Source organism: Pseudomonas jinjuensis, from assembly GCF_900103845.1.
GTDB classification, from domain to species: Bacteria; Pseudomonadota; Gammaproteobacteria; order Pseudomonadales; family Pseudomonadaceae; genus Pseudomonas; species Pseudomonas jinjuensis.
The window spans coordinates 1-115,343 of the sequence record NZ_FNIJ01000020.1; the positions used below are offsets into that span (position 1 = coordinate 1).

91 protein-coding genes and 2 pseudogenes (1 of these 93 running past the window's edge) are annotated in these 115,343 nt (G+C 68.4%); 64 read left to right on the forward strand and 29 right to left on the reverse strand.

The window, feature by feature from the left end; translation table 11 throughout:
• Window positions 1-280, reverse strand: a 280-nt coding sequence (locus tag BLR75_RS22985; RefSeq protein WP_139207054.1) for a transposase, incomplete at its 3' end; no start/stop codon positions are given.
• 70 nt (window positions 281-350) lie between these two features.
• On the opposite strand from BLR75_RS22985, the pseudogene BLR75_RS22990 reads away from it, so the two are divergent.
• The 4 genes and pseudogenes from BLR75_RS22990 to BLR75_RS23005 all read left to right on the forward strand — a co-directional run.
• Window positions 351-1,106 (forward strand): annotated as a pseudogene (locus BLR75_RS22990) (CAP domain-containing protein); the annotation flags it as partial.
• A gap of 280 nt (window positions 1,107-1,386) precedes the next feature.
• Window positions 1,387-3,096, forward strand: coding sequence for an FAD-dependent oxidoreductase (locus BLR75_RS22995; RefSeq protein ID WP_084314054.1), 1,710 nt, complete (start codon window positions 1,387-1,389; stop codon window positions 3,094-3,096).
• A gap of 176 nt (window positions 3,097-3,272) precedes the next feature.
• Complete coding sequence (locus BLR75_RS23000; protein ID WP_084314055.1) at window positions 3,273-4,874, forward strand: DUF1302 domain-containing protein; 1,602 nt, start codon at window positions 3,273-3,275, stop codon at window positions 4,872-4,874.
• Between the two features lie 151 nt (window positions 4,875-5,025).
• Window positions 5,026-6,267 carry an NADH:flavin oxidoreductase gene (locus tag BLR75_RS23005; RefSeq protein WP_084314056.1) on the forward strand — a complete coding sequence of 414 codons (1,242 nt, stop codon included), beginning with the start codon at window positions 5,026-5,028 and terminating at the stop codon, window positions 6,265-6,267.
• A 90-nt stretch (window positions 6,268-6,357) separates the two neighbouring features.
• Here BLR75_RS23005 and BLR75_RS23010 read toward each other — a convergent pair whose 3' ends face one another.
• The 3 genes from BLR75_RS23010 to BLR75_RS23020 form a co-directional block, all read right to left on the reverse strand.
• Window positions 6,358-7,191 (reverse strand): alpha/beta fold hydrolase, encoded by an 834-nt coding sequence (locus BLR75_RS23010; protein ID WP_084314057.1) that lies wholly within the window; start codon window positions 7,189-7,191, stop codon window positions 6,358-6,360.
• A 207-nt stretch (window positions 7,192-7,398) separates the two neighbouring features.
• Window positions 7,399-8,592: an acyl-CoA dehydrogenase family protein gene (locus BLR75_RS23015; RefSeq protein WP_084314058.1), complete on the reverse strand. Its 1,194-nt coding sequence runs from the start codon at window positions 8,590-8,592 to the stop codon at window positions 7,399-7,401.
• Entirely contained in the window at window positions 8,589-9,749 is a 1,161-nt protein-coding gene (locus BLR75_RS23020) for an acyl-CoA dehydrogenase family protein (RefSeq protein WP_084314059.1), read from the reverse strand. Before BLR75_RS23020 ends, BLR75_RS23015 begins: the two co-directional genes overlap by 4 nt.
• A 180-nt stretch (window positions 9,750-9,929) precedes the next feature.
• Here BLR75_RS23020 and BLR75_RS23025 point away from each other — a divergent pair, with 180 nt between their 5' ends.
• The 18 genes from BLR75_RS23025 (at window position 9,930) to BLR75_RS23110 (ending at window position 29,550) form a co-directional block, all read left to right on the forward strand.
• On the forward strand, window positions 9,930-10,823 hold the full coding sequence (locus BLR75_RS23025; protein ID WP_084314060.1) for a VOC family protein: 894 nt from the start codon (window positions 9,930-9,932) through the stop codon (window positions 10,821-10,823).
• A gap of 9 nt (window positions 10,824-10,832) precedes the next feature.
• Window positions 10,833-11,711, forward strand: coding sequence for a CoA transferase subunit A (locus BLR75_RS23030; protein WP_084314061.1), 879 nt, complete (start codon window positions 10,833-10,835; stop codon window positions 11,709-11,711).
• Window positions 11,712-11,721: 10 nt separating this feature from the next.
• The gene (locus tag BLR75_RS23035) at window positions 11,722-12,519 is read left to right on the forward strand and encodes a CoA-transferase subunit beta (protein WP_084314062.1); all 798 of its coding nucleotides are present in this window, start codon (window positions 11,722-11,724) and stop codon (window positions 12,517-12,519) included.
• Between the two features lie 13 nt (window positions 12,520-12,532).
• Window positions 12,533-13,426: an enoyl-CoA hydratase gene (locus BLR75_RS23040; RefSeq protein ID WP_084314063.1), complete on the forward strand. Its 894-nt coding sequence runs from the start codon at window positions 12,533-12,535 to the stop codon at window positions 13,424-13,426.
• Window positions 13,426-14,529 carry an NAD(P)H-dependent flavin oxidoreductase gene (locus BLR75_RS23045; protein ID WP_084314064.1) on the forward strand — a complete coding sequence of 368 codons (1,104 nt, stop codon included), beginning with the start codon at window positions 13,426-13,428 and terminating at the stop codon, window positions 14,527-14,529. The genes BLR75_RS23040 and BLR75_RS23045 overlap by 1 nt, the downstream gene beginning before the upstream one ends.
• The gene (locus BLR75_RS23050; RefSeq protein WP_084314065.1) at window positions 14,526-15,278 is read left to right on the forward strand and encodes an enoyl-CoA hydratase family protein; all 753 of its coding nucleotides are present in this window, start codon (window positions 14,526-14,528) and stop codon (window positions 15,276-15,278) included. Before BLR75_RS23045 ends, BLR75_RS23050 begins: the two co-directional genes overlap by 4 nt.
• A gap of 9 nt (window positions 15,279-15,287) precedes the next feature.
• The gene (locus BLR75_RS23055) at window positions 15,288-16,454 is read left to right on the forward strand and encodes an acyl-CoA dehydrogenase family protein (protein WP_084314066.1); all 1,167 of its coding nucleotides are present in this window, start codon (window positions 15,288-15,290) and stop codon (window positions 16,452-16,454) included.
• 10 nt (window positions 16,455-16,464) lie between these two features.
• The gene (locus BLR75_RS23060; protein WP_084314067.1) at window positions 16,465-17,514 is read left to right on the forward strand and encodes an acyl-CoA dehydrogenase family protein; all 1,050 of its coding nucleotides are present in this window, start codon (window positions 16,465-16,467) and stop codon (window positions 17,512-17,514) included.
• 4 nt (window positions 17,515-17,518) lie between these two features.
• Entirely contained in the window at window positions 17,519-18,670 is a 1,152-nt protein-coding gene (locus tag BLR75_RS23065; protein ID WP_084314068.1) for an acetyl-CoA C-acetyltransferase, read from the forward strand.
• Between the two features lie 58 nt (window positions 18,671-18,728).
• Window positions 18,729-19,613, forward strand: a complete 885-nt coding sequence (locus BLR75_RS23070) for an SDR family oxidoreductase (RefSeq protein ID WP_084314069.1) — start codon at window positions 18,729-18,731, stop codon at window positions 19,611-19,613.
• Between the two features lie 177 nt (window positions 19,614-19,790).
• A complete protein-coding gene (locus tag BLR75_RS23075) occupies window positions 19,791-20,576 on the forward strand; it encodes an SDR family oxidoreductase (RefSeq protein WP_174688582.1) in 786 nt (261 codons plus the stop codon).
• Window positions 20,577-20,586: 10 nt separating this feature from the next.
• Window positions 20,587-21,057, forward strand: a complete 471-nt coding sequence (locus tag BLR75_RS23080; RefSeq protein ID WP_084314071.1) for a MaoC family dehydratase — start codon at window positions 20,587-20,589, stop codon at window positions 21,055-21,057.
• 8 nt (window positions 21,058-21,065) lie between these two features.
• Window positions 21,066-22,268 carry an acetyl-CoA C-acyltransferase gene (locus BLR75_RS23085; protein ID WP_084314072.1) on the forward strand — a complete coding sequence of 401 codons (1,203 nt, stop codon included), beginning with the start codon at window positions 21,066-21,068 and terminating at the stop codon, window positions 22,266-22,268.
• Between the two features lie 263 nt (window positions 22,269-22,531).
• On the forward strand, window positions 22,532-23,503 hold the full coding sequence (locus BLR75_RS23090) for a WD40/YVTN/BNR-like repeat-containing protein (protein ID WP_084314073.1): 972 nt from the start codon (window positions 22,532-22,534) through the stop codon (window positions 23,501-23,503).
• A gap of 10 nt (window positions 23,504-23,513) precedes the next feature.
• Window positions 23,514-25,907: an efflux RND transporter permease subunit gene (locus BLR75_RS23095; protein WP_084314074.1), complete on the forward strand. Its 2,394-nt coding sequence runs from the start codon at window positions 23,514-23,516 to the stop codon at window positions 25,905-25,907.
• A 118-nt stretch (window positions 25,908-26,025) separates the two neighbouring features.
• Window positions 26,026-27,273, forward strand: a complete 1,248-nt coding sequence (locus BLR75_RS23100) for a helix-turn-helix transcriptional regulator (protein ID WP_084314075.1) — start codon at window positions 26,026-26,028, stop codon at window positions 27,271-27,273.
• A 237-nt stretch (window positions 27,274-27,510) separates the two neighbouring features.
• Window positions 27,511-28,890 carry a DUF1329 domain-containing protein gene (locus BLR75_RS23105; RefSeq protein ID WP_090416149.1) on the forward strand — a complete coding sequence of 460 codons (1,380 nt, stop codon included), beginning with the start codon at window positions 27,511-27,513 and terminating at the stop codon, window positions 28,888-28,890.
• Between the two features lie 60 nt (window positions 28,891-28,950).
• Window positions 28,951-29,550, forward strand: a complete 600-nt coding sequence (locus tag BLR75_RS23110) for an EthD domain-containing protein (protein ID WP_084314076.1) — start codon at window positions 28,951-28,953, stop codon at window positions 29,548-29,550.
• Window positions 29,551-29,734: 184 nt separating this feature from the next.
• Here the strand turns inward: BLR75_RS23110 and BLR75_RS23115 are convergent, their stop codons facing one another.
• The 5 genes from BLR75_RS23115 to BLR75_RS23135 all read right to left on the reverse strand — a co-directional run bounded on the left by BLR75_RS23115 (window position 29,735) and on the right by BLR75_RS23135 (window position 36,283).
• The gene (locus tag BLR75_RS23115; RefSeq protein WP_084314077.1) at window positions 29,735-30,367 is read right to left on the reverse strand and encodes a Vgb family protein; all 633 of its coding nucleotides are present in this window, start codon (window positions 30,365-30,367) and stop codon (window positions 29,735-29,737) included.
• 34 nt (window positions 30,368-30,401) lie between these two features.
• A complete protein-coding gene (locus BLR75_RS23120; RefSeq protein WP_084314078.1) occupies window positions 30,402-31,622 on the reverse strand; it encodes a helix-turn-helix domain-containing protein in 1,221 nt (406 codons plus the stop codon).
• 299 nt (window positions 31,623-31,921) lie between these two features.
• The gene (locus tag BLR75_RS23125) at window positions 31,922-34,048 is read right to left on the reverse strand and encodes an oxidoreductase (protein ID WP_084314079.1); all 2,127 of its coding nucleotides are present in this window, start codon (window positions 34,046-34,048) and stop codon (window positions 31,922-31,924) included.
• A 60-nt stretch (window positions 34,049-34,108) separates the two neighbouring features.
• The gene (locus BLR75_RS23130; RefSeq protein ID WP_084314080.1) at window positions 34,109-34,942 is read right to left on the reverse strand and encodes an alpha/beta fold hydrolase; all 834 of its coding nucleotides are present in this window, start codon (window positions 34,940-34,942) and stop codon (window positions 34,109-34,111) included.
• An 18-nt stretch (window positions 34,943-34,960) separates the two neighbouring features.
• Complete coding sequence (locus BLR75_RS23135) at window positions 34,961-36,283, reverse strand: spinster family MFS transporter (RefSeq protein WP_084314081.1); 1,323 nt, start codon at window positions 36,281-36,283, stop codon at window positions 34,961-34,963.
• Window positions 36,284-36,505: 222 nt separating this feature from the next.
• Here BLR75_RS23135 and BLR75_RS23140 point away from each other — a divergent pair, with 222 nt between their 5' ends.
• The 7 genes from BLR75_RS23140 (at window position 36,506) to BLR75_RS23170 (ending at window position 44,444) form a co-directional block, all read left to right on the forward strand.
• The gene (locus BLR75_RS23140) at window positions 36,506-37,237 is read left to right on the forward strand and encodes an SDR family NAD(P)-dependent oxidoreductase (protein WP_084314082.1); all 732 of its coding nucleotides are present in this window, start codon (window positions 36,506-36,508) and stop codon (window positions 37,235-37,237) included.
• 11 nt (window positions 37,238-37,248) lie between these two features.
• A complete protein-coding gene (locus BLR75_RS23145; RefSeq protein ID WP_084314083.1) occupies window positions 37,249-38,022 on the forward strand; it encodes an SDR family NAD(P)-dependent oxidoreductase in 774 nt (257 codons plus the stop codon).
• A 24-nt stretch (window positions 38,023-38,046) separates the two neighbouring features.
• Window positions 38,047-38,676, forward strand: coding sequence for a nuclear transport factor 2 family protein (locus BLR75_RS23150; protein WP_084314084.1), 630 nt, complete (start codon window positions 38,047-38,049; stop codon window positions 38,674-38,676).
• Between the two features lie 9 nt (window positions 38,677-38,685).
• Window positions 38,686-39,771, forward strand: a complete 1,086-nt coding sequence (locus BLR75_RS23155; protein WP_084314085.1) for an alkene reductase — start codon at window positions 38,686-38,688, stop codon at window positions 39,769-39,771.
• Complete coding sequence (locus tag BLR75_RS23160) at window positions 39,768-41,627, forward strand: long-chain-acyl-CoA synthetase (protein WP_084314086.1); 1,860 nt, start codon at window positions 39,768-39,770, stop codon at window positions 41,625-41,627. The genes BLR75_RS23155 and BLR75_RS23160 overlap by 4 nt, the downstream gene beginning before the upstream one ends.
• Window positions 41,624-42,706, forward strand: a complete 1,083-nt coding sequence (locus tag BLR75_RS23165; protein WP_084314087.1) for an MBL fold metallo-hydrolase — start codon at window positions 41,624-41,626, stop codon at window positions 42,704-42,706. Before BLR75_RS23160 ends, BLR75_RS23165 begins: the two co-directional genes overlap by 4 nt.
• Before the next feature lie 79 nt (window positions 42,707-42,785).
• Window positions 42,786-44,444 (forward strand): DUF1302 domain-containing protein, encoded by a 1,659-nt coding sequence (locus BLR75_RS23170; protein WP_084314088.1) that lies wholly within the window; start codon window positions 42,786-42,788, stop codon window positions 44,442-44,444.
• A 461-nt stretch (window positions 44,445-44,905) separates the two neighbouring features.
• On the opposite strand, the gene BLR75_RS26890 is transcribed toward BLR75_RS23170, so the two are convergent.
• On the reverse strand, window positions 44,906-46,141 hold the full coding sequence (locus BLR75_RS26890) for an acyl-CoA dehydrogenase family protein (protein WP_084314089.1): 1,236 nt from the start codon (window positions 46,139-46,141) through the stop codon (window positions 44,906-44,908).
• 13 nt (window positions 46,142-46,154) lie between these two features.
• Complete coding sequence (locus BLR75_RS26895) at window positions 46,155-47,258, reverse strand: acyl-CoA dehydrogenase family protein (protein ID WP_084314090.1); 1,104 nt, start codon at window positions 47,256-47,258, stop codon at window positions 46,155-46,157.
• Window positions 47,259-47,504: 246 nt separating this feature from the next.
• Between BLR75_RS26895 and BLR75_RS23185 the strand changes: the two genes are divergently transcribed.
• Together BLR75_RS23185 and BLR75_RS23190 are read left to right on the forward strand one after the other, a co-directional pair.
• Window positions 47,505-48,716, forward strand: coding sequence for a thiolase family protein (locus tag BLR75_RS23185; protein ID WP_084314091.1), 1,212 nt, complete (start codon window positions 47,505-47,507; stop codon window positions 48,714-48,716).
• A 2-nt stretch (window positions 48,717-48,718) separates the two neighbouring features.
• Entirely contained in the window at window positions 48,719-49,660 is a 942-nt protein-coding gene (locus BLR75_RS23190) for a bifunctional OB-fold nucleic acid binding domain-containing protein/MaoC family dehydratase (protein ID WP_084314092.1), read from the forward strand.
• 481 nt (window positions 49,661-50,141) lie between these two features.
• Here BLR75_RS23190 and BLR75_RS23195 read toward each other — a convergent pair whose 3' ends face one another.
• Together BLR75_RS23195 and BLR75_RS23200 are read right to left on the reverse strand one after the other, a co-directional pair.
• Entirely contained in the window at window positions 50,142-51,737 is a 1,596-nt protein-coding gene (locus tag BLR75_RS23195) for a GMC family oxidoreductase (protein ID WP_084314093.1), read from the reverse strand.
• A gap of 16 nt (window positions 51,738-51,753) precedes the next feature.
• Window positions 51,754-53,718 (reverse strand): alkyl/aryl-sulfatase, encoded by a 1,965-nt coding sequence (locus tag BLR75_RS23200; protein ID WP_169720281.1) that lies wholly within the window; start codon window positions 53,716-53,718, stop codon window positions 51,754-51,756.
• Between the two features lie 279 nt (window positions 53,719-53,997).
• Between BLR75_RS23200 and BLR75_RS23205 the strand changes: the two genes are divergently transcribed.
• The 19 genes from BLR75_RS23205 (at window position 53,998) to BLR75_RS23295 (ending at window position 79,353) form a co-directional block, all read left to right on the forward strand.
• The gene (locus tag BLR75_RS23205; RefSeq protein WP_084314095.1) at window positions 53,998-54,972 is read left to right on the forward strand and encodes a WD40/YVTN/BNR-like repeat-containing protein; all 975 of its coding nucleotides are present in this window, start codon (window positions 53,998-54,000) and stop codon (window positions 54,970-54,972) included.
• A gap of 4 nt (window positions 54,973-54,976) precedes the next feature.
• On the forward strand, window positions 54,977-57,367 hold the full coding sequence (locus tag BLR75_RS23210; RefSeq protein WP_084314096.1) for an efflux RND transporter permease subunit: 2,391 nt from the start codon (window positions 54,977-54,979) through the stop codon (window positions 57,365-57,367).
• Window positions 57,368-57,370: 3 nt separating this feature from the next.
• Window positions 57,371-58,606, forward strand: a complete 1,236-nt coding sequence (locus BLR75_RS23215; RefSeq protein ID WP_084314097.1) for a helix-turn-helix transcriptional regulator — start codon at window positions 57,371-57,373, stop codon at window positions 58,604-58,606.
• Window positions 58,607-58,741: 135 nt separating this feature from the next.
• Window positions 58,742-59,986 (forward strand): helix-turn-helix transcriptional regulator, encoded by a 1,245-nt coding sequence (locus BLR75_RS23220; protein WP_084314098.1) that lies wholly within the window; start codon window positions 58,742-58,744, stop codon window positions 59,984-59,986.
• A gap of 170 nt (window positions 59,987-60,156) precedes the next feature.
• Window positions 60,157-61,365 carry an acetyl-CoA C-acetyltransferase gene (locus BLR75_RS23225; RefSeq protein WP_084314099.1) on the forward strand — a complete coding sequence of 403 codons (1,209 nt, stop codon included), beginning with the start codon at window positions 60,157-60,159 and terminating at the stop codon, window positions 61,363-61,365.
• A gap of 14 nt (window positions 61,366-61,379) precedes the next feature.
• Window positions 61,380-63,572: a 3-hydroxyacyl-CoA dehydrogenase NAD-binding domain-containing protein gene (locus BLR75_RS23230; RefSeq protein WP_084314100.1), complete on the forward strand. Its 2,193-nt coding sequence runs from the start codon at window positions 61,380-61,382 to the stop codon at window positions 63,570-63,572.
• Window positions 63,572-64,543 carry an NAD(P)H-dependent flavin oxidoreductase gene (locus BLR75_RS23235; protein ID WP_084314101.1) on the forward strand — a complete coding sequence of 324 codons (972 nt, stop codon included), beginning with the start codon at window positions 63,572-63,574 and terminating at the stop codon, window positions 64,541-64,543. Before BLR75_RS23230 ends, BLR75_RS23235 begins: the two co-directional genes overlap by 1 nt.
• Window positions 64,536-65,669 (forward strand): CaiB/BaiF CoA transferase family protein, encoded by a 1,134-nt coding sequence (locus BLR75_RS23240; RefSeq protein WP_084314102.1) that lies wholly within the window; start codon window positions 64,536-64,538, stop codon window positions 65,667-65,669. The genes BLR75_RS23235 and BLR75_RS23240 overlap by 8 nt, the downstream gene beginning before the upstream one ends.
• A gap of 43 nt (window positions 65,670-65,712) precedes the next feature.
• Window positions 65,713-67,317, forward strand: a complete 1,605-nt coding sequence (locus tag BLR75_RS23245) for an AMP-binding protein (RefSeq protein ID WP_084314103.1) — start codon at window positions 65,713-65,715, stop codon at window positions 67,315-67,317.
• 79 nt (window positions 67,318-67,396) lie between these two features.
• Entirely contained in the window at window positions 67,397-68,233 is an 837-nt protein-coding gene (locus tag BLR75_RS23250) for an SDR family NAD(P)-dependent oxidoreductase (protein ID WP_084314104.1), read from the forward strand.
• Window positions 68,234-68,347: 114 nt separating this feature from the next.
• A complete protein-coding gene (locus BLR75_RS23255) occupies window positions 68,348-69,388 on the forward strand; it encodes a 3-ketosteroid-9-alpha-monooxygenase, oxygenase component (RefSeq protein ID WP_084314105.1) in 1,041 nt (346 codons plus the stop codon).
• A gap of 195 nt (window positions 69,389-69,583) precedes the next feature.
• The gene (kdpF, locus tag BLR75_RS23260) at window positions 69,584-69,679 is read left to right on the forward strand and encodes a K(+)-transporting ATPase subunit F (RefSeq protein ID WP_084314106.1); all 96 of its coding nucleotides are present in this window, start codon (window positions 69,584-69,586) and stop codon (window positions 69,677-69,679) included.
• Window positions 69,680-69,682: 3 nt separating this feature from the next.
• Window positions 69,683-71,377 carry a potassium-transporting ATPase subunit KdpA gene (gene kdpA, locus BLR75_RS23265; RefSeq protein WP_084314107.1) on the forward strand — a complete coding sequence of 565 codons (1,695 nt, stop codon included), beginning with the start codon at window positions 69,683-69,685 and terminating at the stop codon, window positions 71,375-71,377.
• 13 nt (window positions 71,378-71,390) lie between these two features.
• Window positions 71,391-73,454 (forward strand): potassium-transporting ATPase subunit KdpB, encoded by a 2,064-nt coding sequence (kdpB, locus tag BLR75_RS23270; RefSeq protein WP_084314108.1) that lies wholly within the window; start codon window positions 71,391-71,393, stop codon window positions 73,452-73,454.
• Between the two features lie 257 nt (window positions 73,455-73,711).
• Window positions 73,712-74,257, forward strand: a complete 546-nt coding sequence (gene kdpC / locus BLR75_RS23275; RefSeq protein ID WP_084314109.1) for a potassium-transporting ATPase subunit KdpC — start codon at window positions 73,712-73,714, stop codon at window positions 74,255-74,257.
• Window positions 74,258-74,285: 28 nt separating this feature from the next.
• Entirely contained in the window at window positions 74,286-76,943 is a 2,658-nt protein-coding gene (locus tag BLR75_RS23280) for a sensor histidine kinase (RefSeq protein WP_084314110.1), read from the forward strand.
• 42 nt (window positions 76,944-76,985) lie between these two features.
• Complete coding sequence (locus BLR75_RS23285) at window positions 76,986-77,678, forward strand: response regulator (RefSeq protein WP_084314111.1); 693 nt, start codon at window positions 76,986-76,988, stop codon at window positions 77,676-77,678.
• Between the two features lie 106 nt (window positions 77,679-77,784).
• Complete coding sequence (locus BLR75_RS23290; RefSeq protein ID WP_090416150.1) at window positions 77,785-79,077, forward strand: S8 family peptidase; 1,293 nt, start codon at window positions 77,785-77,787, stop codon at window positions 79,075-79,077.
• Between the two features lie 21 nt (window positions 79,078-79,098).
• A complete protein-coding gene (locus tag BLR75_RS23295; RefSeq protein ID WP_139207056.1) occupies window positions 79,099-79,353 on the forward strand; it encodes a hypothetical protein in 255 nt (84 codons plus the stop codon).
• A gap of 225 nt (window positions 79,354-79,578) precedes the next feature.
• Here BLR75_RS23295 and BLR75_RS23300 read toward each other — a convergent pair whose 3' ends face one another.
• Window positions 79,579-80,616, reverse strand: a complete 1,038-nt coding sequence (locus BLR75_RS23300; RefSeq protein ID WP_084314114.1) for a patatin-like phospholipase family protein — start codon at window positions 80,614-80,616, stop codon at window positions 79,579-79,581.
• 103 nt (window positions 80,617-80,719) lie between these two features.
• On the opposite strand from BLR75_RS23300, the gene selD reads away from it, so the two are divergent.
• Together selD and mnmH are read left to right on the forward strand one after the other, a co-directional pair.
• On the forward strand, window positions 80,720-81,754 hold the full coding sequence (gene selD, locus BLR75_RS23305) for a selenide, water dikinase SelD (RefSeq protein ID WP_084314115.1): 1,035 nt from the start codon (window positions 80,720-80,722) through the stop codon (window positions 81,752-81,754).
• Window positions 81,754-82,848, forward strand: coding sequence for a tRNA 2-selenouridine(34) synthase MnmH (gene mnmH / locus BLR75_RS23310; protein ID WP_084314116.1), 1,095 nt, complete (start codon window positions 81,754-81,756; stop codon window positions 82,846-82,848). The genes selD and mnmH overlap by 1 nt, the downstream gene beginning before the upstream one ends.
• 278 nt (window positions 82,849-83,126) lie before the next feature.
• Here mnmH and BLR75_RS23315 read toward each other — a convergent pair whose 3' ends face one another.
• Window positions 83,127-83,474, reverse strand: coding sequence for a GFA family protein (locus BLR75_RS23315; protein WP_084314117.1), 348 nt, complete (start codon window positions 83,472-83,474; stop codon window positions 83,127-83,129).
• A gap of 118 nt (window positions 83,475-83,592) precedes the next feature.
• Here BLR75_RS23315 and BLR75_RS23320 point away from each other — a divergent pair, with 118 nt between their 5' ends.
• Window positions 83,593-83,871: a hypothetical protein gene (locus tag BLR75_RS23320; protein WP_084314118.1), complete on the forward strand. Its 279-nt coding sequence runs from the start codon at window positions 83,593-83,595 to the stop codon at window positions 83,869-83,871.
• Between the two features lie 85 nt (window positions 83,872-83,956).
• Complete coding sequence (locus BLR75_RS23325) at window positions 83,957-84,565, forward strand: flavin reductase family protein (protein ID WP_084314119.1); 609 nt, start codon at window positions 83,957-83,959, stop codon at window positions 84,563-84,565.
• A gap of 6 nt (window positions 84,566-84,571) precedes the next feature.
• Here BLR75_RS23325 and BLR75_RS23330 read toward each other — a convergent pair whose 3' ends face one another.
• A complete protein-coding gene (locus BLR75_RS23330) occupies window positions 84,572-86,287 on the reverse strand; it encodes a SulP family inorganic anion transporter (RefSeq protein WP_084314120.1) in 1,716 nt (571 codons plus the stop codon).
• Between the two features lie 190 nt (window positions 86,288-86,477).
• Window positions 86,478-87,482, reverse strand: coding sequence for an NADP-dependent oxidoreductase (locus tag BLR75_RS23335; protein ID WP_084314121.1), 1,005 nt, complete (start codon window positions 87,480-87,482; stop codon window positions 86,478-86,480).
• Between the two features lie 392 nt (window positions 87,483-87,874).
• On the opposite strand from BLR75_RS23335, the gene BLR75_RS23340 reads away from it, so the two are divergent.
• Window positions 87,875-88,636: an SDR family oxidoreductase gene (locus tag BLR75_RS23340; protein ID WP_084314122.1), complete on the forward strand. Its 762-nt coding sequence runs from the start codon at window positions 87,875-87,877 to the stop codon at window positions 88,634-88,636.
• Between the two features lie 13 nt (window positions 88,637-88,649).
• On the opposite strand, the gene BLR75_RS23345 is transcribed toward BLR75_RS23340, so the two are convergent.
• The 3 genes from BLR75_RS23345 to BLR75_RS23355 form a co-directional block, all read right to left on the reverse strand.
• Window positions 88,650-91,385, reverse strand: coding sequence for a cation-transporting P-type ATPase (locus BLR75_RS23345; RefSeq protein ID WP_084314123.1), 2,736 nt, complete (start codon window positions 91,383-91,385; stop codon window positions 88,650-88,652).
• Between the two features lie 148 nt (window positions 91,386-91,533).
• A complete protein-coding gene (locus BLR75_RS23350; protein ID WP_084314124.1) occupies window positions 91,534-92,721 on the reverse strand; it encodes a benzoate/H(+) symporter BenE family transporter in 1,188 nt (395 codons plus the stop codon).
• A gap of 10 nt (window positions 92,722-92,731) precedes the next feature.
• Window positions 92,732-93,340 (reverse strand): LysE family translocator, encoded by a 609-nt coding sequence (locus BLR75_RS23355; RefSeq protein WP_084314125.1) that lies wholly within the window; start codon window positions 93,338-93,340, stop codon window positions 92,732-92,734.
• A gap of 224 nt (window positions 93,341-93,564) precedes the next feature.
• Between BLR75_RS23355 and rluB the strand changes: the two are divergent.
• Window positions 93,565-94,796, forward strand: a pseudogene (gene rluB, locus BLR75_RS27130) (23S rRNA pseudouridine(2605) synthase RluB); the annotation flags it as partial.
• A 662-nt stretch (window positions 94,797-95,458) separates the two neighbouring features.
• Window positions 95,459-95,668 carry a cold-shock protein gene (locus BLR75_RS23365; protein ID WP_084314127.1) on the forward strand — a complete coding sequence of 70 codons (210 nt, stop codon included), beginning with the start codon at window positions 95,459-95,461 and terminating at the stop codon, window positions 95,666-95,668.
• Between the two features lie 134 nt (window positions 95,669-95,802).
• On the opposite strand, the gene BLR75_RS23370 is transcribed toward BLR75_RS23365, so the two are convergent.
• The 6 genes from BLR75_RS23370 to mfd are packed head-to-tail and all read right to left on the reverse strand — an operon-like array spanning window position 95,803 to window position 104,615.
• Window positions 95,803-96,186, reverse strand: coding sequence for a hypothetical protein (locus tag BLR75_RS23370; protein WP_084314128.1), 384 nt, complete (start codon window positions 96,184-96,186; stop codon window positions 95,803-95,805).
• Window positions 96,187-96,201: 15 nt separating this feature from the next.
• The gene (locus tag BLR75_RS23375; protein WP_084314129.1) at window positions 96,202-97,005 is read right to left on the reverse strand and encodes a putative RNA methyltransferase; all 804 of its coding nucleotides are present in this window, start codon (window positions 97,003-97,005) and stop codon (window positions 96,202-96,204) included.
• On the reverse strand, window positions 97,005-98,153 hold the full coding sequence (dapE, locus tag BLR75_RS23380) for a succinyl-diaminopimelate desuccinylase (RefSeq protein WP_084314130.1): 1,149 nt from the start codon (window positions 98,151-98,153) through the stop codon (window positions 97,005-97,007). Before dapE ends, BLR75_RS23375 begins: the two co-directional genes overlap by 1 nt.
• 60 nt (window positions 98,154-98,213) lie before the next feature.
• Window positions 98,214-100,445 carry a DEAD/DEAH box helicase gene (locus BLR75_RS23385; protein ID WP_084314131.1) on the reverse strand — a complete coding sequence of 744 codons (2,232 nt, stop codon included), beginning with the start codon at window positions 100,443-100,445 and terminating at the stop codon, window positions 98,214-98,216.
• Between the two features lie 15 nt (window positions 100,446-100,460).
• Window positions 100,461-101,147 carry a CsiV family protein gene (locus tag BLR75_RS23390; RefSeq protein WP_084314132.1) on the reverse strand — a complete coding sequence of 229 codons (687 nt, stop codon included), beginning with the start codon at window positions 101,145-101,147 and terminating at the stop codon, window positions 100,461-100,463.
• 9 nt (window positions 101,148-101,156) lie between these two features.
• Window positions 101,157-104,615, reverse strand: a complete 3,459-nt coding sequence (gene mfd / locus BLR75_RS23395) for a transcription-repair coupling factor (RefSeq protein WP_084314133.1) — start codon at window positions 104,613-104,615, stop codon at window positions 101,157-101,159.
• A 139-nt stretch (window positions 104,616-104,754) separates the two neighbouring features.
• Between mfd and BLR75_RS23400 the strand changes: the two genes are divergently transcribed.
• The 4 genes from BLR75_RS23400 to sthA all read left to right on the forward strand — a co-directional run bounded on the left by BLR75_RS23400 (window position 104,755) and on the right by sthA (window position 110,605).
• Window positions 104,755-106,221, forward strand: coding sequence for a glyceraldehyde-3-phosphate dehydrogenase (locus BLR75_RS23400; RefSeq protein WP_084314134.1), 1,467 nt, complete (start codon window positions 104,755-104,757; stop codon window positions 106,219-106,221).
• A gap of 96 nt (window positions 106,222-106,317) precedes the next feature.
• A complete protein-coding gene (locus BLR75_RS23405) occupies window positions 106,318-107,718 on the forward strand; it encodes an amino acid permease (protein WP_084314135.1) in 1,401 nt (466 codons plus the stop codon).
• A gap of 355 nt (window positions 107,719-108,073) precedes the next feature.
• Window positions 108,074-109,051, forward strand: coding sequence for an FAD:protein FMN transferase (locus tag BLR75_RS23410; protein WP_084314149.1), 978 nt, complete (start codon window positions 108,074-108,076; stop codon window positions 109,049-109,051).
• Window positions 109,052-109,210: 159 nt separating this feature from the next.
• On the forward strand, window positions 109,211-110,605 hold the full coding sequence (gene sthA / locus BLR75_RS23415) for a Si-specific NAD(P)(+) transhydrogenase (RefSeq protein ID WP_084314136.1): 1,395 nt from the start codon (window positions 109,211-109,213) through the stop codon (window positions 110,603-110,605).
• A gap of 42 nt (window positions 110,606-110,647) precedes the next feature.
• On the opposite strand, the gene BLR75_RS23420 is transcribed toward sthA, so the two are convergent.
• Genes BLR75_RS23420 through BLR75_RS23430 form a run of 3 tightly spaced genes read right to left on the reverse strand, consistent with a single transcriptional unit; the run spans window position 110,648 to window position 112,247 of the window.
• Window positions 110,648-111,370: a glycerophosphodiester phosphodiesterase gene (locus BLR75_RS23420; RefSeq protein ID WP_084314137.1), complete on the reverse strand. Its 723-nt coding sequence runs from the start codon at window positions 111,368-111,370 to the stop codon at window positions 110,648-110,650.
• Window positions 111,367-111,666, reverse strand: a complete 300-nt coding sequence (locus tag BLR75_RS23425) for a phosphodiesterase (protein ID WP_084314138.1) — start codon at window positions 111,664-111,666, stop codon at window positions 111,367-111,369. The genes BLR75_RS23420 and BLR75_RS23425 overlap by 4 nt, the downstream gene beginning before the upstream one ends.
• A 5-nt stretch (window positions 111,667-111,671) precedes the next feature.
• Window positions 111,672-112,247, reverse strand: coding sequence for a PilZ domain-containing protein (locus BLR75_RS23430; RefSeq protein WP_084314139.1), 576 nt, complete (start codon window positions 112,245-112,247; stop codon window positions 111,672-111,674).
• Between the two features lie 109 nt (window positions 112,248-112,356).
• On the opposite strand from BLR75_RS23430, the gene BLR75_RS23435 reads away from it, so the two are divergent.
• The 3 genes in view from BLR75_RS23435 to BLR75_RS23445 are tightly spaced (at most 10 nt apart) and all read left to right on the forward strand, a layout consistent with a single transcriptional unit that may run on beyond the window.
• Window positions 112,357-113,610 carry a lipoprotein-releasing ABC transporter permease subunit gene (locus BLR75_RS23435; protein ID WP_084314140.1) on the forward strand — a complete coding sequence of 418 codons (1,254 nt, stop codon included), beginning with the start codon at window positions 112,357-112,359 and terminating at the stop codon, window positions 113,608-113,610.
• A complete protein-coding gene (gene lolD / locus BLR75_RS23440; RefSeq protein WP_084314141.1) occupies window positions 113,603-114,286 on the forward strand; it encodes a lipoprotein-releasing ABC transporter ATP-binding protein LolD in 684 nt (227 codons plus the stop codon). The genes BLR75_RS23435 and lolD overlap by 8 nt, the downstream gene beginning before the upstream one ends.
• Window positions 114,287-114,296: 10 nt before the next feature.
• Window positions 114,297-115,343: the 5' portion of a lipoprotein-releasing ABC transporter permease subunit gene (locus BLR75_RS23445; protein WP_084314142.1), read on the forward strand. It continues 201 nt past the right edge of the window; 1,047 of the gene's 1,248 nt are visible here — the first part of the coding sequence; it begins with the start codon at window positions 114,297-114,299; the stop codon falls past the right edge of the window.

Consider the following 115,343-nt stretch of genomic DNA (forward strand, 5'->3'; position numbering starts at 1 on the left):
TCAATTCGACATTGCGCTGGGCCTCTCGCTCCAGCCGGCGACTGGACTGGATGCGATTGAGATAGCCGTAGATGTAGATCTTCAGGAGATCGGCAGGATGGTAAGCAGGTCTGCCCGTTTCCGCCGGGACGACACCGTCGAAACCCAACTGGCCGAGGTCGAGTTCATCGACGAACACATCGACCACCCGCACCGGGTTGGTGTCCGCGACGTAGTCATCCAGGCTCTCCGGAAGCAGCGTGCTTTGACCTCGATGTTCTCCCTGGATGAAACGCTTCATGGGCCGCCCTGCTGAGTTTGATTCCATCAAATCCGAGCAAGGTCGATGCCAACGTTTTTACACAGCCTGGGCCATCAACGACTATCGCAGCCACCCCCGGCGCTGCTCGGGACGCTCGCTGAGGGCGTTGCCGCCATTGGCGCTGAAATCGAGCCTGGCCTTGCCGGTGGGTTTCGCTGGCGCCCTGCGCGAGGAGTTGAAGGACAACGGCTACCAGGCCGTGGCGGTGCGAACCATCCGCCTGGCGGGCGCGGGGGATGCCGGGGAAGCCTTCGACATGCTCGCGCGCCGCTACTGCGGAGCGCTGCTCGACACCCAGTACGCCGATATCGGCATCACCCGTTCGCGGAGCCAATGGCGGCTGGTGCTGGCGCGCCCCCTGCTCGACAGCCGGCAGCTGGGTGATCCGCGCGCGGCGGGCAGGACCCTGCTGGCCCAGGTCAACGCCGCCCGGGCGAAGCCGCGCATGTGCGGTCGCCAGCGCTTCGGCGCCGCTCGCCCGCTGGCCTGGAATTCCGCCCTGGGAGCGGCGGCGCAGGCGCACAGCCGGTCGATGGCCCGCGGCAACTACTTCTCGCACCAGGACCCCGACGGCGATTCGGCGATGGACAGGGCAAGGGCCGCCGGCTATCGCGGCCGGCAGATCGGCGAGAACATCGCCGCCGGCCAGGGCTCGCCGGGCCGGGCGCTGGAAGGCTGGCTCGCCAGCCCCGGGCATTGCGCCAACCTGATGAACCCGCGCTTCACCCAGGTCGGCGCCGGCTATGCGACGCAGCCGCGCAGCGATGCGGGGATCTACTGGACGATGGTGTTCGGCGCACCCTGATCGCGCGGCCCGCGGGATATGGCCGCGGGCCACCTGGGACGGGCGTTTCGACTAGTCCGCATTGACGATGAAGGATCTGCCGCCCGGTCCGATCATCGACCGGCCTCCGCGCCATCGCGCAAGACTCGGCGCGCGAGCACATCGCCAGCAACCACATGGCCTCCGGCCGCAGCTTCGGCGCGGTGCAACCGGGCCTGCCCGATCCGTTCGCGCGAGAGGCGCCGGGCGCACGCCCCGCGCCAGCGGACCCTTCCCGACCACAGCCAATGGCATAATAAAAATGACGGCACACGCTCAGATTCAGACCAGTTACGACGTCATCGTCGTCGGCTCCGGCGCCGGCGCCATGACCGCCGCGCTATTCGCGGCCGAACGCGGGCTCTCGGTACTGGTGGTGGAAAAGAGCCACCAGTTCGGCGGCACCTCGGCGATCTCCGGTGGCGGCATCTGGATTCCCAACAACCACCACTTCGCCGCCAGGGGTGGCGACGACAGCGTCGACAAGGCCTGGACCTACCTGAAGGCGGCAGTCGGCGACAAGGTGGACGAAAAGCGCCTGCGCGCCTATCTGGAGCAGGCGCCTAGGATGGTCCGCGAACTGGAAGCCTGCAGCCGGGTGCGCTTCGCCGTCGCCGAGAAATACCCCGACTACTACCAGCACCTGCCGGGCTCGCTGCCGGGCGGTCGCTCGCTGGACCCGGAAATCTTCGACGCCAGCGTGCTGGAGGAAGAGTTCGGCAACATGCGCCCGGCCTCGGCCACCACCCTGCTCATGGGCAGGATCGCCTGGACCGCGCGCCAGGCGCACAAGGCGATGTCGCGCAGCTTCGGCTGGCGCCTGATGCTGCTGTGGCTGATGCTGCGCTACAGGCTGGACTTCAGGTGGCGGCGGCGCAGCGAACTGGACCGCCGCACCGCCCTGGGCGCTTCGCTGGTGGCCTCGCTGCGCCGCTCGCTGATGGACCGCAAGGTGCCGCTGTGGCTGAACACCGACTTCCGCGAGCTGAAGGTGGAGGATGGGCGGGTCGCCGGCATCCGCGTGCACAGCGGCGGTCGCGAGCTGGAGCTGCAGGCGCGGCTGGGGGTGATCCTGGGTTCCGGCGGCTTCGAGCAGAGCCAGGCCCTGCGCGAACGCTACCTGCCGCAGCCGACCCGCCAGGAATGGAGCGCCACGCCGCCGGGCAACAACACCGGCGCCGGGCTGGAAGCCGCCCGGGCCATCGGCGCGGCCACCGACCTGATGGACTGGGGCTGGTGGGCGCCGACCATTTCCGTGCCGGGCGAGGAGAAGCCGCGGCCGATCTTCGCCGAACGCGCCTTCCCCGGCTCCATCGTGGTCAACGGCCAGGGCCGGCGCTTCGTCAACGAGGCGGCGCCGTACCTGGAGTTCGTCGACGCCATGTACCAGGACAACCAGCGCAGCGGCGGAAAGTCGATTCCGGCCTGGGTGATCTTCGACGCCCGGTTCCGCTTCAGCTATGCCATGGGCCCGCTGATGCCGGCGCAGATCATGCCCGACAGCCGCCTGCCGGCCGACTGGCTGAACGACCTCTACTACAAGGCCGACAGCCTGCCGGAGCTGGCTGCGCAGATCGGCGTCGACGCCGTGACCCTGGTGGCCAGCGTCGAGCGCCTCAACGGGTTCGCCCGCACCGGCGTCGACCTGGACTTCGGCCGCGGCGGCAATGTCTTCGACCGCTACTACGGCAGCGTCGACGTCAAGCCCAACCCCTGCCTGGCGCCGCTGACCAGGGGGCCGTACTACGCCATGCGCATGAACGCCGGCGACATCGGCACCAAGGGCGGCCTGCTGACCAACGAGCATGCCCAGGTGCTGTACCCGTGCGGCAAGGCGATTCCCGGCCTGTATGCCATCGGCAACACCTCGGCGTCGGTGCTCGGCACCACCTATCCGGGGGCGGGCGGGACGCTCGGGCCGGCGATGACCTTCGGCTATGTCGCCGCCAACCATCTTTCCGCGCAGCGCTGAGACGGGCCGGAAACATCTGCCCACCGGCGCGGCTGCGCCGGACTAGGCCAAATGGAAGATGCGCGGGCATCACCGTCCTTTACACACTGCTCCGGCGACCAGCGTGTGCTTCGGGTGGGGACATGGACCCGCGGAGGCTGGAGCACGATTGCGAGAAGTCTATAAGGATAAGAATCATGCATGACAAGCAACCTGGATGGAGCTTCGCCCCCGGCGTGCTGGGCCTGGCGCTGGCGAGCGGCGCGGCCGTGGCCGGACCGACCATCGAACTGGGCGAGAACACCACCCTGGACTCCACCCTCACCGTGAACTACACGGCCTCGATGCGTACCGCCAAGCCGGCCAACCAGTACCTGGACAGCCTCAACAACGATGACAGCACGCGCAACTTCAACCGTGGTTCGCTGATCACCAACCGCGTCACCCTGTTCGGCGAGCTCATGCTCAACCACGAGAACCTGGGCGCGGTGCTGCGTGGCAGCCACTTCTACGACGACGTCTACCACAACCGCAACGACAACGATTCGCCGGACACGGTGAACAAGAGCGGCCGCCACGACGCCTTCACCAGCGACACCCGCCGCTTCAGCGGCGGCAAGGCGCGCCTGCTGGACGCCTACGTCTACGGCAACTTCGACATCTTCGACGACCAGTACCTGTCGCTGAAGGCCGGCCGGCACGTGGTGGCCTGGGGCGAGAGCCTGTTCTGGCCGAACATCAGCCAGGGCCAGACGATCGTCGACGCCACCAAGTTCAACGTGCCGGGCACCGAGGCCAAGGACGCCTACCTGCCGGTGGGGCAGGTCTCCACCTCCTGGTCGCTGAACCAGGACCTGGCGCTGCTCGCCTACTACCAGTACGAGTGGGACGAGACCCAGCTCAACCCGGTGGGCGACTACTTCAACGGCACCGACTACTTCGGTCCGGGGGCCGAGTTCTTCCGCTTCGCCGCCGGCGATCCGGCCCTCGCCTCGCTGAGCTACGGCGGCAAGGAAAAACCGGGCAACAGCGGCCAGTGGGGTATCGGCACCCGTTACCGCCTGACCGAGAGCACCGAAGTGGGGCTGTTCCACTACCGCTACCATGAGCACGTCGGCGCGCTGTTCTTCAGCTTCGGCGGCGATACCACCTTTTCGACCCTGGACGGCAGGGTCGATGCGGGCACCTACCGGCTGGGCTTCTTCGACGATGTCGAGCTGACCGGCGCGAGCTTCAGTTCGAAGATCGGCGATTCGGTGCAGATCGCCGGCGACCTGAGCTACCGCGATGGCTCGGCGGTGTACCTGGACAACGGCGTTCCGGCCCGCGGCCAGGTGTGGCAGGGCAACCTCAACGCCATGTACCTGATCGGGCCAACCTGGCTGGCGCACCAGACCAGCCTGTTCGGCGAGGTCATGAACCAGTACATCGAGGGCGTCGACGACGTCGATGTCAGCGTCAACGGGACCCGCATCGGCAGCTTCGACAAGTTCGTCTACGACGGCCAGACCCGCGACTCGACCCTGTTCGGCGTGGGCGCGCAGATGGACTACCTGGGCGTCTTCAGCGGCTGGGACCTGATCACCAAGGTCAACTGGATGCAGAACATCGACGGCAGCGCCCTGCAGGGCCTGGGACGCGAAGAGAAGCGCCTGACGCTGGGGGCGGACCTCAAGTACCTGGGCAACTTCCAGGTCGGCCTGACCTACGTCGATTTCCTCAGCTCGCCGGATATCGCCAGGGGGCGGACCATGGCCGACCGCGACTACCTGTCGTTCAACGCCAAGTACAGCTTCTGATGTCCATCCGGCCGGCCGCGGGGCGCCCGCGGCCGGCCGTTCTCCCGTTGCCATCCCCGCTCCGTGGCGGGGCGGGCGATCCTCTGCATTTCCCCCGGCGCCGGGCCGTCGCGGCGCAGGACCTGCAAGTACCACGACAAGGATCACGCACATGCAGAACACCGCAGACCGCAGCATCGACTCGCCTGCGTTCCAGCCGCTGAAGATCGGCCCGCTTACCCTGCGCAACCGCTTCATCAAGGCGGCCACCAACGAGGGCATGTCGCCCGATGGCGTGCCGAGCAAGCAGATGCTCAGGTTCCATGAGTCCATCGCCGCCGGCGGCACGGGCATGACCACCGTGGCCTACTGCGCGGTGAGCGCCGACGGCCGCACGCTTCCCAACCAGATCCTCCTCGACCGCCAGACCCTGCCGCACCTGCGCGCGCTCACCGATGCGGTGCACCGCCAGGGCGCGGCCGCTTCGGCGCAGATCACCCATGGCGGCTGCTTCACCTTCCTGCCGCCGCAGCAGACGCCGCGTCCGCTGTCCTCCAGCGGAGGCTTCAACAAGGTCGGCATCATGAGCGGCATGCTGCTCAAGCAGGCGATGACCGAGGCCGACATGCAGCGCGTGGCCGACGAGTTCGTCCAGGGCGCGCGGCTCGCCCGCGAGGCCGGCTTCGATGCGGTGGAGCTGCACATGGGCCATGGCTATCTGCTCAGCCAGTTCGTCTCCCGGCTGTACAACAGGCGCCGCGACCAGTACGGCGGCAGCCTGGAGAACCGCCTGCGCTTCCCCGGCCTGGTACTGCGCCGGGTGCTCGACGCGGTCGGCCGCGACCTCGCCGTGGTCTGCAAGTACAGCATCACCGAGGGCGTGCGTGGCGGCCACACGGCCGAGGACGGCGCCGCCATCGCGTGCATCCTCGAAGGCGAGGGCGCCCACCTGCTGGTGCTCAGCGCGGGGATGAACGTGGAGTCGATCACCACCATGTTCGGCTCCTCCTTCCCCAAGGAAAACCGGGTCAGCACCGGCAACCCGCTGATCGGCGCGGCCATGGCCATCCAGCGCCTGTTCGAGCCGAGGGTGGAGTTCCGTGAGCTGTACCTGCTCGAACATGCGCGCAAGGTGCGCGCCGCGGTGCGCATGCCGCTGGCCTACCTGGGCGGCGCGAAAAGCCTGGACAGCATCGAGCGGGTCATGGGCGAGGGCTTCGATGCGGTGGCCATGGGCCGTGTGCTGATCGCCGAGCCGGACTACGTCGGCAAGTTGCGCAGCGGTGCCAGCCGCGACTCCGTGTGCACCTCGTGCAACCGCTGCGTGGCGATGATGTACACGCCGGGCGGCACCTCCTGCGTGCTCGGCCAGCCGGGCGACGCGCTGCTCAACAGCCAGGGCGCCGCGTCCTGAAGCATCGCCGCTGCGGCGCTGGCTCCGCTGTCTTTCCTGCCCGCGTCCGACCCTGGAGTCGGACGCGGGTTTTTTCGGAGGGCCTGAGGCTCAGCCGTGCCGGAGGAAATCCAGGCAGCTGCGGTTGAACAGTCCGTGGTGCTCGACCTGCACCCAGTGGCCGCACTGGTTGAGCACGATGAAGCGCGCCTGCTTCGCGCCATCGATGATGCGCTGGGCGCCGCCGACCGGATTGAAGTTGTCGCCGCTGCCCCAGAAGCCGAGGATCGGGCAGCGAATCTCGTCCAGGCGCGATTCCATGTTGGGAATCATCATGGTGCTGAACAGGTTCTTCGGCTGGGTCACGGCCACGGCGACGCGCTCGGCCAGCAGGTCGTCCGGCAGGATCGAGGGATCGAACAGCTGCAGGCTCATCATGCTGCGCATTTCGTCCATGCCGATGGGACCGGCGCCGAACAGCGAGACCATGCGCAGGATGCCGGGCATCTGGAAGTAGGTTTCGCGTTCCTCGACGCCGCCCGGCGCCAGCAGGATCAGGTTTTCCGGAAGGTCCGGCTCGGCCAGGGCCAGGCCCAGCGCGATGGCGCCGCCGAGGGAGTTGCCCAGCAGGGTGCAGCGCCCGATGCCGATGGCCTTGACGAAGGCGCGCAGGGTGCCGACGAAGAACTCCAGGTCGTAGCGGCCATCGTCCGGCTTGTCGGAGCGGCCGAAGCCCGGCAGGTCGAGGACGATGTTGCGGTAGCCGGCCTCGACGAATGCCGGGTAGTTGCCCTTGAAGTTGCTGTATCCGCTGGCGCCAGGGCCGCTGCCGTGCAGCCACAGCACCACCGGACCCTGGCCCTCGTCGAGGTAGTGCAGGCGCAGCCCGCTGGGCAGGGTCACGTAGTGGCCGATGGGCAGTGGCAAGTCTACTTGCTGGGTCATCCTGTCGTTCTCCTGGTCTGGCGTTGGCGGCGGGCGGGTCGGTGCATGCCGCGCCGGTTCCGGCGATGCTCCTCCCCGGGCGCGGAAATCGCATCGTCCGTTCAGACCAGCCGGAATTTCGCGGGCATGGCCCGCTTGTACACGGAATTCGCGAGCAGGATGCGCCGGGATACCATGACGGGACGGCTTCGCGGGTTTCCTCGTCGCTCAGGCCTTCACCCGTGGCTCGCGCGGCATGCCCAGGGCGCGTTCGGCGATGATGTTGCGCTGGATCTCGTTGCTGCCGCCGTAGATGGTGTCGGCGCGGGTGAACAGGAACATGGACTGCAGGCGCGACAGCTCGTAGGGCGCGCCGTCGAGGATTTCCGCCTGCGGGCCGAGCACGTCCATCGCCAGCTTGCCCAGCTCCAGGTGCCAGGTGGACCAGGCCAGCTTGTAGATCATCGCCTCGCGGCGCAGGCTGCCGTCCTGGCTGCCGGAGAGCATGCGCAGCGAGTTGTAGCGCAGCACCCTGAGTCCCGCCCAGGCCTGGGCCAGGCGCTGGCGCAGCAGCGGGTCGCGGTCGGCGCCGTTGGTCCTGGCGATGCGGATGATCTCGTCCAGCTCGTTCCTGAACTGCATCTGCTGGCCCAGGGTGGATACGCCGCGCTCGAAGCCGAGCAGGGCCATGGCCACCTTCCAGCCGTCGCCCGGCTTGCCGATGATGTTTTCGGCGGCGGTGCGCGCGTCGCTGAAGAACACCTCGTTGAATTCGCTGGTGCCGGTCAGCTGCTGGATCGGCTGCACCTCGATGCCCGCCTGGTCCATCGGCACCAGCAGGAAGCTCAGGCCGTGGTGGCCGACGCTGCCCGGCTCGGTGCGCGCCAGCACGAAGCACCACTGCGACTCGTGGGCCAGGGAGGTCCACACCTTCTGCCCGTTGATCAGCCATTCGCTGCCGCTGGCGTCGAGCTGGGCGCGGGTCCTGACCCCGGCGAGGTCGGAGCCGGCGCCGGGCTCGGAGTAGCCCTGGCACCAGAACTCGCGGCCTTCGAGGATGCCCGGCAGGAAGCGCCGTTGCTGCTCCTCGCTGCCCATCGCCACCAGGGTCGGGCCGATCAGGCCTTCGCCGATGTGGCCCATGCGTCCGGGGCCGCCGGCACGGGCGTATTCCTCGTGGAAGATCACCTGCTGGCTGATCGACAGGCCGCGGCCGCCGCATTCCTCCGGCCAGCCGATGCCGATCCAGCCGCCCCTGGCCAGTTCGCGCTCCCAGGCTTTGCGTTCCTCGGGGAACATGTGCTCGTCGCCGGGACCGCCGCGGAAGCGCAGGGTGGCGAACTCGCCCTGCAGGTGCTGTTCGAGCCAGTCGGCCACTTCCTGGCGGAAGGCTTCGTCCTCGGGGCTGAAACCGATTTTCATGGGCGGGACTCCAGGATCAGGGTGGCCAGGCGCTCGCGATGCCAGGCGGGGCTGCCCAGCAGCTGTTCGCTGGCGCGGGCGCGTTTGAAGTAGAGGTGCGGGTCGTATTCCCAGGTGAAGCCGACGCCGCCGTGCAGCTGGATGGACTCGCCGGCGCAGCGCATGAAGGCCTCGCTGGCCTCGCTCTTGGCGATCGGCGCGGCCTCGTCCAGTTCGCCGGCGAGCAGCGCGTCGCCTTCGCCGGCCAGGGCTTCCTGGGCCACGCAGGCGGCGTAGTAGCTGGCCGAGCGGGCGCATTCGATGGCCAGCATCAGGTCGGCGCAGCGGTGCTTGATCGCCTGGAAGCTGGCGATGCTGCGGCTGAACTGCCGGCGCTCGCCGATGTAGGCCAGGGTCAGGTCCAGGCATTGCTGGGCGGCGCCGGTCTGCTCGCAGGCCAGGGCGATGGCGCCGATCTGCAGGACCCTGTCCAGCAATCCGCCGCCGTCGCCCGCCGGATGCAGGCATTGCGCGGGCGTGACCGCGACGTCGTCCAGCTCGATGCGCGCCAGGCGCCGGGTCTGGTCGAGGGTGGGCAGCGGATGGCGCCGCAGGCCCGGCTGGCTGGCCGGCACGGCGAACAGCGCGAGGTCGCCGCCGTCCCGCTCGGCGGCGAGGATCAGCAGGCCCGCCGTGGCGCCGTCGAGCACCGCATCGTAGTGGCCGTCGAGCCGCCAGCCGTTCGCCGCGGCGCGCGCCCTGGGCTGGCGCGCCTGGCGCCAGTCGTTGCGCTGGTGCTGGTAGGCGAGGGTGGCGGTCAGGCCGCCGGAGGCCAGTTCCGGCAGCCATTGCCCGCGCAACGCCTGGTTGCCGCCCAGCAGCAGGGCCGGGGTGGCCAGGCAGGCGCTGGCCAGGAATGGCGAGCAGAGCAGGTGCCGGCCCATCTGTTCGAGCAGGATGGCCTGCTCGACGAAGCCCAGGCCGAGGCCGCCGTACTGCTCGGGGATCATCAGCGCCGGCCAGCACAGTTCTTCGGCGATCCGGCGCCACAGCTCCGGGTCGTAGCCCGCCGGGCTGGCCATGGCGGCGCGGATCGCCGCGGAGTCCGATGTCCTCGACAGGAAGTCGGCGGCGCTTTGTTGAATCATCAGTTGTTCGTCGTTGAACGCGAAGTCCATCTGCGGGTTCCTCAGGCCGACATTTGCGGCCTGAAGTGTGCGGACCGGCGCGCGCCGGCGAATCCTTAAAAGAGACTAGGACGGCGACCCGGGTCCTTAGTCTCAACAGACGATGAAGCCCCTCCGGTGCATTCGCACAATGGCATCCAGTCATGAGATGACCATTTCAGGAGCAGGGACATGATCGACATCCGTGGATTGAGTTACTTCGTCGCCCAGGTCGAGAACCTGGGCGACTGGCAGCGCTATGCCGAAGACGTGCTCGGTATGCCGGTCAGCCCGGCGCCGGGCGGCGGCCTCTACGTGAAGATGGACGAGCGTCCGTTCCGCATGCTGATCGTCGAAGGCAGCGACAGGCGCTACCTGGCCTCCGGCTGGGAGCTGGCCGGCGAGGCGGCGTATCGCCGGGCGCTGGAGGTGCTCGAAGCCAGGGGCGTGGCCTGGGAGCAGGGCTCTGCGGCCGACTGCGTCCAGCGCGGCGTGCAGGCGCTGGCGGTGGTCACCGATCCGTCCGGCAACCGCCACGAGTTGTCCTGGGGGCACCGTTCCGACTGCCTGCCGTTCGTTTCGCCGCAGGGCGTGCCGCGCTTCGTCACCGGCGACATGGGCCTGGGCCATACCGTGCTGCCGGCGCCGAATTTCGACGCCACCCTGGCCTTCGCCACCGAGGTGCTGGGCTTCGGCGTCTCCGACATCTTCAACTTCAGCCCGGCCGAGGGCGTTCCGCCGGTGCGCATCTACTTCCTGCACTGCGGCAACGCGCGCCACCACAGCCTGGCCCTGGCCGAGTACCCGGTGCCCAGCGGCTGCGTGCACGTGATGGTGGAGGTCGAGAACATGACCGAAGTGGGCCGTGCCCACGACCGCCGCGTCGCCCACGACGTGCCGCTGTCGGCGACCCTCGGCCAGCACCTGAACGACCGCATGACCAGTTTCTACATGCAGACCCCGTCCGGCTTCGACCTGGAGTACGGCTTCGGCGGCCTGCAACTGGACTGGGAGCAGCACTCGGTCTTCGAATTCACCCGCGTGAGCATCTGGGGGCACGATTTCTCGGTCGGGCGCCAGCAGTAAGGAGTCAGCATGAACAAGCAGATGACAACCCGGCAGGCGGTCGACCTGCTGCAGGACGGCATGACCGTCGGCTTCGGCGGCTGGGGGCCGCGGCGCAAACCGATGGCGGTGGTGCGCGAAATCCTCCGCTCGGACGTCAAGGACCTGACCGTGGTCGGCTACGGCGGCCCGGAGATGGGCATGCTGTGCGCCGCCGGCAAGGTCAGGAAACTGATCTTCGGCTTCGCCACCATGGACGCCATCCCGCTCGAACCCTGGTTCCGCAAGTGCCGCCAGGAAGGGCGGATCAGGGAACTGATGGAGCTGGACGAAGGCATGTACCAGTGGGGGCTGCGCGCCGCCGGCATGCGCCTGCCGTTCCTGCCGACCCGCTGCGGCCTGGCCACCGACATCACCCGGCTCAGCCCGGAGATCAGGACCATCACCTCGCCCTACGCCGACGGTGAAGTGCTGCTGGCCATGCCGGCGCTGAACCTGGACATCTCCTTCCTCCACGTCAACGAAGCAGACCGCCTGGGCAACACCCTGATCACCGGCAACGACGCCTACTTCGACCACCTGATGGCGCGCGCCTCCCGGCAGTGCGTGGTGTCCTGCGAGCGCATCAGCGAGCGCCTGGAGCTGAGCGCCGAGCAGGCCCGCTTCAACACCTTCGAGCGCTACCTGGTGACCGGCGTGGTGCACGCGCCCTTCGGCGCCCACCCGACCACCTGCGCACCGGAGTACGGCTGGGACCTGGCGCACATGAAGCGCTACGCCGAATCCGCCGAGGCGGAGAACGGCTGGGCGGCCTACATGGACGAGTTCGTCTACGTCAGCGAGGCCGACTACCAGACCAAGAATGGCGGCCAGGACCGCCTGTCCACCCTGGCCCAGCCGGTGTTCTGAGGAGTTGACCATGAGCCTTGCGAAAGACTTTTCCCTTGCCGAGCTGCTGATCGTCGCCGCCAGCGAGGCCTGGCGCGGCAACGGCGAGATCCTCGCCTCCGGCCTCGGCATCCTGCCGCGCCTGGGCGCCGGCCTGGCCAAGCTGACCCACAGCCCGGAACTGCTGATGACCGACAGCGAGTGCTTCCTGGTCGAGGAGCCGGTGCCGGTCGGCCCGCGTGGCGACTACGTGCCGAAGTACTCCGGCTACATGGGCTTCGAGCGGGTCTTCGAGTGCGTCTGGGGTGGCCGCCGCCACGCCATGATCGGCCCGACCCAGGTCGACCGCTTCGGCCAGACCAACCTGTCCACCGTCGGCCCCGACTACTACCAGCCGAAGATCGCCATGCTCGGCGTGCGCGGCCTGCCGGGCAACAGCATCAACCACCGCAACTCCTTCTTCATCCCCAACCACTCGCTGCGTTCGCTGGTGCACGAGGTGGACATGGTGTCCGGCGTGGGCTTCGACCCGGCGCGCTGGGAAAAGGGCATGAACGACTCGCTGATGTCCATCGGCATCGTCCTCACCGACCTCTGCGTCATGGACTTCAACGGCCCCGGCCGCGCCGCGCAGGTGCTTTCCCTGCACCCGGGCGTGAGCTTCGAGGAAGTGCAGGAGAAGACCGGTTTCCCGCTGCTCAGGGCGGAGGGCATGGGCGAGACCCCGCACCCGACCGAGGAGCAGCTGGCGCTGATCCGCCGTCTCGACCCGCACGACCTGCGCTCCAGACAACTCAAGGGCAACCCGCCGGGCATCCGCCAGGCTTGATGGGGACGTGGCAATGAGCGAATTCATCGAACGCCAGGACAACAGCGTCTACGAGACCGATACCCCGGTGAAGTACAGCGTGGCGGACGGCATCGCCACCGTCACCATGAGCCGCACCGGGTTCAACAACGCGCAGAATTCGCAGATGACCTATGCGCTGGACGCGGCCTTCAAGCGCGCCATCGCCGACGATGCGGTGAAGGTCATCGTCCTGCGTGGCGACGGCAAGCACTTCTCCGCCGGCCACGACATCGGCACGCCGGGGCGGGACATCAACAGGGAATTCGAGCGCGCGCACCTGCTCTGGGACCACACCAACAAGCCCGGTGGCGAGTTCCTCTACGTGCGCGAGCAGGAGGTCTACCTGGGCATGTGCCGGCGCTGGCGCGACATGCCCAAGCCGACCATCGCCATGGTCCAGGGCGCCTGCATCGCCGGCGGCCTGATGCTGGCCTGGGTCTGCGACCTGATCGTCGCCAGCGACGACGCCTTCTTCCAGGACCCGGTGGTGCGCATGGGCATCCCGGGGGTGGAGTACTTCGCCCATCCCTACGAGATGAATCCGCGCATCGCCAAGGAATTCCTCATGTGCGGCGAGCGCATGCCGGCGTCCCGCGCCTACGAGGTCGGCATGGTCAACCGCGTGGTGCCGCGCAAGGAACTGGAGGCGGCCACCTATGCGCTGGCGGAGAAGATCGGCAAGCAGCCGCGCATGGGCCTGGCGCTGACCAAGCAGGCGATCAACCACGTCGAGGACCTGGCCGGCAAGCGCACGGCGATGGATGCGGTATTCGCCTGGCACCACTTCGCCCATGCCCACAACGAGCTGCTCTCCGGCGACAAGCTCGGCGGCTACGACGCCAGGGCCATGGCCGCGGCCAACAAGCAGTCGGCGGGAGAAGCCTGATGTCCGCCTGGCTGGAAACAGAACTGACCCGCCGGCTGGGTTGCCGCTACCCGGTGGTGCAGACCGCCATGGGCTGGGTCGCCGACGCCAACCTGGTGATCGGCACCACCCGCGCCGGCGGCTTCGGCTTCCTCGCCGCGGCCACCCTGAACAGCGCGCAGACCCGCAGCGAGATCGAGCGGATCATCGCCGCCACCGGCAGCCGCAACTTCGGCCTGAACTTCCACATGTTCCAGGAGAACGCCGCCGACTGCGTGGACATGGCCATCGACTACGGCCTCAAGGCGGTCAGCTACGGCCGTGGCCCGGATGCCGGGACCGTGCGGCGCTTCAAGGACGCCGGCGTGCTGTGCATCCCCACCGTCGGCGCGGCCAAGCACGCGATCAAGGCGGTGCAGATGGGCGCCGACATGATCACCATCCAGGGCGGCGAGGGCGGCGGCCACACCGGCGGCGTGCCCAGCTCGATCCTGCTGCCGCAGGTGCTGGACGCGGTGGACGTGCCGGTGATCGCCGCCGGCGGCTTTTCCACCGGCCGTGGCCTGGCCTCGGCGCTGGCCGCCGGCGCCTGCGGCATCGCCATGGGCACGCGCTTCCTGATGAGCCAGGAGTCGCCGACCCCGGCCGCCACCCTGGCGCGCTACCTGCAGGTCCAGGACCCGCAGCGGATCCGCGTGACCCTGGCGGTGGACGGCATGCGCCACCGCATGATCGAGAACGCCTTCATCGATCGCCTGGAGAGGGCCGGCGGCCTGGGCCGCCTGCTGATCGCCCTGCGCAGCGCCTGGAGCTGGAAGCGGCAGACCGGCATGAGCGGCGCGCACATGCTCGGCATCCTGCTCAAGGTGCTCAGGGAGGAACCCGAGGCCCTGTCGCAGACCCTGATGGCCTCGAACCAGCCGGTGCTGCTGCAGAAGTCCATGCAGGACGGCCTGCCGGACGAGGGCATCCTGCCGTCCGGCCAGGTGGCCGCCGCCATCGGCGAGCTGGCCAGCTGCGAAACCATCATCAGCCAGATCGTCGAGCAGGCCGAGGCCTGCCTCGCCGAGCTCTATCAACGCAACCTTCAGCCCGTGGCTGAGCCTTGCAGGAGTGCCACATGAGCAGCGCATTCACCACCCAGGCCGACAATGGCATCGTCGAACTCGTGATCGACAAGGCGCCGGTCAACGCCCTCGACAGCGTCGAGTGGCAGGCCCTGGCCGACCGCATCAACGCCCTGGGCGCCGATCCGCAGACGCGGGTCATCGTCATCCGCGCCGAGGGTCGCGGCTTCTGCGCCGGCGTCGATATCAAGGAGCTGGACCAGCATCCGCAGCGCATCGTCGCGGTCAACCGCGGCAACTACGAAACCTTCAAGGCCGTGCATCGTTGCCCGGTGCCGGTGATCGTCGCGGTGCACGGCTTCGTGCTCGGCGGCGGCATCGGCATCACCGGCGCGGCCGACATCGTCGTCGCCGCGGAGTGCGCGACCTTCGCCCTGCCGGAAGTGGACCGTGGCGCCATGGGCGGCGGCGCCCACCTGCAGCGCCTGTTCCCGGTGCAGAAGGTGCGCTACCTGTTCTTCACCGGCGCCAGCATCGGCGCCCGCGAAGCCGAGAAGTACGGCTTCATCGAGCGCGTGGTGGCCCGGGAAGCGCTGCGCGAAACCGCCCTGGAGATCGCCGCCAGAATCGCCGCCAAGAGCCCGTCGATGATCCGCATCGCCAAGGAGGCGCTCAACGGCATCGAGGACGGCAACCTGGAAGACAAGTACCGCTGGGAGCAGGGCTTCACCTTGCAGGCCTACACCAGCCCGGATTCGGCGGAAACCCGCCGTGCCTTCGTCGAAAAACGCGACGCGAAGTTCTGAGGGCCCGCCATGGAACTGACCTATACCCCGAAGCAGCAAGCCTTCCGCCAGGAAGTGCGCGCCTGGCTGGCCGCCAACCTGCCCAGGGAACCGCTGGCCAGCTACGACACCCGTGAAGGCTTCGAGCAGCACCGCGCCTGGGAGCGCAAGCTGTTCGAGGCCCGCTACTCCATGGTCATGTGGCCGGAGCACCTCGGCGGGCGCGGCTGCGACCTGATCGAGTGGCTGATCTTCGAGGAGGAGTATTACGGCGCCGGTGCGCCCATGCGGGTCAACCAGAACGGCCAGTACCTGCTCGGCCCGACCCTGATGGAGTTCGGCAGCGAGGAACAGAAGCGCCACTTCCTGCCGCGCACCTCCTCCAGCGAAATCATGTGGGCGCAGGCCTGGTCCGAGCCGAACGCCGGTTCCGACATGGCCGCCATCAGCTCCCGGGCGATCCGCGACGGCGACCATTACGTGCTCAACGGCCAGAAGACCTGGTCGACCCGCGCCAGCTTCGCCGACATGGCCTTCGGCCTGTTCCGTTCCGATCCCGCCTCCAGCCGCCACCACGGCCTGAGCTTCCTGATGGTGCCGCTGGACGCGCCGGGCGTGACCATCCGCCCGATCAAGGCGCTGAACGGCAAGGACGCCTTCGCCGAGATCTTCTTCGACGACGTGCGCGTGCCGGCGGCCAATCTCATCGGCGCCGAAGGCCAGGGCTGGCACGTGGCGATGGCCACCGCCGGCTTCGAGCGCGGCCTGCTGCTGCGCTCGCCGGCGCGCTTCCAGGCCAGCGCGAAGCGCCTGGTGCAGCTGTACAAGGACAACCAGGCCAGCGCCGACCGCGACCCGGGCATCCGCGAGGCGGTAAGCCGCGCCTGGATGGGCGCCGAAGCCTACTGCCTGGGCGCCTACCACACCGTCGGCAGGCTCGGCCGCGGCGAGAAGATCGGCGCCGAGTCGAGCACCAACAAGCTGGTCTGGTCCGAGCTGGACCTGCTGATCAACGAAACCGCCATGCGCATCCTCGGCGCCCGCAGCGAATTGCTGGCCGACGCGCCGCTGCTGGACGCCAGCGAAAGCGGTTGGCTGGAAGGCTTCCTCTTCGCCCAGGCCGGACCGATCTACGCCGGCACCAACGAAATCCAGCGCAACATCATCGCCGAGCGCATGCTCGGCCTGCCGAAGTGAGGGGCGGGCGATGAACTTCACCTTTACCGAAGATCAACTGGCGTTCCGCGAGGCCATCAGCCGGTTCCTGATGACCGAGGCGGCCCCGGAGCTGCTGCGAGACATCTGGGAAACCGATGCCGGCCGTTCCCCCGACCTGCGCGGCAAGATCGCCGAGCAGGGCCTGACCGCGCTGTCCGTGCCGGAAAGCTGCGGCGGCCTGGGCATGGACGACATCACCTGGGCGCTGATGACCCAGGAGCTGGGCTACTACGCGATTCCCGACTCCCTGGCCGACACCGCCTACGTCGCCGGCGGCCTGCTCGCCGCGCTGCCGCAGAGCGAGCAGCGCGACCAGTGGCTGGCGCGGATCGCCGACGGCAGCATCCGCATTGCCGTCGGCCACCCGGTCAACCCCTGCGTCGCCGACGCCAAGCTGGCCGACCTGCTGCTGCTGGCCCACGGCGACGAAGTGCACGCCGTGCCGCGCGCCGAGGTCGACGTGATCGGCAACCCGAGCATCGATGCCTCGCGGCGCCTCTACCAGGTGAGCTGGAACCCCGGCGCCGCGACCCGCATCGCGGATGCCGGGACGGGGCGCGCGCTCTGGGCGCAGACCCTGAATCGCGGCGCCCTGTCGGTGGCCGGCCAGTCCCTCGGCCTGGCCCAGCGCATGCTCGACCTGTCGGTGGACTACGTGGTCCAGCGCAAGCAGTTCGGCAAGCAGATCGGCAGCTTCCAGGCGGTCAAGCACCACCTGGCCGACGTCGCCACCCAGATCGAATTCGCCAAGCCGGTGCTCTATCGCGCCGCCCACGCCCTGGCCAGGGGCGAGGCCCAGGCCGATGCGCGCATCTCCCATGCCCGCCTGGCCTGCGGCGAAGCCGGCTGGCTGGCGGCCCGCCACGGCATCCAGGTGCATGGCGCCATGGGGTACACCTGGGAGGTGGACCTGCAGATGTTCATGAAGCGCACCTGGTCGCTGGACAACGCCTGGGGCGACCGCGCCCTGCACAAATCCCGCGTCGCGGATCACCTGCTGAACGCCGCGCTCGAGCCGGGCCACACCTTCGAGGACTGACGCCATGCCACAAGCCTATATCGTCGACGCACTGCGCACCCCCACCGGCAGGCGCAAGGGCAGCCTGGCCCACGTGCACGCCATCGACCTGGGGGCGCACGTGCTCGAGGCGCTGGTCGAGCGCAACGCCGTGCCCGCCGACGAATACGACGACGTGATCTTCGGTTGCGTCGACACCATCGGTTCCCAGGCCGCCGACATCGCCCGCACCAGCTGGCTGGCCGCCGGCCTGCCGCTCAACGTGCCGGGCACCACGGTGGATCGCCAGTGCGGCTCCTCGCAGCAGGCCCTGCACTTCGCCGCGCAGGCGGTGATGAGCGGCACCCAGGACGTGGTGGCGGTCGGTGGCGTGCAGACCATGACGCAGATCCCGATCTCCTCGGCCATGCTCGCCGGCCAGCCGCTGGGCTTCCCCGATCCGTTCTCCGGCAGCGTCGGCTGGCGCGCGCGCTTTGGCGACCAGCCGGTCAACCAGTTCTACGCCGCCCAGCGCATCGCCGACCACTGGCAGGTCAGCCGCGGCGAGATGGAAGCCTTCGCCCTGGAGAGCCATCGCCGCGCCCTGGCCGCCATCGAGGCGGGCCATTTCGCCAGGGAGATCGTCGCCTGCGAAGGTCTGGCCCGGGACGAGACGCCGCGCGTCACCACCCTGGAGAAGATGGCCAGCCTGGAGCCGGTCGACCCCGCCTTCCCGGGCATCACCGCGGCCGTGTCCAGCCAGACCTGCGACGCCTCGGCGGCGCTGCTGGTGGTGTCGGAGGAGGCGCTCAGGCGCTACGGCCTGACCCCGCGGGCGCGCATCCATCACCTGTCGGTGCGTGGCGACGACCCCATCTGGCACCTCACCGCGCCGATCGAGGCGACCCGCCACGCGCTGAAGAAGGCCGGCCTGCGCATGGCCGACATCGACCAGGTGGAGATCAACGAGGCCTTCGCCTCGGTGGTCATGGCCTGGACCAGGGAGCTGGACTACGACCCGGCGCGGACCAACCTCAACGGCGGCGCCATCGCCCTCGGGCATCCGCTCGGCGCCACCGGCGCGCGGCTGATGACCACGCTGCTCCACACCCTGGAGCGCAGCGGCGGCCGCTACGGCCTGCAGACCATGTGCGAAGGCGGCGGGCAGGCCAACGTGACCATCATCGAAAGGCTGTGACCGGCCTGGCGCAGGTGCTCCCTGCGCCGGTCGTCCACTCATTGAAAGGAAAGCAACCATGGGAATCCTCAACGATCGCGTCGTCATCATCACCGGCGCCGGTGGCGGCCTCGGGGCCGCCCATGCCCGCGTGTTCGCCGCCGAAGGCGCCTGCGTGGTGGTCAACGACATCAACCAGGCCGCCGCCCAGGCGGTGGTCGAGGACATCGTCGCGGCCGGTGGCCGCGCGCTGGCCAACAGCTCGGACATCACCAGCTACGCCGACGGCGAGAACGCGGTGAAGCAGGCCATCGAGACCTTCGGCGACCTGCACGTGGTGCTGAACAACGCCGGCATCAATCGCGACCGCATGTTCGCCTCCATGACCGAGGCCGACTGGGACGCGATCATGGCCGTGCACCTGAAGGGGCACTTCTGCATCGCTTCCCACGCGGTGCACTACTGGCGCGACCAGGCCAAGGCCGGCAGGGCGGTGGCGGCGCGCATCATCAACACCACGTCCGGCGCCGGCCTGCAGGGCTCCATCGGCCAGTCCAACTATGCCGCGGCCAAGGCCGGCATCGCCGCGCTGACCCTCAACCAGGCCGCCGAGCTCGGCCGCTACGGCATCACCGCCAACGCCGTGGCCCCGGCCGCGCGCACCGGCATGACCACGGCGGTGGAGTCCATGGCCACGCGCATGGCCAGGCCGGAGGACGGCAGCTTCGACTACTGGGCGCCGGAGAACGTCAGCTCGCTGCTGGCCTGGCTGGCCTCCGAACGGTCCGCGCATGTCAGCGGACGCATCTTCGAGGCCGAGGGCGGCAGGATTTCCATCGCCGCCGGCTGGCGCAGCACCGCCGGCGTCGACAAGGGCGCGCGCTGGGAACCGGCCGAGGTGGGCGAGGCCATGCAGGCGCTGCTGGCCGCCGAAGTGCCGGCGCAGAAGGTCTACGGCAGCTGAGGCGAAAGCGGCGCCAGGCCGGACATCGAGCTGCTCGACGGGGCCCGGACGCAGGTGCGCCGGGCCTCGCCCTTCCTTGGCCGTTCCTTCGCGCCATCCCCTCCGTTTTGACGATGCGGGCGGGGAGGGGCGCCCCTTAAATCCAGTCACGAACCAATGACATCCGAGGTCTTCGCCGTGAGACAAGCTCCCCCCTATGTTCCGGGTCACCAACTGCTCGCCGGCAAGTCGGTGCTGATCACCGCCGCCGCCGGCGCCGGCATCGGCTTCGCCGCCGCCAGGCGCTGCGCCGAGGAAGGCTGCCGCGCACTGATGATTTCCGACATCCACCCGCGCCGCCTGGAAGAGGCGGTGGAGCGCCTGAAGGCGGAAACCGGCCTGCAGGCGATCTACGGCCAGCTGTGCAACGTGGTGGTGGAAGACGAGGTGCAGGCCCTGGTGGCCGCCGCCGAGCAGGCCCTGGGCGGCGTCGACGTGCTGATCAACAACGCCGGCCTCGGCGGGCAGAAGCGCGTGACCGAGATGAGCGACGAGGAGTGGCTGCGGGTCATCGACGTGACCCTCACCGGCACCTTCCGCATGACCCGCGCCATGCTGCCGCACATGGAACGCCGCGGCAGCGGCGCCATCGTCAACAACGCCTCGGTGCTCGGCTGGCGCGCGCAGAAGGAGCAGGCCCACTACGCCGCGGCCAAGGCCGGGGTGATGGCGCTGACCCGCTGCAGCGCGGTGGAGGCGGCGGAGAACGGCGTGCGCATCAACGCGGTGTCGCCCTCCATCGCCCTGCACGACTTCCTGAAGAAGGCCTCCAGCGAGGACCTGCTGGCCCAGCTGGCCAGCCGCGAAGCCTTCGGCCGCGCCGCCGAGGTCTGGGAAGTGGCCAACGTGATGGTCTTCCTGGCCAGCGACTACGCCTCCTACATGGTGGGCGAAGTGCTGTCCGTCAGCTCGCAGCACGCCTGAGGAGGATGCCATGACCACCGTATTCCGCAGCGCCGAGCAGATGCTCGCCGCCGAGGGGCTGGACCTCGGCCGCACCGACTGGCTGGAAATCACCCAGGAACGCATCGACCTGTTCGCCGAGGCAACCGGCGACCACCAGTGGATCCACGTCGACCCGCAGCGCGCCGCCGAGGGCCCCTATGGCGCCTGCATCGCCCACGGCTACCTGACCCTGTCGCTGGCCAACCTGTTCATGCCGCAACTGATGGTCATCGAGAACATGGCCATGGGCGTGAACTACGGCAGCGACCGCACCCGTTTCCCGGCGGTGGTCAGGGTCGGTTCGCGGGTGCGCGGCCACGGCCAGGTGCTGCGCGCCGAACTGGTCGGCGGGGCGGTGCAGTTCAGCGTGCGCATCAGCGTCGAGATCGAGGGCGCCGAGCGCCCGGGCTGCGTGGTCGACACGCTCAGCCGTTACACCTTCAACCCTGCAGCAGAGTGAATGTCGTCATGAACGAAGTCGTCATCGTTTCCACCGCGCGTACCGCGCTGGCCAAATCCTTCCGTGGCTCGTTCAACGATACCGAGGCGCCCGTGCTCGGCGGCCACGCGGTGCGCGCCGTGGTCGAGCGCGCCGGCATCGAGGCCGATGCGGTCGAGGACGTGATCATGGGCGCCGCGGTGCAGCAGGGCACCCAGGGCTACAACATCGGCCGCCTGTGCGCCTACACCGGCGGCCTGCCGGACAGCGTGCCGGGCATGGCGCTGGACCGCATGTGCGCCTCCGGCCTGATGACCATCGGCGTGGCGGCCAAGGGCATCATGACCGGCGAGATGGAAATCGCCGTCGCCGGCGGCGTGGAGTCGCTGTCGCTGACCCAGAACAAGCACAAGAACACCTATCGGGCGCAGTCCGAGGCGGTGCTGGCCTGCATGCCGAGCGCCTACATCCCGATGATCGAGACCGCCGAGATCGTCTCGCGGCGCTACGGCATCAGCCGCGCGGCGCAGGACGAGTACGCCCTGCAGAGCCAGCAGCGCACCGCTGCCGCCCAGCAGGCCGGGCTGTTCGCCGACGAGATCGTGCCGCTGGCCGCGCGCAAGCTGTGCTTCGACAAGGAGGGCAAGCCCGCCGGCCACGAGGAGGTGCTGGTCGATCGCGACGAGTGCAACCGCCCGGGGACCCGGCTGGAAGACCTGGCCGCGCTGAAGCCGGTATGGAAGGACGGCAAGTGGATCGAGCAAGGCGAGTTCGTCACCGCCGGCAACGCCTCGCAGTTCTCCGACGGCGCCAGTGCCTGCCTGCTGATGAGCCGTACCGAGGCCGAGCGCCGGGGCCTGGCGCCGCTGGGCATCTACCGTGGCATCGCCGTGGCCGGTTGCGCGCCGGAGGAAATGGGCATCGGCCCGGTGTTCGCCGTGCCCAGGCTGCTCAAGCGCTTCGGCCTGGGCGTCGACGACATCGGCCTGTGGGAGATCAACGAAGCCTTCGCCAGCCAGGTGCTGCACTGCCGCGATGCCCTCGGCATCGACAACGAACGGCTGAACGTCAACGGCGGCGCCATCGCCATCGGCCACCCCTTCGGCATGTCGGGCGCGCGCATGGTCGGCCATGCCCTGCTCGAAGGCCACCGCCGTGGCGTCCGCTACGTGGTGGTGTCCATGTGCATCGGCGGCGGCATGGGCGCGGCCGGCCTGTTCGAGCTGCCCTGAGCCTGCCCGACCGCCCGCCATCACGCCTGGCGGGCGGTTCGCGGCCTAACCCGTTTGGACGTTGTGACGGCGAACGGCCGACCTCCATGATCGGGCTCGCGGCCAGGCCGCCGCGGAGCTGCCACCAGCCTGTCTTGCCATCCGCCAGGTTGCCTCCGGGGGTATCGAACCCCCGGGCTGCGTTTCGCCGGGCGGGCAATAACAACAAGAGGACGCAACATGCTTTCCTTCGTGCACAGATTCGAACCGGTCGGGGGGCTGCCATGCGCCAGCTGATCGGCTATGCCGTGAGCGCCCTGGTCATGGCCACCGTGGCCTACGCCTTCGCGCCCCGCAGTCCCGCGCCGCTGGAGCCGACCACGCTGCATGCCGATCGGGTGCAGATCAACGACATGCTGCTCAACGGCGAGCAACTGGTCGCCGTGGGCGAGCGTGGCACCATCCTCAGCAGCCACGACAACGGCCTGACCTGGAAGGAGGCGGCGCTTTCGCCGCAGCGGGCCATCACCCTGACCGGCGTGGCAGCCCTGAACGTCAGGGAGCTGGTGGCCGTGGGGCATGACGGCTGGATGCTGCGTTCCGAGGACGGCGGTGCCAGCTGGCGGGAAGTCGGCTACAACGCCGAACTCGGCGAGCCGCTGCTGGGGGTGTGGAGCGCCGATGGACAGCATGTGACCGCCTTCGGCAGCTACGGCAAGTACCTGGAATCCGCCGATGCGGGGCGCAGCTGGACAGCGCGCGAGATCAACGCCGACGGCTACCACTTCAACGGCATGGACGGCAGCCGCAGCGGCCGGCAGATGCTGGTCGGCGAGCAGGGGCTGGTGATGCGCAGCAGCGACGGCGGAGCCAGCTGGGAAAGCCTGCCGGCCTTCTACAACGGCTCGCTGTTCGGCGTGGCGCGGATCTCCGACGAGCGCTGGCTGGCCTACGGCATGCGCGGCCATGTGTTCCTCAGCGAGGACTTCGGCCAGCACTGGCAGCAGGTCGCGCTGGACAGCCAGAACACCTTCTACGGCCATGTGCTGCTGCCTGGCGGCAACGGCGTGGTGCTGGTCGGCGCCGACAGCAGCCTGGTCCACCTGGACGCCCGCGGCAGGGTTCTCGACAGCACGCGGCGCACCGGTCTCGGCACCCTCACTTCGGCCGCTGCACCGAGCCAGCGCCTGGTGCTGGTAGGGGGCGAGCGGGGCGTATTCCAGGGTGCCGGCGAGCGCCTGGCGGCAGGACATTGAGGGGCAGTCGATGAAGCAGAAAAAGACATGGGTGGAGCGCCGGGTGGAGTGGTGCGCGGACCGGCTGATGGCCTGGCGCAAGCCGTTGCTGGGCATCTTCGTCCTGCTCACCCTGGCGCTGGGCTACAGCGCCACCCAGGTGCGCCTGGACCCGGCCTTCAACAAGCAGATCCCGGTGCGTCACGAATACATGCTGAACTTCCTCGACTTCAGCAGCGTCTTCACCGGCGCCAACCGGCTGCTGGTGAGCGTGCGCTGGAAGGGCGAGGGCGATATCTACAACCCCGAGTTCCTCCGCACCCTGCAGCAGGTCACCGACGACGTCTTCTTCATTTCCGGGGTCAGCCGCCCCAGCGTGACCTCGCTGTTCACCCCCAACGTGCGCTACATCGAGATCACCGAGGAAGGCTACGTCGGCGACCTGGTGGTGCCGCCGCAGTACAGCGGCACGCCGGAGGACCTGGCCCAGGTGCGCAACAACGCGGCCCGCTCCGGGCAGATCGGCCGCCTGCTGGCCAATGACCTGAAGTCCGCCATGGTGCGGGCCGACCTCCAGGACACCGACCCGAAGACCGGCCAGCCGGTGTCCTACACCGATATCGCCGCCAGCCTGGAGGCGATCCGCGCCAAGTACGACAACGACAACATCGAGATCAGCATCGTCGGCTTCGCCAAGCTGGTGGGCGATGTGGTCGAAGGCCTGAACACGGTGATCGGCTTCTTCATCGTCGCCTTCATCATCACCGCGGCGCTGCTGTGGCTCTATGCGCGCTCGCTCAAGCTCACCGTGGTGTCGCTGCTGGTGGCGCTGCTGCCGGTGGTCTGGCTGCTCGGCCTGCTGCCGCTGCTCGGCCTGGGCATCGACCCCATGTCGATCCTGGTGCCGTTCCTGATCTTCTCCATCGGCGTCTCCCACGCCGTGCAGATGACCAACGCCTGGAAGCAGGACGTGCTGCTCGGCAGCGACTCGGTGACGGCGGCCCGCTCGGCCTTCTGCAAGATCTTCATTCCCGGCGCCCTGGCGCTGCTGATGAACGCCCTGGGCTTCGCGGTGATCATGCTGATCGACATCCCCATCGTGCATGAGCTGGGGGTGACCGCCTGCATCGGCGTGATGCTGATGATCGTCACCAACAAGCTGATGCTGCCGATCATCATCTCGCACATGACCCTGGAGCGCAGCGCGCGCGCCAGCAACCAGCCCGCGTCGCTGGCGCGACACCCGCTGTGGTGGCGCGTTTCCGCCCTGGCCCAGCCGGGACCGGCGCTGGCGGTGTTCGCCGTCAGCCTGCTGCTGCTCGGCTTCGGGGTGGTCAAGGCGCGTCAGCTGGAGGTGGGCGACATCGGCGCGGGGGCGCCGGAGCTGCGCGCCGACTCGCGCTACAACCAGGACAACGCGCGGATCATCTCCAGCTACTCCATCGGTCTCGACGTGCTGGCGGTGTTCGTCGATGTCCAGGACATCGGGGAGGCCTGCCTGGACCCGCGGGTCATGCGCGCGGTGGAGGACTTCGACTTCCAGATGCGCAACGTCGCCGGCGTGCAGTCGGTGCAGAGCGTGGCGGGCATGGGCAAGAGCGTGATCGCCGGCAACAACGAGGGTAACCCGCGCTGGTCGGCCATCCCGGGCGACGGCCGGGGGCTGCAGCAGGGCTCCCAGGCCTATGCGCCGGATCACGGGCTGGTCACCGACGGCTGCCAGCGCATGCAGATCCTGGTGTTCCTCACCGATCACGAGGGCGCCACGGTCTTCCATGTGGTCAGCGAGGCCAAGCGCATCATCGCCGGCATTTCCGTGCCCGGCGTGCAGTTCAAGCTGGCCGGCGGCAACGTCGGGGTGATGGCGGCCGCCAACGAGGCGGTCAAGCACGCCGAAGTGGTGATGCTGGCGGCGCTGTTCTGCTCGGTGGCGCTGTTCTGCCTGCTGACCTTCCGCTCGCTGCGCGCGGTGCTGTGCATCCTGGTTCCGCTGGGTATCGTCGCCATCCTCTGCAACGCGTTGATGGCCATGCTGGGCATCGGCCTCAAGGTCGCCACCCTGCCGGTGATGGCGCTGGGCGTGGGCGTGGGGGTGGACTACGGCATCTACCTGTACGAGCGCATCCAGCACGAAATGGCCGAGGGCCGCGACCTGCGCAACGCCTTCTACCAGGCCATGTGCCAGCGCGGCACGGCAGCGGTGTTCACCGCCGTCACCATGTCCATCGGCGTCTGTACCTGGGCTTTCGCGCCGCTGAAATTCCAGGCCGACATGGGCGTGCTGCTGGCCTTCATGTTCCTGGTCAACGTGTTCGGCGCCATCTTCCTGCTGCCGGCCCTGGCGGCCTGGCTCAACCTGGGACGGCCGCTGGTGCGGGCCGGCGTCGACACGCCGATGCCCCAGGCGCCCGCGGGACGCGCGTAAGCGTCCGGGCCGTGCGTGCGAGTGCGCGCATGGCCCGATCCCGGGCTTTCTGCGCAAGGCTTTCCTGCGCAAAGGATGCCGCTCCGCCAGCCCGGCGGAGTTGTCCCCCAGTGAGGAAATGACTGTGGATACCGATACACGGCGAGACCAGGTAGTGGCCGACATGGGGCTGAGCGTGACCCAGTACGACCGGATCATCGACGACATGTACGAGGCGGCGCTCAATCCCAGGCGCCTGGGGCATGCCCTGCGGCTGGTGCGCAATCTGTTCCAGGCCAACTACGTGACCCTGATCCTGCGCGCCGGGGACGAACCCGACCTGTCGCCGATGATCGTTTCCGGGGATGTCGAGGGCAAGGGCGATCCGGATGGCGAGGTGCTCTATCTCAGCTATCACGACGATCCCATGCCCTTCCACAACCTGCAGACCGACAAGGTCTTCACCATGGAAGACCTGATGAGCGAGGCCGAGCTGGTGGGCTCGTCCTACTACCTGATGTACTGCCTTCCCTACAACGTGTTCCATACCCTGGGAGCGAACATCTCCACGCCCGATGGCGGCACCTTGCGTTTCCGCATCAGCCGGCCCAGGTCGATGCCGGGCTTCTCGGATACCGACCGGGCCATGTGCGAGCTGTTCCTGCCGCATCTGCGCCGGGCGATGCACATGTACTCGCTGCTCGATCGCAGCGAGTCGCTGGGCAGCCTGTATTCCCAGGCCATCGGTCGCCTGTCGGTCGCCACCATGGTGCTGGACGAGAACGGCAGCGTGCTCGAACTCAACCCGCTGGCGCGGGAGATTCTCGCCAGCAACGATGGCCTGAAGCTCGTCGGCGGCCGCCTGGAGGCGACCTACCCGAGCGACAACCGCGAACTGCAGCGGGCGCTGCGCGCCACCTGCTCGCGCATCGAGGGGGAGGAGGCCGGCGCGGAGGCCATGTCGATCGCCCGGCCGTCCGGCCAGGTCAGCCTCGGGGTGGTGGTGGAGAGCATACCGTCCCAGGAGCTGGTGGAAGGCAAGGGGCGGCCGACGACGCTGGTGTACATCCGCGACGCAGTGACCCGCTCGCTGGCCAACTCGGCGGTGACCAAGCAGTTGTTCAACCTGACCCCCGCGGAGACATCGCTGGCCCTGGAACTGGCCAACGGCCTGTCCCTGGAGGAGGCCGCCGAGGAGCTGAACATCCGCCGCAACACCGCGCGCGCCCACCTGCGTTCGATCTTCTCGAAGACCGGCGTGCGCCGCCAGACCGAGCTGGTGCGCCTGATGCTCAACAGCGTGGTGGCCCTGGGCCGTCCGCCGAAGATGTTCGGCGCGAAAGCCGCTCAGCCACAGCCGTCCCGCGGCGGCCGCGAGGTCAGCTGAGCCCGGCGCCATGCCTCCGGTCGGAGGCGTGGAGCCCGTTAGTCCGTGCGGACGATGACTGGATCGCCGCCTTCTGCCGATACTCGGCGCAGGCCGATCGGGAGGAAATCCGGCAGGCGCAGGCCGCATTGAAACGCCGCTCGTTCCCTCCCTTCGGTCCAGCTTTGCCTCCCCATGTGCCGTCGTCATCCGGGCTGCGGTGCCGATCGTCGAAGAAAAATAAATTAGGAGTAGAGGATGCGACGCAACCAATCCATGGCTCTGTGCCTGACCGGCATGCTGGCATGTTCCGGCCTGGTCCAGGCCGAGCTGCCCGCCGAAGAGATCGCGCGTCTGGGCAAGGACCTGACCTGCTTTGGCGCCATCCGGGCCGGCAATGCCGATGGCAGCATTCCCGGGTTCACCGGCAAGTGGTCCGGCGCGCCGGATGGCGTCACCTTCAAGGGGACCGGCTTCCATCCGCAGAATCCCTACGCCAGCGAGAAGCCGCTGTTCGTCATCACCGCGCAGAACATGACGCAGTACGCCGATCGCCTGTCCGCGGGGCAGAAGGCGTTGTTCGCGCAATACCCGCAGACGTTCCGGATGCCGGTCTACCCGACGCATCGCGACTTCACCTACAGCCAGGGCGTGTGCGAGGCGACCCTGGAGAATGCCCGGATCGCCAAGCTGGTGAACAACGGCGAAGGCATCGAAGGCCGCGCCGGCGGCGTGTTCTTCCCGATTCCGAAGAGCGCCGAGGAGATCCGCATGAACGCCACCATGGGCGGCCGCTATGCCTGGACGGAGGACTACATCTCCGACAACGCCTACGTGCTCAAGGACGGCAAGATCAACTGGGGCCGCGTGCACTCCCGCAACATGGCGCCGGGCAACGAGCCGGGCAAGGTGATCTACACCAGGGACCTGCCGACGTCCTCCTTCTACAAGAACCTGACCATGCTGCCGCAGCGCGACAAGGGCGAGGTGAACACCGGCGTCACCTACTGGGACTACGTGGCCACCCCGATACAGAGCTGGCGCTACGACCCGGGTACCCGCCGCGTTCGCCAGGCGCCGGGCTACGGCTACGACATGGCCTTCCCGGGCACCGGCGGCTCGATCACCGTGGACGAGGTGCGGGTGTTCAACGGCTCCGGCCAGCGTTACGACTGGAAGATCATCGGCAAGAAGGAAATCTACGTTCCGGCCAACAACTACCTGATCCACTCCAACCAGCTCAAGTACGCCGACATGCTCACCCCGAACCACGTCAATCCCGACGTGATGCGCTACGAGCTGCGCCGTGTCTGGGTCATCGAGGCGAACCTCAAGCCAGGCTTCCGCCACCTGTACGCCAAGCGCGACCTGTACATCGACGAGGACAGCTGGTTCCCGGTGATGGGCGACAACTACGACAACCGCGGCGAGCTGTGGCGCACCTCGATGCTCAACACCATCCACCTGCCTGAACTGCAGGGCTGGCAGGCCGGCGTCGGCCTCTACCACGACCTCAACGCGGGCAGCTACCTGGCGTTCAACCTGATCAACGAGCAGAGCAAGGGCTACACGCTGAACAAGGGCGACATCAGCGCCGGCGACTTCGGCCCGGAAGCGGCGCGCCGCTCCGGTCAGTAAACCTTCGTTCCCGGGGCGGCCCGCTGTGCCGCCCCGGGCGTTTTCCCGCCGGAAGTTGCCATGAAATACATCAGCCTGATCCGCCGCCGCGCCGACCTCGACCGCGCGGCCTTCCGCGACTACTACGAACGGACCCACGCGCCACTGGCCCTGCAGTTCTTTCCCCCCGAGCTGTACCAGCGCAACCACCTCGACGACGCGCCGGACGAACACCCCTTCGATTGCCTCAGCGAGTTCGTCTATCCCGACGCATTCGATCCCATGCAGCTGCTGCAGACCGAAGCCGGCCCGGCGCTGGCGCGTGACGAGAGCAACTTCATGGACCGCGACAGTGTGCGTACCGCCCGGGCACTGCCGGTGCGCAGCCACCTGCCGGGCGCCGCAGGTCCGCGCCGGCGGGAGATGTGGCTGTTTCCGCCGGGGGAAGGGACGGACGCGGCATTGCGCCGCTCGCTGCCGGAAGTCTTCGAACGCCTGCTGCCGAACCTGGCGGCCGGACAGGGCGCCTGCCTGGAATGGCTGGAGCCCTACCATTGCGAGGCATTCCCCTATGCCGCGCTGATCACCCTGGAGGGCGCGTTCCCCGGCGTACTGCCGCGAGAGCTGGACGACCAGAAGGTCACGCGCCTGCGCGTCAGCAGCTGTCCTTCGCCGCGCTGAAAGGCGCCGGGTTTTGAACTGCCCAGGCGGGGTGAGCGGTATGGCCGGGTGGGGACGATAAATGGCGCGCTCCTGCAGGGGCCGTGCCTAATGTGGCGGCGGATAACGCTGGCGCGTCATTCGCCCTACGCAGGAACCAGCGCTGTAGGAGCGGGCCATGCCCGCGACCCGTGGATGAGGGCGGTTATCTCGGCCGCCGGACCACCCGCACCTTTCCGCTATTCCCACCGCCGCAATAGAAGCGCTCGCCACCGTCGGATTCGAGGCCGGACACGCCCGCGCCTTCCGGCATCCGGAGGCTTTCCAGGACTTCCCCGGTGTGCGGATCGATGCGGCGCAATTCGCTCTCGTCATCCTCCCAGGTGGCGTGCCACAACTGGCCGTCGGTCCAGGTGACGCCGGTGACGAAACGGTTGGACTCGATGGTGCGCAGGATCGCTCCGGTCGCCGGGTCGATCTGGTGGATCTTCCGCTCCTGGTACTGGCCGACCCAGAGCGTGCCTTCCGCCCAGGTGAGCCCGGAATCCGCGCCGCCGCCGGGGGCGGGGATGGTGGCGAGAATCCGGCCGGATTTGGGGTCGATCTTCTGGATGCGATCCGCGGCGATCTGGAACAGGTGCTCGCCGTCGAAGGCCGTGCCGGCATCGGCGGCGACATCGAGGGAGTCGAGCGCCGTGCCGCTTTCCGGATCGAAGGCGTTCAGCCGTTCGCCGGAGGCGAACCAGACGCGCTGGCCGTCGCAGGTGACGCCATGCACCTTGTCCGCACCGGGGAAGGGGCCGTACTCGCGGACGATTTCGGCTGCTGACTGTTTCATGGTGGCATCCTCCTGTTGGGGTGTGGAGTCGATGCTAGTCACTCGGCAGGGGTGCGGGGAGTAACAAGGTCGTCGCGAATCCCGGCACCGGCGGGGTCATCCAGCGACGGGCGCGTCCACGGCCGAACGACTGCACCTTGCCCGCCGCCGCAAGCGAGTCGAGCGCGCGCTGCACCGTGCGCTGGCTGGTTCCCAGCGCAAGCGCCAGGGCCGAACTCGACCACGACTCACCATCGGCGAGAAAGGCGAATACCGCCGCGTTCGGCTCGTCCACCGGCGGCGCGAGCACGACGACCTCGGCTGTGGAGTGCGGCTGCAGGGCGAAACCCCGCCGGGTCGCGTTCACGCCGGCCAGGTCCCGAAGCTCCGCGCGCAGCCGGCCGATTTCCACGCGCAGACGCGCACGATGGGTTTCATCGGGATGCTTCGTGCGAAATGCCCGCGCAATCAGCGCGTCCCTTGGCACGTCCGCGGGCCACGCTTCCGCCAGCGTGCGAGCGAGCGTGAGCAGCACCGGACGCGTGGCGAGCGAGACCGAGGCGTGGGCGTCGCGCACCACATGGCGGCAGGCGTCCACGACCAGCGCCCCGGAGGCCAGCAATGCCTCGACGTCTGCGAGCAGGAGCGGTCGCTCTCCGCCACGGGCAATCAGGCGCGCGGCGGGCGTGTTCAGGGTGAGGGAGGCGCTTTCCACCTCCGCCGACAGCGCAGGAATGCCGGCGTCGCGCGCGGCACGCTCGGCGCGGGCCAGTGCGGCATGGGCGGCCGTCGCCTGCAATCTGCGCATGGCGATCCCCGCAACGACCAGTTCATGGACGGTTCGCGAGGCTGGCGGCAAGGCTGCGGGATCGAGCTCGGCAAGCATGCGTTCAGCCTCGTCGAGACGGCCGATCAGCAGCAGGCGGCGCACTTCGAGATAGCGCGCATGGGCAGCGTTCACCCGGTCGCCGTGGGCTTCGAGGGTTTTCCGCGCGGCATCGAGCGTCTTCACCGGCCAGCCCAGGTCGCGGGAGGCGAGGGCGACTTCGGCCTCGGCGACGATGCAGCGTGCGCGGGCCAGCGCCTCCTTCGGACCGAAGGCGCGCGCCGCGCTCTGCAACAGGAACTTCGCCCGGGCGAAGTCGCCGAGCTGCGCCATGGCGATGCCGCGCAATGCGAGCGCCGGAGGATCGTCGCGCAGCGCGACGCGGTCCAGTGCGCCGAGGGGATCACCCGCGGACAGTGCGCGCGCTGCGGCCGTGATCAGCGAGTCCACCCGAGTCCCGCCACGATTGTCACTCCCATCGTTGGACGACCATGCCTAGTCTAATCGACGCGTGGACAACGCTTTGCTCGGTGTGGAGGGCTGGTGGAAAAGGCTTCGCCGTTTTCCACCCTACGGTCTGTTCGCGAGCAAGCTCGCTCCTACAGGGCTGTTGCCCTGCAGGAGCAACTGTCTTTTGGATTCCCGCGTTCGCGGGAAAGACGGAGAGAGATGAGGTCCCAGCACACAACCGTCATCCCCGCGAACGCGGGGACCCAATAAAGCCTGTAGGAGCCATGCCCGCGACCGGATCAGACCGCCAGAGCGCTCTGCATCCCGCTGCGCAACGCGCCTTCGATGTAGCCGAGGCTGTTGCAGTCGCCGATGCGGGTGGCCTTGAGGCCGGCGGCGGTGAGCTGGTTGAACAGGCTGTCGTCCGGCTGCGCGCCGATGGCGAGAACCACCGAGTCGGCCGGCAGGCGTTGCGCCTGGCCTTCCACGTCCGTGTAGTGCACCTGGCTGCCATCGATGCGCTGCACCGAGCAACGGGTGGCGAGCTGCACGTCGTGGCTGCGCAGGTTGTCCAGCACCTTCCAGCGCCGCACGATGGCCAGTTCCGTGCCGAGGTAGTCGCCCGGTTCGAGCACGCTGACCTGCCGGCCGCGCTCCACCAGGAACTCCGCGAGCTCCAGGCCGACCAGCCCGCCGCCGATGATCGCCACGCGCTTGCCCAGCGGCATCCACAGCTTCGACAGGCTCTGCATGGCCTCGGTGCTGTTGGTGACGCCGGTCAGGCTGCCGGCCTTCATCATGGTGCGCTGGGTCAGCGAGAGCTTGGCCCTGGCGATTTCCTCGGCGCGGTCGCCGGTCATCAGGCGGCGCAGTTCGTCGCCGCTCCACACGTGCTTGAGGTCGGCGCCGGGGATGTCCGGTGCGGTGCGCCGGGCGCCGCTGGCGACCAGCACTTCGTCGACCTGCAGGTCGCGCAGCAACGCCGGCGTCGCCTCGCAGTCCAGGCGCACGTCGATGGGCAGCGCGCGCACCTGATGCACCAGGTTGTCCAGCAGCGCGCCGTTCTCCTGATAGGCGAGGGCGGCGAAGAACAGCGTGCCGCCGAGGCGGTTGCTGCGCTCGATCAGGGTCACCTTGTGCCCGCGCAGGCTGGCGACCCGCGCTGCTTCCATGCCGGCCGGGCCGCCGCCGATCACGGCGATATGCCGCGGTTTCTCGGCGGGGCTGATGACCGCCTGGTATTCCTGCCCGGTGAAGGGGTTGGCGGCGCACTTCACCCGCTGGTTGACGAAGATCTGGCTGACGCAGGTGTAGCAGTAGATGCACGGGCGCACGCTGGCGGCGTCGCCGGCGGCGAGCTTGTTCGGCAGCTCGGGATCGGCGAGCAGCTTGCGCGCCATCGCCACGAAATCGCACTGGCCCTGGCCGATGGCGCGGTCGGCGACGTCCGGCTCGATGCGGCCGACGGCGATCACCGGGACCGTCACCGACTTGCGGATCTCCGCCGCCCAGTCGATGAACGCTGCCGGCTTGTGCACCAGCGGCGCGTCCAGGAAGTTCACGCTGCGGGTGGTGGCGGCATAGGCGGAAACCGAGACGCCTTCGGCGCCGGCCTCTTCGGCCATGCGCGCAACCTTTTTGGCGTCTTCCAGGGTGATGCCACCGTCCAGATGCAGCTCGTAGGCATCCAGGCGCAGCCAGATGGAGAAGTCCTCACCCACGCGTTCGCGGGTCGCACGCAGCACTTCCAGCAGCAGGCGCACGCGGTTCTCCAGCGGCCCGCCGTATTCGTCCTCGCGGCGGTTGTAATAGGGCGAGAGGAAGCCGGCGATGATGTAGTTGTGCCCGGCGTGGATTTCCACCCCGTCGAAGCCCGCGCGCTTGGCGCGTTCGGCGGCGGCGGCGAACCACTCGACCATCTGCCGGATGTCGTCCTGGTCCATCACGCGCACGCGCGGCTTGCCGGCCGGGCGGACGGAGCTGACGAAGTTGTCCAGCTCGGCCTGGGTCAGGCTCGCCATCATGTCGGTCTTCGCCGCCGGCGGAATGGACGGCACCCACAGCTCGCGGCCTTCGGCGAGGTCGCGCACGGCGACCTTGCCGGCGTGCTGCAATTGCATGGCGATCTTCGCGCCGTGGCGGTGCACCCGCTCGGCGAGGCGGGCCAGGCCGGGAATGAAGCGGTCATCGGAAACGCCGACCTGATAGGGCTCGGCGGTGCCGGCCGGGTAGGCGATGGAGCACACGCCCATGGTCAGCAGGCCGGCGCCACCGGCGGCGCGGGCCTCGTAGTAGGCCTGGATGCGCTCGCCGCAGGTGCCGTCGGTTTCCGCGTAGTTCGAGCCCATCGGGGCCATGATGATGCGGTTGCGCAGCTCCAGCCTGCCGAGGCGGCCGGGGGAAAGCAGATTCGGGTATCGGTTCATCGAGGGGTGTCCTGAGCGGCGGATGCGCCCATGGCAGGGCGCATCGCGGGAATCGGGAGGTCAGCCGTCCTGGAGGAATTCCAGGCACTGGCGGTTGAACAGCGCCTGATGTTCGACCTGTACCCAGTGACCGCAGCGGTTGAGCATGATGAAACGCGCATCCGGAGCCTTGTCGAGGAACTTGAACACACCGCTCGGCGGATTGAAACGGTCGTTGCTGCCCCAGAAGCCGAGGACCGGGCAGCGCAGTTCGCCCAGGCGCTCGGTCATGTTCGGCACCAGCATGGTGGAGAACAGGTTGGCCGGCTGGGTCACCGCCACCGCCACGCGCTCGGCGAGCAGGCTGTCCGGCAGCTGGCTGCTGTCGAACAGCTGCAGGCGCATGACCTGGCGCATCTGCTCGATGCCCATCGGCCCCTGGCTGTAGACCTCGACCATGCGCGCGATGCCTTCCATCCGGAAGTAGGTTTCGCGCTCCTCGACGCCGCCCGGCGCCATCAGGATCAGTTTCTCGACGCGCTCGGGATGCTCCAGCGCCATGCCGAGGGCGATGGCGCCGCCCAGCGAGTTGCCCAGCAGGGTGCAGCGGTCGAGGCCGATGGCGTCCATCAGCTGGCGCAGGTTGTCGACGAAGAAGGCCAGGTCGTACTGGACGTCCGCCGGCTTGTCGGAACGGCCGAAGCCCGGCAGGTCGAGCACGATGTTGCGGTAGCCGGCCTTCTCGAACACCGGGTAGTTGCCCTTGAAGTTGCTGAAGCCGCTGGCGCCCGGCCCGCTGCCGTGCAGCCAGAGGACCACCGGACCGTCGCCGATGTCGAGGTAGTGAAGGCGCAGGCCGTTGGCGAGCGTGGCGTACCTGCCGACGGGCAGCGGCAGGTCCTGGGGTGCGTTCATCGGTTATGGCTCCTTTGATCAGGCGGGTACGGCTTCGGCGGGCGCTGTCACGGAACAGTCGTCCACCTGCCGGCGGTAACGGGGCAGGGCGATGGCCAGGCACAGGCAGGGCAGCACCAGCAGCGCGATGGTGGCGGCCAGGGCGTAGCGCAGCGCCTCGGCGCCCATGCTCTGGCTGAACAGGTCGCTCAACACGCCGACCACCAGCGGGCCGAGGCCGACGCCGAGCAGGGTCACGCCCATGAAGTACAGCGCGGTGCCCTGGGCCAGGCGGTTGGCGGGAAACAGGTGGCTCATCGCGCCGAAGCTGGGGACCGACCACCAGGTGCCGAAGAAGGCGAAGCCCAGGTAGAACAGGAAAGCGGTCGGCACGGACAGGCTGCCGAGCTGGAAGGCGGTGCCGGCAGGCCAGAGGAAGAAGGCCAGGCCGAGGGGAATGCTCAGTGCCGTGCCGAGCAGCGCGGTGCCCAGTTGCCAGGCGCTGTCGCGCGCCGCCAGGCGGTCGGTGAGCACGCCGCAGCACAGCGTGCCGACGGCCGAAACCAGCCCGCCGCCGATGCCCATGAGGAAGCCGGCCTGCTGGATGGTCAGGCCGTGGGAGCGGATCAGGAAGCTCGGGTTCCAGGTGCCGATGGCATAGCCGGCCACCGCGGCGATGCTGCCGGCGATGACGATCAGCAGATAGGACGGCGTGCGGATCAGCAGGCCGATGGTGGCGAGGAAGCTATCGCCGGACGCCGTACCTGCCACCGGACGCTGCACCTGCGGCACGCGCACGGTGAAGGCGAGGATCAGCCCGAGCAGCACGCCGGGCGCGCCGATGAGGATGAACGCCCAGCGCCAGCCGTGCAGCTCGGCGATCCAGCCGCCGAGGCCGAGGCCGACTACCGCGCCGATCGCCGGACCCATCAGGAATACCGCCAGGGCGCGCGAGCGCAGGTGGCGCGGATACAGGTCGGAGACCATCGCCACCGACGGCGCGGAACCGCCGGCCTCGCCCACCGCCACCAGGATGCGGAACATCAGCAGCATCGCGAAGCTGGTGGCGAGGCCGCAGAGCATGGTGGTCACGCTCCAGGCGATGCAGGCCACCGCCACCACCGGCTTGCGGCCGATACGGTCGGAGAGGCGGCCGAGCGGCAGGCCGAACACCGTGTAGAACAGCGCGAAGGCCACGCCGGTGAGCAGGCCGATCATGGTGTCGGAGACGCCGAACTCCTGCTTGATCGGCTCGACCAGGATCGAGACCAGCAGGCGGTCGATGTAGTTGAAGATGTAGATGACCGCCAGCACGCCGAGCGCGTAGTGGGTCCGCCAGGTCACGGTCGGTGTGTTGCTCACGGTGCTTGTCTCCCGGTTTTCTTGTAGTGGGCTCCATCCTTCCCGGCGGCAATCCCACCGGCATCGTCCGTTCGGACCATTCCTGGATGCCGCGGCTGGCGGGCTTTCGCGAGTTTTCGCCGGTTAGTCTCAACGGACGATGTTGGCGGGCTCCACTGGGCGAAATCATGAATCCGAACCGTAACCGGTCGGATGCCATGCATCGCGACCCAAGGAGCCGACATGAAGCTGACAGACAAGATTGCTTTCGTCACCGGAGCCGGGCAAGGCATGGGGCGCGCCATGGTGCGCCACTTCGTCGAGCAGGGCGCCACCGTGTATGCCGCCGACATCAACGAAGACGCGCTGGCCGAAACCATCCAGGGCCTCGGCGAGCGTGCCCGGGCGGTGGTCTGCAACGTCGCCGACGAAGCCTCGGTGAGCGCCGCGATGGCGAAGGTGCAGGGCGAGGCCGGCCGCCTCGACGTGCTGGTGAACAACGCCGGCGTCGGCTCCGTGGACGCCTTCCTCGACACCCCGCTGGCCAACTGGAACCGCGTGATCGGCGTCAACCTGACCGGCGCCTTCCTCTGCGCCCGCGAAGCGGCCCGGCTGATGAGCGCGGGGCAGGGCGGCAGCATCGTCAACCTGTCCAGCACCGCCGCGCGCACCGGCGAAGGCCCCAGCCACTACTGCGCCGCCAAGGCCGGGATGATGGGCCTGACCCGCAGCCTGGCGCGCGAACTGGCGCCCAGCGGCATCCGCGTCAACACCCTGGTTCCCGGCCCCACCGACACGCCGATGATGGCCGGCATTCCCGCCGAATGGATGGAGTCGATGGTCAAGGCCATCCCTCTCGGCCGCCTCTGCCAGCCGGAAGAAATCGCCCGCGTCGCGGCCTTCCTCGCCAGTGACGAAGCCAGCTTCGTGACCGGCCAGAACGTCGCCGTCAACGGCGGCATGGCCTTCATCTGAGGAGCGCGAGCATGAAAGCGAGAATGCAGGACAAGGTCGTGTTCATCAGCGGCGGCGGCTCCGGCATCGGCGCCGCCACCGCGCGCCGCATGGCCGAAGAGGGCGCCCTGGTGACCATCTGCGGTCGCCGCGAGGAGCCGCTGCGCGAGGTGGTGGAAGCCATCCGCGCCGCCGGCGGCAACGCCGACTACCGCGTCGCCGACGTCAGCGACGAGCAGTCCTTCGTCGCCGCCATCGAGTCGGTGGCAGCGCAGCACGGCCGTCTCGACGTACTGGTCAACAACGCCATGGCCTACACCTGGGGCGGCGTCGACCAGATGTCCACCGAGGACTGGCACGCCAACTTCCGCACCACCGTCGACGGCACCTTCTGGGGCACCCGCACCGCCGTGCGCCTGATGAAGGACAGCGGCGGCGGCGCCATCGTCAACCTCGCCTCGATCTGCGGCCTGTTCGGCACCGCCTGGATGTCCGGCTACTCCGCCGCCAAGGCCGCGGTGATCAACTTCAGCCGCGCCGTCGCCTCCGAAGGCGCCGCCCTGAACATCCGCTGCAACGTGGTGATCCCCGGCGTGGTGCACACCCCGGCCACCGAAGGAATGCTCAGCGACGACAAGGCCCGCGGCAACACCGAGAAGCTGATCCCGATGCGCCGCGTAGGGCGCCCCGAGGAGCTGGCCAACGCGGTGCTGTTCCTCGCCTCCGACGAAGCCTCGTACATCACCGGCGCCAGCCTGGCGGTGGACGGCGGCCGCGGCTCCGATCTCTACACGGTGCTCGAATAAGGGCCGCGCGCGGAAGGTGAAACCATGGACATGAACCAACTGCACGCGCGCCTGGACCGCCTCGAATCCATCGAGGCGATCCGCCAGCTCGCCGGCAAGTACTCGCTGTCGCTGGACATGCGCGACCTGGACGCCCACGTCAACCTGTTCGCCCCGGACATCCGCGTCGGCCGCGAGAAGGTCGGCCGCGCGCACCTGAAGGCATGGGTCGACGACACCCTGCGCCATCAGTTCACCGGCACCTCGCACCACCTCGGCCAGCACGTCATCGAGTTCGTCGACGCGGACCACGCCATCGGCGTCGTCTACTCGAAGAACGAGCATGAGACCGGCGCCGAGTGGGTGATCATGCAGATGCTCTACTGGGACGACTACGAGCGCATCGACGGCCAGTGGTACTTCCGCCGCCGCCTGCCCTGCTACTGGTACGCCACCGACCTGAACAAGCCGCCGATCGGCGACATGAAGATGCGCTGGCCGGGCCGCGAGCCGTACCACGGCACCTTCCACGACCTGTTCCCGTCCTGGAAGGAATTCTGGAACAACGAACCCGATGGCGAGGAGCTGCCGCAGGTCGCCGAACCCGCGCCGCTCGAAGCCTTCCTGCGCCGCATGCGCCGGGACACCAGGCCACCGAAGATTCGCGTGCGCTGAGGAGACACCATGAGCAGTCTTTTCGAACGCGGCCGCTTCGGCGGGCTCGCGCTGGCCAACCGCGTCGTCATGGCGCCGATGACCCGCAGTCGCGCTGGCGTGGATGGCATGCCGACGCCGGTGATGATCGACTACTACGCCCAGCGCGCCGGCGCCGGGCTGATCGTCGCCGAGGGCACCTCGCCCTCGGCCGACGGCCTCGGCTACTGCCGCACGCCGGCGATCCATAGCGACGCGCAGATCGCCGCCTGGAGGCAGGTCACCGATGCGGTGCACGCCCGTGGCGGGCAGATCGTCCTGCAAATGATGCACTGCGGGCGCGTCGCCTCCCGTCACAACAAGCCCGCCGGTGCCCGCACCCTGGCGCCGTCGGCGGTCCGCGCCAATACCCAGCTGTTCACCGATGTGGTGGGCATGGCCGATACCGAGCAGCCCGAAGCGATGACCCTGGCGGAAATCGCCGGGGTGATCGACGACTACCGGCAGGCCGCGCTGAACGCCCGCGCGGCCGGCTTCGACGGCGTCGAGCTGCACGGCACCAGCGGCTACCTGCCCATGCAGTTCATGTCGGAGAACGCCAACCAGCGTACCGACGCCTACGGCGGATCGCTGGAGAACCGCGTGCGCTTCCCGCTGGACGTGCTGGCGGCGATGTCCGCGGCGATCGGCGCCGAGCGCGTCGCCCTGCGCCTGTGCCCGGGCAATACCTACAACGACATCGTCGACAGCGACCCTGCCGCCACCCTTGAAGCGCTGCTCAAGGGCATCGACGGGTTGGGCCTGGCCTACCTGCACATCATGCGTTCGCCGGTGCCGGGCCTCGATGCCTTCGCCGTCGCCCGCGAGGGCTTCCGTGGCGCGCTGATCGTCAACGACGGCCTGGAGCCGGATTCGGCCGCCGCCATGCTCGCCTCCGGCGCCGCCGACGCGGTGTCCTTCGCCCGCCACTACATCGCCAACCCCGACCTGGTCGAGCGCATCCGCCACGGCCATCCGCTCGCCGGCTTCGACCGCAGGAGCCTCTATTCGCCGGGTGCGGAGGGCTACAGCGACTACCCGGAATTCAACCCGCGCCTCATCGAGGAGGAAGCATGAGCGATCTCGGCGTCGTGCAACGACAAGAACTACAGCCTGCGCCGGTTGTGCCCCGTGAACAGACCCAGCGCCTGCTCGACCTGCGTTCGCAGGCGGCGAGCCTGATCAGGCCGGCCGACGGATACACCCTGGGCGACCGTATCGAGGAACAGGCCGACCGCCATGCCGGGCGCGCCTTCCTCGTCTATCGCGGCCGCAGCTTCAGCTATCGCGAGATGGACCAGCGCGCCAACCAGTACGCCCACGCCTTCGCCGCCCGCGGCCTGAAGGCCGGCGACGTGTGCGCCATGGCCATGGAGAACCGCCCGGACTTCTTCTTCTGCTGGTTCGGCCTGGCCAAGCTCGGCGTGGTCACCGCCTTCATCAACTACCACGTCACCGGCAGGGCGCTGCTGCATGCGCTGGAAAGCACCGGCGCCAAGGCCGTGGTGGTCGGCGAGGAATGCCTGCAGCCGTTCGCCGACAGCCCGGAAACCCGCGGCCATCAGCTCTGGCTGGTGCGCGACGAGGAAAAGCCGGCGAGCGCGGAGCTGCTCGCCCTGGCCGACGCCGGTTTCGCCGAACAGGTGGCCGCCGCGCCGATCAACCGTCCGCCGCGTGAACTGCGCGCCGGGGTGAAGGCCGAGGACGGCATGCTGCTGATCTTCACCTCCGGCACCACCGGCCTGCCCAAGGCCGCGCGCTACAGCCACATGCGCTGGATGACTTCCGGCGACGTCATGCAGGTCACCCTCGAAGCGACCCCGGACGACGTCTTCTACTGCTGCCTGCCGCTCTACCACGGCGCGGCGGCGACCTCGGTGACCTCCACCGCCCTGAAAGCCGGCGCCTCCATCGTGGTGCGCCGCAAGTTCAGCAGCAGCGAGTTCTGGCGCGACGTGCGCGAGAACGGGGTGACCGTGTTCCAGTACATCGGCGAGATCTGCCGCTACCTGCTGAACATGCCGGCGCAGGCCAATGACCGCGACCACAGCCTGCGCTGCATGCTCGGCGCCGGCCTCAGCCCGGACATCTGGCAGCGCTGGGTGGAGCGCTTCGGCGACCTGCAGATATTCGAGGGCTGGGGCTCCACCGAGGCGAATACCGCGACGCTCAACGTCGACAACCGCGTCGGCTCCTGCGGGCGCATCCCGGACTGGGCGCGCACCAACCTGCGCCTGCTGAAGTACGACGTCGACAGCCAGTGCCACGTGCGCAACGCCGACGGCTACTTCGTCCATTGCCAGCCGGGCGAGGTCGGCGAGGCGGTGGGGATGATCATCGACCATCCGGAAATCGGCGCCGGTCGCTTCGAGGGCTACACCTCCGCGGAGGCCACCGAGAAGAAGATCCTGCGCAACGTGTTCCAGACGGGCGATGCCTGGTGGAGCTCGGGCGACCTGCTGCGCTACGACGAGGATGGCTACTGCTTCTTCGTCGACCGCCTGGGCGACACCTTCCGCTGGAAGAGCGAGAACGTCTCCACCCAGGAAGTGGCGGCGGCGCTCGGCGACTTCCCCGGCATGGAGCTGATCAACATCTACGGCGTGCGCGTGCCCGGCCACGAAGGCCGCGCCGGCATGGCGGCGATCCTCATGCAGGCGGGGCAGGCGTTCGATCCGCAGGCGTTCTTCAGCTTCACCCAGGCGCGCCTGCCGCGCTACGCGGCGCCGGTGTTCGTCCGCGTGCAGGCGGCCGCCGACATGACCACCACCTTCAAGCTGCGCAAGGTCGACCTGCAGCGCGACGGCTACGATCCGCGGCGCATCGCCGAGCCGCTGTTCGTGCGCGACGAGACCAGCGCCAGCTACGTGCCGCTGGACGACGAGGCTCTGGAACGCAACGGCCTGCCGTCGTTCGCCGGAGAGCCGGCATGAGCGCCCTCGACAGCCAGGCCCAGGCCGAGCTGCGCTTCCCCTGGGAAAGCGCGCCGGCCGCCGGCCAGGTGCGCGAGGTGGCCGACGGCGTGCTGTGGCTGCGCATGCCGCTGCCGTTCGGCCTCGACCACATCAACCTGTACCTGCTGCGCCACGAGCACGGCTGGGTGGTGGTCGATACCGGCCTCGCTACCGACGCCTCGCGGGACGTGTGGGAGCGGGTATTCGTCGAAGTGCTGGAGGGCCGGCCGATCCTCGCGCTGGTCGCCACCCACTTCCACTACGACCACACCGGCCTGCTCGGCTGGCTGGCCGACCGTTTCCACTGCCCGGTGTACATGACCCAGGGCGAGTTCCAGTCGATGTTCGTCACCCCGCCGCAGGGCGACGATCCGGGCTGGGAGTTCCGCCAGTTCTACCAGCGCGCCGGGCTCGATGCCGCACAGATCGAGAGCCTGCTGCCGGTGGTGCGCGCCTCGCACTACCGGATCCAGCAACCGCACAGCTACCGCCGCCTGCGCGAGGGCAGCGTGCTGACCATCGGCGAACGCCGCTGGCGCGTGGTGATCGGCTCCGGCCATTCGCCCGAGCACGCCTGCCTCTACAGCGAGGACGACCGCCTGCTGATTTCCGGCGACCAGGTGCTGCCGCGGATCACCTCGAGCGTGTGCGTCGGCGTCACCGAACCCGACGCCAACCCGCTGGGCGAATGGCTCGAATCGCTGCGCCGCCTGCGCGTGCTGCCGGCCGACGTGCTGGTGCTGCCGGCCCATGAGCGTCCGTTCGTGGGCCTGCACGAACGCCTGCTGCAACTGCTGAAACACCACGAGCGGCACCTGGAGAACCTCGTCGGCAACCTGCGTGGCGCCATGACCGCCGCAGAGCTGCGCCCGCTGCTGTTCCCGAGGATCAAGGGGCCGTTCGACCTGCTGATGTCGCTGGGCGAGACCCTGGCGCACATCAACTTCCTGGTGGAGGAGGGTTCGCTGGTGCGCGAACCGGACGGCGACGCCTGCAGGTACCGCCTGCGGGACGCGGAAGTGCCTTCGCAAGGGGAACCGGAGGCGATTCACGTCTAGCCGGACCGATGTCCGGCCGAGCCGCTGTTTCTTTCGAAAAGAGAAAGGTCTGTCGACCTGAATTGTGAGGAGAGTGAGGATGAACAATAACAACAACACCTTGCCGCGAGTTTCCCGGGGGCGCCTGGGGGCGCTGACCGGCCTTGCTGCTGCAGTGACACTGGCCATCCACGCGCCCGGCGCGCTGGCGGGGGATACCGTCTATTTCGACAATGGCGCCACGCTGGACTGGAACCTCACCACCAGCTACGGCATTGGCATGCGCGTGGACAAGCCGTCCAGGGAGCTGACCGCCGACCGCAACGCCGACGACGGCAACCGCAACTTCGACCAGCACAGCCTGACCACCAACCAGGTCAGCGCCCTGGCCGAGATGATCGTGCGCAAGGACAACTACGGTGCGGTGCTGCGCGCCAGTACCTTCTACGACGACGTCTACCACAAGAAGAACGACAACGATTCGCCGGCCACGGTGAACAAGAGCGGCGACAACGACGAATTCACCAGTGATACCAAGTACTACAGCGGCGGCCGCAGCCGTTTCCTCGACGCCTACGTGTTCGGCGGCTGGAACTTCGGCGAGGCGCAGCGCCTGGACCTGAACGCGGGCCGCCACGTGGTGTCCTGGGGCGAGAGCCTGTTCTACCCCGGCGTGTCGGGCGCGCAGTCGCCTTCCGATGCGGTGAAGGCGGCGCTGCCGGGCGTCGAGGTCAAGGAAATCTTCCTGCCGGTCGGCCAGGTTTCCGGCCTGTGGACCATCAACGACCAGTTCAGCCTGGGCGGCTACTACCAGTACGAATGGCTGAAGACCGAGCTGCCGCCGGTGGGCAGCTACCTGTCCACCTCCGACGTGGTCGGCCCGGGCCGCGAGTTCATCGGTTTCAACCTGCTCGGCCAGCCGCGGCAGATCCGCTACGCCGGCACCGACGAGCCGCGCGACGAAGGCCAGTGGGGCGTGCAGGCGCGCTTCCGTCCCAACTACGACTGGGAATTCTCGGTCTTCCACCTCAACTATCACGACAAGAACCCGGCGGGCGTCACCCAGCAGATCGGCCAGGAGGATATCGGCGGATTGCTCGGCCTGCCGCCGGGACTGGTCTTCGCCAACGTGCCGCAGACCTATCGCGTGAAGTACTTCGAGGACATCAAGGCGACCGGCGCCAGCGTGTCCACCCGTATCGGCGACGTCCAGCTCAGCGGCGAGTGGAGCTACCGCGACGGCGCGCCAATCAACGTGCTGTCCGCCGCCGGAACCCCCGTCGCCGTACGCGGCAAGGGCCAGCAGGCGCAGGTGTCGTTCATCTACCTCCTCGGCAACATGCCCTGGGCGAGCCAGACCACCTTCAGTGGCGAGATCGTCAACGTCCGCGCCGACAGCGCCGACCGCGACGCCAGCGGCTCGGACGACTTCACCTACCACACCGCCACGGCGCGCCAGACCAAGTCCGCCAGCGCCTACACCATGACCGTCGCCCTGAGCTATCCGGGCGTGTTCTCCGGCTGGGACCTGACGGTGCCGGTGAACTTCTCCCACGTGTTCGACGGCTACACCCCGATGATCGGCGCCATCGCCGGCGGCGAGGGCGACCGTCGCCTGTCGGTCGGCACCACCTTCAAGCGCCTGGGCAACCTGGAACTGGCGGCGAAGTACAACGCCTTCCTCGGCGACCCGGACCCGATCGCGCACAAGCTGGCGGACCGGGATTACATGACGCTGTCGGCCAAGTACTCGTTCTGAGTCAGGCCCTGCCACCCTCTCCTCCGGGAGGGGGTGGTTCCACGCTCCCGTGTGGGAATGCATCCATGGACGCTCCTGCGTCCCGCCGTACATCTCCCGCCTCCAAAGCGCCGCCGCATCCGTAGGGTGAATGACGCGCCAGCGTCATCCACCGCAATGACGGTGCCCACCCATTGGCGGATGAAGCCTTAGGCTTCATGCGCCCTACATCTTCCGCCTTCGAAGCACTGTCGCATCCCGTAGGGTGAATGACGCACCAGCGTCATCCACCGCAGCCGTGCCATCCGTCTCCCCGGCGGATGAAGCCTTAGGCTTCATGCGCCCTACATCTCCCGCCTCCAAAGCACCGTCGCATCCCGTAGGGTGAATGACGCGCCAGCGTCATCCACCTCGGCAGCGCCGCCCTGCGTCTTCGCCATGAAAAAGGGACGCCGAAGCGTCCCTGGAGCGATCAGCGCCGATCAGCGCGCCAACTGGTTGAACGGCACGCCCTTGTCCGTCCGCGGCTCCGGCGGCAGGCCCAATACCCGCTCGCCGACGTTGTTGCGCACGATCTCGTCGGTACCACCGGCAATCCGCATGCCCGCCGCGCCGAACCACAGGCGCTGGACGAACTTCATGCGCTCGCCCGGCTGCTCCGCCGCCAGCACGCCGCGAGTACCCTGGAGGTCCATGGCGAGGTAGGCGAAGTCCTGCAGCGTACGCGCGGCGACGATCTTCGCCACCGACAGCTCCGGCCCCGGCTCGCGGCCCTTGCCCAGGGCGGTCAGGCCCTTGCACTGCAGCAGCCAGAGGCCCTGGGCGTTGAGATAGAGATCTGCCAGCTGCTGGCGCATGCGCCCTTCAGCCAAGGCGCTGGAACCATTGAAGCGGCCTTCGTCGATCAGCTCGGCGGCGGTGCGCCACAGCTCGGCCGGCATCACCCCGCCGATGGACAGGCGCTCGTTCATCAGGCCGGTGAGGGTCACCTTCCAGCCCTTGTTCACCTCGCCGACGCGCTGGCTGTCCGGCACGAACACGTCGTTGAAGAACACCTCGTTGAACTCCGACTCGCCGCCGGCCTGGCGGATCGGGCGGATCTCGATGCCGGGCGTCTTCATGTCCAGGTAGAAGGTGGTCAGGCCGTCGAACTTCGGCACCGTGGGATCGGTGCGGGTCAGCACCAGGCCGTAGTCGGCGAACTGCGCCAGGCTGGTCCAGACCTTCTGGCCGTTGATGATCCAGCCCTCGCGGCCATCGCTGCAGCGTTCCGCGCGGGTGCGCACCATGCCCAGGTCGGAGCCGGCGCCCGGTTCGGAAAGCAGCTGGCACCACAGTTCGTCGCCGAGCAGCGCGGCGCCGACGTGGCGGGCGGTCACCTCGGGGCTGGCGTGGACGAACACCGAGGGAATGACCATGCCCAGGCTGACGTTGAAGGCGCCGGTGGGCACGCGGAACTGGCCTTCCTCCTGGCGGTAGATGACTTCCTGCATCGGCGAGGCGCCGCGGCCGCCCAGCGCCTTCGGCCAGGTGATGGCGCCGTAGCCGGCCTCGGCCTTGCGCCGTTGCCAGGCGCGGGAGGCCTGGATGAAGTCGGCCGGGCTGAGGTCCTGGCCGAACACTTCGTCCGGGCGGCTCTTGCGTTCGGCGTTCTGTTCCAGCCAGGCGCGGCACTCGGCGCGGAAGGCTGCTTCCTCTTGGGAATCCTTGAAATCCATGGTCGGTCTCCGGTCAGGCGGTGGCGCGCAGGCGCTGTTCGAGCAGGCTGGCGATCTGTTCGTTCCACAGGTCCTCGCCGCCGAGCATCACCGCCTGCTGGCGGGCGCGGCGGTAGAAGAGGTGGCAGTCGAGTTCCCAGGTGTAGCCCATGCCGCCGTGTACCTGGATGCTCTCCTGGGCGGCGTAGTCGAGGGCGCGGGTGGCGCTGACGCGGGCTGCCGCGGCGGCGATGGACAGCTCCGGAGCGTCGCTGGACAACGCCCAGGCGCCGTAATAGCAGTGCGCGCGGGCCAGCTGGTTGAGGGTGTAGATGTCCGCCAGCTTGTGCTTGATGCCCTGGTAGGAGCCGATCGCGCGGCCGAAGGCGTGGCGTTCGCGGGCGTAGGCGGCGGAGATTTCCAGTACCGCATCGCTGGCGCCGAGCTGCTCGAAGGCCAGCAGGATGGCCGCGCGGTCGCGCACACGGGCGAGCAGGGCGAGGGCGTCGTCCACCGCGTTCAGCGGTTCGGCTTGCTGCTGCTCGAAGCTCAGGCGGCTCCACGGGCGGGTCATGTCGATGCAGGACAGCGCTTCCCGCCGGGTGGCCGCGTCGGGACGGCAGACCACCCAGCGCGGCTGGCCGTCGTCGTCCTCGGCGAGCACCACCAGGATCGCCGCCTGCTGGCCATCGGGCACCAGTTCGGCGCAGCCGTTCAGGCGCCCGGCCGAATAGCGCGGCAGGGTGGCGGGATTGCCGTCCAGCGGCGCGGCCAGCGAGGCGATGTCGCCGCCGGCGATGGCCGCCAGCCAGTCGCCCTGTTGCGCGGCGTCGCTGCCCAGCAGCAGTGCCTGGGCGGCCAGGTAAAGAGTGGAGGAGAGTGGCACCGGGCTCAGCTGGCGGCCGATCTCCTCGGCCACCACGCACAGTTCCAGGGCGCCGAGGCCGATGCCGCCGGCGTGCTCCGGCAGCATCAGGGTGGCGATGCCCATGTCCACCAGCCCCTGCCAGACCGGGCTGCTGTGGCTGTCTCGCTGTTCCAGGACCCGGCGGGCTTCGCCGAGCGGTGACTCCTTGCTCAGGTACTTGCGCACATTGTCGCGCAGCATGGCCTGATCGTCGGTAAAGTCGAAGTTCATCTGCTGGTCTCACGCGGGTTGCAGTGATGCGCCGCGAGGCGGCGCGCTTTGTCGAGGATGCCCAGTGGCTGGCACGTTTGTCCTAGTTGATTCGGACTACGGGGCCGGGGACGCCGGAAAAAGATTCGATCTAGGCCTTATGGACGATGAGGCTTCGATTGCGGGCTCCTGAAAATGACCTGAGCTGAACGACCGGACAGACACCGCCGCACAGCGGCGGCCCGAATACCGCATGAGGTAGCACTGATGGGACTAAGAGGACACGCGGCGATCGTCGGCGCCGCTCAATACAAGCCCGAGAAGTACTCCACGGCGCCGAGGATGTTCCACCTGGAGCAGGTCGCCGACCTGGCGGCCCGCGCGCTGGCCGATGCCGGCCTCAAGGCCAGCGACCTGGACGGCCTGGTGATCAACGGCCCGCTGTTCCATGAAGCCTCGACCTTCGTGCCGGCGATGGCCGCCGAATACCTCGGCATCGCGGTGAATTTCGCCGAGGTGGTCGACCTGGGCGGCACCACGGCGGTCGGCATGATCTGGCGCGCCGCCGCGGCCATCGAACTGGGCCTGTGCCAGGCGGTGCTCTGCGTGCTGCCGCAGCGCATGGCGCCGCTCGGCCCCGACGAAGACCCGTCCGCCATGGCCCGCGCCATGCGCTTCGGCGGCCACAGCACCGCCTACGGCGCGCCGGAGGCGGAGTTCGACCTGCCCTACGGCCACATGGGCCAGAACACCGGCTACGCGATGATCGCCCAGCGCTACGCCGCGCAGTACGGCTACGACCCGCGCGCCCTGGCGAAGATCGCCGTGGACCAGCGCTTCAACGCCCACGCCCACCCGGACGCGATCTTCCGCGGCCAGCCGCTGTCGATCGACGACGTGCTGAACAGCCGCATGGTCGCCGACCCGCTGCACGTGCTGGAGATCGTCATGCCGGTGGCCGGCGGGGCCGCCGTCATCGTCGCCTCGAAGGAGCTGGCCGCGCGCTGCCGCAACCGTCCGGCGCACATCACCGGTTTCGGCGAACGCCTGGGCTACAAGTCGCCCAGCTACTCGCCGGACATGACCGAGACCCCGGTCGGCCCGGCCGCCCGCCGCGCCTTCGGGATGGCCGGCCTGAAGCCCGCCGACATGCATCTGGCGCAGATCTACGACTGCTACACCATCACCGTGCTGCTGACCCTGGAAGACGCCGGCTTCTGCGCGAAGGGCGAGGGCATGCGCTTCATCCTCGAAAACGACCTGACCTGGCGCGGCAACTTCCCGATGAACAGCCACGGCGGCCAGCTCAGCTTCGGCCAGGCCGGCTCGGCGGGCGGCTTCTCGCAGGTGGTCGAGGCGTTCGAGCAGATCGCCGGACGCACCGGCGACCGCCAGCTCAAGGTTTGCGACAGCGTGTTCGTCTCCGGCACCGGCGGTGTCATGAGCGAGCAGGGCGCACTGATTCTCCAGGGAGCATGAGCATGTCCAGCAATAAACCCATGCCACGGGCGACCGACCTCTCGGCGCCGTTCTGGGACGGCCTCAAGGCCGGCAAGATTCTTCTCCAGCAGTGCGGCGACTGCCGGCAGTGGACCTTCTATCCGCGCCGTCACTGCATGCACTGCCTGTCCCACGAGCTGGCCTGGCACGAGGTGTCCGGCCTCGGCACGCTCTACACCTTCACCGTCGCACGCATCCCCACGCTGCCCGAGTTCGCCGGCGCCGAGCCGCAGATTCTCGCGGTGGTGGAGCTGGAGCAGGGCGTGCGGGTCAACACCACCCTGGTCGGCCTCGACCCGGAGCGGATCGAGATCGGCATGCCGGTCAAGCCGGTGCGCGCGCGGGTCAGGGAAGACGGCACGGTGCTGCTGCGCTACACCGGCGTGAACGTCGATCTGGTCGAGCGCGACGAAGTGCCCAAGGCGCCGCCTGCACCCGCCGCCGACAGCGGCCCGGCCAAGGTGAAGATCGACGTGAAGGACGAGGCCGCGCTGAAGGCGCTGGTCAGCGAGGAGTTCAGCGGCTGGAGCAACCAGGTGCTGGTCGACCAGGCGCTGATAAACGCCTTCGCCGAGCTGTCCGGCGACGACTACTGGATTCATACCGACCCGGAACGCGCCCGCCGCGAAGGCCCGTTCGGCGGCACCATCGCCCATGGCGCGCTGGTCCAGGTGCTGGTGTCGCGCATGACCGTGCCGCTGGCGTTCGAAGTCACCGGTTTCACCAACATGGTCAACTACGGCTCCGACCGCCTGCGCTTCCCGTCGCCGGTCCCGGCCGGCTCGCTGATCCACGCCCGCACCCGGGTCAAGTCGGTGGAGTTCGGCAAGCGTGGCACCCAGATGACCCTGGAGATCAATGTCCACGTGGTCGGCCAGGAGCGGCCGTCGGTGATCAACGATCTGGTGATTCTCTACATGTAAATGAGTGAGGTGAGGCCCCTTCGGGGGTTGCCTGGCCGTCCCTGCGCGAGTGGGGACGGCTTTTTTCTTTGGCTTTTCGGGCTCTGCGTTTTCGAAGTGCCTGGACGGGTGGGGTTGGCAGTACTGTAGGAGCGGGCCATGCCCGCGACAAGAATGGCACCGCAGGTTGTCGCGGGCATGGCCCGCTCCTACAAGGGAATGCTCGAAGCCGCGTCCAGGAAATCGTGTCACTTCTGGCGGATCGGGAACGTAGGGTGGATCAGCTCCACCGATCCACCATGGCCACGCATGTGGCCCCGCAATGGTGGATGAAAAAAGCCTCATCCACCCTACGTTCTGCGCGAGTGGGGGCGGTTTTTTCTGGCTTTTCGTAGGAGCGAGCTTGCTCGCGAACATGCCCCGCAGCGGTGGTTGGTTCGCGAGCAAGCTCGCTCCTACAGGTGACTCCCGACTCTGGAGCGTAGGGCGGGTGAAACCCGCCCTACGCCTGCCGGATCAGATCCGCCGCCCGCTCGCCGATCATGATCGCCGTGGCGTTGGTGTTCCCCGAGATCAGTAGCGGCATCACCGACGCATCGGCCACGCGCAACCCGTCGATGCCATGCACGCGCAACTGCATGTCCACCACCGCGTTCTCGTCGCTGCCCATCCGGCAGGTTCCCACCGGATGGTGTCCGGTGGTGCCGGCGCGGCGCGCGTAATCGAGCAGGGCATCCGGCGTGCTCGCCGCCGGGCCGGGATAGATCTCGCCTTCGGTGATCGCCGCCAGCGCGGGCGATGCGGCGATGCGGCGGGCCCAGAGCATGCCGGCGCAGGTGGTTTCGATGTCGTAGTCGGTGGACAGGTAGTTCATGGCGATGCGCGGACTGGCCAGCGGGTCGGCCGAACTGAGGCTGATGCTCCCGCGTGAGGTCGGTCGGCAGACGTTGGGCGCCAGGGTGTAGCCGGGGAAGCGGTGCAGCTTCTTGGCGTCGGAATCGAAGTCGCCGGACAGCGGCAGCATGTGGTACTGCAGGTCCGGCCGGTCCAGCTCGGGACGGCTCCTGATGAACGCCCCGGCCTCGGCGGCGGGCATGGTCATCACGCCGCGCTTGTGCAGCAGGTAGGTCATCACCGAAGGCAACAGCCCGAGGCCGCTGAGGTTGCGGTTCACCGACGGTTGGCCTGGCTTCAGCCGCCACATCATCGGCACTACGAGATGGTCCTGCAGATTGGCGCCGACCCCGGGAACATGCCGCCGCACGGCGATGCCATGACGTTGCAGCTCAGCCGCCGGACCGATGCCGGAGAGCATCAGCAGCTGCGGGGAAACCACCGCGCCGGCGCAGAGGATCACCTCGCGGCGCGCCTGGACGCTCACCCGCGAGCCGCCATCGAGATATTCGACGCCACTGGCGCGCTGTCCATCGAGCAGCACGCGGGTAACCCGCACCCCCGTTCGCAGCACGAGATTGCCGCGGCCAGCCGCCGGACGCAGGTAGGCATGAGCCGCCGAACAGCGGCGCACGCCGGTGCTGGTGGTCTGGTAGTAGCCGACGCCTTCCTGCCGGGCGCCGTTGAAGTCGTCGGTGCGCGGAATCCCGGCCTGCTCGGCGGCGGCGATGATCGCGGCGCTGAGCGGGGAGGGCGATACCAGGTTGGAGACCGCCAGCGGCCCGTCCTGGCCGTGCCCGGCACCCTGCAGGAACAGGTTGCCCTCGGAGCGGCGGAAGTACGGCTCGACATCCGCCCAGCCCCAGCCCGGCGCCGTCGCGGCCCAGTCGTCGTAATCCTCGCGCTGGCCGCGCACGTAGAGCAGGCCGTTGATCGCCGAGCTGCCGCCGAGCACCTTGCCGCGCGGCAGCGGGATTTTCCGGCCGCCGAGTTCGGGCTCGGCATCGGTTTCGTAGGACCAGTTGAAGCGGTGCCCGGCCCCGGTGGTCACGCCCCAGCCGGCGGGCATGTCGATCAGCAGGCTGCGGTCGCGTTCGCCGGCTTCCAGCAGCAGCACGCTGGCCGAGCTGTCCTCGGACAGGCGCGCCGCCAGCGCACAACCCGCGCTGCCGGCGCCGACGATGATGTAGTCATGGCTTTCCATGTCAGGTGCTCCGCGCTCAGGGTTCGATGATGTTGAATTCGAGTTGCGGGTTCTCGATCAGCCCGGCCAGCGTGGTCAGCGCGGCGAGGTCCTGGCCCTGCTCGATCAGGCCGTGGGCGACCGCCTGGTCCACCGGCATCCCGGCCAGCAGCACCGCCAGCAGGCCGTTGAGCTGCGCCCTGATGGTCGGCAGCTGCGCGTCGCTGGCGTCCTGGCGATGCACCAGCACGGAGTTGTGCACGGTCACCAGCACCTGGTCGCCGCGGTCGCTGACCTGCAGGTTGAAGCCGGTCTGCTTGCCGGCGGCCCTGGCCGGATCGAGGCGGGTGGCGAGCAGGTCGAGCAGGTCGCCGGTGCTGGCGGCGGCCACCAGTTCGTTGCGCTTGGCGCCGGCGAACTTGTGCACGCCGCCGTTGCGCAGTTCCATCGCGCCGGTCAGGTAGATGTTGCGCCATACCGCGCTCTGCGCCTGGTAGCCGAGCTGTTCGTAGGCATCGGCGAGCACTCCGCGTGCGGCTTTCGATTGCGGATCGGCGAACACCAGGTGGTTGCCCAGCTCGGCGGCCCAGCGGTAGTCGCCCTTGTCCATGGCGGCGCGAACCTGCTTCAGCGCGGCGTCGGCGCCACCCAGCGCGGCGACGTAGCGCTTCGCCCGTGCCACCGGCGGCTGGCGGTCGAGGTCGGCGGGGATGCCGTCGTACCAGCCCATGTACTTCTGGTAGACCGCCTTGGCGTTGTGCTTGAGCGTCCCGTAGAAGCCGCGGTTGTACCAGAGCCGCGACAGCTCGGCGGGCAGCGTCAGGTTCTCGGCGATCTCGTCCGGGGTCATGCCGAGGTTCATCATGCGCACGCTCTGGTCGTGCAGGAACTTGTAGGTGTCGCGCTGGTTGCCGAGGAAGTCGTGCACCTCGCCCTTGCCGAAGCGCGGCCAGTGGTGGGTCATGAACACCAGTTCGGCGTCGCCGAACTTGTCCTGCGCCTCGGTCAGGTAGTCGGCCCAGGCCTTGGCGTCGCGTACCTCGGCGCCGCGCAGGGTGAGCACGTTGTGCAGCGAGCTGGTGGCGGTCTCGGCGCTGCACAGCGCCTTGTAGCGCGGGATGTAGAAGTTGAACTCGGTGGGCGCCTCGGCCCCCGGGGTGAGCTGGAAGACGATCTCCAGCCCGTCCACGGTCAGCCGCTGCATCGGCTCGCTGATGGTCCTGGTCGGCGGAATCAGGCTGTACTGGCCGAAGGCGACGAACGGCCCCATGCCGAGGCCGACCTTGCCGCGCTCGCCCGGCGGCAGTTCCAGGCCGAACTGGTAGAAGCCGCGCCGGCCCATGGCGTTGCCGGCGAGTATCCATTCCTGCACCAGCTCCTTCATGAAGCCCACCGGGGCGATCACCGGGATTTCGCCGCTGGCGACCTTCTGCGCATCGACGATGCCGCCGACCCCGGCGAAGTGGTCGCTGTGCGGGTGGGTGTAGATCACCGCCGTCACCGGCTTGTCGCCGACGTGCTGGCGCAGCAGCTCCAGCGCGGCCCTGGAGGCGTCTCCCGAGGTCAGCGGGTCGACCACGATGTAGCCATTGTCGGACTGGATGAAGGTGATGTTCGACACATCGAAGCCGCGCACCTGGTAGATGCCGTCGGTGACCTTGAACAGCCCGTGCTTCGCCGCCAGCCGGCTGTGCTCCCACAGCGCCGGGTCGACGCTGGCCGGCGCCTTGCCCTCGATGAAGGCGTAGCTGTTCAGGTCGGCGCTCGGCTTGCCGTCGGCCTGCAGTATCTGCGGCTTCGCCCGGGTGGCGATGAAGCCGCGGCTGGCGAAGTCCTCTTCTTTCGCCAGGTCCTTCGGCAGGGCGGCGAGGGCGGCGGCGTGGCGCTGTTCGGTGAAGGAACTGGGCGCCTTGCCGGCTTCGTCGGCGGACGCGGGGATTGCCAGCCAGCCCAGGCTGGCGATGGCGGTGGCGAGCAGGAGTGCGGAAGAGCGGGGCTGCATCGGAGTGCCTCGGTGCTTGTTGTTGTTTTGTCGCAAGCATCCACGAAGCGGCGGCCGAAGCATGGTCCGTTGGGACTAGGCAGGCGAGGGCGGCGCCGCGAATTGCCCTGGACGGGGTAAGCCGTTTGGACGATGTCCACCGGGGCGATCCGGTAGAGCATCGATTCAACAGGGGCGACAGGCCGACCGGCCGCCGTCCCCCACGGGTGGTACCGGCCATTACAACAAGAAAGGAAGAGCGTCCCGCGTGCAGGGCGTCCTCCCGAGATGGATTGCGTTATGAGCAAACTGATTGGTTACGCCTTTTGCCTCTTCGTGGCGACCCTGGTCGCATTCGCCTTCTCGCCCCGCAGCGAGGGCGCCCGCCAGCCGGCGCAGGTCGACCTGACGCGGGTGCAGATCAACGACCTGGTGCGCTTCGACGGTGGCATGGTCGCCGTCGGCGAGCGCGGGCTCATCGTCAGGAGCAGCGATGACGGCAAGACCTGGCAGAGCCGCCGCAACGACGACGAGCTGCCGATCACCCTCACCGGTGTCATCGACCTGGGCGACGGGGCGCTGCTCGCGGTGGGCCACGACGGCCTGATCCTGCGCAGCGCCGATGCCGGCGATTCCTGGACGGTGGTCCAGCACGACGGCGAGACCGGCGAGCCGCTGCTTGGCGCCTGGAGTGGCGACGGCAGGCAGGTCTACGCCTTCGGCAGCTTCGGCAAGTTCCTGGTTTCGAAGGACGGCGGCCGGACCTGGGCCCCCGGCGAACTGCCGATTTCCGGCCAGCACCTCAACGACATGGCCGGCAGCGCCGATGGCCGCCGCATGATAGTCGGCGAAGTCGGCCTCGTGCTGCGCAGCCAGGACGGCGGCGCCAACTGGGAGCAGATCGAACCCTTCTACAGCGGCTCGCTGTTCGGCGTGGCGCAGCTCGCCGGCAGCCACTGGGTCGCCTATGGCATGCGCGGCAACGTGTTCGTCACCGCCGACGACGGCCGCAGCTGGACCCAGGTGCGCCTGTCGCACAAGTTGCCGCTCTACGGCCATGCGAAGAACGGCGACGGCGTGGTGATCGTCGGCACCGGTGGCGCCGAGGTGCGCCTCGATGGCGAAGGCCGCCTGCTGAGCAGCGGTTTCCTCGGCGGAGTCGGCACCCTGACCTCGGCCGTCATGCTGCCTGGCGGCAAGCTGTTCGTCGCCGGCCAAAGCGGGCTGCTGCAGGAACGCGACGTCCTGCAACTTGCCGCCAGCGCGAAGAAGTAAGGAGATGAACATGCGCAACTCTGGTATCGAGCGCGGCGTCGAGCGGATCGCGGACAGGCTGCTCGCCTGGCGCAGGCCCCTGCTCGCGCTGTTCCTGCTGGCGACCCTGGCTCTGGGCTACAGCGCCACCCATGTGAAGCTGGACCCCGGCTTCAACAAGCAGATTCCGGTCTCCCACCCGTTCATGCAGAACTTCCTGCATTACAGCCAGATCTTCTCGGGCGCCAACAGCATCCTGGTGAGCGTGCGCTGGAAGGGCGAGGGCGACATCTACAACCCCGAATTCCTCAAGACCCTGCGCGACGTCACCGACGAGGTGTTCTTCATCCCCGGCGTGCGCCGCTCCAGCGTGCGCTCGCTGTTCACCCCGGACGTGCGCTTCATCGAGATCACCGAGGAAGGCTTCTGGGGCGACGTGGTGGTTCCGCCGCACTACAGCGGCACGCCCGAGGACCTGGCGAAGGTGCGCGGCAACACCGCGCGTTCCGGGCAGATCGGCCGGCTGGTGGCCAACGACCTGAAGGCCGCGCTGGTGCGCGCCGACCTGCAGGAGATCAACCCGGAAACCGGCGAGCGGGTGTCCTACGTGGAGATCGCCAACCGCCTCGAAACGATCCGCAAGCGCTTCGACAACGAGCGCATCGAGCTGAACATCGTCGGCTACTCCAAGCTGGTGGGCGACGTGGTCGACGGGCTGTTCGAGGTGATGGGCTTCTTCCTGATGGCCTTCGTCATCACCGCCGTGCTGCTCTGGCTGTACTGCCGCTCGCTGAAGATCACCCTGGTGTCGCTGGTGGTGGCCCTGCTGCCGGTGGTCTGGCTGCTCGGCCTGCTGCCGCTGTTTGGCCTCGGCATCGACCCGATGTCGATCCTGGTGCCGTTCCTGATCTTCTCCATCGGCGTGTCCCACGCGGTGCAGATGACCAATGCCTGGAAGCTCGACGTGCTGGCCGGCAGCGATTCGGTGCAGGCGGCGAAGACGGCGTTCTGCCGGATCTTCATCCCCGGCGCCCTGGCGCTGCTGATGAACGCGCTGGGATTCGCGGTGATCATGCTGATCGACATCCCGATCGTCCACGAACTGGGCATGACCGCCTGCATCGGCGTGCTGCTGATGATCATCACCAACAAGCTGATGCTGCCGATCATCATTTCCTACCTGACGCTGGAGCCCGGTTCCACCCGCCCCGGCCAGCGCATCACGGGACGCCGGCATCGCCTGTGGTGGGCACTGTCGGCGCTGGCCACCCCCGGCCCGGCGCTCGCGGTGTTCGCCATCAGCGTCGCGCTGCTGGCAGCCGGCGCCTGGAAGAGCCGCGACCTGGTGGTCGGCGACGTCGGCGTCGGCGCCCCGGAGCTGCGCGACGACTCCCGCTACAACCATGACAACCGCAACATCGTCGAACGCTATTCCATCGGCCTCGATGTGCTGGCCGTCTACCTGGAAGCCCCCGGCATCCAGGAAGCCTGTCTCGACCCGGACGTGATGCGCGCCGTCGAGGAGCTGGACTTCCGCGCGCGCAGCATCAGGGGCGTGCAGTCGGTGCAGAGCGTGGCGGGGATGGGCAAGGTCAACATCGCCGGCAACAACGAGGGCAATCCGCGCTGGGCGGCGATTCCGGGCAGCAGCCGCGGCCTGCAGCCGGGCTCGCTGGCGTACTCCAGCGCCAACGGGCTGGTGCTCGACGGCTGCCAGACCCAGCAGGTGCTGATCTTCCTGGCCAACCACGAAGGTTCGACCATCAGCCACGTGGTCGGCGAGGTGCAGCGCATCCTTGCCGACATCGAGCAGCCCAAGGTCCGGTTCAAGCTGGCCGGCGGCAACATCGGCGTGATGGCGGCCTCCAACGAGGCGGTCAAGCATGCCGAGGTGCAGATGCACGGCGCGCTGCTGCTGTCGGTGGCGCTGTTCTGCTGGCTGACCTTCCGCTCGGTGCGCGCGGTGCTCTGCATCATCACCCCGCTGGCGATAGTCGCGACCCTGTGCAACGCGGTGATGGCGAGCCTCGGCATCGGCCTCAAGGTCGCCACGCTGCCGGTGCTGGCCCTCGGCGTCGGGGTCGGCGTCGACTACGGCATCTACCTCTACGAACGCATGCAGCACGAGCTGGCCACCGGCAAGCCGCTGCGCGAGGCGTTCTACGAAGCCATGTGCCAGCGCGGCACGGCGGCGCTGTTCACCGCCTTCACCATGTCCATCGGCGTCGGCACCTGGGCCTTCGCGCCGCTGAAGTTCCAGGCCGACATGGGCATCCTTCTGGCCTTCATGTTCCTGGTCAACGTGTTCGGCGCGATCTTCCTGCTGCCGGGCCTGGCCGCCTGGTTCCACCGCTCGAAGCGCCTGGTGGCGGTGCAGCCGCCGGTGTCCTGGCAACCGGCGACGGCGAGGCGATAGGCGATGCCTTCGGCCGGTTCCACCGGGATCACGTCCGGGCAGCCGCAGGTGCCGGAGCTGGACAGCTACGACCATCTGCTCGGCTGCCTGTACGACGCGGCCATGGGCGAGCAGAGCTGGAGCGTCTGCCTGGAACTCATCCGCGAGATGTTCCAGGCCAACTACGTGACCCTGATCCTGCGCGCGCCGGACGGCAGCTCGGAAAAGGGCCTGATGATCGTGCGGGGCGACATCGAGGGGCAGGGCGCCATCACCTGGCTGGCCTATCCCCACGGTTCCTCGCCCTTCGCCCACGCGCGGGCCAACGAAGTGTTCACCGTGGGCGACATGATGGCCGAGAGCGCCTGGGTCAACAGCGAATACTTCCGCGAGTACTGCACGCCGCAGGGCGTGTTCCATGTGCTCGGGGTCGACATAGTGCCGCCCGGCGGCGGCCGCTTCCGCTTCCGCATCACCCGGCCGCGCACGGCGCGCGATTTCAGCGCCGCCGAGAAGGCCCTGTGCGAGCGGCTGATCCCCCATCTCAGCCGGGTGCTGCAGATGCATGGCCTGCTGGGGCGCTCCGAGTCGCTGAACTCGCTCTACGCACAGACCATCGGTCGCCTGTCCATCGCCACCCTGGTGCTGGACGAGAGCGGACGCATCCTCGAACGCAACCCCACCGCGCGGCGCATGCTCGCCGAAGGCGACGGCCTGCGCGTGACCGGCGGGCGCCTGGAGGCCTGCAACCCCGGCGACAACCGGCGGCTCTACCAGGTGCTGCGCGCCGCCCTCGGGCGCAGGCCGGATGGCGGGGCGGTGGCGCCCGAGGCGCTGTCCATCGGCCGCCCGTCCGGCCAGGCCAGCCTGGGCCTGGTGGTGGAGAGCGTGCCGCAGCAGGAATGGGCGGACAGCAAGGAACGCCCGGCGCTGGTGGTGTACGTGCGCGATGCGGTGGGCAAGCCGCTCTTGAGCACGGCGATGACCCGCAAGGTGTTCGGCTTCACGCCCTCGGAAACCAGCCTGGCGATGGAGCTGGCCAACGGCCTGTCGCTGGAGGAGGCCGCCAATGCCCTGGGCATCCGCCGCAACACGGCGCGCGCGCACCTGCGCTCGATCTTCTGCAAGACCGGCGTGCGCCGGCAGACGGAGCTGGTACGGATGCTCCTCAACAGTATCGTCAGCCTGGGTTCCGACTTCGAGCAGTCGGCGCGCCGGGCCGCCCAGGGAGGGCCAGGCGTCGCCGGATCGGCGGTCTGAATAATGGCTATGCGCCCTGCGCGCGCTTCGCTAGATTAATGGGCGCCCCGACGGACCGCCGGGAGCCCTGCCAATAAGAACAAGCCAGCGGCTGAATGGAATTCAGCTTCATGGCCCAGGAAAAAGGTAAGCAGCATGAAGTCGACCACTCCGACCGTTCAGAAACTGCCGTGCCAGCCCGTGCTGTCGCTCTGCGAATACGACCGCCTGCTCGGCGCCATTCACGATGGCGCGCTGGACAACCAGGCGCTCACCGCGGCGCTGGAAGCGATGCGCCAGCAGTTCCGCGCCAACTTCGTCACCCTGATCCTGCGCATTCCCGGCATGGAGGATGTCGGCCTGATGCTGGTGGCCGGCAATCTCGACGCCCACGGCCAGCTCACCTATTTCCACTATCACCGCAGCGTCACGCCGTTCACCAACCAGCCGGTGGACACCGTGTTCACCGAGCGCGACATGATGAGCGAGCAGGAATGGCTGTCGTCCTCCTACTTCCTCGAACACTGCCAGTGCAACGACGTCGGCCACGTGATGGGCGCCGACATCTCCACCCCGGACTGCGGCGTGCTGCGCTTCCGCATCACCCGTTCGCAGGCGATGCCGGCCTTCTCCGAGGAGGACCGCACGCTCTGCACCATGCTGCTGCCGCACCTGCGCCGCAGCCTGCACATGCACAACCTGCTCGGCCGCAGCGAATCGCTGGGCAGCCTGTACGCCCAGGCGATCAACCGCCTGTCGGTGGCGACCATCGTCCTCGACGAGAAGGGCGCGGTGCTCCAGCTCAACGACGTGGCCCGCGACCTGCTGAAGAGCGCCGACGGCCTGAAGCTGGTCGGCGGGCGCCTGGAGGCCACCTACCCGAGCGACAACCGCGAGCTGCACAAGCTGTTCGAGGAGGCGCTCGGCGCGCACAAGCGCGGCGCGGCCTGCGACCGCGATGCGCTGTCCATCGCCCGCCCGTCCGGCGAGGTCAGCCTGGGCGTGGTGGTCGAGCCGATCCCGGCCAGCGAATGGGCCGACGGCAAGAGCAGGCCGACCCTGGTGGTCTACGTGCGCGACGCGGTGGGCAAGTCGCAGGTCAACAACGCGGTGGCCAAGCAGCTGTTCAACTTCACCCCGGCGGAAACCGCGCTGGCGCTGGAACTGGCCAACGGCCTGTCCCTGGAAGAGGCCGCCGAGAACCTCGGCATCATGCGCAACACGGCGCGTGCCCACCTGCGGGCGATCTTCTCCAAGACCGGGGTGCGCCGGCAGGCCGAACTGGTGCGGGTCATGCTCAACAGCGTGGTGACCCTCGGCGGCAACCCGATCACGCCGTTCGAGGACCGGGTCGTCTGCATTCCGCGGGTGGAGCTCAGGCCCTACCAGCGCGCCATCTGAGCCGTCGCTAACCCCGCGGCCATGCCCCTTCCGGGCATGGCCGCGTTGCTTTGCGCGACCGCAAAAGTGTTTCCGGAACGTTAGTCCGACCGGACGATGAGGCGCCCGGAACCCGTCCCGATACTGGCTACAGGCCGCGAATCCGCGGAGCAGACTGGGAACGAGATCGCATGACCGAAGCCTACATCTACGACCACGTGCGTACGCCGCGTGGCAAGGGCAAGCCGGATGGCGCCCTGCATGAAGTGACCCCCGTCAACCTGGCCAGCCAGGTCCTCCAGGCGCTCTGTGCGCGCAACGCGCTGGACAGCGCCGAGATCGAGGACGTGGTCCTCGGCTGCGTGCAGCCGGTGGGCGAGCAGGGCGGCAACATCGCGCGCATCGCCGCGCTGAACGCCGGCTTCGCCCAGAGCGTGCCGGGCATCCAGATCAACCGCTACTGCGGCTCGGGCCTCGAGGCGGTGAACCTGGCGGCGGCCAAGGTCGCCGCCGGCATGGTCGACCTGGCCATCGGCGGCGGCGTGGAAAGCATGTCGCGGGTGGCGATGGGTTCCGACGGCGGCGCCTGGGCCACCGATCCGCAGGTCGCGTTCAGGACCTGGTTCGTCATGCAGGGCATCAGCGCCGATCTGCTGGCCACGAAATACGGTTTCACCCGCGAGCAGTGCGACGCCTACGGACTGGAAAGCCAGCGCCGAGCCGCGCAGGCCTGGGCCGAGGGCCGCTTCGCCAGATCCATCCTGCCGGTGCAGGACATCCTCGGCCTGCCGCTGCTGGAGCGTGACGAGATCGTGCGTCCGGAAACCACCCTGGAGCAGCTGGCCCAGCTCAAGCCGGCCTTCGCCGACATGGGCGCCAAGGCCGGCTTCGACGGCATCGCCCTGCAGCGCTATCCGCAGCTGGAGCGCATCGAACACATGCACCACGCCGGCAACAGCTCCGGCATCGTCGACGGCGCCGCCGGCGTGCTGATCGGCACGGCGGAGGCGGGCAAGCGCCTCGGTCTCAAGCCGCGCGCACGGATAGTCGGCACCGCCACCGTCGGTTCCGAACCGACCATCATGCTCGACGGCCCGGCCGCCGCCAGCCGCAAGGCGCTGCAGCGGGTCGGCATGCAGGCCACCGACATCGGCCTGTGGGAGCTGAACGAGGCGTTCGCCTCGGTGGTGCTGGCGTTCATGCAGGAGCTGGACGTGCCCCACGAGCGCATCAACGTCAACGGCGGCGCCATCGCCATGGGCCATCCGCTGGGCGCCACCGGCGCCATGATCCTCGGCACCCTGCTCGACGAGATGGAGCGACGCGACGTCTCCACCGGCCTGGTGACCCTCTGCGAAGCAGCGGGCATGGCCACCGCCACCATCATCGAGCGCATCTGATCCGGGAGCCGAACATGACCGATTACTTCAAGTACGCCGTGGACGGCGATGGCCTCTGCACCCTGACCATCGACCAGCCCGACTCTTCCACCAACGTGATGGACCAGAACTTCCTCGACAGCTTCCGCGCCGCCATGGAGCGCGCCTGGGCCGACGAGCAGGTGCGCGGCATCATCATCACCTCGGCCAAGAGCAGCTTCATCGCCGGCGCCGACCTCAAGACCCTGGAAAAGACCCTGACCACGGTCCAGGACCCGGAAAGCCTCTATGCCAGGTGCTGGGCCTTCTCCAGCTTCCTGCGCAAGCTGGAAACCGCCGGCAAGCCGGTGGTGGCGGCGCTCAATGGAGCGGCGCTGGGCGGCGGTTTCGAGATCGCCCTGGCCTGCCACCACCGGGTGGCGGCCGACGTGCGCGGCATGGCGGTCGGCCTGCCGGAAGTGGGCGTCGGCCTGCTGCCGGGCGCGGGCGGCACCCAGCGCTACCTGCGCATGCTCGGCGTGGCGAAGTCGCTGCCGCTGCTGCTGCAGGGCAGCCAGCTGAAGGCCGCCAGGGCGCTGGAGCTGGGCCTGCTGGATGCCGTGGTGGCGCCCGAACAGCTGCTGGAACACGCCCGCCGCTGGCTGCTGGATTCCCCGGACTCGGTGAAACCCTGGGACAGGAAGGGCTTCCGCGTCCCCGGCGGCAACCATGTGCAGCAGCCGGACCTGGCGCAGCTGTTCCTCGGCACCGCCGCCAACCTGCAGGCCACCACCTTCCACAACATGCCGGCGCCGCTGGCGATCACCTCGTGCCTCTACGAAGGCATGCAGCTGCCGATGGACAAGGCGCTGCAGGTCGAGTGCAAGTACTTCGTCAAGCTCAACCTCGACCCGGTCGCCGGCAACATGGTGCGCACCCTGTTCATCAACAAGACCAAAGCCGACAAGCTGGTGCGCCGCCCGCAGGGCATCGCCACCCGTAGCCACAGCCGCATCGGCGTGATCGGCGCCGGCCTGATGGGCGCCGGGGTCGCCTTCGTCGCCGCCCAGTGCGGCATCGAGGTGGTGCTGATCGACCGCGACCAGCAGGCCGCCGACAACGGCAAGGCCTATGCGCAGAAGCGCCTGCAGCGTGACCTGGAGAAGGGCCGGATCAGTGTGGAGAAGGTCGAGCAGATTCTCGCCCGCATCCACCCGACTACCGCCTACGAAAGCCTGAGCGACGTGTCGCTGGTGGTCGAGGCGGTATTCGAGGATCGCCAGGTGAAGGCCGAAGTCTTCGCCAGGGCCGAGGCATTCATGCCGGCGGACGCAGTGCTCGCCAGCAACACCTCGGCGCTGCCGATCACCGGCCTCGCCGAAGGCACCGCGCGGCCGCAGAACATGGTCGGCCTGCACTTCTTCTCGCCGGTGGAGCGCATGCCGCTGGTGGAGGTGATCCGCGGCAAGGCCACCTCCGACCAGTGCCTGGCCCACGCCATGGACTTCGTCGCGCAGCTGCGCAAGACGCCGATCCTGGTCAACGACAGCCGCGGCTTCTTCACCAGCCGCTTCATCGGCGCCTTCATCAACGAAGGCGTGACCATGGTGCAGGACGGCATCAGCCCGGCGCTGATCGAGAACGTGGCGAAGATGACCGGCTATCCGGTCGGCCCGCTGAGCATCTCCGACGAAGTCGGCCTCGATCTCGCCTACAAGGGCGCCGTGCAGGCGCAGAAGGACCTCGGTCCCGAACACAAGCCGGGTTCCTCGGTGGCGGTGATCACCCGCCTGGTGGTGGACCACGAACGTCACGGCCGCAAGAACGGCAAGGGCTTCTATGTCTACGCCGAGGATGGCAGCAAGCGCCTGTGGAGCGGGCTGGCGGAAATCTGGCCGCAACTGGCCGAGGAATACCAGCCGACGGCGGAGGAAGTGCGCAAGCGCATGCTCTTCGCCCAGTTCGCAGACGCCGCGCGCTGCCTGGCCGAGGGCGTGCTGACCGATCCGGCGGACGGCGATATCGGCGGCTGCTTCGGCGTCGGCTTCCCGATGTACCTGGGCGGGCCGTTCGCCGCCATGGACACCCTCGGCATCGAAACCGTGGTGCGCGAGTGCGACCGCCTGGCCGCCAGCGTCGACGCCGAGCGTTTCGCCATTCCGCAACTGCTGCGGGACATGGCCGCCGAAGGCAAGACCTTCCATGGCGCCAATCCCGTCATTCCCGCCCGTGAAGAAGAGGTGGCCTGATGACCCGCGCACGCACGCTTTTCGGTGACAACCTGCGGTTGCCGCTGATCTGCTCGCCGATGTTCCTCGCCAGCGGCATCGAACTGGTGGCCGCGCAGTGCAAGGCCGGTGTGGTCGGCACCTTCCCGGCGCTCAATGCGCGCCCGGCGGACCAGCTCGGCGCGTGGCTGACGCAGATTCGCGAGGAGCTGGCGCGCCACGATGCCGAGCATCCGGATCGTCCGGCCGCGCCGTTCGGCGTCAACCTGATCCTGCACCGCTCCAACGACCGCCAGGACGCCGACCTAGCCACAGTGGTCGAACACAGGGTGCCGCTGGTGATCACCTCGGTCGGCAAGCCGGACCAGGTGGTGCCCAGGGTGCATGCCTATGGTGGCCTGGTGTTCCACGACGTGATCAACAGCGAACAGGCGCGCAAGGCCATCGACTGCGGCGTGGACGGGCTGGTGCTGGTCTGCGCCGGCGCCGGCGGGCATGGCGGCACGCTGTCGCCGTTCTCCTTCCTGCGTGAGGTGCGGCGCTTCTGGGACGGTCCCATCGCCCTGGCCGGCGGCCTCGCCGATGGCCATGCGATTCGCGCCGCCGAGGTGCTGGGCGCGGATGTGGCCTACATGGGCACGCGCTTCATCGCCACCCGCGAAGCCAACGCCGAGCAGGCGCACAAGGACATGCTGGTCCGCGACGGCGCCTCGGATATCGTCTACACCCCGGTGTTCAGCGGCATCTGGGCCAACTACCTGGCCAACAGCGTGCGCAACTGCGGCGTCGATCCGGCGCAGCTGTCCGGCCGGCAGACCGGCGGCAAGGACGACCTGTTCAGCGATCCGGGCGCCAGGCCCAGGGCCTGGAAGGACGTGTGGTCGTCCGGCCACGGCGCCGGCGTGATCGCCGACGTGCCGACGGTCGCCGAACTGGTGGAGCGCATGACCGCGGAGTACCGCGAGGCTGCAATGAGGGAAGTCCATGACTGACAACCAACCGCTGAAGGGCATTCGCGTCCTCGATTTCACCCAGCTGCTGCCCGGCCCGCTGTGCACCCTGCACCTGGCCGACCTGGGCGCCGAGGTGATCAAGATCGAGCCGCCGCGCGTGGGCGATCCGACCCGCGGGCCGAAGCAGTTCACGCCGATGTTCCTGATGCTCAACCGCAACAAGCGCTCGCTGGAAGTCGACCTGCGCAGCGCCGAAGGCGTCGAGCTGCTGCAGGCGCTGGCGAAGACCGCCGACGTGGTGGTGGAAGGCTTCCGCCCCGGCGTGGCCGAGCGCCTTGGCGTCGGCTACCGGCAGCTGTCGGAACTCAATCCGCGCCTGGTCTACTGCTCGATCTCCGGCTACGGCCAGCAGGGCCCGCTGGCCCAGGCCGCCGGGCACGACATCAACTACCAGTCGCTGGCCGGCGTGCTCGACCAGACCGGCAGCGCCGGCGGCGCGCCGGTGCAGGGCAACCTGCCGGTGGCCGACGTGGCCGGCGGCGCGCTGTCCGCCGCCACCGGCATCCTCGCCGCGCTGTTCGACGCGGCGCGCAGCGGGAAAGGCCGGCACGTGGACATCGCCATGACCGACTGCGTGATGGCGCTCAACATCATGACCGCCACCTCCTGGCAGAGCGCCGGGCAGGTGCTGCCGCGCGGGCAGGACTTCCTTTCCGGCGGCCTGGCCTGCTACGGCTGCTACCGCACAGCCGATCGCCGCTACCTGGCGGTGGGCGCGGTGGAACACAAGTTCTGGGTGGCCTTCTGCGATGCCGTCGGCCTGCCGCACCTGCACGACAAGGGCCATGCCTTCGGCGAGGCGGGCGCGACGGCCAAGGCGGCGGTCGCCGAGGCGATCCTCCAGCACGACCTGGCGCACTGGGCCCGCGTGTTCAGCGAGGTGGACGCCTGCGTCACGCCGGTGCTGCGTCTCGACGAGGTGGTCGAGCACGCCAATACGCAGGCCCGCGGCATGGTGCGTCAGGACCGGCACCCGCAGGCCGGCGGCTACATGAGCTTCGCCTGTCCGTTGCGGATGGGCGAGGGCGACTGGCCCGAGCCGACTCCAGCACCGCTGCTGGGTGCCGACAACCTGTCGATCCGGCAGGAGCTGGGGCTGGCATGATTCAGCGTCCTCGCCGCGCGGGGGCCATCAGGAGACAACAACAATGAAACGCACCTTCAACCTTGCCGATCTGTTCGAGGCCGTCGCCGAAGCGGTGCCGGAGCGCCTGGCGATCATCTGCGGCGACTTCCGGGAAACCTACGCCGGGCTGAACCGCCGCGCCGATGCGCTGGCCGCGCGCATGCAGCAGCAGGGCGTCGGTTCCGGCGATTCGGTCGGCCTGCAGCTGTACAACGGCCCGGAATACCTCGAAGGCTTCCTCGCCGCCTGCAAGCTCGGCGCCATGCCGGTGAACATCAACTACCGCTATGTCGCCGACGAGCTGCGCTATCTCTACGACAACGCCAAACTGAAGGCGCTGCTGTATTCCGAGAACCTGTCCGAAGTGGTCGAGCCGCTGCTGCCGGAGTTCCCGGCGATCGCCTTCCACAGCCGTTCCGGCCAGGCCTATGAAGAAATGCTGGCTGCCGCGCCGGCGAGCCCGGAACCGGTGCAGCGCAGCGACGACGACATCATGCTGCTCTACACCGGCGGCACCACCGGCCTGCCCAAGGGCGTGATGTGGCCGCACAAGGCGCTGTTCTTCGGCGCGCTGGGCGGCGGCGGCTTCTTCCGCGCGGAAGGTCCGGTCGCATCCCCGGAGGAACTGGCCGAAGTGGCGCGCGGCAGCCATCCGCTGCGCTACTTCGCCATCGCCCCGCTGATGCACGGCGCGGCGCTGTGGGCGACGCTGGTTTCCCTGCTCGCCGGGCAGACCGTGCTGATCCGCCCGCATGGCGAATTCGACCCGGAGGCGATCTGGGAGCTGACCGCGCAGCTCAAGGCCAACATCGTCTCCATCGTCGGCGACGCCATGGGCATGCCGATGCTGGAAGCGCTGCGCAGGAACCCGGGGCGCTGGGACCTCACTTCGGTGATGGTCCTCGGCTCCGGCGGCGGGCTGTTCTCCGCCCACGTGCAGGCAGGGCTGCGCGAGCACCTGCCGAATGCGCGGGTGGCCGACAGCATGGGCTCCTCCGAGGGCGGCGTGCTGGGCAACGGCAACCACCCGACCAGCGGCGACGGGCTGATCCGCCTGGAGCCGCGCGCGGACATAGGCGTGGTCAGCGAGACGCTGGACCGGCTGCTCGGCCCGGGCGAGCAGGGCATCCTGGTGCGCAGCGGGCATGTGCCGGTGGGCTATTTCGGTGATCCGGAGAAGACCGCGAAGACCTTCTTCGAGCTGGATGGCCGGCGTTTCGTCAACATGGGCGACCGCGCGCGCATCGATGCCGACGGCGGCATCGTGGTGCTGGGCCGCGACTCGCAGTGCATCAACAGCGGCGGCGAGAAGGTCCACGTCGAGGAGGTGGAAGAGGTGCTGCACCGTCACCCGGCGGTGGCCGACGCGGTGGTGGTCGGCGTGCCGGACCCGCGCTGGGGCAGGGTGGTCGGCGCGGTGATCGCGCTGCACGAGGGGCATTCGCTGGATGCCGAGGAGCTGAAGACCTTCAGCCGCCAGTTCCTCGCCGGCTACAAGGTGCCCAAGCACTTCGCAGAGGCCGGCGCCGTGCAGCGCTCGCCGGCCGGCAAGGCGGACTACCGCTGGGCGCTCGCGACCCTGGAAGCCCACCTGGCCGCACAGGCGCGGGAACACAGCCCGGCCTGAGCCATCTGGTCCGGATTGACGATGCCGCCGGTTCCGGCGCTGCGCATCCTGTCTGCACAATCGAGAACAGGAGGCAGTCATGGATCGTGTGGCATTCGTTACCGGCGCCAGCCGCGGCATCGGACGTGAAACGGCGCTGGCGTTCGCCCGCCGCGGCTTCGACGTGGCGATCAGCGCGCGCACGTTGGAGGAAGGCGAGGTCCATCGCCACGCCCTGACCGGCGCCGACGGCAAGCCGCTGCCCGGCAGCCTGAACGGCACCGCCGAGGCGATTCGCGCCCTCGGCCGCAAGGCCTGGGTGGTGCCGATGGACCTGCTCGACAGCGGCTCCGTCGAGGCCGCCGCCGCAGCCGTGCTGGCCGAGGCCGGGCGCGTCGACGTGCTGGTCAACAACGCCGTCTACCAGGGCGGCGATCTCAATGCGCCGTTCATGGAGCTCGGCGTCGACACCCTCGAACGCACCTATCGCGGCTATATCCTCGCGCCCTTCCTGCTCAGCCGGGCGATGGTCGCGCACATGGCCGAACGCGGCTCGGGGGTGATCGTCAACGTCACTTCCGGCGCCGGCGAATCCGACCCGCCGGTGCCCGCCGGCCGCGGCGGCTGGGGCTACGCCTATGGCGCCGGCAAGGCGGCGGTGTCGCGCCTGTCCGGGGTGATCGCCGTCGAACACGGCGGGCAGGGCGTGCGCGCCTACACCCTGAATCCCGGCGTGGTCACCACCGAGGCGCTGCGCGCGACCATCGGCGACCAGGGCGTCATCGCCCTGCGCAACGGTTCGGCGCCGCCCGAGGTTCCGGCGGAAGTCATCTGCTGGCTCGCCTGCGACGACGTCGGGGGTCATTTCCAGCGCCGCACCATCCATGCGCAGCCCTTCGCCCTGGAGCAGGGAATAGTGCAGAACTGGCGTACCTAGTCCGAGTGAGGGATGAGCGCGGCGGCGGTCATCGTCGATGATGGCGTACCACGAGTGGGGTTATTGCCGTTCGGCGAACCCCTATGACAACAAAGAGCCCTCGAGGGACCGGACATGACCAAGATGATCGACATCAAGCCTGCTGCCGAGACTGCGGCCTATCGCTACGCCCGCGGCTGGCACTGCCTCGGCGAGGCCGCGCAGTACCGCAACGGCGCGCTGCATACCCTGAACGTATTCGGCTCGCGCCTGCTGGCGTTCGCCAACGAGCAGGGCGAGATCAGCGTGCTGGACGCGCACTGCCCGCACATGGGCGCGGACCTGTCGCAGGGGCAACTGGTCAACGGCCGGGTGGTCTGTCCGTTCCACCACTGGGAGTTCGAGGCCAGCGGCCGCTGCGCGGCGATTCCCTACTGCAAGCGCGTGCCGCCCAAGGCCAAGACCCGCCGCTGGCTGACCTGCGAGGTCAACAACCTGCTGTTCGTCTGGAACAACCCGGAAGGCAACCCGCCGGCCGAGGACGTGGTGATCCCGTACTTCCCCGAGTCGGAAAGCCCGGAGTGGGACAACGACTGGCACATGGACCTGATGGTCATCGAGACCAACCCGCGCGAGCTGGTGGACAACCTGGTCGACGCCCAGCACTTCGGCCCGGTGCACGGCTCGCCGACCAAGTACTTCGCCAACGTGTTCGAGAACCACATCGGCGAGCAGGTCTTCCACGGCGACTCCGAGCGCCTGGGCGGCGACCTGGTGGCGGAGTCCGCCTACTACGGCCCGGCGACCCACTTCACCCGCATGCGCGCCATGTTCGATGGTTTGGTAGTGCACAGCATCCTGCTCAACTGCCACGTGCCGATCGGCCCGAACAGCTTCGAACTGCGCTTCGGCGTGCTGGTGAAGAAGATCCCCGGCTGGACCGACGAGCAGAACCGCGAGCTGGCGCTGCAGTACGTGCAGAACAACCGCAACTCGTTCTACCAGGACGTGGACATCTGGAAGCACAAGATCCGCATCGACAACCCGCTGCTGGCCGAAGGCGACGGCCCGGTGTACCAGCTGCGCGAGTGGTACTCGCAGTTCTTCATGGACGAGGCCGACGTGCCGGCGAAGATGCGCGAACGCCTGGAAATCGTCACCGTCGACAAGCGCTGACCGCGTTCCCGGTGGCGGCGGGGCTTCGCGCCGCCACCGGCCTTCCTTCCGTGCCCGGCCCTGCAACGGGGCCTGACTTCTCCGGCGCGAAATCTTTATAGCTTCTTTACGTCCTCCAGCGTCCCGTCCAATCGTTCCTTTACGCCATCCGACCGCATCCTTGCGTCATCGGCATTGCGTATGGAGACAAGCGCCATGAGCGTTCTCGACGGGGTGTCCCTGGTTCTCGCCACGGGGCTGTTCATCTATCTGCTGGTGGCGCTGTTGCGCTCCGACCGTTCCCGGGAGTGAGCCATGCAAGTCACGGATTTCCTCCTGCTGGCGGCGTTCTTCGTGCTGGTGCTGGCACCTGCGCCGATACTCGGGCGTTTCTACTACAGGGCGATGGAAGGCCAGCGCACCTTCCTCGGCCCGGTTCTGCTTCCGGTCGAACGCTTCATCTATCGCATCTGCGGCATCGACCCCGCGCAGGAGCAGGACTGGAAGGCCTACACCCTGGCCCTGCTGATATTCAACCTGGCCGGCCTGGCGCTGCTGTTCGCCATCCTCGTCCTGCAAGGTGGACTGCCGCTCAACCCGCAGCACCTGCCGGGCCTGGAATGGACCCTGGCGCTGAACACGGCGACGAGCTTCGTCACCAACACCAACTGGCAGGCCTACAGCGGCGAGGCGTCGCTCAGCTACCTGAGCCAGATGCTCGGCCTCACCGTGCAGAACTTTGTCAGCCCCGCCGTCGGCCTGGCCGTACTGGTCGCCCTGGCGCGCGGCATCGCCCGCAAGTCGACGCAGCACATCGGCAATTTCTGGGTCGACCTGACCCGCGCGACCCTCTACGGCCTGCTGCCGGCGTGCCTGGTCCTGGCGCTGCTGCTGGTCTGGCAGGGCGTGCCGCAGACCTTCCTCGACTACGTCCACGCGGCCACCCTGCAAGGTGCCGACCAGACCATTCCGCTCGGTCCGGTGGCGAGCCAGATCGCCATCAAGCAGCTCGGCACCAATGGCGGCGGCTTCTTCGGCGTCAACTCGGCGCACCCGTTCGAGAACCCCACCGCCCTGAGCAACCTGCTGGAAGTGGCGTCGATCATCCTGATCCCCGCGGCGCTGGTGTTCACCTTCGGCCACTACGTGAAGGACCTGCGCCAGAGCCGGGCGATCCTCGCCTGCATGCTGGCGCTGTTCGCCGTCGGCCTGGGCGTGGCGCTGTGGGCCGAGTACCAGCCGAATCCGGCGCTGGCCGCGCTGCCGTTGGAGCAGGGCGCGCCGCTGGAGGGCAAGGAAAGCCGCTTCGGCAGTACCGCCAGCGTGCTCTGGGCGGTGACCACTACTGCCGCGTCGAACGGCTCGGTGAATGCCATGCACGACAGCCTCAACCCGCTGGCCGGCATGGTCGCGCTGGGCAACATGATGCTTGGCGAAGTGGTGTTCGGCGGCGTCGGCGCGGGGCTCTACGGGATGCTGCTGTTCGTGCTGATCGCCGTGTTCCTCGCCGGACTGATGGTCGGCCGCACCCCGGAATACCTCGGCAAGAAGCTGGAAGCCCGCGAGGTGCGCCTGCTGGTGGCGACCCTGCTGGTGATGCCGGTCGGCGTGCTGGTGCTCGGCGCCATCGCCGCCAGCGTGCCTGCAGCTGCCGCGTCGGTCAGCAACCCCGGCGCCCACGGCTTCAGCCAGTTGCTCTACGCCTATACCTCCGGCACGGCCAACAACGGCTCGGCCTTCGCCGGCTTCGGCGCCAACACGCCGTTCCACAACCTGATGATCGCCCTGGCGATGTTCATCGGCCGCTTCGGCTACATCGTCCCGGTGCTGGCCATCGCCGGCAGCCTGGCGGCGAAGAAGGCGGTGCCGGTCGGGCCGAACAGCTTCCCGACCCACGGCCTGCTGTTCGTCAGCCTGCTCACCGCGACCATCCTGCTGGTCGGCGGCCTGAACTTCCTGCCCACCCTGGTGCTCGGCCCGGTCGCCGATCACCTGACCCTCGGCTTCTGAGGAACCTGCGCCAATGAATGCCTCGACCCAAGCACTGACCAGCACCACCCGGCACGCCGAAAAGCGCCGCTCGGCGAGCCTTTCCTCCCTGTGGAAGCCCGCGCTGGCGCAGGCCTTCGTCAAGCTCGACCCGCGTCAGCTGCAGCGCTCGCCAGTGATGCTGGTGGTCGAGCTGACCGCCATCCTCACCAGTGTGCTGTGCTTCATCGGCGGCGACGCCGTGCCGCTGCTGGTGGCTGCCCAGATCGCCCTGTGGCTGTGGTTCACCGTGCTCTTCGCCAACTTCGCCGAGGCGCTCGCCGAAGGCCGCGGCAAGGCCCGCGCCGACAGCCTGCGGGCCGGCACCCAGGGCCTGCTGGCGCAGCGCCTGACGGTTGCCGGCGACTACGAGCAGGTGTCGGCCAGCCAGTTGCGCAAGGGCGACGTGGTGCGGGTGGTCGCCGGCGAGCTGATTCCCGGCGACGGCGAGGTGATCGAGGGCGTCGCCGCGGTCAACGAGGCGGCCATCACCGGTGAATCGGCGCCGGTGATCCGCGAGTCCGGCGGCGACCGTTCGGCGGTCACCGGCAATACGCGGCTGGTTTCGGACTGGCTGGTGGTGAAGATCACCGCCAATCCCGGCGAATCGACCCTCGACCGCATGATCGCCCTGGTGGAAGGCGCCACCCGGCAGAAGACGCCCAACGAAGTGGCGCTGGACATCCTGCTGATCGGCCTGACCCTGATCTTCCTGCTGGTGGTGGCGACCCTGAAGCCCTTCGCCCTGTTCGCCGGCGGCAGCCTGCCGCTGGTGTTCCTGGTGGCGCTGCTGGTGACGCTCATCCCCACCACCATCGGCGGCCTGCTGTCGGCCATCGGCATCGCCGGGATGGACCGCCTGGTGCGCCTGAACGTGATCGCCAAGTCCGGTCGCGCGGTGGAGGCGGCGGGCGACGTGCATGTGCTGATGCTCGACAAGACCGGCACCATCACCTTCGGCAACCGCCGTTGCAGCGCGCTCCATCCGGCGCCCGGCGTCGGCGCCCGCGAACTGGGGCAGGGCGCCTTGCTCGCCTCGCTGGCCGACGATACGCCGGAAGGCAAGTCCATCGTCGAGTACCTGCGCGCCCAGCACAGCTACGAGGAGCCGCCGCGCGAACAGCTGACGCCCGTCGCCTTCAGCGCGGAAACCCGCCTGTCCGGCGTCGACGTGGACGGCCATGTCTACCGCAAGGGCGCGGTGGACGCTGCCCTGGCCTTCGTCGGCAAGGCCCGCGAGGACGTGCCGGACAGCCTCGCCCGCGAGATCGAACGCATCGCCCAGAGCGGTGGTACGCCGTTGCTGGTGGTGGTCGACGGCAGGCTGCTCGGCGCCATCCACCTGAAGGACGTGGTCAAGCCGGGCATCCGCGAGCGCTTCGCCGAGCTGCGGCGGATGGGCATCCGCACCGTGATGGTCACCGGCGACAACCCGCTGACCGCCGCCGCCATCGCCGCCGAGGCCGGGGTCGACGACGTGCTCGCCGAAGCCACACCGGAGAAGAAGCTGGCGCGCATTCGCCAGGAACAGGGCGAGGGGCGCATGGTCGCGATGTGCGGCGACGGCGCCAACGACGCCCCGGCGCTGGCCCAGGCGGACGTCGGCATGGCGATGAACGACGGCACCCAGGCGGCCCGCGAGGCGGCCAACCTGGTGGACCTGGACAGCGACCCGACCAAGCTGCTCGACGTGGTGCAGGTGGGCAAGGAGCTGCTGGTGACCCGCGGCGCGCTGACCACCTTCTCGGTGGCCAACGACGTCGCCAAGTACTTCGCCATCCTGCCGGCGCTGTTCGTCGGCATCTATCCGCAGCTCGACGCGCTCAACCTGATGCGCCTGGCCAGCCCGCAGAGCGCCATCCTCTCGGCCATCGTATTCAACGCGCTGATCATCGTCGCGCTGATCCCGCTGGCCCTGCGCGGCGTGCGGGTGCAGGCGACGGATGCGGCGCACCTGCTGCGAAGGAATCTGCTGATCTACGGGCTTGGCGGAATCGTGGCGCCGTTCGGAGGGATCAAGGTGATCGATATGCTGCTGACCACAGTCGGATTGGCCTAGCGGTCATGACCGCATGGGTATCGCTGCGCTCCACCCATCCTACCGAAACCACCTTCGTAGGTTGGGTGGAGCGAAGCGATACCCAACAACGGTGTTGGACGGTTCCCTCACCCTAACCCTCTCCCAAGGGGAGAGGGGACCGTATGGTGCCGGGAAAGGCAGCGTGCCCGCCGGCAACTCCGCACAACCCCTCTCCCTCCGGGAGAGGGCAGGGGTGAGGGAAAGCCCTCGCCGCAGGAACAACAGGAGAAACACAGATGTTCAGCCACCTCTGCCCAGCCCTAGCCAGCCTCGTCCTGCTGAGCCTGATCACCGGCGTCGCCTACCCGCTGGCCGTCACCGGCATCGCCCAGCTCGCCTTTCCCGGGCAGGCCAACGGCAGCCTGGTCCGTGACGCGCATGGCGAAATCCGCGGCTCCACCCTGATCGCGCAGAAATTCGATGGCGCCGAATGGTTCCACCCGCGCCCCTCGGCCGGCGACTACGCCACCGTGTCCAGCGCCGCCAGCAACCTGGCGCCCGGCAATCCGGCGCTCGCCGAACGCATCGCCAACCATGTGGAGGCCCAGCAGGTTGGCGGCGCGCCGGTCCCGCTGGCGCTGGTCACCACTTCCGCCAGCGGCCTCGATCCGCAGTTGCCGCCGGAGGCCGCGCTGTACCAGGTGCCGCGCATCGCCGCCGCGCGCAAGGTTCCGGAGGATGCCTTGCGACGCCTGGTCGAGGCGCATACCGAGCACCCGCTGGTTGGCCCGGCGGTGGTCAATGTGCTGGCGCTGAACCTGGCGCTGGCAGGCCTGCGCTAGACTGCCGCCGATCACCGAGGAGCGAATCATGAGCGATCCCAGGCGCGCCGATGCCCTGCTCGCCGACCTGCCACGGATGGGCCGGGGTCGCCTCAAGGTATTCCTCGGCGCCGCGCCGGGCGTGGGCAAGACCTTCGCCATGCTGCAGGCGGCGCACGGCCAGTTGCGTCAGGGTGTGAAGCTGCGCGCGGGGATCGTCGAGACCCACGGCCGCGCCGAGACCGAGGCGCTGCTCGCCGGACTGCCGCAGCAGCCACCGCTGCGCTCCGAGTACCGCGGCATCCAGCTCGCCGAGCTGGACCTCGACGGCCTGCTCGCCGATCCGCCGCAACTGGCGCTGGTCGACGAGCTGGCCCACAGCAACGCCCCCGGCAGCCGCCACGCCAAGCGCTGGCAGGACATCGAGGAACTGCTGGATGCCGGCATCGACGTCTACACCACGGTCAACGTCCAGCACCTGGAAAGCCTCAACGACCAGGTGCGCGACATCACCGGCGTGCAGGTGCGCGAAACGGTGCCGGACTGGGTGCTGCAGGAGGCCGACGAAATCCTCCTGGTCGACCTGCCGCCGCGCGAGCTGCTGGAGCGCCTGCGCGAGGGCAAGGTCTACGTGCCGGAACAGGCCCGCGCCGCCATCGACGCCTTCTTCAGCCAGACCAACCTCACCGCCCTGCGCGAGTTGGCGATGCAGACCGCCGCCGCGCGGGTGGACGCCGACCTGGCGCACCGCTACCGCCAGCAGGGTGGCGAGGCGCCGGCGCTGCGCGGGCGCCTGCTGGTCGGGGTGGACGGCGCGCGCAATGCCGAGCGGCTGGTGCGCCACGCCAGCCGCGTCGCCGAGCGCCGCCATCTGCCATGGTCACTGGTGCACGTGGATGCCGGCGGCGGGCTGGACGAGCAGTCGCGCATGCACCTGCAAAGCGCCCAGCAACTGGCCGAGCGTCTCGGCGGCGACGTGGTCGAGCTGCGCGGCGGCGACATCGCCTGGACGCTGATCGCCCATGCCCGCGAGCGGCGCGCCAGCGTGGTGCTGGTGGGCCGTTCGCCGCAGCGCTGGTACCGCCGCATGTTCGGCGGCGGGCTGGTCGAACGTCTGCTGCGCCTGGGCGAGGGGCTGGAAATCGACGTGCTGGACAGCGAGACCGATCTCGCCCCGGCCAGTACGCGATCGCGTCAGCCGGCCGCATGGGGCGACTACCTGCTGGCGCTGGTCGCAGCCGCAGGCGCCAGCGCGCTGGCCTGGGGCGTGTCGCGCCTGCTGGAGTTGCCGAACATCTCGCTGGTGTTCCTCGCCGCCGTGCTGCTGGTGGCGGTGCGCAGCAGCCTGGGCCCGGCGCTGGCCTGCGCGGTGCTGTCGTTCCTCGCCTACGACTTCCTGTTCATCCCGCCGCATTTCTCCTTGTCCATCCAGCGCGAGGAGGATGTGCTGACGCTGCTGTTCTTCCTGCTCATGGCCGGCCTCACCGGCAACCTCGCGGCCCGCCAGCGCCGGCAATTCCAGGCCCTGCGCGATACCCAGGAGGAAACCGGCGCGCTGCTGGAGCTGTCGCGCAAGCTCACCGCAGCCACCGACCGCCAGGCGGTGATCGCCGCTGCGACCCAGCAGTTCGGCGGCTGGGGCGACCTGGACGTCTGCCTGCTCGGCCGCCCGCATGGCGAGTGGAAGGTCGAGGGCGGTGCGCCGCGCAGTTTCGACGAGCAGGAGCGCGCCGCGGCCGACTGGAGCTGGCAGCACGACCAGCCTGCCGGGCTCGGCACCGGCACCTTGCCCAATGGCCGCTGGTGGTGGTGGCCGCTGTCGGCGGAAGAGGGGCCGCTGGCGCTGCTGGGCGTGCGCCCGCGCGATGGCCAGCCGCTGCCGGGACAGCGCCGCCGCCTGCTCGCCGCCCTCGCTCAGCCGCTGGCCCAGGCGCTGGCCCGCGCGCGGCTGGCGGAAGACCTGGAAGCGGCGCGCCTGCACGGGGAAACCGAACAACTGCGCAGCGCCTTGCTTGCTTCGGTCAGCCACGACCTGCGCACGCCGCTGACCGCCATGCGCGGCTCCATCGACAGCCTGCTGGCCCTCGGCGACGCGATCCCGCCGGACGACCGCCGCGAGCTGCTGGAGGCCACCCGCGACGAGGCCGGTCGGCTCGACCGCTACATCCAGAACCTGCTGGACATGACCCGCCTTGGCCATGGCGGCCTCAAGCTGGCGCGCGACTGGGTGGCGCCGGGGGATATCGTCGGCAGCGCGCTCAACCGCCTGCGCGCGGTGGTCGCGCCGTACCGCGTGGAAACCCGGGTGCCGGCGGAACTGCCGCTGCTCTACGTGCACGCCGCGCTGATCGAGCAGGCGCTGGTCAACGTGCTGGAAAACGCCGCGCGCTTCTCGCCGCCGCAGGGCCGCCTGCGCATCGCGGTGGCGCAGGTCGGCGAGGAACTGCAGTTCAGCGTGGCCGACGAGGGGCCGGGGATTCCGCCGCAGGAGCGGGAGAAGATCTTCGACATGTTCTACAGCGCCGCCCGTGGCGACCGCGGCGGGCAGGGCACCGGGCTGGGCCTGGCGATCTGCCAGGGCATGGTCGGCGCCCACGGCGGACGGATCAGCGTCGAGGACGGCATCGACGGGCGCGGCGCGACCCTGGTGCTGCACCTGCCGCTGCAGACCCAGCCGGACCTTGAGCAGCTTGATGCCGGCAGTTGAAACGCCCAAGCTGAACGCTTTTCCAGCCAGTCCGCAGAGCCGATGAGCAGCAACGCCGCCACCATCCTGGTCGTCGACGACGAACCGCAGATCCGCAAGTTCCTCCGCATCAGCCTGAGCGCCGGCGGCTACAAGGTGGTCGAGGCCGGCACCGGCGAGGAGGGCTTGGCCCAGGCCGCGCTGGCCCGCCCCGACCTGGTGGTGCTCGACCTCGGCCTGCCGGACAAGGACGGCCAGGACGTGCTGCGGGAAATCCGCGAATGGTCGCAGGTGCCGGTGCTGGTGCTGTCGGTGCGCGCCGGCGAGAGCGAGAAGGTGCTGGCGCTGGACAGCGGCGCCAACGACTACGTGACCAAGCCGTTCGGCATCCAGGAATTCCTCGCCCGGGTGCGCGTGCTGTTGCGCCAGGCCGCGTCGGGCGAGGCGCAGGCCTCGGCGGTGAGCGTCGGGCCGCTGGGCGTGGATTTCTCCTACCGGCGCGTCACCCTGGATGGTGCCGAAGTGGCGCTGACCCGCAAGGAGTATGCGGTGCTGGCCATGCTCGCGCGCCATCTCGGCCGGGTGGTGACCCAGCAGCAGCTGCTCAGGGATATCTGGGGACCGAGCCACGCCGAGGACACCCACTACCTGCGCGTGGTGGTCGGCCACCTGCGGCAGAAACTGGCTGACGATCCGGCCAATCCGCGCTTCATCGTCACCGAGGCGGGAGTGGGCTATCGCCTGCGCGATAGCTGAGTGAGGAATTCGCCGCCCCTACGATGGTCCGACGCTCTGCACCGCCGGTTTGCCCTGCGCCGACCGAGCGGCTATGAGAATGGAACAGCCATCCGGGAGACAAGCGATGCCCAGCACCCTGACTGACTTCAATGGACTGCAAGAAGGCGGGCGTTTCGTCGTGACCTTTCGCGACGGGGCGAAATCGCAGGCGCTGGCCTGCCTGAAACGCACCACCGGCCTGGGTAAGGCCGAGCTGGTGTGCAGCGTCGACTTCGGCGCGCAGGGTGTGGACATGGCGGCGCTCGGCCATCACGGTGGCGTGCTGTTCGAGCATATCGGCGTGGCGGTGGTCAGCCTGGATGCCGATGCGGCCAACCATCTGTTGCGCGCCATGCGCAAGAACTCGTCGATCCTGGCGGTGGAGCCGGAGGGTTCGATGTACGCCCTGAGCGAGGCGGACGGTCCCAGCCTGGAATACCTGCGCGGCTTCCGCGACGCGGCCAATGCGCTCTACGAGCAGGCGCTGCGCCGGCAGCAGGAGGGCGTGGCGGCGCTGTTCGAGGACACCCCCGGCGAGACCTGGGGATTGCAGGCGACCAACGTGGTCGCTTCGGGCTACAGCGGCAAGGGCATCCGGGTGGCGGTGCTGGATACCGGGCTGGACCTGCGGCATCCGGATTTCGCCGATCGCCAGGTGGTGAGCAAATCCTTCATCCCGGAAGTGGACAGCGTGCAGGACGGCCATGGCCACGGCACCCACTGCTGCGGCACCGCTTGCGGGCCGCGGCAGCCGGCGGACGAGGGGCGCCGCTACGGGGTGGCCCATGGCGCCGAGCTGTACGTCGGCAAGGTGCTGGCCGACGACGGCAGCGGCTCCGACACCGGGATACTCGCCGGCATCGACTGGGCCATCGCCAACCGTTGCCAGGTGGTGTCCATGTCCCTCGGCGCGGACCAGCCGACCGTCTCGGTCGCCTACGAGACCGTCGGCCAGCGCGCGCTCAAGGCCGGCACCCTGCTGGTCGCCGCGGCGGGCAACAACGCGCGGCGCTCGCGGGGCGACAACGGCTTCGTCGGGCGTCCGGCCAACAGCCGCAGCTTCATGGCGGTCGGCGCGCTGGACCACGACCTGCGCATCGCCGACTTCTCCGCCCAGGACAGCGTGCTGGCGCCCGGCTCCGCGGTGGACATCGCCGCCCCCGGGGTCGATGTCCATTCGGCATGGCCAATGCCGACGCGGACGCGCATCATCTCCGGAACCAGCATGGCCACGCCGCACGTCGCCGGCATCGCCGCGCTCTGGGCCGAAGCCACCGGCGACCGTGGCGCGGCGCTGTGGCAGCGGCTGATCACCAATGCCAAGACCCTGCAGCTGCCGGTGGTGGATGTGGGCCGCGGGCTGGTTCTGGCACCGTAGCGGGTTGTGGGAGGGCGGATCATGCCGCGCAGAAGGCGGGTGGATATCGAAGTGATAGTGACGGTGGGGGAGAGCGGTCTGCCGCAGTTGCAGCGGATCGCCTCGCAACTGGTCGCCGCGGGACTCACGGTGGACACCACCCTGGAAAGCGCCGGCATGATCACCGGCCACGCGGCGCCGAGCTGCCTCGACCGCCTGCGCTGCGTGGAGGGGGTGCAGGCGGTGGAGCCGAGCGGCGAGGTGAAGGTCGCGCCGCCGGGAAGCGATGTTCAATAAGGTGGTATTCCATCGTTCCCACGCTCCCGCGTGGGCACGCATCCCCGGATGCTCCCGCATCCGTTTCTTCGCGGGCATGGCCCGCTCCTACGGGAAAGTCTGGTGTTGTGGCTCCCTCACCCCAGCCCTCTCCCTGAGGGAGAGGGCTGGGGTGAGGGGGAAGCATCAAGACGATGTAAGACAGTTGCTCCTGCAATTCCATCATGCGCCGGCGTGGCGCCGCGCTCAGAGGTTGTCGCTCTCGTACCGGTCCAGCGTGTCGCTGGCGATCTGCCGGCCCAGCTGGATCAGCTCCGGCGCCTTGTAGAACTCGAAGAAGCGGCACACGCGCTTGGGCACGTTGATCAGGATGTCCGGCGGGTAGCCGGCGATCTTGTACTGCGCCAGCGACGTCTGCATCACCTCGAAGCTCTGGTTGACCAGCTCCAGCAGCGAGGCCGGGCTGCTGCTCTCGATCACCTTGATGCCGCTGGCGGATCGTGGCGAGCCCTTGGCCTGCGGAGCGGCGGCGGGTTGCTGCAGTTCCGGTTCGGCGGGTTGCTCGGAAGTCACCGGTATCGGCGCCAGCAGCGCTTCGGCGAGCAGTTCCGGCGGGGTGTTGTTTTCCGACTGGCGACGCAGGAAGTTCAGCTTGCTGCTCAGGCTGCCGATCATGCTGTCGAAGCGCGCCTTCAGCGCGGCGGGGCGCTCGATGACCGGCAACTGGTAGCGGCTGTTGTTGGTGGCGTTGAGGTTCACCGCGATGATCAGGTCGGCATGGCTGGACACCACCGGCACGATCGGCAGCGGATTCAGCAGGCCGCCATCCACCAGCATGCGGTTGCCCTGCACCACCGGGGTGAACAGGCTGGGAATCGCCGCCGAGGCGCGCATGGCCTGGTGCAGGCTGCCTTCCTGGAACCAGATTTCCTGCTGGTTGACCAGGTCGGTGGCGACCGCCGTGTAGGGGATCGGCAGGTCTTCTATATTGATCTCGCCGATAATTTCGTGAATCTTGCCGAAAACCCGCTCGCCGCGGATGGCGCCGAGGCGGAAGCTGACATCCAGCAGGCGCAGCACGTCGAGGTAGTCCAGGCTTTCCACCCAGTCGCGGTACTCGCCCAGCTTGCCCGCCGCGTACAGGCCGCCGATCACCGAGCCCATGGAGCAGCCGGCGATGCAGGAAATGTTGTAGCCGCGCCGCTCGATTTCCTCGATCACGCCGATGTGCGCATAGCCGCGCGCGCCGCCGGACCCCAGAACCAGCGCCACCTGTTTCGCCATATGGATTCCCCCTTGCCACCTGTTTTGACGATACGCCGGGGAGGCATGGGCGCCAAGGTCGGCTTTGATAGAATCGCCGTCTGACCTTTTCCTGGAGATCGCGATGAGCGAACCGATCCGCCTCACCCAGTACAGCCACGGCGCGGGCTGCGGCTGCAAGATTTCCCCCAAGGTGCTGGAAGTGATCCTCGCCGGCAGCGGGGCGCAGAACCTCGACCCGCGCCTGTGGGTCGGCAACGCCTCCCGCGACGATGCCGCCGTCTATGCTATCGACGGCGAGCGCGGGGTGGTTTCCACCACCGACTTCTTCATGCCGATCGTCGACGATCCCTTCGACTTCGGCCGCATCGCCGCCACCAATGCGATCAGCGACATCTACGCCATGGGCGGCGATCCGCTGATGGCCATCGCCATCCTCGGCTGGCCGATCAACGTGCTGGCTCCGGAAATCGCCCGCGAGGTGATCGCCGGCGGGCGCAAGGTCTGCGACGAGGCGGGCATCCCGCTGGCGGGCGGCCACTCCATCGACGCCCCCGAGCCGATCTTCGGCCTGGCCGTCACCGGCCTGGTGGAAAAGCGCTTCATGAAGCGCAACGACACCGCCAGCGAAGGCTGCCGGCTGTACCTGACCAAGCCGCTGGGCATCGGCATCCTCACTACCGCCGAGAAGAAGGCCAGGCTGCGCGCCGAGGACGTCGGCGTCGCCCGCGACTGGATGTGCACCCTGAACCGCCCCGGCAGCCGCTTCGGCAAGCTGGGAGGGGTGACCGCGATGACCGACGTCACCGGCTTCGGCCTGCTCGGCCATCTGGTGGAGATGGCCGACGGCAGCGGCCTGACCGCGCGCATCCGCTTCGACGCGGTGCCGCGCCTGGCCGGCGTCGACTACTACCTGGAGCAGGGCTGCGTGCCCGGCGGCACCGGACGCAACTTCGACAGCTACGGCCAGCGCATCGCGCCGCTGCCGGAAGTGCAGAAGCTGCTGCTGTGCGACCCGCAGACCAGTGGCGGCCTGCTGGTGGCGGTGACCCCGGAAGGCGAGGCGGAATTCCTCGCCGCCGCCGTCGAACTGGGCCTGCAGCTGGCGCCGATCGGCGAACTGGTGGCCCGACAGAGCCACGCGGTAGAGGTGGCGTGATGCGCGAGAACACCCGGCACTATCGCGAACTGTTCCTCGGCGACGTGCCGATGATGGATGTGCGCGCCCCGGTGGAATACGGCAAGGGCGCCTTCCCGCATACGGTGAACCGGCCGCTGATGAACGACGTCGAGCGGCAGAAGGTCGGCACCAGCTACAAGAACCACGGCCAGCAGGCGGCCATCGCCCTCGGCCACGAGCTGGTCAGCGGCAAGCTCAAGGAGGAGCGCATCGCCGGCTGGGCGGCGTTCGCCCGCGAGAATCCCGAAGGCTACCTGTACTGCTTCCGCGGCGGCCTGCGTTCGCAGATCGTCCAGCAGTGGCTGAAGAGCGAGGCGGGCATCGAGTATCCGCGGGTGATCGGCGGCTACAAGGCGATGCGCGCCTTCCTCTTCGACACCACCCGCGCCGCCACCGAGGAGTGCGACTTCGTGCTGGTCGGCGGCATGACCGGCACCGGCAAGACCGAAGTGGTCGCCCAGCTGGACAATGCCCTGGACCTCGAAGGCCACGCCAACCACCGCGGCTCCGCCTTCGGCCGCCGCGCCACGCCGCAGCCGGTGCAGATCGATTTCGAGAACCTGCTGGCCATCGACATCCTGAAGAAGCGCCATGCCGGCATCGAACGCTTCGTGCTGGAGGACGAGGGCCGCATCGTCGGCAGTTGCTCGGTGCCGCTGGAGCTGTACCAGGGCATGCAGCGCTACCCGCTGGTGTGGCTGGACGACAGTTTCGAGCACCGCGTCGAGCGCATCCTCAAGGACTACGTGGTCGACCTGTGCGCCGAGTTTGTGGACGTGGTGGGCGTGGAGGGCGGCTTCGACGCCTTCGCCGCCTACCTGCGCAAGAGCCTGTCCGGCATCGTCAAGCGCCTGGGCGGCGAGCGCTACCAGCGCCTGGCGGCGATCCTGGATGCGGCGCTGGAGGAACAGCAGCGCAGCGGCGCGGTGGACCTGCACCGTGGCTGGATCGAGGGGCTGCTCGGCGAGTACTACGACCCGATGTACGCCTTCCAGCTGGAAAGCAAGGCCGAGCGCATCGAGTTCCGCGGCAACCAGGCGGAAGTGGTGGAGTACCTGCGCGCCCGAGCGTAGGGTGCGGACCAGACCGTAGGGTGGATGGCGCTTTTTCCATCCACCATGGTGGGCATGGCACGCGGGAATGGTGGATCGATGGAGCGTGACCCACCCTACGTCCTGACGTTGCCTGTAGGAGCGGGCCATGCCCGCGACCGTACGTGTTGTCGCGGGCATGGCCCGCTCCTACGCGGTTTCGCTGGAATGTCCGGGTAGGGCGCATAACGCGCCAGCGTTATCCGCCGATGGGTTCGGGCGCGGCGCTTGCGGCGGATAACCGCGAACGGTTATTCGCCCTACGCATTCCTGCCATCGTATTTGCGCACCGTGAGGCCGTCCGCATCCACATCCGGCAGGCAGCGCACGTTCACCGCCACCATCGGGCTGCCGTCCGGCATGTTGCCGAAGGCCAGCGGGGCGCAGCCGCAGGTGGGGCAGAACTTGTGCTGGATTTTGTGGGTGTTGAAGGTATAGGTGCTCATGGCGCTTTCCGGCGTGCTCAGGCGCAGCTTGTCGCGCGGCGCGAACCACAGCAGCGAGCCGCGCCGGCTGCAGATCGAGCAGTTGCACTGGATGACTTCGCCGATCTCGCCTTCCACCTCGAAGGCGATCTGTCCGCAATGACAGCTGCCGTGATGAAGCATGCTCGAATCTCCCCTGGTGGATGGCCTGCGCACAGTGTAGTCCGCCACTTCCGGCAGAACGCGCATCCGCCGGCGGCGGTCTAAGCTGGAGAATCACTATTCCTGCGAGGACCATTCCATGACGCGTACCCTGACCCTGCTTGCAATCGCCCTGCTGGTAGCCGGCTGTTCGGGCAAGACGGTGAACCGCGACAGTTGCGCCACTGAACTGAGCGCCGCCTGGCAGGAGCTCGACCTGGCCAAGGCCGAAGGCTTCGCCGGCACCGTCAGCTATTCCAAGGCGCTGACCCTGATCACCGCCGCCAAGACCGAGCAGCAGGTCGAGTCCTACGGGGGCTGCCTCGACAAGGCCGAAAAGGCGCGTTTCTACATCAAGGAATCCCGCGCCGGCCGTTGAAGGAAGGCCGCGGAAAGGCATAATCCTCGCGCCGGAACCGCTGTCAGCGGCTCCGGCGTTTCCTTTCCTGGCTTGCGGAAATCCCATGCAACTCGACTTCTCCACCCTCCCGCCGGCGGACGCCTACCGCTGGCTGGCCTCCACCGTCACGCCGCGTCCCATCGCCTGGGTCTCCACGCTGTCCGCCGAGGGTCGCAGCAACCTGGCGCCGTTCAGCTTCTTCCAGGTGATCAGCGACGAGCCGCCGACGCTGATGGTCAACACCAGCCTGCGCGACGACGGCAGCGTCAAGGACACCCTGCGCAACGTGTGGGAAACCGGCGAACTGGTGATCCATCTGGTCAGCGCCGCCCAGGCCGAGCGGATGAACGCCACCGCCGCCTGGCTACCCCACGGCGCCAGCGAGTTCGAGCACGCCGGTATCGCCACCCTGGCCAGCGAGCGCGTCGCGCCGCCGCGGGTGGCCGATGCCACTGTGGCCTTCGAATGCCGGCTGGCGGAGATCAAGCCGTATCCGGCCGAGCGGCCGAACTGTCACCTGATCTTCGCCGAGGTGCTGCTGGCGCACATCGACGACGCCGTGCTGCTCGACGAGCGCCATGTCGACCCCGCGCGCCTGGATCTGGTCGGCCGTCTCGGCGGCAGCCAGTACGCCTACACCCGCGAACGTTTCAGCATGATCAGGCCGAAGTAGCACGGCCTAGGCGGGTTCCCGGCGCGCCTGCAGCGTCTCGCCGACCTGCTGGCGCTTCCAGTGGCGGAAGGCGTTGACCCCGGAGCGCACCGAGCTGAACACCAGCGGCGGCTTGACCTCGCCGAGCATCTTCGAGCGCTGCAGCAGCTCCAGGGTCTGCCCGGTCGCCCGCGCCAGCGACAGGTGCACGCCCTGCGCGGCGAGGGTCTGCTGGACCTCGCGCAGGGTGGTCAGGCCGCTGATGTCCATGCTGGTGATGCCTTCGGCGTTGAGCAGCACCGCGTTGGGCTGCCCGGCCGCTTCCACCACCTCCAGCAGGCGCTCCTTGAAATAGTCGGCGTTGAAGAACAGCAGCGGCGCATCGAAGCGGTAGATCACCAGGCCGGGCAGGGTCTGCGCCTGCGGATAGCGGCTCAGCTCCACCTGGCCGTCGATGCCGTGCACCCAGCCGAGCACCGCGTCGCTCGGACGATAGGTGAAATACAGCATGCGCAGCAGGGCGATGGCGATGGCGACGAGGATGCCCGGCAGCACGCCGACGCTGAGCACGCCGATGGTGGTCAGCAGGCACAGGCCGAACTCGAAGCGGCTGAGCTTCCAGAAGCCCTTGAGCGCCTTCACGTCGATCAGCCCCCAGCCGGCCATCATCAGCACCGCGCCCAGCGCCGGGATCGGCACCCAGCCCAGCGGGCCGCTGAACAGCACCAGCACCAGGCCGATCACCAGGGCGACCACGACGCTCACCAGTTGGGTCTTGCCGCCGACCATGTCGTTCACCGCGGTGCGCGAGTCGGCGCCGCTGATGGCGAAACCCTGGGAAACCCCCGCGCCGATATTGGCCAGGCCGAGGGCGATGAACTCGTGGTTGGCGTTGACGCTGTAGCCGTGGCGGGCGGCGAAGCTGCGCGCGGTGAGCATGGCGCTGCAGAAGCTGACCATGGTGATGCCGGAGGCGTCGCGCAGCAGGCCGAGCAGCTCGTTGTAGTTGCTGCGCGGCCAGGTTAGCTCGGGCAATCCCTGGGGCACCGCGCCGAGCAGGGGGATGCCGAAGCGGTCGAGGCCGAGCAGCGCGGTGACCAGGGTCGCCAGCAGCACGCCGAGCAGCACCCCGGGAACCTTCGGCCAGCGTCGAGGCGTCAGGGCGATCAGCGCCAGGGTGGCCAGGGCCAGCGTGAGGCTGGGCAGGTGCGCGTCCGCCAGGTTGCGCAGCAATGCCAGCATGCCGGCGACGAAGCCGCTGGTCTCGGCGTGGTAGCCGAGCAGCTTGCCCAGCTGGCCGGCGATCAGGCTGATGCCGATGCCGTTCAGGTAGCCGACCAGGGTTGGCCGCGACAGGAAGCTGGCGACGAAACCGGCGCGGGCGAACCCGGCAGCGATGGATAGCAGGCCGACCATCACCGCGACGATCATCGACAGCTGCAGCAGGCGCTGGGGATCGCCGGCCGCCAGCGGGGTGATCGCCGCCGCGACCATGGCCGCGGTGGCGGCGTCCGGGCCGACCATCAGTTGCCGCGAACTGCCGACCAGGGCGTAGATCAGCATCGGCAGGATGCAGGCATACAGTCCGACCTGGGCCGGGAAGCCGACGATCTGCGCATAGGCGATGGCGGTGGGAATCTGGATCGCGGCCACCGACAGCCCCGCCTGGATATCCGGCGCCAGCCAGGAGAAACGGTAGTGCAGCAGGCGGTGCAGGCCGGGGAGCCAGCGGACAGGAGGCATTCGAGAGATTCCGCAAGGTGTCTGGATAGGAGCTTAGCCAGACATCATCGGGACGCGATGAATCCTTATCGTTCCCCACGCTCCTGCGTGGGAATGCAGCTCTCGACGCTCCCGCGTCGCTGGGACGCGGAGCGCCCCCGGATGGGTTCCCACGCGGGAGCGTGGGAACCATGAAGCGCGGGCTACTCCCTCAAACCTTCAGCACCAGCTTGCCGAAGTTCTCCCCGCTGAACAGCTTCAGCAGCGTTTCGGGGAAGTTCTGCAGGCCCTCGACCACATCCTCGCGGGATTTCAGCTTGCCCTCGGCCAGCCAGGTGGCCATTTCCCTGAGCGCTTCGGGGAAGCGGTCGGCGTAGTCGACCACCACCATGCCCTCCATGCGCGCGCGGTTGACCAGCAGCGACAGGTAGTTGGCCGGCCCGCGCACCGACTCCTTGTTGTTGTACTGGCTGATCGCGCCGCAGATGACGATGCGCGCCCTGGGCGCCAGGCGGGTGAGCACGGCGTCGAGGATGTCGCCGCCGACGTTGTCGAAGAACACGTCCACGCCCTTGGGACATTCGCGCTTCAGACCGGCCTGCACGTCCTCGTGCTTGTAGTCGATGGCGCCGTCGAAGCCGAGCTCGTCGATCAGGTAGCGGCACTTCTCCGCGCCGCCGGCGATGCCGACCACCCGGCAGCCCCTGATCCGCGCGATCTGCCCGACCACGCTGCCCACCGCACCGGCCGCCGCGGAAACCACCACCGTCTCGCCGGCCTTCGGCTGGCCGACGTCGAGCAGGCCGAAGTAGGCGGTCATGCCGGTCATGCCCAGCGCCGAAAGATACAGTGGCAGCGGCGCGCGGTCCGGGTCGACCTTGTAGAAGCCGCGCGGCTCGCCGAGGAAGTAGTCCTGCACGCCGAGGGCGCCGTTCACCGTGTCGCCCACGGCGAAATCCGGATGCTGCGAGGCGATCACCTGGCCGACGCCGAGGGCGCGCATCACCTCGCCGATGCCGACCGGCGGGATATAGGAGCGGGCGTCGTTCATCCAGCCGCGCATGGCCGGGTCCAGCGACAGGTACTGGTTCTTCACCAGCACCTGCCCGGGGCCGGGCTCGCCGGCGGGGGATTCGACGTAGGCGAAGGTGTCGCGGTCCGGCATGCCGACCGGGCGTTTGGCGAGCTGGAACTGTCGGTTGGTCTGGGCGGGCATGGTGGGGTCCTCGGTTCGTTGGCTAGTGCGCAGTGGTGGAAGGGCTCCCGTAGGAGCATCGGGATACCGGACCTGTAGGAGCCAGCTTGCTGGCGATCCCGGACTTGCCGGCAACCACCGAGCTGCCGACTGGCACGGCTGATCGCCAGCAAGCTGGCTCCTACGTTGTGCGCATGCTTTGGATGGGCTACTCAGGGCATAGCCCCACCCACCGATATCGGCAAGTTCCACCCGCCCGCTGAAGAATGAATCATCCACGCCGGTGATGTGCCGTGCCATCCAACATCATCCATCCGGATGCCCGGTGTATCACCGTCCTGATAGTGCTTCGCTGCCGATGCGTGCTGGCTAGACTCCGGCGAACTCCCCCAGAAACCTTCGAGGACAGTTCCATGAGTCAGCTGCTTTCCGGCCAGGTCGCCCTGGTCACCGGTGCCGGCGCCGGCATCGGTCGCGCCACCGCCCAGGCTTTCGCCCGCGAGGGCATCAAGGTCGTGGTGTCCGACGTGGACGCCAGGGGCGGCGAGGCCAGCGTCGAGGCGATCCGTGCCGCCGGCGGCGAGGCGACCTTCATCCGCTGCGACGTGACCCGCGATGCCGAGGTCGCCGCGCTGGTGGCCGGTACCCTGGCCGCCTACGGCCGGCTCGACTACGCCTTCAACAACGCCGGCATCGAGATCGAACGCGGCCGCCTGGCGAATGGCAGCGAGGCCGAGTTCGACGCGCTGATGAACGTCAACGTGAAGGGCGTGTGGCTGTGCATGAAGCACCAGATCCCGGTGATGCTCGCCCAGGGCGGCGGCGCCATCGTCAACACAGCGTCCGTCGCCGGCCTCGGCGCAGCGCCGAACATGGCGATCTATTCCGCTACCAAGCACGCGGTGATCGGCCTGACCCGCTCGGCGGCCATCGAATATGCGCGGAAGAAGGTGCGCATCAATGCCGTCTGCCCGGCGGTGATCGACACCGACATGTTCCGCCGCGTCTGCGAGAGCGATCCGGCCAAGGCCCAGTCGGTGGCCGCCATGCACCCCGTCGGCCGCGTGGGCCAGGCGGAGGAAGTCGCCGCCGCGGTGCTCTACCTGTGCAGCGACGGCGCCGGCTTCAGCACCGGCGTGGCCCTGCCGGTGGATGGCGGCCTGACCGCGGTCTGAGCATCCCGATCGGTCAATGCCGGGACAGCCGCGCGGCCAGCCCGCAGCGGCGGATCACCAGTTTCTCCAGTTCGGCGCCGAGGAACACCAGCAGCCCGGCGCCCAGCACCCGCGACCATTCCTCCAGGCTCAGCCCGGTGGAACCGAATATCCCCTGCATCCACGGCGCATAGGTGAAGGCCAGTTGCAGCGGTACGCAGATGGCGATCGCCAGCAGTACCCAGCGATTGCCGAGCAGCCCTTCGCGGCTGAGCACCGAGCCGAAGATCGCCCGGCTGTTGATCAGGTAGAACATCTCCGCCGCCACCACCGCGTTCACCGCCATGGTCCGCGCCGATTCGATGCTGGTGCCGCGTTCCAGCTCCCAGACGAACAGGCCGAAGGCGCCGAGCATCATCAGGCAGGACACCATGAACACCCGCCAGACGAAGAAGCCGGACAGCAGCGGAGTGCCCGGCGGCCGCGGGCGGCGCTGCATGATGCCGGGCTCGGCCGGTTCGAAGGCGAGGGCGATGCCCAGGGTGCTGGAGGTGACCATGTTGATCCACAGCACCTGCGCCGGCGTCAGCGGCAGGGCATAGCCGAGGAACAGCGCGGTGATCACCACCAGCGTCTCGCCGCCGTTGGTCGGCAGCATGAACAGGATGAACTTCTTCAGGTTGTCGTAGACCGCGCGGCCCTCGCGCACCGCCCTGGCGATGCTGGCGAAGTTGTCGTCGGCGAGCACCACGTCGGCCACCTCGCGCGCCGCCTCGGTGCCCTTGCAGCCCATGGCCACGCCGACCTCGGCGCGCTTCAGCGCCGGCGCGTCGTTGACGCCGTCGCCGGTCATCGCCACCACCTCGCCGTCCTGCTGCAGGGCCTGCACCAGGCGCAGCTTGTGCTCCGGGCTGGCGCGGGCGAAGACGTCCACCTCGCGGGCCACGCGGCGCAGTTCGTTGTCGTCGATCACCGCCAGTTCGGCGCCGGTCACCGCCGGCCGGCCGACGCCGATGCCCAGCTGCGCACCGATGGCGCGGGCGGTCTCGGCGTGGTCGCCGGTGATCATCTTCACCCGGATGCCGGCCTGCTGGCATTGCTCGACGGCGGCGATGGCCTCGGTGCGCGGCGGGTCGATCAGGCCGACCAGGGCGAGCAGGGTGAAGCCCTCGGCGACGTCGGCGAAGTCCAGCTGCGCTCCGGCCGGCTCCGTACGCCGGGCGGCCAGGGCCAGCAGGCGCAGGCCGCGCGCGGCGGTGTCGGTGGCCATGCGCCGCCAGTAGTCGGGATCGAGCGGGGCGTCGCCGTCGTCCATGAGCTGCCGCGAGCACATCTCCAGGATGCGTTCCGGGGCGCCCTTGACCAGTATCCACGGCTGGTCCGCGCCGTCCCGGTGGCTGCTGGCCATGAAACGGTGCTGGGACTCGAAGGGAATGCTGTCCAGCCGCGGCCAGGCTTCATTGCAGGCTTCCGGCGGCAGGCCGGCCTTGGCGCCGAGCACCAGCAGCGCGCCCTCGGTGGGGTCGCCTTCGATGCGCCACTGGCCGTCGTCCTCGCGCAGCAGCGCGTCGTTGCACAGCACGCCGGTGCGGATCGCCAGTTGCAGGGCGGTCTGCGCGCCCAGCTCCACCGGCTGGCCGTCGACGCTGAAGCCGCCCTCGGGGCTGTAGCCGACGCCTTCCACCTCGTACACCCGGCCGGCGCAGACCACGCGCTGCACGGTCATCTCGTTGCGGGTCAGGGTGCCGGTCTTGTCCGAGCAGATCACCGTCACCGAGCCCAGGGTTTCCACCGCCGGCAGGCGCCGGACGATGGCCTGCTGGCCGGCCATGCGCTGCACGCCGAGGGCCAGGGTCACGGTCATGATCGCCGGCAGCCCCTCGGGGATGGCCGAGGCCACCAGCGCCACCACCATCATGAACATTTCCGCCGGCGTTTCGCCGCGCCACAGGGTGCCGAGCAGGAACACCACGAAGGCGAGGCCGAGAATGACCAGCGCCAGGGCGCGGCCGAAGCGGTCGATCTGGCGCAGCAGCGGGGTGGTCAGTTGGTGCACGCTGCGCAGCATCTGGTTGATCCGGCCCAGCTCGGTCGCGGCGCCGGTGGCCACCACCAGTCCGCTGGCCTGGCCGAACACCACCAGGGTGCCGGAGTAGGCCATGCCGTAGCGGTCGCCGAGGGGCGCGTCGAGCGGCACCGCGTCGGGGCTCTTTTCCACCGGCAGGGATTCCCCGGTGAGCGCCGCCTCGTCGACGCGCAGTTCCTTGCCGGTCAGCAGGCGCAGGTCGGCCGGCACCCGGTCGCCGGATGCCAGCAGCACCAGGTCGCCGGGCACCAGGTCGGCGGCGCCCAGCTGCTGGCGCTTGCCCTGGCGGATCACCGTGGCGCTGGAGGACAGCATGCTGCGGATGGAGTCCAGCGCCGATTCGGCCCTGCCTTCCTGGATGAAACCGATCACCGCGTTGACCAGCACGGCGCCGAGCAGCACGCCGGTGTCGATCCACTGGCCGAGCGCGGCGGTGATCAGCGCGGCGGCGAGCATCACGTAGAGCAGGATGTTGTGGAACTGCAGCAGCAGGCGCAGCAGCGGGCCGCGGCGGCGGGGCGGCGCCAGGCGGTTCTCGCCGTACTGCTCGCGGCGGCGCAGCACCTCGGCCTCGTCGAGGCCTGCGGGGCCGCTGCGCAGCTGGTCCTGCACCTGCTGCGGGGAAAGGCTGTGCCAGGGCGGAGAGGCGCTGCCGCTTGGGCGTGGGACGCGGCGCTCGGTCATGGACTGCTCCTGTCGCGGTTGACCATGCTGGAAGTCAAGCATGGACCGCGCCAGGGAGAACTTGACCTGGGCCAGCCGCGGTCGAATGACGCGCGGCAATATGTTGCCGATCGTTACCGGTGCGCCGCCCGCGGCGACGGCGCCAGGCTCAGCGCCGCCAGTTGAGGATCAGCTGGGTCAGCAGTCCCGCGACCAGCCCCCAGAACGCCGAGCCCACGGAAAGCAGGGTGAAGCCCGAGGCGGTGACCAGGAAGGTGACCAGCGCCGCCTCGCGCTCGCGCGGCTCGGCCATGGCGTTGGCCAGGCCGTTGGTGATCGAGCCGAGCAGGGCGAGGGCGGCCACCGACAGCACCAGCGCCTTGGGCAGCGCGGCGAACAGCGCCGCCAGGGTGGCGCCGAAGATGCCGGCGACGCCGTAGAACAGGCCGCACCAGAGCGCCGCGGTGTAGCGCTTGTGCGGATTCTCGTGGGCCTCGGGGCCGGTGCAGATGGCCGCGCTGATCGCCGCCAGGTTGATGCCGTGGGAGCCGAACGGCGCCAGCAGCATCGAGGCGATGCCGGTCACCGAGATCAGCGGCGAGGCCGGCACCTGGTAGCCGTCGGCGCGCAGCACGGCCAGGCCGGGCATGTTCTGCGAGGCCATGGCGACGATGAACAGCGGGATGCCGATGCTGATGGTGGCGGCCAGGGAGAAGCTCGGCGTGGTCCAGACCGGTTTCGCCACTTCCAGCCGGAAGTGGCTGAAATCCAGCAGGCCGAGGAAGCCGGCCAGGCCGATGCCCAGCAGCAGCGCGACGAACACCGCGTAGCGCGGCGCCAGGCGCTTGGCCAGCAGGTAGCTGAAGAACATCGCCAGCACCAGCAGGGTCTGCTGCTCGGCGGCGCGGCAGATCTCGATGCAGATGCGGAACAGCACGCCGGCCAGCAGCGCGGCGGCCAGCGAACCGGGGACCTGGCGCATCAGCCGGTCGAAGCTGCCGGTGATGCCGCACAGGGCGATCAGCGCGGCGCAGACGATGAACGCGCCGATCGCCTCGGAATAGGGCACGCCGGGCAGGCTGCTGATCAGCAGGGCGGCGCCGGGCGTGGACCAGGCGATGACGATCGGCGTGCGGTAGCGCAGGGTCAGGCCGATGGTGGTCAGCGCCATGCCGATCGACAGCGCCCAGATCCACGAGGAAATCTGCCCGGCGCTCAGCCCGGCGGCCTGGCCGGCCTGGAACATCAGGATCAGCGAGCTGGTGTAGCCGGTGAGCATGGCGACGAAGCCGGCCACCACGGCGGCGGGCGAGGAGTCGGCGAGAGGGCGCAGGCGGGCGCTGGTCGGGGCGGTCATGCGGTATCCGTCAGTGTGCAGAAGCGAACAGGGGGTAAAGCGAGGCGACGAGCAGCAGGGCCATGCCGACATTGAAGACCCTGAGCCGGGCCGGTTCTTCCAGCCAGTGGCGCAGCAGGCTGCCGGCGATCGTCCAGACGCCGACGCTGGGGAAGTTGACCACGGCGAACAGCACGGCGATCAGCAGCACGTTGCCGATGAAGTCCTGCTGCGGCGTGTAGGTGGTGATGGCGCCGATCGCCATGATCCAGGCCTTGGGGTTGACCCACTGGAAGGCGGCGGCCTGCAGGAAGCTGAACGGCTTGCTGCCGCTCGTCGCCGAAGCGGTCTGCGGCGCGCCGGCGTTGGCGATCTTCCAGGCCAGGTACAGCAGGTAGGCGCCACCGAGGTAGCGCAGCACCGTGTAGGTGATCGGGAACAGTTCGAACAGGCGGTTCAGCCCCAGGCCCACCGCGACCACCAGCGCCAGGAATCCGATGCTGATGCCGAGCATGTGCGGCAGCGTGCGGCGCACGCCGAAGTTCACCCCGGAGGCGAGCAGCATCATGTTGTTGGGGCCCGGTGTGATCGAGGTGACGAAGGCGAACATCAGGAAGGCGGCGAGGAGTTCGATGGGCATGGCGGCGATTTCGGCTTTTTTCGCAGGCTAATCGCTGCGGCGCGGGTTGTCCCGTAACAGCCGGGCGTGGAACGGGCCGTACAGTGGCTGCTTCGTCGGCCGGAAACATCCGGCTTGAAGCAATTCGACTAGGCTTTCCCGATCACAAGCGGTGCGTAGTCCCGCGCAAGCGCGTATGATGCGCGCCCTTTCTTTCGTTGCATGACACACCGGGAGGTGCCCAGATGACCGACACGCACGAAAACCAAGAACATTCCCCAGCCCCCGCCGGCGAGAAACTGCAGAAGGTTCTCGCGCGCCTTGGCGTGGGCTCGCGCCGCGACGTGGAAGCCTGGATCGAGGAAGGCCGGGTCAAGGTCAACGGCGCCGTCGCCAGCCTCGGCCAGCGCGTCGACAGCCATGACGCCATCGCCGTCGACGACCACCTGATCCGCCGCGACGCCGGCGAGGAAAGCGTGCGCCGCGTGCTGATCTACAACAAGCCGGAAGGCGAGGTCTGCACCCGCGACGATCCGGAAGGCCGCCCGACCGTGTTCGACCGCCTGCCGCGCCTGCGCACCGGCCGCTGGATCAACATCGGCCGCCTGGACATCAACACCACCGGCCTGCTGCTGTTCACCACTGACGGCGAACTGGCCAACCGCCTGATGCACCCGTCCTACGAGATGGACCGCGAATACGCCGTGCGTGTGCGCGGCGAGGTCGACGAGGACATGATCGAGCGCCTGAAGAACGGCGTGATGCTGGAAGACGGCCCGGCCAAGTTCAGCGACATCCAGCAGGCGCCGGGCGGCGAAGGTTTCAACCACTGGTACCACGTGGTGGTGATGGAAGGCCGCAACCGCGAAGTGCGCCGCCTGTGGGAATCCCAGGGCGTGGTGGTGAGCCGCCTGAAGCGCGTGCGTTTCGGCCCGGTGTTCCTCACTTCCGAGCTGACCATGGGCCGCTGGCGCGAGATGGAGCAGCGCGAAATCGACATCCTCAGCGAGGAAGTCGGCCTGAAGCCGGTGGCACTGCCGAGCATGTCCACCAAGGCCAAGGAAAAGCTGGAGCGCCAGCAGCGCAAGCTGTCCAAGCCGCTGGCCCGTAGCGAGCGTCCGGATGCCGGCCGTGGTTCCCGCGCCCGCAAGGAGGCCGCCGAGGGCGAGCGTCCGCGTCGTGCTCCGCGTCCGGGTGCCACCAGCGAGCGTCCGGCCCGCGCGCCGCGTGGCGAGGCGGTGGAAGGGCGCGCTCCGCGTCGTTCCCGCGACGAGGCGGGTGACAGCCGTGCGCCGCGTCGTTCCCGTGACGAGGCGGGTGACAGCCGGGCTCCGCGTCATCCGCGTGGCGAGGCCGGTGAAAAACGTGCTCCGCGCTATCCGCGTGACGAGGCAGGCGAGAAGCGTGCTCCGCGTTCCCCGCGTGGCGAAGCCGGCGAAAGCCGCGCGCCGCGCGCTCCGCGCCAGGATTCCCGGCACGAAGGCAGTGGCCGTCCGGCCCGCGCGCCGCGTCCGGCCGAGCGCAAGCAGGGTGCCCCGCTGGCGGAGCGTCCGAGCGACGTCAACCGCAAGCGCCCGGCCAAGCCCCACGCCGAGCACGGCGAACGCCCGGCCCCGGCCAAGCCGCCGCGCAAGCCGATCGCCAAGCGCCGCCCGCAACCGGCAGGCGAGGGCAGCCGCCCGGGGTTCCGCCGCTAACCTCGCTCCAATCGTTCCCATGCTCCCGCGTGGGAACGCACCCCAGGACGCTCCCGCGTCCGGCTTACGGTAACGGTCAGTTCCACCTTCGCCCGCCGCAATGGCGGGCGACATTTCTTCGCTGGCAAGCTGGCTACGGCATGCGCCGTGTTCGCGTGGGTTCGCCGCAAATATCGCGGAAATACCCGGAAATATCCCCTGCAAGCCCCGTGGAATGGCACTTTGGCCAACTCTGATGGCATCTCTCCGGATGTGAAGAAAGTACTTTGCTCCCGCAACTTTTGATTTATATACTCCAGAGCGCGGTCGCCTTAAGGGCGTTATTCGAAATCCGCTCCGGCAATACTTCGGGTGGACGACGAAGAGCGATTCCTGGTGCTCCGTCGAAGTCCTCATTTCGGGGGCCACCCAAAAATAAAATTGCAAGCTGGAGAGTGTGGTAATGGCTGATCGTGAGATCGGAACCGTCAAATGGTTCAATGACGCCAAGGGCTATGGATTCATTCAACGTGACAGCGGTCCGGACGTTTTCGTCCACTACCGCGCCATCCGTGGCGAGGGTCACCGCTCCCTGGTCGAAGGCCAGAAAGTGGAGTTCTCGGTGATCCAGGGTCAGAAAGGCCTGCAGGCGGAAGACGTCGCCAAGGTCTGAGCCCCCGAAAACAAAGGCCCGTCGAATGACGGGCCTTTGTTTTTTCAGCATCCGGCAAGCGCCGCGCTTTTGTAGGAGCGAGCTTGCTCGCGAACCTTCTCTTCGCCGGCAAGGTAGGAGTGGATTGATGGGCCTCAGCCCGTCCGCCAGGTGATTTCCTCGACACCTTCCGCGCTCACCTTCAGCCAGCGGTCGGCATCATCCTCGCCCTGATCCTCGCTCCAGCCACCCGGGGCGCAGCGTACTTCCACGCCCAGCGCGGCGCAGGCGGCGCGGGCGCAGGAAAGGTCGTCGTCCCAGGGCGTCACGGAGCTGTCGATGAACAGGCTGTGCCACTTGCCCACCGCCTTCGGCAGCCAGGTCAGCGGAATCACGCCATTCGGGCTGTCCGCCTCGCACTTGAAGGTTTCGCCCTGCGCGCGCCATTCGGAGCAGGGGCCCAGCGCTTCGGCCAGCCAGGCGGAAACGGCGGCCTGGTCGGCGTCCTTCAGGTAGATCTCGATATCCGGTTGGCGCATCGGGGCCTCTTCAGATTATTTGCGTGCCAGCCAATCGTAGCGCACCGCCACGGTGACCTCGAAAGGCTCGGCGAGGATTCGTTCGCGCCGCTGCGGGTTGACCCGCCAGCCGTGCGGGGTCATCGCCAGCAGGTTTTCCCGGGCTTCGCGGGTGTCCAGCGGCAGGCGATAGCTCAGGGTTTCGGTATGCGCCAGGGACAGCTCGGCGGGCAGGTCGGCGAGGTGCTTGTCGTCGACGTAGTCGCGCACTTCGTCGTACAGGCGCTGGCGCAGTTCGAGCAGGTGCTCGCTGGCCGGGCCCAGGCGCAGCACGCCGCCGCCCGGTTCCAGCAGGCGCACGGCCTCGTTCCAGTCGATCGGGCTGAACACGCTGGCGAGCAACTGGCAGGAGGCGTCGGCCAGCGGCACCCGGGCCATGCTGGCGACCATCCAGGTCAGCTCTGGCGCGCGGCGGCAGGCGCGTTTGACCGCCTCGCGGGAGATGTCCAGCGCGTAGCCGTCGCTGCCGGGCAGGGCCTCGGCCAGTTGCGCGCTGTAGTAGCCCTCGCCGCAGCCGATATCCAGCCAGCGCGCCGGCGCGCGTTCGGCGGCCAGTCCGGCCAGGCGCCGGGCCAGCGGGACGTAGTGGCCGGCGCCGAGGAAGTCGCGTCGCGCCTCGACCATGGCGGCGTTGTCGCCCGGGTCGCGGCTCTTCTTGTGCTGCACCGGCAGCAGGTTCAGGTAGCCCTGGCGCGCGCGGTCGAAGCGGTGGCCGGCAGGGCAGGCCACGCCGTTGTCGACGTTGGCCAGCGGCGCCTGGCAGATCGGGCAGGTGAGCATCAGGCGAGCAGCCGGACCAGGGTCTGGTAGTAGATCTCGGTGAGCAGATCGAGATCGCTGGCCAGCACCCGCTCGTTGACCTGGTGGATGGTGGCGTTGACCGGGCCGAGTTCCACCACCTGGGTACCCATGGTGGCGATGAAGCGCCCGTCCGAGGTGCCGCCGGAGGTGGAAGGCGTGGTGTCGCGGCCGGTCACCGCCTTGATGCTGGCGGAAACCGCGCCCAGCAGTTCGCCCGGCTGGGTGAGGAACGGCAGGCCGGACAGCGCCCAGTCGATGTGCCAGTCCAGCCCGTGCCTGTCGAGGATCGCCGCGACGCGCTGCTGCAGGCCTTCGACGGTGGATTCGGTGGAGAAACGGAAGTTGAAGATCACCAGCAGTTCGCCGGGGATGACGTTGGTCGCGCCGGTGCCGCCGTTGATGTTGGAAATCTGGAAGCTGGTCGGCGGGAAGAATTCGTTGCCGTCGTCCCAGTGCTCGGCGGCCAGTTCGGCCAGTGCCGGGGCGGCGAGGTGGATCGGGTTCTTCGCCAGGTGCGGGTAGGCCACGTGGCCCTGCACGCCGCGCACGCTGAGTTTCGCGCCGAGGGAGCCGCGGCGGCCGTTCTTCACCACGTCGCCGACCAGGCTGGTGCTCGACGGCTCGCCGACGATGCACCAGTCCAGGCGCTCGCCGCGCGCGGCCAGGCGTTCGACCACGGCCCTGGTGCCGTGCTGCGCCGGGCCTTCCTCGTCGCTGGTGATCAGGTAGGCGATGCTGCCCTTGTGGTCCGGGTGGTCGGCGACGAAGCGCTCGGTGGCGATGATCATCGACGCCAGGCTGCCCTTCATGTCCGCCGCGCCGCGCCCGCAGAGCATGCCGTCGGCATCGATCAGCGCCTCGAACGGCTCGTGCTGCCAGGCCTGTACCGGGCCGGTGGGCACCACGTCGGTATGCCCGGCGAAGCACAGCACCGGGCCGTTGCCGCCGTCGCGGCCGGCACGCCGGGCCCAGAAGTTGTCCACTTCCTCGATGCGCATCGGTTCCAGATCGAAGCCGCAGGCGGCCAGGCGCTGCATCATCAGCTGCTGGCAGTCGGCATCGACCGGAGTGACGGAGGGGCGGCGGATCAGGTCGCAGGCAAGGGCCAGCGTCGGCGACAGGGACATCGGGAAGCTTCCTGGGGATGGAACGGAAAAGGCGCTCATCTTAAAGCAAAAACGCCGGCACTACTCGTCGGACATGGCCGGCAGCGGGGCGAACAGCGCGTCGATGTCGGCGCTGTCCAGTTGCAGGCCGCCTTCCTTCCCGCCTTCCAGCACGCTGGCGGCCAGCGTGGCCTTCTTGCGCTGCAGCTGCTGGATCTTCTCTTCCAGCGTGCCGCGGGCGATCAGCTTGTAGACGAACACCGGCTTGTCCTGGCCGATGCGGTAGGCGCGGTCGGTGGCCTGGTTCTCGGTCGCCGGGTTCCACCACGGGTCGTAGTGGATCACCGTATCGGCGGCGGTGAGGTTGAGGCCGGTGCCGCCGGCCTTGAGGCTGATCAGGAACAGCGGCACCTTGCCGTTCTGGAAGTCTTCCACCGGAGCGCGGCGGTCGCGGGTCTCGCCGGTGAGTCGGCTGTAGGCGATGCCGCGCTTGTGCAGCTCCGCCTCGATCAGTTCGAGCATCGAGGTGAACTGCGAGAACAGCAGGATGCGCCGGCCTTCGGCGAGCAGTTCGTCGAGCATTTCCAGCAGGCTGGCGAGCTTGCCGGAAGTTGCCCGGCTGGCGGCGCTCTTCAGCAGGCGCGGATCGCAGCAGACCTGGCGCAGCTTGAGCAGCGCATCGAGGATGACGAGGTGGCTGGCCTCCAGGCCCTTGCGCTGGATTTCCTCGCGAACCTTCCTGTCCATCGCCAGCCGCACGGTTTCGTAGAGGTCGCGCTGCGCCTCGCCCAGCTCGATCCAGTGGGTGATCTCGCTCTTCGGCGGCAGTTCGGTGGCGACCTGTTCCTTTTTTCGGCGCAGCAGGAAGGGTTTGATCCGCGCATTGAGGTGCGCCAGCCGCTGGCGGTCGTCGAGTTTCTCGATGGGCGTGCGGTAGAGCCGGGTGAACTCGCGGCCCGCGCCGAGCCAGCCGGGCATCAGCAGGTTGAACAGCGACCACAGCTCGCCCAGGTGGTTTTCCAGCGGCGTGCCGGTCATGCACAGGCGCTGGCGCGCCTGCAGTCGGCTGGCGGCCACGGCGGCCTTGCTGGTGGCGGTCTTGATGTACTGCGCCTCGTCGAGGATCAGCAGGTGCAGCGGCTGTTGGCACAGGACTTCGATATCCCGCGGCAGCAGGGCGTAGGTGGTGAGGATCAGGTCGTAGCGCTGCAGATCGGCGAAATCGCCATGCCGCCGCGATCCGTGCAGGGTCAGCACGCGCAGGCCGGGAGCGAAGCGTGCGGCTTCGTCCTGCCAGTTGGCGATCAGGCTGGTGGGCATCAGCACCAGTGCAGGGTGATCCAGCCGACCCGATTCTTTCTCCACAAGGATGTGGGCCAGCGCCTGCAGGGTCTTGCCCAGGCCCATGTCGTCGCCGAGGACGCCGCCGACGCCCAGTTCGCGCAGGGCCTGCATCCAGCTCAGGCCTTCCAGCTGGTAGGGGCGCAGCGTCGCCTGCAGGCCGGCCGGCGCGGCGCACGTTTGGGCACGGTAGTCGCGCAGCCGCCGGGCGAAGGCGCGCAGGTTTTCGCCGCCCTGCCATTCCAGTGGCAGTTCTTCCAGGGCGCCGAGGCGGGCGGCGTCGGGAATGCCCAGACGCAGGGGGATATCCCAGCGGGTGCGCATATGCAGTTCGCCAAGGGTGGCGAGAATGGGCCGCAGCCTGGAGAAGGGCAGCTCGATATGGATCGGCTTGCGCTCTGCATCGAGCGGCACGGTGATGCTGCCGCCCGGTTGCGCCGCGCAGTCTTCCAGCAGTTCGGGATGGGCGCGGATGGTACGGATGAGTACCGGCAGCAGGCTGATCCGCCGTCCGTTGACGAGGATGCCGAGTTCGAGATCGAACCAGCCGTTCCCCGGATGCTCCTCGATCTCGGCGAACCAGCCGTCCACCGGCGTGATCTCCACGGCGGGTTCCTTCGGCGCAGAAATCCTGGCGGCTGGCTCGATGATTGGCGGTGCCGGGGCAGGGCTGGCGGCGGTTATCGGGGCGCTGGTCTGCAGATAGAGCAGCACCGCCACGCAGTGCTCGCAGTTGTGGTCGACGGGACAGTCGCAGTTGCCTTCGAATCTTTCCTGTCGCGGGTCGAAGACGATCCGCAGCTCATGGCGCTGCCGGCCCGGGCCAAGGCAGCTGGCCGACACGAAGTCGGCGCCGAGCTGCCTGATCCTGATCTGTTCCGCCCTGGCCTGGCTTTCGCCGCGGATCAGGGCGAGGGCATCGAAATGGCGGCGCCAGCCGAGCGTTTTCAGCCGTGCGACGAAGTCGCTCATGGCGCCGCTGCCGCGTCACTCGTCCTGGGTGGACGGCGCGGGTTCGCCTTCGACGGGGGCGGAAGGCGGCGGCGCATCGAAACCGCCGCTCGGTGGCGCGGCGTCGGGGGCCTGCTGTTCCTGCTGCTGGATCTGCTGTTCTTCCAGCTCCGCCGGGTTCGGCGAGGCGGGGCGGGCGTTGAGCGGGCTGACCTTGATCAGCATGCCCAGGCTCGGGTGGTCGAGGTAGGCCAGCACGCTGTTCTTCAGGCGCACGTCCTGCACCATGCGCTGGCTGCGGGCGAGCAGGCCGTCGTCGCCGAAGCGGTTGACCCAGAAGTCGGTCTTGGCGTCGACGAAGCGCTCCTGGCTGAGGGTCAGGGTGCCTTCCACCGGGAAGTGGCCGTCCTGCTGCTTGCCTTCGTTCAGCGAGATGGTGACAGGGTTCGCGCCGATCTCCTGGCGCCAGGCCTTGTGCATCAGCACCACGAAGCCCTGGGCTTCCTCCAGCTTGTGCGCCTGGGCATCCAGGGCGGTCGGGCGCCTGGCGTCCTCGCCCGGTGCCGGCGCGCCCCTGGCCCAGTCGTCCGGGGCCGGCTGGCTGGCGAAGACCGGATCGCCGGCCTGCTGGAAGAGGATCAGTTCGACCTGGTAGGGCTCGTCGGCGAACGCCATCGGGGCGAGCAGGGCAAGCAACGCAAGGAGTGGGCGGAACAGACGCATGTATGGTCCTCAGGTGGTCTGCGGCGCGAGACGCTCGAACAGCGCCTCGAGAGTGTTGAATCGTTCTTCCGGGCGCTCCATCGGCACCTGGAACCTGAACAGGGTGGCCCCTTCGAACTTGTAGCGGTTCGGCTGGCTCTGGATCATCCTGATCAGCACCAGCGGGTCGACCTGCGTGTCGGCGGCGAATTCTACCCGGCCTCCCTGCGGTCCGGCATCGACCTTGACGATGCCGAGCCTGTCCGCCTGCAGCTTGAGCAGGGTCAGGCGCATCAGGTTCTTCGCCGGCTCCGGCAGCAGGCCGAAGCGGTCGATCATCTCCACCTGCATCTCGCGCAGGCCGTCCTCGTCGGCGGCGTTGGCGATGCGCTTGTAGAGGATCAGGCGCGCGTGCACGTCCGGCAGGTAGTCCTCGGGAATCAGCGCCGGCACCCGCAGGTTGACTTCCGGACCGCCGCCGAGCGGTTTTTCCAGGTTCGGCTGCTCGCCCTTGCGGATCGCCTTCACCGCGCGTTCGAGCATCTCCATATAAAGAGTGAAGCCGACCGCCTGGATCTGCCCGCTCTGGCCTTCGCCGAGCAGTTCGCCGGCGCCGCGGATTTCCAGGTCGTGGGTCGCCAGGACGAAACCGGCGCCGAGGTCCTGGGCGTTGGCGATGGCTTCCAGGCGCTTCTCGGCGTCCTGGGTCATCTGCTTGCGCGGCGGGGTCAGCAGGTAGGCGTAGGCCTGGTGGTGGCTGCGGCCGACGCGGCCGCGCAACTGGTGCAGCTGGGCCAGGCCGAACTTGTCGGCACGATCGATGAGGATGGTGTTGGCGCTCGGCACGTCGATGCCGGTCTCGATGATGGTCGAGGCCACCAGCACGTTGAAGCGCTTGTGGTAGAAGTCGCTCATCACCTGTTCCAGTTCGCGCTCGCGCATCTGCCCGTGGCCGATGCCGATGCGCGCTTCCGGGACCAGCTCGGCCAGGTCGCGGGCGCACTTCTCGATGGTCTTCACCTCGTTGTGCAGGTAGTAGACCTGGCCGCCGCGCAGCAGCTCGCGCAGCAGCGCTTCCTTGATGGTCGGCTTGTTCGACTCCATCACGAAGGTGCGCACCGACAGCCGGCGCGCCGGCGGCGTGGCGATGATCGACAGGTCGCGCATGCCGGAAACCGCCATGTTCAGCGTGCGCGGGATCGGCGTGGCGGTGAGGGTGAGGATGTCCACCTCGCTGCGCAGCGCCTTGAGCTGCTCCTTCTGGCGCACGCCGAAGCGGTGTTCCTCGTCGATGATCACCAGGCCGAGGTTCTTGAACTTCACATCGTCCTGCAGCAGCTTGTGGGTGCCGATGACGATATCCACCTTGCCTTCGGCCAGCTGGCCGACCGCGCCTTCGACTTCCTTGGCCGACTTGAAGCGGCTCATCACCTCGACCGTCACCGGCCAGTCGGCGAAGCGGTCGCGGAAGCTGTTGTAGTGCTGCTGGGCGAGCAGGGTGGTGGGCACCAGCACGGCGACCTGCCGGCCGCTGTGCACCGCGACGAAGGCCGCGCGCATCGCCACTTCGGTCTTGCCGAAGCCGACGTCGCCGCAGACCAGGCGGTCCATCGGCTTCTCGGCGAGCATGTCGGCCACCACCGCTTCGATGGCCGCCTGCTGGTCCGGGGTCTCCTCGAAGGGGAAGCCGGCGGAGAAGGTGGCGTAGTCGGCCTGCGGGTCCTTGAAGGCATAGCCCTTGCGCGCGGCGCGGCGGGCGTAGATGTCGAGCAGTTCGGCGGCGACGTCGCGGACCTGTTCGGCGGCCTTGCGCTTGGCCTTCTGCCAGGTTTCCGAGCCGAGCCGGTGCAGCGGCGCCAGGGCGTCGTCGGCACCGGTGTAGCGGGCGATCAGGTGCAGGCTGGCCACCGGCACGTAGAGCTTGGCTTCGTCGGCGTACTGCAGGGCGAGGAATTCCGCGCTCTGGCCGTCGATCTCCAGGGTGATCAGGCCCATGTAGCGGCCGACGCCATGGTCGATGTGCACCACCGGCGCGCCTTCGCGCAGCTCGGTGAGGTTCTTGATGACGTTGTCGCCGGCGTCGCGCTGCTTCTCGCGGCGCCGGCGCTGCATGACGCGGTGGCCGAACAGCGGGCTCTCGGCGATCAGCGCGACGCCGCGCTGGCCGGGGTCGGCCTCCAGCAGCAGGCCTTCGTCCATCGGCGCGATGGTGATCGCCAGGCGCTCGCCGTGTTCGAGGAACTGCGGCCAGCCTTCGACTTCCACCGGGCGCAGCTTGATGCGCGCCAGCAGCTCCAGCAGCACCTCGCGGCGGCCGGCGGATTCGGCGGTGAACAGGATGCGCCCGTCGAACTGCTCGATGAACTGGCGCAGGCGGGCCAGCGGCTCGGTGGCCTTGGCCTCGATGGCCAGTTCCGGCAGCGGCTGCGCCGGGAACAGCTCGCGGCCGACGCCCGGTTCGACGGGCTCGGCGCTGACCACCACGCGCGGCCAGCTTTTCAGCCGGGCGAAGCAGTCCTCCACCGGCAGGAACAGCTCGGCCGGCGGCAGCAGCGGGCGCTCGGGATCGTAGCGGCGGTCCTCGTAGCGGTTGCGCACGTCGCTCCAGAACTGCTCGGCGGCCTGCTCGATGCCCGGCAGGGAGAACACCTGGGTGTCCTGCGGCAGGTAGTCGAACAGGGTCGAGGTTTCCTCGAAGAACAGCGGCAGGTAGTACTCGATGCCGGCTGGCGTCAGGCCGCTGGCGAGGTCCTGGTAGATCGGGCAGCGCCGGTAGTCGACGTCGAAGCGCTCGCGGAAGCGGTTGCGGAAACCGGTCACCGCCTCCTTGCGCAGCGGGAATTCCCGCGCCGGCAGCAGGCGGATGCTGTCGACCTTCTCGATGGAGCGCTGGTTCTCCGGGTCGAAGGTGCGCAGCGTCTCGATCTCGTCGTCGAACAGGTCGATCCGGTAGGGCAGCTCGCTGCCCATCGGGAACAGGTCGATCAGCGCGCCGCGCACGGCGAATTCGCCATGCTCGTAGACGGTGTCGACGCAGCGGTAGCCGGCCGCTTCCAGGCGCAGGCGCATCTGTTCGACGTCGAGCTTCTGGCCGACGTCCAGCACCAGGCTGCTGCCGAGCAGGAACTTCGCCGGCGCCAGGCGGTGCAGGGCGGTGGCGATGGGCACGACCAGAATGCCGTGCTGCAGCTCGGGGAGCTGGTAAAGGGTGGCGATCCTCTGGGAAATGATGTCCTGGTGCGGCGAAAATACGTCGTACGGCAGGGTTTCCCAGTCGGGGAAGTGCAGCACCGGCAGGTCGGGGGCGAAGAACCGCAGTTCCTGCTCCAGGCGCTCGGCGCTCTGGCTGTCGGCAGTCAGCAATAGGGTGAAGCGCCTGGCCGGGCCGGCGGCCTCGGCAATGGCGAGGCTTAGCGCCGCGCCGGGCAGGTTGCCCCAGGACTGTTTGCCGGCGGCGGTGGGAAGCTTGGGGATACGCAGTACGGACACGGGCGTTCGTGGCTCCGGTCGGAAAAATGGCCCGCGGATTGTAACTATCCGCATTGACTGCTGTCAGTCTTCCGACTACTGCGGATTGCGCGCACATGTTGCGCGCCGTCATAATGTAGCCCCTTTTTTCTCGTCCTACATGTGGAAGGTATTGCCCGTGACCCAGAAGCCCGACCAGTGTCTCGGTGAGTGGATCGATCGTGAAGCCCTCGCGGAAGCCATGATTCCGCTGATTGGCCAGCTCTACCGCAATAACAACGTGGTGACCTCGATCTACGGCCGTGGCCTGATCAACCGCTCGGTGATCGCCATCCTCAAGGCACACCGTTTCGCCCGCCACCGCCTGGCCGACGAGGCCGAGCTGTCGGTGCACGACACCTTCCCGGTTCTCAAGGCGATGAGCGAGCTCAAGCTGGGCGCCGCTTCGGTCGACCTGGGCAAGATGGTCGCCAAGTTCAAGGCCGAGGGTAACGGTCGCAGCATCGAGCAGTTCGTCAAGGAAGAACTGGCCGACGTGGTCGGCAAGCAGAACGGTTCCGGTCGCGAAGGCACCGACGTCGTCCTCTACGGCTTCGGCCGCATCGGCCGCCTGCTGGCGCGCATCCTGATCGAGAAGACCGGTGGCGGCGACGGCCTGCGCCTGCGCGCCATCGTCGTGCGCAAGGGCGCCGAGAACGACCTGGTCAAGCGCGCCAGCCTGCTGCGTCGCGACTCGGTGCACGGCCCGTTCGACGGCACCATCACCATCGACGAAGCCAACAACACCATCACCGCCAACGGCAACCTGATCCAGGTGATCTACTCCAACGACCCGGCGTCGATCGACTACACCCAGTACGGCATCAAGAACGCCCTGCTGGTCGACAACACCGGCAAGTGGCGCGACGCCGACGGCCTGGGCCAGCACCTGAAGTGCCCGGGCATCGACCGCGTGGTCCTGACCGCTCCGGGCAAGGGCACGCTGAAGAACATCGTGCACGGCATCAACCATGCCGACATCAGCGCCGACGACAAGATCATCTCCGCCGCTTCCTGCACCACCAACGCCATCGTGCCGGTGCTGAAGGCCGTGAATGACCAGTACGGCATCGTCAACGGCCACGTCGAGACCGTTCACTCGTACACCAACGACCAGAACCTGATCGACAACTTCCACAAGGGCAGCCGCCGTGGCCGCAGCGCTCCGCTGAACATGGTGATCACCGAGACCGGCGCCGCCACCGCCGCCGCCAAGGCCTTGCCGGTGCTGAAGGGCAGGCTGACCGGCAACGCCATCCGCGTTCCGACGCCGAACGTCTCCATGGCGATCCTCAACCTGAACCTGGAAAAGGCCACCAGCCGCGACGAGATCAACGAATACCTGCGCCAGATGGCCATGCATTCGGACCTGCAGAAGCAGATCGACTACGTCAGCTCGCAGGAAGTGGTCTCCACCGACTTCGTCGGCTCCCGCTACGCCGGTGTGGTCGATGCCGAAGCCACCATCTGCAACGACAACCGCGTCGTCCTGTACGTGTGGTACGACAACGAGTTCGGCTACAGCTGCCAGGTGGTTCGCGTGATGGAAGACATGGCAGGGGTCAACCCGCCGGCATTCCCGCGCTAATCCAGGCGAACAGGAAAACGGGAGCTCTCGGGCTCCCGTTTTTCGTTCCGAATACAACTACAAAACGCCAACACCCTCGATCGAGGAACACTTCAAATGGATGTACATCATCTGCATGAAGGTGAGCTGAAGCGCGGTTTACGCAACCGCCACATCCAGCTCATCGCCCTTGGCGGCGCCATCGGTACCGGTCTGTTCCTGGGCTCCGCCGGGGTCCTGCAGTCGGCCGGCCCATCGATGATTCTCGGCTACGCCATCGGTGGCCTGATTGCCTTCCTGATCATGCGCCAGCTCGGCGAGATGATCGTCGAAGAGCCGGTAGCCGGCTCCTTCAGTCATTTCGCGCACAAGTACTGGGGCGGTTTCGCCGGCTTCATGTCCGGCTGGAACTACTGGGTGCTGTACATCCTGGTGGGCATGTCCGAGCTGACGGCAGTCGGCAAGTACATCCATTTCTGGTGGCCCGACGTTCCCACCTGGGTCACCGCGGCGGTGTTCTTCGTCCTGATCAACGCGATCAACCTGTTCAACGTCAAGGCGTTCGGCGAGACCGAGTTCTGGTTCGCGATCATCAAGGTGGCGGCGATCATCGGCATGATCGTGCTCGGCATCTTCCTGCTGGTCAGCGGCAAGGGCGGCCCGCAGGCGTCGGTGAGCAACCTCTGGACGCATGGCGGTTTCTTCCCCAATGGCATCACCGGCCTGGTGATGGTCCTGGCGATCATCATGTTCTCCTTCGGTGGCCTGGAGCTGGTGGGCATCACCGCCGCTGAAGCCGCCGAACCGAAGAAGGTGATCCCGAAGGCGGTCAACCAGGTCATCTACCGCATCCTGATCTTCTACATCGGCGCCCTGGCCGTGCTGCTCTCGCTGTATCCGTGGGATGCCCTGCTGCAGAGCATCGACAGCGCCGGCGACCCCTACAGCGGCAGTCCGTTCGTGAAGGTCTTCTCGCTGCTGGGCAGCGACGTGGCGGCCAACGTGCTGAACTTCGTGGTGCTCACCGCGGCGCTGTCGGTCTACAACAGCTGCGTGTACTGCAACAGCCGCATGCTCTACGGCCTGGCCGAGCAGGGCGACGCCCCGCGCGCCTTCGCCAAGGTGGATGACCGCGGCGTACCGCTGCTGGCGATCGGCGTGTCGGCCTTCATTACCCTGGCGTGCGTGGTGGTCAACTACGTGATCCCGCACCAGGCGCTGGAATTGCTGATGTCCCTGGTGGTGGCGGCGCTGGTGATCAACTGGGCGATGATCAGCCTGGCGCACCTGAAGTTCCGCAAGGCCAAGCAGGCCGAGGGCGTGGTTCCGACCTTCCGCTCGCTGTGGTATCCGTTCAGCAACTACCTGTGCCTGGCCTTCGTGGTGTTCATCCTTGGCACCATGCTGATGATCCCGGGCATCGACGTGTCGGTGTACGCGATCCCGGTGTGGATCGTGTTCATGGCCATCTGCTACTTCCTCTTCAAGCGACCGGCCGCCCTCAAGGCCGGGGCCTGACGGGAACGACAACGGGAGCTTCGGCTCCCGTTTCGTTTGCAGCCCTGGATATATCCGCAGGAGCAGCTGTCTTGGAATCTCGGCGCATTTTGTTCGCGAGCAAGGACTGGGCGTCCCCCTCGGTCCTACGAGGGGCGGCGTTGTCGTGCAGGAGCGAGCTTGCTCGCGAATCCTGATGCAGGAGCGGGCCATGCCAGCGATTCGCGCCCATGGGGCGCTCCTGCAGTCATGCTGGCAATGCAGCTTTACTCCCTGGTAAACAGTCGGTGCCGGTACTTCGGGTAGAATACCGCGCGCCGCTGACTGGCGGTCCGGATCGAAGAGGTGTCGATTGTTGCGCACAAGCCTGCTGCTGATGCTGTTGACGCTGCTGTATGGCTGCGGCGAACGCACCGAGCGGCTGTCCGGGCCGACCATGGGCAGCAGCTATTCGATCCAGTACCTGCCCGGCGCCGGGACGCCGGATGCGCAGCGGGTGCAAGGCGAGGTCGAGAGCATTCTCGCTAGCCTTGACCGGCAGTTCTCCACCTGGCGCGACGATTCCGTGGTGTCCCGCTTCAACGCCCTGCCGGCTGGCGCCTGCCAGAAGGTGCCGGACGACATGCGCAAGCTGCTGGCCTACGGCGAGGAGCTGTCCCGCGACAGCGGCGGCGCCTTCGACCTGACCGTGGAGCCGCTGCTGAATCTCTGGGGCTTCGGCCCGCAATCCCGCGCCGAGCGTGTTCCCGAGGCCGCAGAACTGGCCGGCGCGCGGGCGCGGGTAGGGCACCGCCACCTGCGCGTCGAGGGCGACAGGCTGTGCAAGGACGTCGCCGCCCAGCTGGACTTCGGCAGCATAGTCGCCGGCCATGCGGTGGACCTGATCGCCGCGCGGCTCGCCGGACTGGGCGTGCATGACTACCTGGTGGAAGTCACCGGCGAACTGAAGGCGGCCGGGCGCAAGGCCGACGGCTCGCCCTGGCGCATCGCCCTGGAAATGCCGGACGGCGGGCACGAGCGGCGGGCGCAGCGCACCGTCGCCCTGGATGGGTACGGCCTTTCCACTTCCGGCGACTATCGCAACTATTTCGAGGAAGGCGGGCAGCGCTATTCGCACACCTTCGATCCGCGCAGCGGCGCGCCGGTCCGCCATGCGCTGGCGGCGGTGACGGTGGCCGATCCCTCTGCGCTGCATGCGGACGGCTTGTCTACGCTATTGATGGTGCTGGGCCCGGAGGACGGCTACGCCTTCGCCGTGCGGCGCCGGCTGGTAGCCTGTTTCATCGTGCGCCAGGGGCGGGAATTCGTCGTCCGCGCCACGCCGCGTTTCGAGGAGCTGTTCCCGGAACGCTGAATCGTTTTACCGGCAGGCGCGCCTGTAGTCCCCGAGAAACTCGCCTACCTGCCGACCAAGCGCTAATGTGCAGCGCTTCGCGGTGCGGCTAAGCTGCGCCACCGATGGTTTCGCTGGGGCATCGAGGGCGATGCTCCGGTTCGTTCTGAAGGAGTATGCATGGCTGTCTACAACTACGACGTGGTGATTATCGGCACGGGACCGGCGGGCGAAGGGGCGGCGATGAACGCCTCCAAGTACGGGCGCAAGCTGGCGGTGGTGGACAGCCGCAAGGTGGTCGGCGGCAACTGCACCCACCTCGGCACCATTCCTTCCAAGGCGCTGCGCCACTCGGTGAAGCAGATCATCGAGTTCAACACCAACCCGATGTTCCGCCAGATCGGCGAGCCGCGCTGGTTCTCCTTCCCCGACGTGCTGAAGAGCGCCGAGAAGGTGATCGCCAAGCAGGTCACCTCGCACACCGGCTACTACGCCCGCAACCGCATCGACATGTTCAACGGCACCGCCAGCTTCGTCGATGAGCGCACCATCGAGGTGGTCACCCCGCAGGGTGCGGTGGAGCGCCTGGTCGCCGACCAGTTCGTCATCGCCACCGGTTCGCGCCCCTACCGTCCGGCGGACATCAACTTCAACCACCCGCGGGTCTACGACAGCGACACCATTCTCTCCATCAGCCACACGCCGCGTCGGCTGATCGTCTATGGAGCCGGCGTCATCGGCTGCGAATACGCCTCGATCTTCAGCGGCCTGGGCGTGCTGGTCGACCTGATCGACACCCGCGACCAGTTGCTCAGCTTCCTCGACGACGAGATCTCCGACGCGCTGAGCTACCACCTGCGCAACAACAACGTGCTGATCCGCCACAACGAGGAATACGAGCGCGTCGAGGGGCTGGAGAACGGCGTGATCCTGCACCTCAAGTCGGGCAAGAAGATCAAGGCGGACGCGCTGCTGTGGTGCAACGGCCGTACCGGCAACACCGACCGCCTGGGCCTGGAGAACGTCGGCATCAAGGTCAACAGCCGCGGCCAGGTCGAGGTGGACGAGAACTACCGCACCTCGGTGGCCAACATCTATGCGGCGGGCGACGTGATCGGCTGGCCGAGCCTGGCCAGCGCGGCCTACGACCAGGGGCGTTCGGCGGCGGGCAATATCGTCGAGAACGACAGCTGGCGCTTCGTCGACGACGTGCCGACCGGCATCTACACGCTTCCGGAGATCAGCTCCATCGGCAAGACCGAGAAGGAACTGACCACGGCGAAAATCCCCTACGAAGTGGGCAAGGCGTTCTTCAAGGGCATGGCGCGGGCGCAGATTTCCAACGAGCCGGTGGGCATGCTGAAGATCCTCTTCCACCGCGAGACCCTGGCGATCCTCGGCGTGCACTGCTTCGGCGCGCAGGCTTCGGAGATCGTCCACATCGGCCAGGCGATCATGAACCAGCCGGGCGAGCTGAACACCCTGAAGTACTTCATCAACACCACCTTCAACTATCCGACCATGGCCGAGGCGTACCGTGTCGCCGCGTTCGACGGCCTGAACCGGATTTTTTGAAGGACCCCAGCCGGCGGCCTGAGCCGGCCGGGGGGAATCCCCTCAGCGATTCCCGATCGTGGCGATGGCCAAACCGGGAAAGTCTGTGATCAGGCTGTCCACGCCGAAGTCAGCGAGCCGCCGCATCAGCGCCGGCTCGTTGACCGTCCACACCGACACATGCAGGCCCTGGCGCTGCGCCTTGAGCAGACGCTCCGGGGTGCACAGCGACCAGTTCAGCGCGAGCAGCTCGCAGCCGTAGTGCTCGGCGACCTTCAGCGGGTCGAGCCAGGCGTATTCGGCGACCAGCCCGCGGGCCAGTTCCGGCGCCAGTTGCTTCAGCGTCTTCAGCACGGTGCGCGAGCTGGAGGTCACGGTGACCCGGTCGCGCAGGCCGAAACGTCCGACCAGGTGCTGGATGGCCTGCACCGTGCGCGCGGCGCGCTCGCGGGAGGAAACCTTGACCTCCAGCTGCCAGTGCTCGAACTCGCAGCGCTCGAACAGCTCCGCCAGGCGCGGGATCGGGCAGGGGCGCACCCAGCCGGGGCCGCCCTGGCGCGCGTCGAAGGTGACCAGGTCGGCGGCCAGTTGCTCGGCGACCTTGCCGCGGCGGCCGGTGGTGCGCTTCAGGGTCGGGTCGTGGATCACCATCAGCTCGCCGTCGAGCGACAGATGCAGGTCCAGCTCGCAGCGCTTGACGCCGTGCTCCAGGCAGACCTGGAAGCTGGTGAGGGTGTTTTCCGGCGCCTCGCCTTTCGCGCCGCGATGTCCATAGATGAGAGTCACTGGGGCTCCTCGGTAATGATCGGGGGGCGGGGATGATGCTGGCGTACCGCGTCGATCACCCGCTCGTTTTCGAAGTAGACACTGAATTCGCGATAGTCCCAGCGCGTGATCGGCGGCTTGCCGACGGCGGGGTGTTCCTCGTCCGGCAGGCCGAAACGGTCGAGCACGGCGCCTTTGCTGTCGCCCCGGGCCGGCAGGGCGACCTGGCTGTCGCCCTGGCTGCCGACGGGAATGGTCAGCACGTCGGCCAGTAGCGGCGTGCAGAGCAGGCAGAGGAGGAGGGCAAGGGCACGCATGCGGGTCACTCCGGCCGGGCCTTCGCCAGGCGCCGCGCATGGGCCTGGCGTTGCAGGATGTGCCGCGCCAGCAGCTGCCGTTGCGCGTCGCTCGGGGCATCGAATTCCGCGGCGATCTCGTAGCCGCCTTCCGCGTCGGGGCGGCAGTGGCGCACCACCGCGCGCAGCAGCAGGCCGATGCCCTGCGGCGGCAGCACCATCCTCAGCGCCAGTTTGCGGCCGGCTTCGAGGGGCTGTGGATCGCCGAAGGCGATGCCGGTTTCCGACAGCACCACCTTGCGCAGCGGGCCGGCGTCGCGCAGGAGATTCTGCGCCACGGCCTGACCGATCAGGTCGATGCGCCGGTTGACCAGCTTCAGATAACTGGCCAGGGAGCGGTCGCGTTCGGCGATGTGGCGCAGCAGGTGCTGCGACTCGAACTCCAGCAGGTGCAGCTCGCTGAGCAGGTTGAACTGCGCGGACTCGTCGTGAAGCACCTCCCCGGACTCTGTTTCGGCGTCTTGCAGCGGCCGAATTTCCAGTGCGAGGGTGTCCTCGATACGGTAGTATTCGCGGCGGTCATCCGCGTCTGCAGTGGACATGACGAACCCATGGCGGCCGAGATGGTCTGAGTGTAAGGCCGCCCGCCAGACCTCGCCACACGGCCGCCGGAACATCGCCGTCGTTTTCCACCCTGTCATTCGGTCTTCCATGTTCAGACCTCTTTCCGTTTACATCGGGACGCGCTACACCCGCGCCAGGCGTCGCAGCCACTTCATCTCCTTCATTTCCCTGACTTCCATGATCGGCCTCGCCCTCGGCGTGCTGGTGATGATCGTGGTGCTGTCGGTCATGAACGGCTTCGACCACGAGATGCGCACCCGCGTCCTCGGCATGGTGCCGCACGCCACCATCGAGTCCTACCAGCCGATCCAGGACTGGCGCGCCCTCGGCGAACAGATCCGCAAGGAACACCCGAACGTCGTGCAGGTGGCGCCCTTCATCCAGTTGCAGGGCCTGCTCAGCCACGCCGGCGTGGTGCAGAAGGTGCTGATCAATGCGGTGGACCCCGCCGAGGAGAGCAAGGTTTCGATCATCGGCGACTTCTTCCGCGAGGGCAGCCTGGCGAGCCTGAAGTCCGGCGAGTTCGGCATCCTGATCGGCGACAAGGCGGCGGCCAACCTCGGCGTCAAGGTCGGCGACAAGATCACCTTCGTCGCCCCGGAGGTCTCGGTGACCCCGGCGGGGATGTTCCCGCGCATGAAGCGCTTCACCGTGGCCGGCATCTTCCACGTCGGCGCCGGCGAGCTGGACGGCTACGTGGCGATGGTCCACGTCGACGACGCCGCGCGCATGCGCCGCCTGAAGGAAGGCGAGGTCGAGGGCCTGCGGCTGAAGCTCGACGACCTGTTCCAGGCGCCGCAGACCGCCTGGGAAATCGCCCGCACCCTGAAGGGCAACGACTACTACGCCCGCGACTGGACGCGCAGCCACGGCAACCTGTACCAGGCGATCCGCATGGAGAAGTCGATGATCGGCCTGCTGCTGCTGCTGATCGTCGCGGTGGCGGCGTTCAACATCATTTCCACCCTGGTCATGGTGGTCACCGACAAGAAGGCGGACATCGCCATCCTGCGCACCCTCGGCGCCACGCCGGGGCAGATCATGGCGACCTTCATGGTCCAGGGCACGGTGATCGGCGTGGTCGGCACCCTCATCGGCGGTGTGCTCGGCATCCTCGCCGCGCTCAACGTCAGCGGCGCCATCGCCGCGCTGGAGCGGCTGATCGGCCACAAGTTCCTCAACGCGGACGTCTACTTCATCGATTACCTGCCCTCGCAGCTGATGCGCGAGGACGTGATCCTGGTCTGCGGCGCCGCGCTGGTCCTGAGTTTCTTCGCCACCCTGTATCCGGCCTGGCGTGCCGCGCGCACCCAGCCCGCGGAGGCATTGCGTTATGAGTGACAAAGCAGTCCTGAGCTGCCGCGACCTGGTCAAGAGCTACGACGAGGGGCCGCAGTCGGTCGAAGTGCTGTCCGGCGTGCAGCTGGAACTGTTCCCCGGCGAGCGGGTGGCCATCGTCGGCAGCTCCGGTTCCGGCAAGAGCACCCTGCTGAACATGCTCGGCGGCCTGGACACGCCGAGCCGCGGCAGCGTCTGGCTGGCCGGCGAGGAGCTGTCCGCGCTGAACGAGAAGAACCGCGGCCTGCTGCGCAACCGCGCGCTGGGCTTCGTCTACCAGTTCCACCACCTGCTGCCGGAATTCACCGCGCTGGAGAACGTCTGCATGCCGCTGCTGATCGGCAAGGCGTCGATCGCCGAGGCCCGCGAGCGCGCCTCGGCGCTGCTGGAGCGGGTAGGGCTGAAGCACCGCCTGCAGCACAAGCCGGCCGAACTCTCCGGCGGCGAGCGCCAGCGCGTGGCCATCGCTCGCGCGCTGGTCAACAACCCGCAGCTGGTGCTGCTCGACGAACCCACCGGCAACCTCGACCAGCACACCGCCCACGGCATCCAGGAACTGATGATGGAGCTGTCGCAGTCGCTGCGTACCGCCTTCCTGGTGGTGACCCACGACCTGCACCTGGCGGAGCAGATGGACCGGGTGCTGAAGCTGGAAGACGGCCGCCTGATCGCGGCCTGAGAAGGACCCCATGTTCAGACCTCTTTCCGTCTTCATCGGCACCCGCTACACCCGGGCCAAGCGGCGCAACCACTACATCTCCTTCATCTCGCTGACCTCGATGATCGGCCTGGCCCTCGGCGTGCTGGCGATGATCGTGGTGCTGTCGGTGATGAACGGGTTCCAGAAGGAAATGCGCTCGCGCATCCTCGGCATGGTGCCGCACGCGGTGCTGCAATCCACCGGCGGGCCGCTGGACGACTGGCGCGCCGTGGCGGAGCAGGCATCGAAGCAGCCGCAGGTGGTCGGCGCGGTGCCCTTCACCCAGCTCGACGGCATGCTCTCCTATAAAGGCCTGATGCAGCCCATCGAGGTGAACGGCGTCGACCCGCAACTGGAGCCGCAGGTCTCGATCATCGGCCAGCACATCGTCCAGGGCAGCCTGGATGCCTTGAAGGCCGGCGAGTACGGGGTGGTGATCGGCGAGATCACCGCGCGGCGCTTCCACCTCAACGTCGGCGACAGCCTGCTGCTGATCGTTCCCGAGGCCAGCTCCGCGCCCGGCGGCATCACCCCGCGCATGCAGCGGCTGAGCGTGGTCGGCGTGTTCAAGGTCGGCGCCGAGTTGGACAGCACCCTGGCGCTAATCCACGTCGACGACGCCGCGCACCTGCTGCGCTGGCAGCCAGGCCAGGTGCAGAGCGTGCGCATCGCCCTGAAGGACCTGTTCCAGGCGCCGGAAATCGGCGCTCAGATCGCCGCCGGTCTTGGCAGCGGCTACCGCTCGGTGGACTGGACCCACACCCAGGGCAGCCTGTTCAGCGCGATGAAGATGGAAAAGACCATGATCGGCCTGCTGCTGCTGCTGATCGTCGCGGTGGCGGCGTTCAACATCATCGCCACGCTGATCATGGTGGTCGCCGACAAGCGCTCGGACATCGCCATCCTCCGCACCCTCGGCGCCACGCCGCGGCAGATCATGAGCATCTTCATGGTCCAGGGCACGGTGATCGGCGTGGTCGGCACCCTCATCGGCGGTGTGCTCGGCGTGCTCGCCGCGTTCAACGTCACCACCCTG

What these genes read in the sequence shown, in the direction of transcription:
- BLR75_RS22995 (WP_084314054.1), top strand. Translation starts at nt 1,387, where the DNA reads ATGACGGCACACGCTCAGATTCAGACCAGTTACGACGTCATCGTCGTC.
- BLR75_RS23000 (WP_084314055.1), top strand. Translation starts at nt 3,273, where the DNA reads ATGCATGACAAGCAACCTGGATGGAGCTTCGCCCCCGGCGTGCTGGGC.
- BLR75_RS23005 (WP_084314056.1), top strand. Translation starts at nt 5,026, where the DNA reads ATGCAGAACACCGCAGACCGCAGCATCGACTCGCCTGCGTTCCAGCCG.
- BLR75_RS23010 (WP_084314057.1), bottom strand. Translation starts at nt 7,191, where the DNA reads ATGACCCAGCAAGTAGACTTGCCACTGCCCATCGGCCACTACGTGACC.
- BLR75_RS23015 (WP_084314058.1), bottom strand. Translation starts at nt 8,592, where the DNA reads ATGAAAATCGGTTTCAGCCCCGAGGACGAAGCCTTCCGCCAGGAAGTG.
- BLR75_RS23020 (WP_084314059.1), bottom strand. Translation starts at nt 9,749, where the DNA reads ATGGACTTCGCGTTCAACGACGAACAACTGATGATTCAACAAAGCGCC.
- BLR75_RS23025 (WP_084314060.1), top strand. Translation starts at nt 9,930, where the DNA reads ATGATCGACATCCGTGGATTGAGTTACTTCGTCGCCCAGGTCGAGAAC.
- BLR75_RS23030 (WP_084314061.1), top strand. Translation starts at nt 10,833, where the DNA reads ATGAACAAGCAGATGACAACCCGGCAGGCGGTCGACCTGCTGCAGGAC.
- BLR75_RS23035 (WP_084314062.1), top strand. Translation starts at nt 11,722, where the DNA reads ATGAGCCTTGCGAAAGACTTTTCCCTTGCCGAGCTGCTGATCGTCGCC.
- BLR75_RS23040 (WP_084314063.1), top strand. Translation starts at nt 12,533, where the DNA reads ATGAGCGAATTCATCGAACGCCAGGACAACAGCGTCTACGAGACCGAT.
- BLR75_RS23045 (WP_084314064.1), top strand. Translation starts at nt 13,426, where the DNA reads ATGTCCGCCTGGCTGGAAACAGAACTGACCCGCCGGCTGGGTTGCCGC.
- BLR75_RS23050 (WP_084314065.1), top strand. Translation starts at nt 14,526, where the DNA reads ATGAGCAGCGCATTCACCACCCAGGCCGACAATGGCATCGTCGAACTC.
- BLR75_RS23055 (WP_084314066.1), top strand. Translation starts at nt 15,288, where the DNA reads ATGGAACTGACCTATACCCCGAAGCAGCAAGCCTTCCGCCAGGAAGTG.
- BLR75_RS23060 (WP_084314067.1), top strand. Translation starts at nt 16,465, where the DNA reads ATGAACTTCACCTTTACCGAAGATCAACTGGCGTTCCGCGAGGCCATC.
- BLR75_RS23065 (WP_084314068.1), top strand. Translation starts at nt 17,519, where the DNA reads ATGCCACAAGCCTATATCGTCGACGCACTGCGCACCCCCACCGGCAGG.
- BLR75_RS23070 (WP_084314069.1), top strand. Translation starts at nt 18,729, where the DNA reads ATGGGAATCCTCAACGATCGCGTCGTCATCATCACCGGCGCCGGTGGC.
- BLR75_RS23080 (WP_084314071.1), top strand. Translation starts at nt 20,587, where the DNA reads ATGACCACCGTATTCCGCAGCGCCGAGCAGATGCTCGCCGCCGAGGGG.
- BLR75_RS23085 (WP_084314072.1), top strand. Translation starts at nt 21,066, where the DNA reads ATGAACGAAGTCGTCATCGTTTCCACCGCGCGTACCGCGCTGGCCAAA.
- BLR75_RS23090 (WP_084314073.1), top strand. Translation starts at nt 22,532, where the DNA reads ATGCGCCAGCTGATCGGCTATGCCGTGAGCGCCCTGGTCATGGCCACC.
- BLR75_RS23095 (WP_084314074.1), top strand. Translation starts at nt 23,514, where the DNA reads ATGAAGCAGAAAAAGACATGGGTGGAGCGCCGGGTGGAGTGGTGCGCG.
- BLR75_RS23100 (WP_084314075.1), top strand. Translation starts at nt 26,026, where the DNA reads ATGACTGTGGATACCGATACACGGCGAGACCAGGTAGTGGCCGACATG.
- BLR75_RS23105 (WP_090416149.1), top strand. Translation starts at nt 27,511, where the DNA reads ATGCGACGCAACCAATCCATGGCTCTGTGCCTGACCGGCATGCTGGCA.
- BLR75_RS23110 (WP_084314076.1), top strand. Translation starts at nt 28,951, where the DNA reads ATGAAATACATCAGCCTGATCCGCCGCCGCGCCGACCTCGACCGCGCG.
- BLR75_RS23115 (WP_084314077.1), bottom strand. Translation starts at nt 30,367, where the DNA reads ATGAAACAGTCAGCAGCCGAAATCGTCCGCGAGTACGGCCCCTTCCCC.
- BLR75_RS23125 (WP_084314079.1), bottom strand. Translation starts at nt 34,048, where the DNA reads ATGAACCGATACCCGAATCTGCTTTCCCCCGGCCGCCTCGGCAGGCTG.
- BLR75_RS23130 (WP_084314080.1), bottom strand. Translation starts at nt 34,942, where the DNA reads ATGAACGCACCCCAGGACCTGCCGCTGCCCGTCGGCAGGTACGCCACG.
- BLR75_RS23140 (WP_084314082.1), top strand. Translation starts at nt 36,506, where the DNA reads ATGAAGCTGACAGACAAGATTGCTTTCGTCACCGGAGCCGGGCAAGGC.
- BLR75_RS23145 (WP_084314083.1), top strand. Translation starts at nt 37,249, where the DNA reads ATGAAAGCGAGAATGCAGGACAAGGTCGTGTTCATCAGCGGCGGCGGC.
- BLR75_RS23150 (WP_084314084.1), top strand. Translation starts at nt 38,047, where the DNA reads ATGGACATGAACCAACTGCACGCGCGCCTGGACCGCCTCGAATCCATC.
- BLR75_RS23155 (WP_084314085.1), top strand. Translation starts at nt 38,686, where the DNA reads ATGAGCAGTCTTTTCGAACGCGGCCGCTTCGGCGGGCTCGCGCTGGCC.
- BLR75_RS23160 (WP_084314086.1), top strand. Translation starts at nt 39,768, where the DNA reads ATGAGCGATCTCGGCGTCGTGCAACGACAAGAACTACAGCCTGCGCCG.
- BLR75_RS23165 (WP_084314087.1), top strand. Translation starts at nt 41,624, where the DNA reads ATGAGCGCCCTCGACAGCCAGGCCCAGGCCGAGCTGCGCTTCCCCTGG.
- BLR75_RS23170 (WP_084314088.1), top strand. Translation starts at nt 42,786, where the DNA reads ATGAACAATAACAACAACACCTTGCCGCGAGTTTCCCGGGGGCGCCTG.
- BLR75_RS26890 (WP_084314089.1), bottom strand. Translation starts at nt 46,141, where the DNA reads ATGGATTTCAAGGATTCCCAAGAGGAAGCAGCCTTCCGCGCCGAGTGC.
- BLR75_RS26895 (WP_084314090.1), bottom strand. Translation starts at nt 47,258, where the DNA reads ATGAACTTCGACTTTACCGACGATCAGGCCATGCTGCGCGACAATGTG.
- BLR75_RS23185 (WP_084314091.1), top strand. Translation starts at nt 47,505, where the DNA reads ATGGGACTAAGAGGACACGCGGCGATCGTCGGCGCCGCTCAATACAAG.
- BLR75_RS23190 (WP_084314092.1), top strand. Translation starts at nt 48,719, where the DNA reads ATGTCCAGCAATAAACCCATGCCACGGGCGACCGACCTCTCGGCGCCG.
- BLR75_RS23195 (WP_084314093.1), bottom strand. Translation starts at nt 51,737, where the DNA reads ATGGAAAGCCATGACTACATCATCGTCGGCGCCGGCAGCGCGGGTTGT.
- BLR75_RS23200 (WP_169720281.1), bottom strand. Translation starts at nt 53,718, where the DNA reads ATGCAGCCCCGCTCTTCCGCACTCCTGCTCGCCACCGCCATCGCCAGC.
- BLR75_RS23205 (WP_084314095.1), top strand. Translation starts at nt 53,998, where the DNA reads ATGAGCAAACTGATTGGTTACGCCTTTTGCCTCTTCGTGGCGACCCTG.
- BLR75_RS23210 (WP_084314096.1), top strand. Translation starts at nt 54,977, where the DNA reads ATGAACATGCGCAACTCTGGTATCGAGCGCGGCGTCGAGCGGATCGCG.
- BLR75_RS23215 (WP_084314097.1), top strand. Translation starts at nt 57,371, where the DNA reads ATGCCTTCGGCCGGTTCCACCGGGATCACGTCCGGGCAGCCGCAGGTG.
- BLR75_RS23220 (WP_084314098.1), top strand. Translation starts at nt 58,742, where the DNA reads ATGAAGTCGACCACTCCGACCGTTCAGAAACTGCCGTGCCAGCCCGTG.
- BLR75_RS23225 (WP_084314099.1), top strand. Translation starts at nt 60,157, where the DNA reads ATGACCGAAGCCTACATCTACGACCACGTGCGTACGCCGCGTGGCAAG.
- BLR75_RS23230 (WP_084314100.1), top strand. Translation starts at nt 61,380, where the DNA reads ATGACCGATTACTTCAAGTACGCCGTGGACGGCGATGGCCTCTGCACC.
- BLR75_RS23235 (WP_084314101.1), top strand. Translation starts at nt 63,572, where the DNA reads ATGACCCGCGCACGCACGCTTTTCGGTGACAACCTGCGGTTGCCGCTG.
- BLR75_RS23240 (WP_084314102.1), top strand. Translation starts at nt 64,536, where the DNA reads ATGACTGACAACCAACCGCTGAAGGGCATTCGCGTCCTCGATTTCACC.
- BLR75_RS23245 (WP_084314103.1), top strand. Translation starts at nt 65,713, where the DNA reads ATGAAACGCACCTTCAACCTTGCCGATCTGTTCGAGGCCGTCGCCGAA.
- BLR75_RS23250 (WP_084314104.1), top strand. Translation starts at nt 67,397, where the DNA reads ATGGATCGTGTGGCATTCGTTACCGGCGCCAGCCGCGGCATCGGACGT.
- BLR75_RS23255 (WP_084314105.1), top strand. Translation starts at nt 68,348, where the DNA reads ATGACCAAGATGATCGACATCAAGCCTGCTGCCGAGACTGCGGCCTAT.
- kdpF (WP_084314106.1), top strand. Translation starts at nt 69,584, where the DNA reads ATGAGCGTTCTCGACGGGGTGTCCCTGGTTCTCGCCACGGGGCTGTTC.
- kdpA (WP_084314107.1), top strand. Translation starts at nt 69,683, where the DNA reads ATGCAAGTCACGGATTTCCTCCTGCTGGCGGCGTTCTTCGTGCTGGTG.
- kdpB (WP_084314108.1), top strand. Translation starts at nt 71,391, where the DNA reads ATGAATGCCTCGACCCAAGCACTGACCAGCACCACCCGGCACGCCGAA.
- kdpC (WP_084314109.1), top strand. Translation starts at nt 73,712, where the DNA reads ATGTTCAGCCACCTCTGCCCAGCCCTAGCCAGCCTCGTCCTGCTGAGC.
- BLR75_RS23280 (WP_084314110.1), top strand. Translation starts at nt 74,286, where the DNA reads ATGAGCGATCCCAGGCGCGCCGATGCCCTGCTCGCCGACCTGCCACGG.
- BLR75_RS23285 (WP_084314111.1), top strand. Translation starts at nt 76,986, where the DNA reads ATGAGCAGCAACGCCGCCACCATCCTGGTCGTCGACGACGAACCGCAG.
- BLR75_RS23290 (WP_090416150.1), top strand. Translation starts at nt 77,785, where the DNA reads ATGCCCAGCACCCTGACTGACTTCAATGGACTGCAAGAAGGCGGGCGT.
- BLR75_RS23295 (WP_139207056.1), top strand. Translation starts at nt 79,099, where the DNA reads ATGCCGCGCAGAAGGCGGGTGGATATCGAAGTGATAGTGACGGTGGGG.
- BLR75_RS23300 (WP_084314114.1), bottom strand. Translation starts at nt 80,616, where the DNA reads ATGGCGAAACAGGTGGCGCTGGTTCTGGGGTCCGGCGGCGCGCGCGGC.
- selD (WP_084314115.1), top strand. Translation starts at nt 80,720, where the DNA reads ATGAGCGAACCGATCCGCCTCACCCAGTACAGCCACGGCGCGGGCTGC.
- mnmH (WP_084314116.1), top strand. Translation starts at nt 81,754, where the DNA reads ATGCGCGAGAACACCCGGCACTATCGCGAACTGTTCCTCGGCGACGTG.
- BLR75_RS23315 (WP_084314117.1), bottom strand. Translation starts at nt 83,474, where the DNA reads ATGCTTCATCACGGCAGCTGTCATTGCGGACAGATCGCCTTCGAGGTG.
- BLR75_RS23320 (WP_084314118.1), top strand. Translation starts at nt 83,593, where the DNA reads ATGACGCGTACCCTGACCCTGCTTGCAATCGCCCTGCTGGTAGCCGGC.
- BLR75_RS23325 (WP_084314119.1), top strand. Translation starts at nt 83,957, where the DNA reads ATGCAACTCGACTTCTCCACCCTCCCGCCGGCGGACGCCTACCGCTGG.
- BLR75_RS23330 (WP_084314120.1), bottom strand. Translation starts at nt 86,287, where the DNA reads ATGCCTCCTGTCCGCTGGCTCCCCGGCCTGCACCGCCTGCTGCACTAC.
- BLR75_RS23335 (WP_084314121.1), bottom strand. Translation starts at nt 87,482, where the DNA reads ATGCCCGCCCAGACCAACCGACAGTTCCAGCTCGCCAAACGCCCGGTC.
- BLR75_RS23340 (WP_084314122.1), top strand. Translation starts at nt 87,875, where the DNA reads ATGAGTCAGCTGCTTTCCGGCCAGGTCGCCCTGGTCACCGGTGCCGGC.
- BLR75_RS23345 (WP_084314123.1), bottom strand. Translation starts at nt 91,385, where the DNA reads ATGACCGAGCGCCGCGTCCCACGCCCAAGCGGCAGCGCCTCTCCGCCC.
- BLR75_RS23350 (WP_084314124.1), bottom strand. Translation starts at nt 92,721, where the DNA reads ATGACCGCCCCGACCAGCGCCCGCCTGCGCCCTCTCGCCGACTCCTCG.
- BLR75_RS23355 (WP_084314125.1), bottom strand. Translation starts at nt 93,340, where the DNA reads ATGCCCATCGAACTCCTCGCCGCCTTCCTGATGTTCGCCTTCGTCACC.
- BLR75_RS23365 (WP_084314127.1), top strand. Translation starts at nt 95,459, where the DNA reads ATGGCTGATCGTGAGATCGGAACCGTCAAATGGTTCAATGACGCCAAG.
- BLR75_RS23370 (WP_084314128.1), bottom strand. Translation starts at nt 96,186, where the DNA reads ATGCGCCAACCGGATATCGAGATCTACCTGAAGGACGCCGACCAGGCC.
- BLR75_RS23375 (WP_084314129.1), bottom strand. Translation starts at nt 97,005, where the DNA reads ATGCTCACCTGCCCGATCTGCCAGGCGCCGCTGGCCAACGTCGACAAC.
- dapE (WP_084314130.1), bottom strand. Translation starts at nt 98,153, where the DNA reads ATGTCCCTGTCGCCGACGCTGGCCCTTGCCTGCGACCTGATCCGCCGC.
- BLR75_RS23385 (WP_084314131.1), bottom strand. Translation starts at nt 100,445, where the DNA reads ATGAGCGACTTCGTCGCACGGCTGAAAACGCTCGGCTGGCGCCGCCAT.
- BLR75_RS23390 (WP_084314132.1), bottom strand. Translation starts at nt 101,147, where the DNA reads ATGCGTCTGTTCCGCCCACTCCTTGCGTTGCTTGCCCTGCTCGCCCCG.
- BLR75_RS23400 (WP_084314134.1), top strand. Translation starts at nt 104,755, where the DNA reads ATGTGGAAGGTATTGCCCGTGACCCAGAAGCCCGACCAGTGTCTCGGT.
- BLR75_RS23405 (WP_084314135.1), top strand. Translation starts at nt 106,318, where the DNA reads ATGGATGTACATCATCTGCATGAAGGTGAGCTGAAGCGCGGTTTACGC.
- BLR75_RS23410 (WP_084314149.1), top strand. Translation starts at nt 108,074, where the DNA reads ATGCTGTTGACGCTGCTGTATGGCTGCGGCGAACGCACCGAGCGGCTG.
- sthA (WP_084314136.1), top strand. Translation starts at nt 109,211, where the DNA reads ATGGCTGTCTACAACTACGACGTGGTGATTATCGGCACGGGACCGGCG.
- BLR75_RS23425 (WP_084314138.1), bottom strand. Translation starts at nt 111,666, where the DNA reads ATGCGTGCCCTTGCCCTCCTCCTCTGCCTGCTCTGCACGCCGCTACTG.
- BLR75_RS23430 (WP_084314139.1), bottom strand. Translation starts at nt 112,247, where the DNA reads ATGTCCACTGCAGACGCGGATGACCGCCGCGAATACTACCGTATCGAG.
- BLR75_RS23435 (WP_084314140.1), top strand. Translation starts at nt 112,357, where the DNA reads ATGTTCAGACCTCTTTCCGTTTACATCGGGACGCGCTACACCCGCGCC.
- lolD (WP_084314141.1), top strand. Translation starts at nt 113,603, where the DNA reads ATGAGTGACAAAGCAGTCCTGAGCTGCCGCGACCTGGTCAAGAGCTAC.